The following is a 111,694-nucleotide window of genomic DNA, read 5'->3' on the forward strand; positions in this document are numbered from 1 at the left end:
CGATGGTGCCCGGAATCCGGCCCATTTCCTCGCGGACCATGTCGCCCAGCGAACGGCCGTTGCGGCGGGTGGACAGGAACAGGACCATGAAGTCCTGCACGGCGCCAGCCAGCACCACGCCGGCGATCAGCCAGAGCGTGCCGGGCAGGTAGCCCATCTGCGCGGCGAGCACCGGACCGACCAGGGGGCCGGCGCCGGCGATGGCGGCGAAGTGGTGGCCGAAGAGGATGTGCTTGTTGGTCGGGACGTAGTCCAGGCCATCGTTGTTGAGGACCGCCGGGGTGGCCCGACGCGGGTCGAGCTGCATCACCTTGGTGGCGATGAACAGGCTGTAGTAGCGGTAGGCGACCAGGTAGATGGCCACGGCGGCGACTACGATCCACAAGGCATTGATCGCCTCGCCGCGACGCAGGGCGACCACACCCAGCGCGCAAGCGCCTATGACCGCCAGCGCCAACCACGGAATGTGGCGTAGCAGGCTATTATTGTTGTTCATGGTTCACTTCCAGCTGGTGGATTGGAAAAAGACCGCCCACCGAGTCTAGGGCGTGTCATCGCGCATTGCCATACTTGCTTTGATCTAGAGCCTCCGCGGCCCGTCAGCGGTACCTGATGCACAGACACAATCAACTATAGTCAGGAAGCACCCCCGGAGGGTCTAGCCATGAGCGAACACGACGAACGCCGCCGCTTCCAGCGCATCGACTTCGACGCCCCCACCGAGCTGCGCCAGGGCACACGGCGCTGGCCGGTGAAACTGCTCGACCTGTCGCTCAAGGGCCTGCTGATCGAGCGTCCCGAGCCGTGGGATGCCGACCTGACCCAGGATTTCGACGCCATCATCCATCTCGACCCGCAGACCCGTGTACAGATGCAGGTGGAATTGCGTCATGAAGAACCCACCCGGCTCGGCTTCATCTGCCTTTATATCGACATCGATTCGATGACCCATTTGCACCGTCTTGTGGAACTGAACGTCGCCGACAGCACCGAAATGATGCGCGAGCTGCGCGAACTCATCGAATATTGATATCTCTTAGCCAGCTAACATTCTTCCCGCCATGTGTTTCCTGTCTACCCAGACAGCTTTCTGTTGGGTAGCAGCTGTGTTGTACACACCCCTCTAGCATCGCCTCTGCCAGCTTGGAACGCATTCTGCATTCCATTTGCCCGCACCTTGCGAACGCCCTTGTCCGCGCTCCGATCAAAATCTTGTATACAATTCTTGTGGTATTTGTTTGTAGGAATTGTCTACAGTAGCGACACAACAATAAACAGAGAGCCTGCTCCATGACTACGTCCCCTAGCACGTCTCCCGCCAAGCGCCCCGAGGATGAATACCTCGGGCTTGGCGCCAACCTGGCCTATGGTCTGCAGCATGTGCTGACCATGTACGGGGGGATCGTGGCCGTGCCCCTGATCCTCGGCCAGGCCGCGGGTCTGGCGCCCGCGGAGATCGGCCTGCTGATCGCCGCCTCGCTGTTCGCCGGTGGCCTGGCCACGCTGTTGCAGACCCTTGGCCTGCCGTTCTTCGGCTGCCAGTTGCCATTGGTGCAAGGGGTGTCCTTCGCCGGTGTCGCCACCATGGGGGCGATCCTCAGCAGTGAAGGCGGCGGTGGCCTGCAGGGCGTGCTCGGCGCGGTCATGGCGGCCTCGCTGATCGGCTTCCTGATCACCCCGGTGTTCTCGCGCATCACCAAGTTCTTCCCGCCGCTGGTCACCGGTATCGTCATCACCACCATCGGCCTGACCCTGATGCCGGTCGCCGCGCGCTGGGTGATGGGCGGCAACAGCGCCTCGCCGGAGTTCGGTAGCATGGCCAACATCGGCCTGGCGGCACTGACCTTCGCCATCGTCCTGCTGCTGAGCAAGCTGGGCAACGCGACCATCTCGCGCCTGTCGATCCTCCTGGCCATGGTGGCAGGTACCCTGATCGCCTGGGCCCTGGGCATGACCGACTTCAGCAAGGTCAGCGAAGGCCCGATGTTCGCCTTCCCCAGCCCGTTCCACTTCGGCATGCCGACCTTCCACATCGCCGCGATCCTGTCGATGTGCATCGTGATAATGGTGACCCTGGTGGAGACCTCGGCCGACATCCTCGCCGTGGGCGAGATCATCGATACCAAGGTCGACTCCAAACGACTGGGCAACGGCCTGCGCGCCGACATGGCCTCGAGCATCCTGGCACCGATCTTCGGCTCCTTCACCCAGAGTGCGTTCGCCCAGAACGTCGGCCTGGTGGCGGTGACCGGGGTCAAGAGCCGCTACGTGGTGGCCACCGGCGGGGTGATCCTGGTGGTGCTCGGCCTGCTGCCGATCATGGGCCGGGTGATCGCCGCGGTACCGACGCCGGTACTGGGCGGTGCAGGCATCGTGTTGTTCGGCACCGTGGCCGCCAGCGGTATCCGCACCCTGTCGAAGGTCAACTACAAGAACAACGTCAACCTGATCATCGTCGCCGCCTCGCTGGGCTTCGGCATGATCCCGATTGCCGCGCCGAACTTCTACCACCACTTCCCGAACTGGTTCGAGACCATTTTCCACTCCGGCATCAGCTCGGCGGCGATCATGGCCATCCTGCTGAACCTGATCTTCAACCACTTCACCGTGGGCAACTCGGACCAGCAATCGGTGTTCGCCGCGGGCTACGAGCGAACCATCCAGTATTCCGACCTCTCGGCCCTGCGTGATGGCGACTACTTCAAGGACGGCAAACTGTTCGATGCCGACGGCAACGAGGTGCCGGTGCTCGAACCTGACGAACAGGGCGACGAGGCGCCCAGGCGCAAGGCGCTGGCAGAGCACTGATCGCCACCTGCGGCGGTCACGCAAGGGGAGCCGATGCGCATCGTCGGCTCCCCTTTTTTCATGTCGCGAAACTATCGGCCCCAATGCCACTTCACTGACCAGCCTTGGGGCTTGGATCACTCGAAGAGTGCATCCAAGGCCTGTTCCAGCCGGGTCACGGCAATCACTTGCAAACCGGCCGGGGCTTCCTTCGGCGCATTGCCCTTGGGCACGATGGCGCGCTTGAAGCCGTGCTTGGCGGCCTCCTTGAGGCGCTCCTGGCCACTGGGCACCGGGCGTACCTCACCGGACAGGCCGATCTCGCCGAACACCAGCAGGCCATCGGCCAGCGGGCGGTTGCGCAGGCTGGACATGACCGCCGCCATCAATGCCAGGTCCGACGCCGTCTCCAGCACCTTGACGCCCCCCACCACATTGAGGAACACGTCCTGATCATGGGTGGGAATACCACCGTGCCGGTGCAACACCGCCAGCAGCATGGCCAGGCGGTTCTGGTCCAGGCCCAGGGTGACCCGGCGCGGGTTGGCCAGGTGGCTGTCGTCCACCAGCGCCTGGACCTCCACCAGCATCGGCCGGGTACCTTCCCAAGTCGCCATGACCACGCTGCCGGGCACTTCCTCCTGGGCGCGGTTGAGGAAGATCGCCGACGGGTTGGAAACCTCCTTGAGGCCCCGGTCGGTCATGCCGAACACGCCCAGCTCGTTGACCGCGCCGAAGCGATTCTTCACCGCCCGCAGCAGACGCAGTCGGCCATCGGACTCACCCTCGAAGTACAGCACGGTGTCGACCATGTGCTCCAGCACCCGTGGACCGGCCAGGGAGCCCTCCTTGGTCACGTGGCCGACCAGGAACACCGCCGTGCCGCTCTGCTTGGCATAGCGCACCAGCAATGCGGTGCTCTCGCGGACCTGGGCCACGCCGCCGGGCGCGGACTGCAGCTGTTCGGTGAAGATGGTCTGGATCGAGTCGATGACCATGACCCGGGGCTTTTCCTGGCGCGCCGTGGCGATGATCGCCTCGATGCAGGTTTCGGTCATCACCTTGAGCTGGTCCTGGGGCAGGCCCAGGCGCCGCGAGCGCATGGCCACCTGCTGCTGGGACTCCTCGCCGGTGACGTACAGCGCCGGCATGCGCGCGGCGACGTTGCACAGGGTCTGCAGCAGAATGGTCGACTTGCCGATCCCCGGGTCGCCGCCGATCAGCACCACCGAACCGTCGACCAGGCCACCACCGAGCACCCGGTCCAGCTCGGTACTGCCAGTGCCGAAACGTGGGATCTCCTCGACGCTGACCTCGGCCAGGGTCTTGATCTGTGCCTGTTGCCCGGCCCAGCCGGCACGCCCGCTGGGCGCCGCGGCACCGCCGCTCTCGATCAGGGTCTCGACCAGGGTGTTCCAGGCCCCGCATTCACCGCACTGGCCGGCCCATTTGGGGAAGGTCGCGCCACACTCGGTGCAGCCATACAAGCGCTTGGCCTTGGCCATGGGCTCAGTCTCCTGGAAAAAATCGCCATGATAGCCGAGCCGGACGTGCCTCGAACGTGCCGGGAAGCGACAAAACTATTCGATCTAACCGCAGTCTCTAGCATCGGCGTAACGCATGAAGCGCATAGCTGGCTTACACTGCGAATACCTTATCCATTTGTTACAAGGAATAAACCATGGGCATGCTCAGTGAATTCAAGGCCTTTGCGGTAAAGGGAAATGTCGTCGACATGGCCGTCGGTATCATTATCGGCGCGGCCTTCGGCAAGATCGTATCGTCCTTCGTGGGCGACGTGGTCATGCCGCCGCTGGGCCTGTTGATCGGTGGGGTGGACTTCAGTGACCTGGCCATCACCCTCAAGGCCGCCGAGGGCGACATCCCCGCGGTGGTGCTGGCTTATGGCAAGTTCATCCAGACGGTGATCGACTTCCTGATCATCGCCTTCGCGATCTTCATGGGCGTGAAGGTGATCAATCGCCTCAAGCGCGAAGAAGCCGAGGCCCCGAGCGCCCCGCCCGTGCCGACGCCCGAGGAGACCCTGCTGACCGAGATCCGCGACCTGCTCAAGAACCGTCAGCCCTGAGCGACTAGCCACGAGCTGCAAGCTGCAAGAAAAAGCCGATCGGTGTGATAGCTGCTTTTTCTTGCAGCTCGTGGCTTGCAGCTACCAGTAGTTCTCCACCGCCACCTGCCCCGGCCGCCGGCTCAGGCTCAACTGCAGGTCGCGCGCCTTCAGCACCTTGCGGGTGTCGTCGATCATGTCCGGGTTACCGCACAGCATGATCCGCGAATGCTCCGGTGACAGCTCCAGCCCCGCTGCCTTCTCCAGTTCGCCATGCTCGATCAGCGTGGTGATCCGCGCATTCAACGCCCCAGGGTACCGCTCGCGGGTGACCACCGGGATGAACTGCAGCTTGCCGGCGAACTCGGCCAGGTAGTCACGCTGCTCCAGGCCGGCGATCAGGTCCAGGTAGGCCAGTTCCTTGGCCTCGCGCACCGAATACACCAGCTTGATATTGTCGAATCGCTCCCAGGCTTCGAAGTCTTGCAGGATCGACATGAACGGCGCGATACCGGTGCCGGTGGCCAGCAACCACAGGTCACGGCCACCCACGAAACGGTCGAGGGTCAGGTAGCCAAAGGCCTGGCGATCGATGAGCAAGTGATCGCCCTCGCCCAGGCGGCTCAGCTCGCTGGTGAACTCGCCGCCCGGCACGACGATGGAGAAGAAGTCGAGGAACTCGTCATGGGGGGCGCTGACCATCGAGTAAGCCCGCCATACCACGCTGCCATCGGCCTTGGTCACGCCCAGACGGGCGAACTGCCCGGAACGGAAACGAAAGCCAGGGTCGCGAGTGACCCGCAGGGTGAACAGATTGGGGGTCAACGGCTGGACGTCGAGCAGGGTCTGGCGGGTGAACTTGTCGGCGCTGGCAGTCATGACGGGCTCCATCGATCAGGAACGCCCAGTGTCGCCCAAAGCGCCGGGGATGAACACCGATGGTTTGTAGGGCCTCGTGCGGCGCTCGTCGGCGAGCACGGTCTATAACAAAATATTCCGAACAAATTGCTAGGTCTTTTCCTACAATCATCCGGTAGCGGAATTTTGGATCCATCTAGAGTCCAGAGGGAGCCGACTCATGCCACAGTGGAAAACCCAACAACTGCAATTGCTGCTCGAGGAGCGGGAGCCACAACGACTGTTCGATCGCGCCCTTGGCCTGGTCCAAGATCTGGACATGACCTACCTGGGCCTGGCGCTGTACCTGCCCATCGCCGCCCATCCTCCGCAGGTGGTGCGCTACAACAACTATCCAGGCGAATGGAACGCCCACTGCCAGGGCGGCGAAGCGCTGCGCGAAGACCCGGTCGTCAACAGATGCCATCGCACCACGATGCCCGTCCTCTGGCACGATGAGTTGTACCACGAGGTTCCCCACCTGCGCGAAACGGCCTGCAGCCATGGTTTGTGTCACGGCTGGACACAATCGGTGCACGACCTGCAGCACAACGAAACCCAACTGAGCGTGGCCAGGCCACAAGGAGCGATCGACACCGCCGAATTCTACGAGAAGGCCGCCCAGGTGCTCTGGCTGTGCAATAGCCTGCATGCCCTGCTCTGCGAGTATCACCTGGCGCGGCTCGCCCCCGAGCCCAGCCTGAGCGACCGGGAGCTGGAGGTCCTCAAGTGGTCCGCCGCCGGCAAGACCGCCTCGGACATCGCCTGCATCCTTTCGCTGTCGACCAGCACCGTGAACTTCCACATCCGCAGCGTGATCACCAAGACCAACGCCGCCAACAAGGCCGGAGCGATCGCCATCGCCGCCACCCGCGGCCTGCTCTGACGCCAGGCACAAAGCCCTGTAGAATCGCGCACCTGAAGCTCGTCGTGGCCTGCGATGGGCAGTTTCGCACCCGAGCCAACGCCATGCCCCTGCTGACCAGCCCCTTCGCCGAACTCGACCTGATCCGCCAGCCGGAACAGGCCAACGATCCCCTGCAAGCCTTCGATGCCGCGGACCACTACCTGCTGGAGCACCTGGCCGGCCAGGCACCGGGGGCCGGTTGCCGGGTACTGGTGCTCAATGACAGCTTCGGGGCCCTGGCCGCCAGCCTGGCCGGGCACCTGGACGTGGTCAGCAGTGGCGACTCGCACCTGGCCCACCTGGCCCTGGAAAAGAACCTGGTACGCAATGGCAAGCCCTACGACAGCGTGCCCTTCGTGCCCGCCAGCGAACGCTGGCAGGGCCCGTTCGATCGGGTACTGGTGCGTGTGCCCAAGGCCCTCGCCCTGCTCGAAGAGCAGTTGATCCGCCTGCAGGGCCACCTGGCGCCAGGCGCCCAGGTGATCGCCGGCGCCATGATCAAGCATCTGCCGCGTGCCGCAGGCGACCTGATGGAAAAGTACATCGGCCCGGTGCAGGCTTCGCTGGCCCAGAAAAAGGCACGCCTGCTCACGGCCAGCGTCGTCGACGAGCGTCCCGCCGCGCGTTCGCCCTACCCCACCCGCTACCGCCTGGAATCCCCCGCCCTGGAGCTGGTCAACCATGCCAATGTGTTCTGCCGCGAAGGGCTGGACATCGGTACCCGTGCCTTCCTGCCGCACCTGCCCCGCGACCTTGGCCAGGCCCGTGTCGCCGACCTGGGCTGCGGCAATGGCGTGCTGGCGATCGCCAGTGCCCTGGCCAACCCCGACGCGCACTACACGCTGGTGGATGAGTCGTACATGGCCGTGCAGTCGGCCCGGGAGAACTGGCGAGCGGCGCTGGGCGAACGCGAGGTAACGATCCGCCCCGCCGATGGCCTGGCCGGGCAGGACAAGCAGTCGCTGGACGTGGTGCTGTGCAACCCGCCGTTCCACCAGCAGCAGGTGGTCGGCGATTTCCTTGCCTGGCGCATGTTCCAGCAGGCCCGTGAAGCGCTGGTGATCGGGGGCGCGCTGTACATCGTCGGCAACCGCCATCTGGGTTATCACAGCAAACTGGCGCGGTTGTTCCGTGGGGTAGAGCAGGTGGCGGCGACGCCGAAGTTCGTGGTGCTCAAGGCGCGCAAGTAGGGCCTATCAATGCAGATCCGTTAGCGTTTCTGCTGCCATTTGGGGCTGCTTCGCAGCCCCTGTTCTGGCCCCCCGAGGGACTCAATGCGTACTGAGCCCCGCCGCACTCATGAACATCCTCATCAGCCAGGCCACCACCCCAAGGGCGGCGACGCTGGCCGCCCAGATCAGCACCAGCCAACCCAGGCGCTGCCACAGTGGCTTTTTCTCTCCAACGTTCATCGCCGCGCCCCCTCAGTGATAGCCCTGATCATGGGTCACCTTGCCACGGAACACGTAGTAGCTCCAGAAGGTGTACCCCAGGATGAACGGCAGGATGAACAACGTGCCCACCAGCATGAAGCCCTGGCTCTGCGGCGGAGCCGCGGCATCCCAGATGGAGATCGACGGCGGGATGATGTTCGGCCACAGGCTGATGCCCAGGCCGCTGTAGCCGAGGAAGATCAGCACCAGGGTCAGCACGAACGGGGTGTAGTGGGCATTGCGTGCCACCGCCCGCAGCAGCCCGTAGAAGGTCACCAGCACCAGGATCGGCACCGGCATGAACCAGATCAGGTTGGGCAGGCTGAACCAGCGCTCGGCGATCTGCGGATAGGCCAACGGCGTCCACAGGCTGACGATACCGATCACCACCAGTAGCACCAGCGCCAGGGGCCGAGCCAGGTCATGCATCTGCTGCTGCAGCGGGCCTTCGGTCTTCATGATCAGCCAGGTGCAACCGAGCAAGGTGTAGGCGACGATCAGGCCAAGCCCGCTGAACAGGCTGAACGGGGTGAGCCAGTCCAGCGAACCACCGGCATAGTGGCGATCGACCACCTTGAAGCCTTCGATGAAGGCACCCAGGGCCACGCCCTGGAAGAAGGTGGCGACCAGCGACCCCCAGATGAAGGCCTTGTCCCAGATGTGGCGCTTGGCGGCCGTGGCCTTGAAGCGGAACTCGAACGCCACGCCGCGGAAGATCAGCCCCACCAGCATGAGGATCAGCGGCAGGTACAGCGCCTCCAACACCACCGAATAGGCCATGGGGAACGCACCGAACAGTCCGGCGCCGCCCAGCACCAGCCAGGTTTCGTTGCCGTCCCATACCGGGGCGACGGTGTTCATCATCACGTCACGGTCACGCTCGCCCTTGACGAAGGGGAAGAGCATGCCGATCCCTAAGTCGAAGCCATCCATCACCACGTACATCATGACGCCGAAGATGATGATCACGGCCCAGATCAACGGAAGATCGATACCCATGGCTCAGTTCCCCTTGTTCAGGCTGGCGGCGTCGGCATCGATGCCGTCGTCATCGGCGGCGGACAACGGCCGTGCCGGCGTGCGTTTCTGCCCCGGCCCACCGGGTTTGTGCTCGTCGCCCTCGCCGGTCTGCGGCCCCTTGCGCACCAGGCGCATCATGTAGCCCAGGCCCGTGCCGAACAGGGCGAAGTAGACCACCACGAAAATCACCAGGGTCAGGCCGAGCTGGGTGTAGCTGTGGTTGGACACGCCATCGGCGGTCCGCATCAGGCCGTAGACCACCCAGGGCTGGCGGCCGACCTCGGTGGTGAACCAGCCGGCAAGGATGGCGATCAGGCCCGACGGGCCCATCCACAGGGTCAGGTAAAGGAACGGCCGCGAACTGTACAGCGTGCCGCGCTTTCGCAGCCACAGGCTCCACAGGCCGACGAAGATCATCAGCAGGCCCAGGCCGACCATGATGCGGAACGACCAGAACACGATGGTCGAGTTGGGCCGGTCCTCGGGCGGGAACTCCTTCATCGCCGGGACCTGCTTGTCCAGGCTGTGGGTCAGGATCAGGCTGCCCAGGGCCGGGATCTCGATCTTGAAGCGGGTGGTCTCGGCCTGCATGTCGGGATTGCCGAACAGGATCAGCGGCGTCGGCTCGCCAGGCACGTTCTCCCAGTGGCCTTCGATGGCCGCGATCTTCACAGGCTGGTGCTTGAGTGTATTGAGGCCGTGGAAGTCACCGATCACCGCCTGGATCGGGGCAACGATCAGGGCCATCCACATGGCCATCGAGAGCATCTTGCGCACGGCCGGGTTGTCACGCCCGCGCAGCAGGTGCCAGGCGGCCGAGGCGCCGACGAAGAAGGCCGTGGCGACGAACGCAGCGGTGGCCATGTGCATCAGGCGGAAGGGGAAGGACGGGTTGAAGATCACCGCCAGCCAGTCTACCGGCACCACCCGACCATCGATGATCTCGTGGCCCTGGGGGGTCTGCATCCAGCTGTTGGAGGCGAGGATCCAGAAGGTCGACACCAGGGTGCCGAGGGCGACCATCAGCGTGGAGAAGAAGTGCAACCCCCGACCGACACGGTTCCAGCCGAACAGCATGACGCCGAGGAAGCCCGCCTCGAGGAAGAAAGCGGTCAGCACCTCGTAGGTCAGCAAGGGGCCGGTGATGGCGCCGGCGAAATCGGAGAAACGGCTCCAGTTGGTGCCGAACTGGTAGGCCATGACCAGGCCGGAGACCACGCCCATGCCGAAGTTGACGGCGAAGATCTTCGACCAGAAGTGGTAGAGGTCACGGTAGACGTTGTTGCCGGTCTTCAGCCAGAGGCCTTCGAGAACCGCCAGGTAGCTCGCCAGGCCAATGGTGATGGCTGGGAACAGGATGTGGAAGGATACGGTAAACGCAAACTGGATTCGGGCGAGCTCCAAGGCCTCTAAACCGAACATAGTGCTTCCTCTTCAGGTAATCCGGCGTCCAGGCCGATGGCCTTCACGCCCACAGCCCCCACGGTTATCGAGTGCGGCGCGCTGGAATTGTTCTGTTCGATCGCAGGGAGTCCGGCCATCAGGCCGAATCGTTGCATCTGGAACTATTGATCCAGGTCAACGACTGCTGGAAAGCATAGACGCGAATGGCCGGATGGGGCGTGTGGTTGATTGCCGCGTGACCGGTTGCCTCACCCGGTTGCAAACGGGCGGCCTGGATGATCCCGTTGGCTGCCTTGCAGCCCATCGCCGGCAAGCCCCACACAGGGGCCTTCGTCAGCGCATGCCCTCTGAAGAAGTAACTATTTGTTACAGCCAGATGATACCCTGCATCCCCCTCTACCACCGAGGTTGCAGATCTGCGATGCCCGACTCCACCCCGCTGCTGTTGCGCCACCACCGCCCTTTCCTCGCCTTCTGGCTGGCCCGTGTGTTCACCGCCAGCGGCTTCCAGATGCTCACCGTGGCCATCGGCTGGCACCTCTACCAGTTGACCGGCAACGTCCTGGACCTGGGCTGGGTCGGCCTGGTGGAGTTCGCGCCGCGGGTGCTGTTCATGCTGCACACCGGCCACGTGGCCGATCGTTACGACCGCCGCCGTGTCGCCGCCCTGTGCCAGACCCTGCAGGCCTCGATCGCCCTGGCCCTGGCAGTGGGCAGCGCCACCGACAATGTCAGCCGCGAGCTGATCTTCATCCTCGCCTTCCTGCTCGGCGCCACTCGCTCCTTCGAAATGCCGGCGACCCAGGCCCTGCTGCCCAATGTCGTACCGCCAGGGCTGTTTCCGCGAGCCGTGGCAGCCTCGGCCTCGGCGACCCAGTCAGCGACCATCGTCGCCCCGGCCGTGGGTGGTTTCCTCTATGCCTTCGGCAGCCTCTGGGTGTATGCGCCGACGGTCGCCCTGTACACCATCGCCTGCCTGCTGACCCTGAGCCTCGACGCTCGCCAGCAACTCCCCCAGCGCGGCCGCGCCAACCTCGAATCGCTGCTGGCCGGCATCCGTTTCATCCGCAGCCGCCGGGACATCTTCGGGGCCATTTCCCTGGATCTGTTCGCCGTGCTGCTCGGTGGCGCCACGGCGCTGCTGCCGGTATTCGCCAAGGACATCCTGCTCACCGGCGCCTGGGGCCTGGGCCTGCTGCGCTCGGCGCCGGCGGTGGGGGCGCTGATGATGTCGCTGTGGCTGGCGCGCTTCCCGGTGGAGCGCAAGGTGGGCCTGATCATGTTCACCGCCGTCGGCGTGTTCGGCGTGGCGACCATCGCCTTCGGCCTGTCCACCTCGTTCTGGTTCTCCCTGGCCGTGCTGGTGGTGCTCGGTGCGGCCGACATGATCAGCATGGTCATCCGCGGTGCCTTCGTGCAGTTGGAGACGCCGGATGAGATGCGCGGGCGGGTCAGTGCGGTGAACGGCTTGTTCATCGGCGCCTCCAACCAACTCGGGGAGTTCGAGTCAGGGGTGACGGCGCACTGGTTCGGCACGGTGCCGGCGGTGGTGCTGGGCGGCGTGGGCACGCTGGTGGTGACCGGGATGTGGATGAAACTGTTCCCGACCCTGGCCAAGCGCGACCGGTTGCACGAAGGCTAGGCATGTGCCGAGCCTGTGCCGCGGTATGCCACCCACCCCGCCCGTCCCGGCGCCCATAGGCCCCCGCCATCCATGCTGGTATGATGCGCGGCTTTTTTCAGCCCCACGCAAATCCACGGCATCCGCTACGGTCTGTGCTTTGCTGATGGGGTCGATACATTCACGGCGCCGGGGGCGCCTTGGGGAGCGGGCATGCTGGAAAGGCTGTTTCAACTAAGAGCACACAACACCAACGTGCGCACCGAGATACTCGCGGGCGTCACCACCTTCCTGGCCATGGCCTACATCCTGTTCGTCAACCCGAGCATCCTCGGCGAGACCGGCATGGACAAGGGTGCGATCTTCGTCGCCACCTGCCTGGCCGCGGCCATCGGCTCAGCGACCATGGGCCTGATCGCCAACTACCCGATCGCCCTGGCGCCCGGCATGGGCCTGAACGCCTTCTTCACCTATACCGTGGTCCTGCACATGGGTCACACCTGGCAGGTCGCGCTGGGTGCGGTGTTCCTCTCGGCGGTGCTGTTCTTCCTGCTGTCGATCTTCCGTATCCGCGAGTGGATCGTGAACAGCATCCCGCTGCCGCTGCGCTCGGCCATCGCGGCGGGCATCGGCCTGTTCCTGGCGCTGATCGCCCTGCACAACGCCGGCATCGTGGTCGACAACCCGGCGACCCTGGTGGGCCTGGGTGACCTCAAGCAACCCGCGCCGATCCTGGCGACCCTTGGCTTCTTCCTGATCGTCGCGCTCGAATCGCTGAAGGTGCGCGGCGCGGTGCTGATCGGCATCCTCGCGATCACCCTGGCCTCGATCCTGCTGGGCGTGACGCCGTTCGGCGGCATCGTCTCCATGCCACCGTCGCTGGCGCCGACCTTCCTGCAGCTGGACATCGCCGGCGCCCTCGACGTGGGCCTGGTCAGCGTGATCTTCGCCTTCCTGTTCGTCGACCTGTTCGACAATTCCGGCACCCTGATCGGCGTGGCCAAGCGCGCGGGGCTGATGGGCAAGGACGGCTACATGCCGAAGATGGGCCGAGCCCTGATCGCCGACAGTACCGCGGCCATGGCCGGCTCCCTGCTGGGCACCTCGACCACCACCAGCTACATCGAATCCGCCGCGGGCGTGAGTGCGGGCGGGCGTACGGGCCTGACCGCCATCGTGGTCGCCATGCTGTTCCTCCTGGCGCTGTTCTTCGCCCCACTGGCCGGCAGCGTACCGGCCTTCGCCACCGCCCCGGCGCTGCTGTTCGTCGCGGTGCTGATGGCCTCGGGCCTGGCGGAAATAAACTGGGACGACGTCACCGAGGCCGCGCCCGTGGTGGTCACCGCCCTGGCCATGCCGCTGACCTACTCGATCGCCAACGGCATCGCCTTCGGTTTCATCGCCTGGACCGCCGTCAAGCTGATCTCCGGTCGCTACCGCGACCTGAACTCGGCCCTGGTGATCCTGTCCATCCTGTTCGTCATCAAGCTGGGCTGGCTCAACGCATGAGTGCTGTCTTCGATCCTTCCACCTATGCCACGCAACTGGACGCCAAGGTCACCCGCCTGCGCGAGCTGCTGGCACCGTTCGACGCGCCGGAACCGGCCGTGTTCGACTCGCCGCGCGAGCACTATCGCCTGCGCGCCGAATTCCGCCTGTGGCGCGAGGACGGCCAGCGCCACTACGCGATGTTCGCCCCGGGCGAGAAGCACACGCCGATCCTGATCGACGACTTCCCCATCGCCAGCCAGCGGATCAATGCCTTGATGCCGCGCCTGAAAGCCGCCTGGCAGGCCAGCGAGGCGCTGAGCAACCGGCTGTTCCAGGTGGAGTTCCTCACCACCCTGGCCGGCGATGCCATGGTCACCCTGTGCTACCACCGCCCGCTGGACGAAGCCTGGGAAATCGCCGCGCGACAGTTGGCCGACGAGCTGGGCGTCAGCATCATCGGCCGTTCCAAGGGCAAGCGCCTGGTCATCGGCCGCGACTATGCCGTGGAAAGACTCGAGGTGGCCGGCCGCGTGTTCAGCTACCGCCAGCCGGAAGGCGCCTTCACCCAGCCCAACGGCGCGGTGAACCAGAAGATGCTGGGCTGGGCCTTCGAGGCCATGGGCGAGCGTGATGACGACCTGCTGGAGCTGTACTGCGGCAACGGCAACTTCACCCTGCCGCTGGCCACCCGCGCGCGCCAGGTGCTGGCCACCGAGATCAGCAAGACCTCGGTCAATGCCGCGCTGAGCAACCTGGATGAGAACGGTGTGGATAACGTTCGGCTGGTGCGCCTGTCGGCCGAAGAGCTGACCCAGGCCCTGAACGAGGTTCGCCCGTTCCGCCGGCTCGAAGGCATCGACCTGAAGGGCTATGCGTTCGGCACGGTGTTCGTCGACCCGCCGCGTGCCGGCATGGACCCGGACACCTGCGAACTGGCCCGGCGCTTCGAGCGCATCCTGTACATCTCGTGCAACCCCGAGACCCTGGCGGCGAACATCGCCCAGTTGCACGACACCCACCGCATCGAGCGCTGCGCGCTGTTCGACCAGTTCCCGTATACCCACCACATGGAAAGCGGCGTGCTGCTGGTACGGCGCTGACCGCACGGGCGCTATCGCCGGCAAGCAGGCTTCCACAGGCAATGCGCTGAGCTTGAGGGCTACGCGGTGCCTGTGGAAACCAGCTTGCCGGCGATGCTTTTCCGGTGCATCAGAAGTCGAAGAACACCGTCTCTCCTTCTCCCTGAATGCGGATATCGAAGCGATACGCCGCCTGGCCTTCCACCTCGCAGCGCCTGGCGATCAGCGTCTCGCGCCGCTGCGGCTGCTCGATCAGGTTGAGCACCGGGCACGTGGCGTTGGCCTCGGCCTCATCGTCGAAATACAACCGCGTATGCAGGTGGATGTTGATGCCACGGGCGAACAGGCTGATGTTGATATGCGGCGCCATGGGTACGCCCGCGGCATTCTTCACCACCCCTGGCTTGACCGTGTGCAGGGTCCACTCGCCGGCGTCGAAGGTGGTGGCGGTGCGGCCGAAGCTGTTGAAGGCGTTTTCCAGGTTGTAGTGGTCCTGGTACTCGCCGCTGGCGTCGGCTTGCCAGAACTCCAGGAACGAATCGCGCACCAGGTGGCCGTTGCCGTCATACACGTGGCCGATCAACAGGATGTGCTCGCCCGGCGCGTGCGGCTTGGCCAGGCGGTTCCAGATCTCCTGGTCGCGGGTCGGGTTGCCGGCCGCCGCCAGGGCGAGGCCGATATGCACGTAGGGGCCGGCGGTCTGCGAAGGGGTTTCCGGCAGCAGTTCGATAGGCATGGCAGGCTCCTCAGCAGTTCTCGAAGTGGCTCTTGCGCTGGCCGCGCAGCACGATGTCGAAGCGATAGGCCAGGCAGTCCATGGGGTTGGCGTTGCTCATGTCGAGCTTGGCGATCAGCCGCTGTACCGCGTCGGGGTTGGCGATCGACTTGACGATCGGGCACAGCGGGATCAGCGGGTCGCCTTCGAAATACAGCTGGGTGATCAGCCGGGTGGCGATCGACGGGCCGCTGATCGACACATGGATATGCGCCGGACGCCAATCGTTGGGGCCGTTGCGCCAGGGGTAGGGGCCAGGCTTGATGGTGCGGAAGCTGTAGTAGCCGTCGCGGTCGGTCAAGCAGCGGCCAACACCGCCGAAATTCGGGTCCAGCGGCGCCAGGTAGCGATCGTTCTTGTGCCGGTAGCGACCACCGGCGTTGGCCTGCCACATCTCCACCAGGGTGTTGGGCACCGGCGTGCCGTACTGGTCGAGCACACGCCCGGCCACGATGATGCGCTCGCCGATCGGCAGGCCGCCATGGTTGAAATTCAGCAGCAGATCGTTGTCGTGGGGGCCGAAACCGAGGTGGGAAAAGTCCGGGCCGGTGCTTTCGCTGATCGATTGCGGGATGCTCACCAAGGCTTGGCGCGGGGAGCGTGCCACGGACGTCTTGTAGTCGGGGGTGAAGGCCTTGGGGTGCCAGTTGCGATCACGGATCACGAAGCGGCGGGTGTCCTGGGCGGGCATGCCGTTTTCCTCTCTTGGAATTATGGAGTCGCCTGTGCGTGGCAGGCTGGCCTGCAGTTTCGAACAGGCCGGGCAGCGTGAATATTGAAAACATGCCGACCATCCATAACCTTTTGGTTATGGATGCACACGCCGGCTGACAGGCGCAGCGACACTGAACTAATCTTTGTCTTCATGTTTCACGCTCCGGAGAGCATTTCATGGAATGGCGAAAAGGCCGACGCAGCGACAACGTAGTCGATGCCCGCGGCGCAGGTGGTGGCGGCGGCATGCGTTTTGGCGGCGGCAAGGGGTTGGGGCTTGGCGCGATCCTGCTGATCGTGGGGATCGGCTGGATCACCGGGCAGGATCCGTTGCAGATCCTCGGCCAGATCGCCGGCCAGATGGAGCAGCAACAGCAGCAGGTCCCTGCCGGGGCGGGTGGCAAGGCACCGCCGGCCAACGACGAGCAGGCCGAGTTCGTCGCCTCGATCCTCGGCGACACCGAAGATACCTGGAAAGCCCTGTTCGCCCAGGCCGGCAAACAGTACCGCGACCCCAAGCTGGTGCTGTTCAGCGGCCAGGTCAGCTCGGCCTGCGGTTTCGCCTCCTCGGCGGTCGGACCGTTCTACTGCCCGGCCGACCAACGGGTGTACCTGGACATGACGTTCTTCCGCGAAATGGAAACCCGCTTCGCCGCCGCCGGCGACTTCGCCCAGGCCTATGTGATCGCCCATGAGATCGGCCACCATGTGCAGACCCTGCTGGGGGTCTCTGCCCAGGTCGACGCTGCCCGCCGCAGTGGCCAGCGCATGGAGGGCGACAACGGCCTGCTGGTGCGCCAGGAGCTGCAGGCCGACTGCCTGGCCGGGGTCTGGGCCTACCAGGCGCAGAAACGCCTGAACTGGCTGGAGCCGGGCGATGTCGAGGAAGCCCTCAACGCCGCCAATGCCATCGGCGACGACCGCCTGCAGCAGCGCGGCCAGGGCCGCGTGGTGCCGGACTCGTTCACCCATGGCACCTCGGCCCAGCGCGTGCGCTGGTTCAAGGCCGGTTTTTCCAGCGGCGACGTCAATCGCTGCGATACCTTCAACGCACGCAGCCTCTGAAACCGACCTAAACCCCATTCGCGGCGCTCCGACGTCCCGGCAAGCCCGCGAATGGGGCGCAGAGCGCCCTCCGCGATCTCCCGCACGCAAACGTTTCAAATGTTCTCGAAAAAGCGTTTCAGCTTCGGCCCTGCTTGCCGATAACCCCTCCACGAATCAGCGGGCCCACCTGATAACAACAAACGCCCGGCGGTTGGAGATCAAGAGAGCGAAAATCACTTCGGGAGAGCGTGCATGAACAGCTGGTTTGCCAACATCAGCGTCAACCTTAAACTCGGGCTGGGCTTCGGCCTGGTCCTGCTGCTGACCGGCCTGCTGGCCCTGACCGGCTGGACCAGCCTGGGCAGCCTGATCGACCGCAGCAACTGGATGAGCGACATCACCCAGCTCAACAGCGACCTGACCAACCTGCGCGTCGCGCGCCTGCAATACATGCTGACCAACGGCGACGACACCTCGGCCGCCAACGTGCTGGACAAGCTCGACACCTTCGGCGCCCAGCAGCAACACCTGGTCAACACTTTCAAGAGCCCGGAAAACCTCAAGCTGCTGCGCGAGCAGGGCCAGACCATCAGTGAGTACCGGGTCTCGCTGGACAAGATGCGCAAAGGCTACAGGGCCACCCTCGCCGCTCGTGAGGCCATGGGCCAGACCGCCAGCCAGGCCCACGATGCGATCGAGACGATCGGCCGCGACGTGCTGGCAAGCCCGCAGGACGATGCCGCCCGCCTGGCGCAGTACCTGGTAGTCAGCAAGGTCGAGCAACAGTTGGCCCAGGTGCGCCTGGACGTGCGCAACTACATCACCGACCTCACCCCCGATGCCGAACAGGCCGCCCTGCGCCAGCTCGATGCCGCACTGGCGCAAATCGACGACCTCAAGCGCCAGTTGCCGGGCGAGACCGCGCCTATCCAGCAGTTCGAGCGTGCCATGCTGGCCTATCGCGATGCCGTGCGTCAGTTCCGCGACGCCACCGCCGAGATTGGCGTGGCCCGCGCGGAAATGACCGTACAGGGTGCCGATATCGTCAAGCGCAGCGATGCGCTGTACAAGATCCAGCTCGAGCGCCGCGACAACGAAAGCGCCCAGGCGCGCAGCCTGCAGACCATCGCCACGCTGCTGGCGCTGCTGGTGGGCGTGCTGGCGGCCTTCCTCATCACCCGGCAGATCACCCGCCCGCTGCGCGAGACCCTGGATGTGGTGGAAAAGATCGCCAGCGGCGACCTCACCCAGGACCTGCGCGTCACCCGTCGCGACGAACTGGGCGTGCTGCAGCAGGGCATCGCCCGCATGGGCGTGACCCTGCGCGAGCTGATCACCGGTATTCGCGACGGCGTCACGCAGATCGCCAGTGCCGCCGAGGAACTGTCGGCGGTGACCGAGCAGACCAGCGCAGGCGCCAACAGCCAGAAGGTCGAGACCGACCAGGTCGCCACGGCGATGCACGAGATGGCCGCGACCGTCCAGGAAGTGGCGCGCAATGCCGAGCAGGCCTCCCATGCCGCAACCGGCGCCGATGAGGAAGCCCGTGCCGGCGATCGCGTGGTGGGCGAGGCGGTCAGCCAGATCGAGCGCCTGGCCGCCGAGGTGCATCGCTCCACCGAGGCCATGAGCCTGCTGCAGCAAGAAAGCCAGAAGATCGGCAGCGTCATGGACGTGATCAAGTCGGTGGCCGAGCAGACCAACCTGCTGGCGCTCAACGCCGCCATCGAGGCGGCACGCGCCGGTGAAGCCGGCCGTGGCTTCGCGGTGGTGGCCGACGAGGTACGCGGCCTGGCCCAGCGTACCCAGCAGTCCACCGAGGAGATCGAGGAGCTGGTGGCCAGCCTGCAGAACGGTACCCAGCAGGTGGCCGACGTCATGCTCGGCAGCCGCTCCCTGACCGACAGCAGCGTGGAGCTTGCGCGCAAGGCCGGGCTGTCGCTGGAGAACATCACCCGCACGGTGTCGAACATCCAGTCGATGAACCAGCAGATCGCTGCCGCTGCCGAACAGCAGAGCGCCGTGGCCGAGGAAATCAGCCGCAGCATCCTGAATGTACGGGACGTGTCGGAACAGACCGCCACGGCGAGCGACGAGACGGCGGCCTCCAGCGTCGAACTGGCGCGGCTGGGTGGGCACCTGCAAACGCTGGTCAGCCAGTTCCGCGTTTGACCGGCAGGACCAGGGGCTGCTTTGCAGCCCTTTCGCGACACAAGGCCGCGAAAGGGGCGCGAAGCGGCCCCAGCCCAAATGTCTTCATCTTGCGGCCAGAGCGCCGCGAATGCGTCAGGCCAGGCACGCCACCCGGTTACCTGACAACCTTCCCTACACCCCGCCCACGCGGATCGGACGCAGTCTCCAGCGTGTCCCCCGTCACCCGGATCGCCTGGATATCGCCCATTTCCCAGCCCTGGTCCTCCAGCACATAGCCCATCGCCTTCAGCTCCTCGGCCACCGGCCCGGTCAGCGGCGCGTAGCTGTCGAAGTAGATCGTGTCCTTGGGCAGCAGTTGGTGATGCACGCGCTGCGCCGCCACGGCCTTCTCCAACGGCATGCCGTAGTCATACAGGTTGTTCATCACCTGGAAGATCGAGGTGAAGATCCGCGAACCACCCGGCGTGCCGATCACCAGCGTCACCTTGCCGTCACGGGTGACCAGGCTCGGGCTCATGGACGACAGCATGCGTTTGCCCGGCGCGATGGCATTGGCGTCACCGCCGACTACACCGAAGGCATTGGCCACGCCAGGCTTGGCGCTGAAATCGTCCATCTCGTCGTTGAGCAAAAAGCCCGCGCCCTTGACCACCACACCGCTGCCGTAGTCGAGGTTGAGGGTATAGGTGTTGCTCACCGCGTTGCCCTGCTTGTCGACGATGGAGAAGTGGGTGGTCTGGTGCGACTCCAGGCCCGGGCGCACCTTGTCGGTCTCGGAGATCGCATCGGGGTTGACCTGTTCAGCGCGCTTGGCCAGGTAGTCCTTGTCGATCAACCGGGCGACCGGCACCTGGGTGAAGGCCGGGTCGCCCAGGTAGTCGGCGCGGTCGGCGAACACGCGCTTCTCGATCTCCGCCAATAGGTGGATGTAGCGCGCCGAGTTGTGCGCCACGCCCTTGAAGTCCGCCGCCCGCACTTCCTTGATGCCCAGCAGCTGGGCCAGTGCAACACCGCCGGAGCTGGGCGGCGGTGCGGTATAGACCACGTTGCCGCGCCAATCGAGGGCCATCGGCTGGCGCCACACGGCCTTGTAGTCCTTGAGGTCGTCCTTGGTGATCAGGCCCTTGTCGGCCTGCATCTGCGCCACCAGCAGGTCGGCGGTCCGGCCCTGGTAGAACTCGCTGACGCCCTTGTCGGCGATGCGCTCGAGGGTCTGCGCCAGCTCCGGCTGCTTGAACAGCTCGCCGACCTTCATGCTGGCGAAGTAGTCGTTGAAGTTGGTGGCCTCCTTGAACAGGCCCTGGGCGTCGTCGCGGTACTGGTACTGTTTTTCGGCGACCTTGAAGCCGTTTTTGGCATAGCCGATGGCCGGGGTCAGCAGCTCGCTCCAAGGCAGCTTGCCGAACTTCTGATGGGCCTCCCACAGCCCCATCACCGTACCCGGCACGCCGGCGGCACGGGCGCCGACCAGGCTCAGGTTCTCGATGACCTCGCCCTTGTCGTCCAGGTACATGTCGCGGCTGGCGGCCTTGGGAGCCACCTCGCGGTAGTCGAGGAAATACGGCTTGCCGTCGACGAACAGGGTCATGAAGCCACCGCCACCGATGTTGCCGGCCTCGGGGTAGGTCACCGCCAGGGTGAAGGCCGTGGCCACTGCGGCATCCACCGCGTTGCCGCCCTTCTTCAGAATATCGGCGGCGACCTGTGCGCCATATTCATCGGGGGCGGCCACGGCACCGCCTTCGAGGGTCACGGCAAATGCCGAGGAACAGCTGAGAATCGCGGCCCCGAAGGCCAGGGACCGGAACATGACGATACGCATGCGCACTTTCCTTGGTGTTGTTCTTGTCGAACAGTCATTAAGGCCCAAGCCTCTGGACTACGCAAACACCCAGGGAATTTCCACCGTCGATGAACGTCAGGGCAGCGAGCAGGCGTACATCGCCAGCTTTTGCTGGATGAAGTCGAGGAAGCACTGGATGCGCAGGGCCAACTGGGTATTGCGGTAGTACACCGCGTGAATCGGTTGGCGATAGCCATTGTTGAACTCGCCTAGCACGACCTGCAGGCGACCGCTGCGGATGTCCTCGTGGGTCATGAAGTGCGACAGGCTGACGATGCCCTCGCCAGCCAGGGCCAACTGACGCAAGGTCTCGCCGCTGGAGGCGACCAGGCTGGGGCGGATGCTCCAGCGATCGCCCTCGGCATGACGCAATGGCCACTGGTTGAGGGTTTCCAACTGGCTGAAGCCGAGCAGGCAATGCTCGTCGAGGTCCTCCACCCGCTGTGGGGTGCCATGGCGGGCCAGGTACTCGGGGCTGGCCAGTACCTGCACCGGGCTGCAGCCCAGGGAGCGGGCGTGCAGGCTGGAGTCGGCCAGCTCGCCGATGCGGATGGCCACGTCGGTGCTCTGCTCCAGCAGGTCGATGATCAGGTCGTCGGTGTTCAGTTCCAGTTCGATCCCTGGGTACTGGCGGCGGAACTCGCCGATCCAGGGCAGGATGGCATGCAGCATGAACGGCGCGGCGGCATTGATGCGCAGGCGCCCGGAGGGGGTCTGGCGGTGCATCGACAGACGTTCTTCCATCTCGTCCATCTGCTCGAGGATCAGCCGCGCGCGTTCGAGGAAGAAGCGACCTTCCTCGGTCAGGTCCATGCGCCGGGTGGTGCGATTGACCAGCGTGGTGCCGAGCTTGGTTTCCAGCCGCGACAGGGTGCGGCTGACCGCCGAGGGGGTCTGGCCGATCTGCTCGGCGGCGGCGGAGATCGAGCCGCAGTCGATCACGGCGACGAATACCTGGAGCTCTTCGGATCGGGTTTTCACGTATCAGACCTGTGCTGAAACATGCCGTGATTGATAGCCGGTGATGGGGGTTCCTGCAAGGGGGCCGCTTCGCAGCCCCAGGCCCCATCACTGGGCCTTGCCGAACACCTTGTCCAGGTGCGCCTCATAGGCCGCCACGGTCGCCGGCACATCCGGCCGCTTCATCACATCCACCGCCAGGAAGGTCGGCAGCCCACTCATGCCCAGGAACTGGTTGGCCTTGTGGAACGGGAAGTACACCGCATCCACCCCCTTGCCCTCGAAGAAGTCGGCTGGGTCATCGAAGGCCTGTTGCGGTGCGTTCCAGGTGGCCGAGATCATGTACTGCTTGCCCTGGACCAGCCCACCGCTGCCGTACTTCTGCGAAGCATCGGAGCGGGTGCGGCCGTCGTTGGCGTACAGGCTGCCGTGGCCGGCGGTGAAGACTTCGTCGATGTACTGCTTGACGGTCCAGGGCGCGCCCATCCACCAGCCGGGCATCTGGTAGATCACCACATCGGCCCAGAGGTACTTTTCCACCTCTTCCCGGATGTCGTAGCCGCCGTCGATATAGGTCTGCTTCACGTCGAAACCGGCGCGGTCCAGGTGGGCCAGGGCGACATCGTGCAGGGTCTCGTTCAGGCGACCGTCGGAGTGAGCGAAGCGTTTGCCGCCGTTGAGCAGGAGGATCTTTTTCATGGGGGCCTCGTAAGGTGGTGTCGATCCGAGGCCAGTGAGCCGCCGATCGAGTCAAGTTGGATGGCGGTAGAGTAGGTATCCAGCGGAGGAGGAAAAAGAGATCCCAACGCAAAATACATTTGCGCTCAAATCATGAATGACAACCCTATTGTTGCCTTAGACTCTGACACCTCCCCATTCCCAAGGCCCTCTCCATGACCGAGCAATACGCCTTCATCCTCAAAGCCAAGACCCGCCCGGAAAAGGCCGAAGCCTTCGAACGACTGTTCCGTGCCTACGTCGAGCCCAGCCGCCAGGAGCCGGGTTGCATCGAGTACCACATGCTGCGCGACAAGGAAGACCCGAGCCTGTTCGTGTTCTACGAGGTGTGGGCCAGCAAGGCCGACCTGGACGTGCATTCGGCCCTGCCGCATATGCGCGAGTTCTTCGAACGGCGCATGGACTACCTGGAGCGCGACTTCGATATCCAGCTGATCGAAATGCTCAGCCCGTCCTCCGCTACCCGTTGACCAGCAGCTGCCCCCCCAGCAGCGCCAGGCCGATGAAGAAGCAGCGCCTGAACAGCGGGGCACTGATGCGCTGGCGCAGCCACTGGCCGCCGAGCATCCCCAGCAGGGCGGGTACCAGCACCAGCAGTGATGCGCCCAGTGCCTGGCCACCCAGCGCATCCTGCCCTGCCAGGCCCAAGGCCAGGGCGAAGGTGGAAACCGTGAACGCCAGGCCCAGGGCCTGGACCATCTCGTCGCGCGACAACCCCAGGCTCTGCAGGTAGGGCACCGCCGGCATCACGAACACGCCCGTCGCCGCCGTCACGACACCCGTCGCCAGGCCACACAACGGGCCCAACCACCACTCCCGCCGCGGCACCACCGACACTGTCGGCCCCACCAGCCCGTACAAGGCATACACCAGCAGCGCCCCACCCAGTGCATGCGCCGCCCAGGGGCCGCTGTCGATGCCCAGCCAGGCGCTGCCGAGCAAGGTACCGACGAAGATCATCGACAACATGCCGGCCAATCGGCGCAGCAGCACGCGCAGGTGCCCGCCGGCAGCCAGTTGCCAGAGGTTGGTCACGGTGGAGGGCACGATCAGCAAGGCAGCAGCCTGCGCCGGCGCCATAGCCAGGCCCAGCATGCCCATGGCGATGGTCGGCAGCCCGAGGCCGATCACGCCCTTGACCGCGCCGGCCAGGAAGAAGGTCAGGAGCACCAGCAGCGACAGTGCCAGGCCCATGTTCTGGTAGAACTCGAGGACAGTATTCATGGACCCATGGTGCCCGGCCCGGGGGCTTGGGAAAATCTGCCATATACTCAGCCAGACTCTTGCCAGGACAGAGGCTGATGCATTTCGACCTGACCGACCTCACGCTGTTCCAGCACACCCTGGAATGCGGCAACATCACCGCCGGCGCCCGCCGCAGCCACCTGTCGCTGCCCGCCGCCAGCGCCCGTATCCGCGCCATGGAGGCGTCCCTCGGCATTCCCCTGCTCGAGCGCAATCGCCGTGGCGTGCAGCCTACCCCAGCCGGCCAGGCCCTGTTGCAGCATGCCCGGCTGATCGGCCAACAGGTCGAGCGCCTGCAATACGACCTGGCCCAGTACGCCCAAGGCCAACAGGGCCAGGTGCGCTTGTTGTGCAATACCGCCGCGCTGACCGAATACCTGCCGGAACTGCTGGCCGCGTACCTCGTCGAGCACCCTGGGGTCAGCGTGGATGTGCAGGAGTTGCCGAGCCTGCGCATCGTGCAGTCGATCAGCCAAGGCATGGCCGACCTGGGGATCATCTCCACCGCTGCGCCCAACGAGCATTTGCAGACCCGGCCGTTTCGCGCCGATCCGCTCGTGCTGGTGATGCCCCTCGGCCATCCCTTGGCCAAACACGACGCACCCACCTTCGTCGACAGCCTCGCCCATGGCCACGTCGGCCTGGGTGCCAACAGTGCCCTGGCCCTGTACCTGGAGGAACAAGCCCTGCGCGAAGGGCGGCGCATGCAGGTACGGGTGCGGGCCGAGGGGTTCGATGGTGTGCTGCGCATGGTCGCCGGAGGGGCTGGGATCGGCGTGGTGCCATTGGCTGCCGTGCACCGCTGGGAAGGGATACTACCCTTGTGCTGGACGGCCTTGACCGAAGACTGGGCCAATCGCCAGTTGTTGCTGTGTGCCCGGGACTTCGAGGCATTGCCAGGCTATGCGGCGGCGTTGGCAAGGCGACTGGAGACAGAGTGAGACTCGTCTCAGCCGGTCCCGCTGCAACCGCGAGCACGTTGCTAACCACATCAAGGCTGCGTTGCCGTTCTGGTCGTCACGCCGAATATTGCCTTCAATCGCTCGACATAGGTTTCCAGCTCACCTGAAAGCCCCAGGTCCTTGAGCCTGACCTGCTCTTTTCCAATGCGCTCAAGAAACACCGCCATATCCTGCTGAAGTACCTCTGGCAGCGGTATCGGCTCTTCGGAAAGCAACGAACTCAATTGAAGGACATCGTTCCTGTGCTTGCGGATATTCCTGCTATCCACCTGCTCACCGGCGTCCTTTCGCCTCGACAGGTCCAGCCATGCCTTGGCCTTGAACGGGATGAGGCATGACGCACCGATATGCGTGATATCACTGCCAACTTGGCGAGCTTCCAGCAGAAACGCGTAGTACGCGTCGTCGAGAAGAATTGCCGACAAGCTGGAGACTGCCTCGCCGGAGGGAATGGGCGTCAGTGTTTCACCCTCTTCGTGACCAAGCCCCTCTGGCTTGCGAGAGAACAACTCGATCTGTGCAGGATAGGCTTCCTTCGCAGGATTCTGGAACCGATAGAGGATCGGCCGGTCTCCGCTGCGCTGCCTGACGCGATAACCGCCATCGCGAATGAAGTGCCAGAATTGATTGACGAAAGCGGCATCCAGTGCCTCGATGATCAGCACGATGTCGAGATCCTTGGTGGCTCGGAACTCACCGCCCGCCTCGTCCATCACCAGCCAAGCCGCCACGCCACCGATCATGACGTACTGATCGCCGTATCCTTTGAAATGCTCAGCGAATAGCTCTAGTCCCCTGATAGCCAATGAATACTCTCCCTGATTTCATCCAATGCCATTTGAATACGTTCATCGGGGTTTTCTTCGAGACTCAACAGCAATGAGGCCTTGTCGGCCAGATTGGCCTCGTTCGGCAGTCCAGCGTATGACCAGACCTCAACCTCTGCCCTGATCTGGTCGACATCCTCAGTGACCCTGAAAACCTCTCCCTCCAGACGCGAGAAAACCTTCCGGGTCATGCCATAAACAGGCCGGCCAGGTGCGGCGAGCAATGTGTACTCGGCCAATGCCGCTTCCCCGGCAAGGAACACACCGTTACCCAATTGCAACGTCGAATCGATGAAAACCCTTCGCTTTACAGGCGAACGGAAATACTGCCTGGCCTGGCTGAAAATTTCCGGCGCAGAAGCCTTGAATTCGTAACGATTGATGTTCACCCGATCGGCCACCGGTACAAGCAACCCAAGGGCCTGGAGTTGCTCAAGCACCTTGCCCAAGGTGACCCGGCTGTAGGTGTATTCCCCAAGGATGTCGACCGAAGAGAAGACGTCATGGCTAGCCCAACCCCCATAGAGGGATTGCAAGAGAACCGCCTGGGTCGCAGGCAACAAGGCAGCTTCGGACAGCACGGGTTTGCGCTGGCGAAAGCGCTCGCGCAAGTCAATGGCTATCTCGGGGATGAACATCTGATAGCGTGGCTGGATGAAATTGATCCGATGACCGATAAGGCTGCGTCGCTCATGGGCGGAAAGAGAGGCGAAAGCCAGCACGATAGTCGCGTCCGTCGCCTTGCGGATCTGGTCGAGATGCTTGTTCAGGGCTATCACGCCTGGATAGCGGCTCTCTCGCGGTACCAGCAAGAGCAGTTCCAGATCCGCTAACGAGCCAAGCCCCAATCTCACCTCGACTGGCTGGTACGCATCCTTGATATGAAACGGGAGTTTCAGCAGGGAAATCCTGGTCTGGACGCTGGCACCCAGCATCGACTCCAGATAAGCCCCGACTTCCTTTCGCAGATTGTCCATACCAGCCCCTGTAAACTCTATTTTTAAACTGTAAACCAGCATTGTTTACAATTCAAAAATCACGTTTACACAAAGCCGCTGACTCCGTTCCCGCTTGATCGATCCTTTCACACCGTTGGAATATCGCGCTTGCCGTTACACAAAATAATCCTCTAGGTTTGCGCCTTGAAGCCGCACCATGACAGGGAGCTCACCGTGCCATCCATCTACCAGCTAAAACCCCGCTTCCAAGCCTTGCTGCGCCCTGCGGTAAAGCGCTTGTACGAGCGTGGCGTCACCGCCAACCAGGTCACCGTCGCCGCCGCGCTCGTATCGGTACTGCTCGGCCTGCTGCTGGCCTGGCAAAGCCACATGGCCTGGCTGTTCATCCTGGTTCCGATCTGGATGCTGCTGCGCATGGCGCTCAATGCGGTCGATGGCATGCTCGCCCGGGAGTTCGGCCTGCAGTCGAAGCTGGGCGCCTACCTCAACGAACTGTGCGACCTGATCGCCGATGCCGCGCTGTACCTGCCATTCGCCCTGCTGCCGGGTGTGTCGTCTACCCTGGTGGTGCTGGTCGTGCTGGCATCGCTGATCAGCGAATACGCCGGGGTGATGGGGCCGCTGGCCGGAGCCTCGCGGCGCTACGACGGGCCGATGGGCAAGAGCGACCGGGCGTTTGCCTTCGGCGTGCTGGGGGCCGGAGTCGCCTTCGGGGTATTGAATGCGGCATGGATCGACGGCCTGTTGCTGGTCATCCTGGCGCTCTCGCTCTATACCCTCTACAACCGGGTTCGCCAAGGGCTGGCCGAAACCCGCTGACCTCGCCGGACAAGGACCTTCGCCATGCGCCAAGCGCAATCGCTGCACTTCTCGACTCATGACGGTGTCGAGCTGCATTACCGCCACTGGCCCGCTACCCGCAACGAACACCAGCCGCGCCGGGCGGTAGTGATGTTCCACCGCGGCCACGAGCATGGCGGGCGCATGGCCCATCTGGCCGACGAACTGGACATGCCCGGCTACGACTTCTTCGCCTGGGACGCCCGCGGCCACGGCCAGTCGCCGGGCGCACGTGGTGACAGCCCGAGCTTCGCCACCAGCGTGCGCGACGTGCAGACCTTCATCGAGCATATCCAGGCCCAGCACGGCATCGCGGAGCAGGACATGGTGGTGCTGGCGCAGAGCGTCGGCGCCGTGCTGGTGGCCACCTGGGCCCATGACTATGCGCCCAGGGTACGCTGCCTGGTGCTCGCCTCGCCGGCCTTCAAGGTCAAGCTCTACGTGCCCTTCGCCCGCCCAGGGCTGAAACTGCTGAAGGCCTTGCGTGGCAACTTCTTCGTCAACAGCTACGTCAAGCCGCGCCTGCTCACCCATGACCCGGAGCGAGTCATGTCGTACGTGGCCGACCCGCTGATCAGCCGACCGATCTCGGTGACCATGCTGCTGGGCCTGTACGAGGCGGCCGAGCGGGTGCTCGCCGATGCCCAGGCGATCCAGGTACCGACTCAGTTGCTGGTCTCCGGCACCGACCTGGTGGTCGAACGCAAGCCGCAGGAGCGCTTCTTCGAGCGCCTGGGCAGCACGCGCAAGGAACTGCACATCCTCCCGGGCTTCTTCCACGACACCCTCGGCGAACGTGATCGCGGCCACGCCCTGGCGCGTATCCAGCGCTTCGTCGAACACTGCTTCGACGCCCCCGCCCCGCGGCCTTCGCTGCTCGATGCCGACAAGGTCGGCGCCAGCTGCGCCGAGGCCGAGTGCCTGGCCGCACCGCTGCCGCGTCACTCGCCCCGCGACCTCTACTGGCGTGCCACCCGTGCCGGCCTGCGCCTGGGCAAGGGCTTCTCGGACGGCGTGAAGCTGGGCTTCGAAACCGGCTTCGACTCCGGCAGCACCCTCGACTACGTCTACCGCAACCAGCCCTGCGGCAAGGGCAAGCTGGGCGAATGGATCGACCGCAATTACCTCGATGCCATCGGCTGGCGCGGCATCCGCCAGCGCAAGCAGCATGCGGAGGAACTGCTGCGCCTGGCCATCCAGCACCTGCGCGCGCAGCAATGCAGGGTGCATATCGTCGATATCGCCGCCGGCCATGGCCGCTACATCCTCGAGGCCCTGCAAGGCCTGGAACAGTTACCCGACTCGATCCTGCTGCGCGACTACAGCGAACTGAACGTGCAGCAAGGCAGCGCACTGATCGCCGAGAAAGGCCTGGACGAGATCGCCCGCTTCGTCCAAGGCGACGCCTTCGACCGCCAAGGCCTGGCCGCCCTCGACCCACGTCCGACCCTGGCGGTGGTCTCGGGCCTCTACGAGCTGTTCGCCAGCAATCAGTTGGTGGGCAACTCCCTGGCAGGCCTGGCCGATGCCGTCGAGCCTGGCGGCTACCTGGTCTACACCGGCCAGCCCTGGCACCCGCAACTGGAGATGATCGCCCGCGCCCTGACCAGCCACCGCGACGGCCAGGCCTGGGTGATGCGCCGCCGCAGCCAGGCAGAGATGGACCAGTTGGTGGAGGCGGCAGGCTTTCGCAAGATCGCCCAGCGCATCGACGAATGGGGCATCTTCAGTGTCAGCCTGGCGCAGCGGGCAGGCTGATGGTGTACGAAGCGGCCACGGCCTACTGGCCCTCGCTACTCTGCTGACACTCCCTTTCACTGGATGAGAACGTGCCATGCTCGCCGCCCTGACCGCCTTCGCCATCACCTGCGCCGCGCGCCTGATCACTGGCGCACGCGCCCTGTGGCTGGGCTGCACACCCCAACCGGTGCAGCGCCTGTACTTCGCCAACCACAGTAGCCACGGCGACTTCGTGCTGCTCTGGGCCTCGCTGCCAGAGCCCTTGCGCCGCCGCACGCGTCCAGTGGCCGGTGCCGACTACTGGAGCAAGCCCGGTATCCGCGACTTCCTCATCCGCAAGGTCTTCAACGGCGTGCTCATCGACCGCCAGGGCGGCAGCCCCCACGACAACCCACTGCAACCGGTGCTGGATGCCCTGGCCCAGGGAGACTCGTTGATCTTTTTCCCCGAGGGCACCCGCAACCTGGGCGAGGAGCCCCTGCTGCCGTTCAAGAGTGGCCTGTTCCACCTGGCAGCGGCCAACCCCGACATCGAACTGGTCCCGGTGTGGCTTGCCAACCTCAACCGGGTGATGCCCAAGGGCCGTGCCCTGCCGTTGCCGCTGCTGTGTACCTTGAGTTTCGGCGAACCGATCCGCCTGCAGGCCGACGAAAGCAAGCAGGCCTTTCTCGAGCGGGCCAGCCAGGCCCTGCTGAACCTGGCCCCGAAGGATGCCTGAAATGGACGACAACACCCTTTCCCTGTTCGCCGGCATCGGCGCCCTGCTGCTGCTCGCCAGCGTGATCGGCCGCCTGCTCAAGTGGCGTGCCGGCCCTGCGCCGCATGCGGTGATCGACAACCTCAACGCACGTATCAACGCCTGGTGGGTGATGGTGCTGGTGATCGGCCTCGCCTTCGTGTTCGGCAAGTACGGCGTGATCCTGCTGTTCTACTTCGTCTCGTTCTACGCCCTGCGCGAGTTCATGACCCTCACCCCCACCCGGCGCAGCGACTATCCGGCGCTGCTGGCAGCGTTCTACCTGGCGCTACCGGTGCAGTACCTGCTGATCGCCATGGATTGGTACGGCCTGTTCAGCATCTTCATCCCGGTGTACCTGTTCCTCTTCCTGCCGATCCTGGCGAGCTTCGGCGGCGACACCACGCGCTTTCTCGAGCGTGCCTCGAAGGTGCAGTGGGGGCTGATGATCTCGGTGTACTGCCTGTCCTCGGTGCCGGCGCTGATGACCCTGGACATCCCCGGCTATGAAGGCCGCAACCTGCTGCTGATCGCCTGGTTGATCCTCGTGGTGCAGATCAGCGACGTGTTGCAGTACGTCTGCGGCAAGCTGTTCGGCAAGCACAAGGTCGCACCCAACCTGTCGCCATCGAAGACCGTCGAAGGCCTGGCCGGCGGCGTCGCCCTGGCCACCCTGGTCGGTGCGCTGCTGTGCTGGATCACCCCGTTCAGCTTCTGGCAGGCCGCGCTGATGGCCCTGACGGTGAACACGATGGGCTTCTTCGGCGGGCTGGTGATGTCGGCGATCAAGCGCGACCGTGGGGTGAAGGATTGGGGGCACATGATCGAGGGCCATGGCGGCATGCTCGATCGTATGGACTCGGTGTGCTTCGCGGCGCCGGTGTTCTTCCATTTCGTGCGCTATTGGTGGGCGTGAGGTAGTTGATACCCCTTGGGGGTATTGATGCGTGAACACCACTGCCCATTGCGTAGCGTGCCGGCGATGGGCTGCACAGCAGCCCTCGACCTCATTACTTGAGGTAAGACCGCAACAACGACGCCACTTTGTCCACCTCTTCCTGCCGCGCCTCAGCACTCAGCCCGTCCGCCACCAAGTGCTCGCGGATATGCCCTTCCATTACCTCAGCCATCAACCCGTTCACCGCCCCCCGTACAGCAGCGATCTGCTGCAGGATGGCTAGACAGTCCTTGTCCTGCTCCAGCGCAGTTTCCAGAGCCGCCGCTTGGCCTTTGATCTTGCGCACGCGGGTCAGCAATTGCTTCTTGCCATTGACAGTATGTGCCATTCAGTCTCGCACCATGGTAGGTATACTGGGGTATAGTATATTTTCGATCATTTGCGGAGCATGATAAACCATGGTGGAGCAAACCTCGGACAAGTGGCTGCACAGTCACCAGTTCCACACCAGCAACCTGGGCGCAGAACGCAAGACACGCCTGGCGGTATGGCTCACCGCCGTAATGATGGTGGTGGAAATCGCCGGGGGCTGGTTCTTCAACTCCATGGCCCTGCTCGCCGACGGCTGGCACATGAGCTCCCACGCCCTGGCCCTGGGGCTTTCACTGCTGGCCTATGCCGCCGCACGGCGTTATGCAGGCGATCGGCGCTTCGCCTTCGGTACCTGGAAGATCGAGATCCTCGGCGGCTACTCCAGCGCGCTGCTACTCCTGGGCGTTGCGGGGTTGATGGCTTTCCAGTCGGTCGAGCGACTCCTGGCACCGGGCCCGATCCACTATGACCAGGCAATCGCCATCGCAACCTCGGGCCTTGCGGTGAACCTCATCTGCGTCTGGCTGCTGCGCGACGATCACTCACACCATCACCACCGCCACGACCCTCATCACGACCATGGTCATCACCACGACCTGAACCTGCGTTCAGCGTACTTGCATGTGATCGCCGATGCTGCCACCTCGGTACTGGCGATCATCGCCCTGCTGGCGGGCAAGTTCTGGAGCGCGGGTTGGCTCGACCCGGTGATGGGCCTGGTGGGTGCAGTATTGGTGGCATGGTGGGCCCGAGGCTTGCTACGCGACACTGGGCGGGTGTTGCTGGACGCCGAGATGGATGCGCCGGTGGTCGAGGAGATCCGCGAATCGGTGGCACAACTGCCGATGCCCGCCACCATTACCGACCTGCACGTGTGGCGCGTCGGCAAGGACCAGTACGCCTGCATCCTCAGCCTAGCGACCCGCGCGCCACTGGATGCGGACGACGTTCGCCGGGTACTTGATGTCCATGAGGAGCTGGCCCATGTCACCGTGGAAGTGAATGCGCTGGCGAGCCCCCGATAGCGCGTCCAGGCACTTGGGCGTCGAGCCCAGGCAACTCCCCCTCGGCCACAGCCCCTATGGTGATGCGTCATTCAGCCATTCACCTGGAGCCCTGCCATGTCCGACTTCATCACCGTCCTACGCGAAACCTGCCCGACCCCCGTGGTCGATGCCACCAAGTGGAAGCGCATCGGCGGCGATCCGCACACGGTCAACCTCAACGCCTACCTGTCGGCCGATGGCAGTAAGATCATGGGCACCTGGATCTGCACCCCTGGCAAGTTCGAGGTCAACTACGAGAAGTGGGAGTACTGCCACTTCCTCGACGGCTACTGCATCGTCACCCCGGAAGGTGAAGAGCCCAAGCACCTGAAGGCCGGTGATGTGTTCGTCATCGAGCCAGGGATGAAGGGGACCTGGGAAGTGGTCGAGACCGTACGCAAGTACTTCGTCTTCGCCTGATTGCTCTTGGGCCCTGCAGGGCCTCTGGATGGGCTTGCCGGCAATGGGCTGCAAAGCAGCCCACTTGCAGCGGTCCATCAATCGAATGCATTTCCCGGACGGCAAAAAGATCGCGGAGCAGATGCCCTTCCCCAAGGTGCGCAGTTACATGGGGAAGGCCACCTGGCCCGCGATGAAGTCCACCTCGCGCATCAATCCTTCTTGCGATAGCTCTCGATGATCGCCGAGAAATCCTTGCCACCCTCGCCACGCAGGCTCATGGCCTGGTACAGCTGCTGGGCCACGGCGCCAAGGATCACTGGCTGGTGGGCCAGACGCGCCGCTTCGGTGGCCAGGCCCAGGTCCTTGAGCATCAGTTCGGCACCAAAGCCGCCGGTGTAGCCCCGCGACGCCGGGGCGGTCTCGATGATGCCCGGCCATGGGTTGTAGGTGTCCGAACTCCAGCAACGGCCCGTGGAACTGTTGATGATGCCGGCCAGCACCTGGGTGTCGATGCCCAGGGCATTGCCCAGGGCCATGGCCTCGGACACGCCGATCATCGAGATGCCCAGCAGCAGGTTGTTGCAGATCTTGGCGATCTGGCCCGTGCCGACCTCACCACAGTGCACGATGTTACGGCCCATCTGCTCCAGCACCGGCTTGAGGGTGGCGAACAGCTCGTTGCTGGCCCCGACCATGAAGGTCAGGGTGCCGGCCGCGGCGCCCCCGGTACCGCCGGACACCGGCGCATCGCCCATGTCCACGCCCTCGGCCGCCGCGGCCTTCGACACCTCCCGAGCGGTCTGCGGGTCGATGGTGCTGCAATCCACGGTCGGCGTGCCGGGACGCACGCCGGCCAGCACGCCGTCGTCACCGAGATAGACGCTGCGCACATGGGCCGCAGCCGGCAGCATGGTGATCACCAGGTCACTGTTGGCGGCAGCGTCCTTGGGCGAGGCGCTGACCTGCCCGCCCAGCTCGGCGAGTTCGGCGAGCACGGCCTTGTTCAGGTCGAACAGGTTCAATGCGTGCCCGGCCTTGATCAGGTTGCGGGCCATGGGCGCGCCCATGTTGCCCAAACCGATGAATGCGATGCGCATGGCGATCTCCTTAGCGCAGGCTGATGGTGGTGTTCACGCCGTCGCCCAGGCTGTCGTCGTCGAACCAGCGGGCGGTGACGGTCTTGGTCTGAGTGTAGAACTGCACCACCTGCTTGCCGTACGGGCCCAGGTCGCCCAGCTTGGAGCCACGGGACCCGGTGAAGCTGAAGAACGGCACCGGCACCGGGATCGGGATGTTGATGCCGACCTGGCCGATGTCGATCTCGCTCTGGAACTTGCGCGCCGCCGCGCCGCTCTGGGTGAACAGGCCGGTACCGTTGCCGAACGGGTTGCGGTTGACCAGGGCGATGGCCTCGTCGAGGGTATCGACCTCCAAGGTCACCAGCACCGGGCCGAAGATCTCCTGGGTGTAGATCTGCATGTCGGTGGTCACGCCAGAGAACAGGGTCGGGCCGACGAAGTTGCCCTGCTCGTAGCCCGGCACCTTGACGTCGCGGCCATCGAGTTCGAGCGTGGCGCCTTCCTCGATGCCGCTTTCGATCAAGCCCAGCACACGTTCCTTCGCGCGCTTGGAAACCAGCGGGCCGACATCGGTGCCCGGCTCGCAACCGGCGTTGACCTTGAGCTGGCTGGCCGCAGCCTTGATGTCCGGCAGCCATTCACGGGCCTTGCCCACCAGCACCGCCACCGAGGTGGCCATGCAGCGCTGGCCGGCCGCGCCGAAGGCGGCTCCGACCAGGGCATTGATGGTCTGGGTGCGGTTGGCGTCGGGCAGCACCACGGCGTGGTTCTTCGCGCCCATCATCGACTGCACGCGCTTGCCATGCTGGCTGGCCAGGTTGTAGACGTGGGTGCCGACCTCGGTGGAGCCAACGAAGGAGATCGCCTTGATGTCCGGGTGGGTGCAAATGGCGTCCACCACCTGCTTGCCACCATGCACCACGTTGAGCACACCGGCCGGCACGCCGGCTTCCAGCGCCAGCTCCACCAGTAGCATGGTCGACAGCGGGTCCTGCTCGGACGGTTTGAGGACGAAGGTGTTGCCGCAGACGATGGCCATGGGGAACATCCACAGCGGAATCATCGCCGGGAAGTTGAACGGGGTGATGCCAGCGCACACGCCGATCGGCTGACGCAGGGTGTAGGTGTCCACGCCGCCGGCGACATTCTCGGCGAACTCGCCCATCTGCAGGGTGCCGATGGACGCCGCGTGCTCGACCACTTCCAGGCCGCGGAAGATGTCGCCTTCGGCGTCGGCCAGGGTCTTGCCCTGCTCGGCGCTCAAGGTCTGGGCGATGCGCTTGGTGTGCTCGCGGATCAGCGCCTGCAGCTTGAGCATGATGCGCATGCGGGCGCCGATCGGGGTTTCGCGCCAGGTGGCGAAGGCGCGTTGGGCGGCCGCCACGGCGGCATCGACTTCCTCCACGGTGGCGAACGGCACCCGTGCCAGCACCTGCTGGGTGGCCGGGTTGACGATATCGCGCCACTCGGTGGTCTTGGACTCGACCCACTGGCCGTCGATCAGCAGCTTGACCTGCTCGACCTTGGCCTGGTCGGGGGTGTGGGGTGCGTTCATCTGCGCTCTCCTTGGAATTATTGTCGGGACGAGATCGCCAGCGCCGGGCAAACGCGAGGTGGCGCTCTTGGGTCTGTTTCGAGTATAGATGTGCAAACATCCAACAAGAACGCACAAAAAAACCGGATCATCATGCAAAAAGACCTCACCTCCCTGAGTTCGCTGAACTGGGACGACCTGAAGTTCTTCCTGGAAGTGGCGCGCACCCGCAAGGCCAGTAGCGCAGCCAAGCGCCTGGGTGTGGACTACACCACGGTGTCGCGGCGCATCGGCTCGCTGGAGGGGGCGCTGGGCACGCTGCTGTTCGAGAAATCGCGGACCAACGGCTTCGTCCTCACCGCCGAGGGCCAGCGCCTGCTGGGCTATGCCGAGTCGATCGAAAGCACCCTGCACATGGCTTGCGAACAGGTGTCCGGCTCAGGTGTGGCATTGTCGGGGCATGTTCGCATGGGCTGTACCGAGGGCTTTGGCAGTTTCTTCGTCACCCCGCAGTTGAGCCACTTCGTCGACGCCTACCCAGCCATCTCGGTGGACATCCTGCCGCTGCCGCACTTCATCAGCCTGTCCAAGCGCGAGGCGGACATCGTCATCGCCCTGGAGCGTCCCGAGCATGGGCCCTACGTGTGCTGCAAGCTGTGCGACTACCGCCTGCGGCTGTATGCCACCCAGGCGTACCTGGACAGCCACGAGCCGATCCGCCAGGTCGCCGACCTGGTGCGCCATCCGTTCATCAGCTATGTCGACGACCTGGCCTTCAGCTCCGAGCTGCTGTACCTGGCCAACCTGATCCCCAACGCCAATGCCCACCTGCGCAGCACCAGCGTGATCGCCCAGTACACGGCTGCGCTGCAGGGGCGCGGGCTGGCCATCCTGCCGTGCTTCCTGGCAGCCCAGGACCCACGGCTGATCAACGTGCTGCCGGTGGAGGTGGATATCACCCGGCAGTTCTGGATGTACTGCCGGGAGGACTTGCGCAAGCTCAAGCGCATCACCTTGCTGTGGGACTACATCCGCGAGGTGACCGAGGCCAATGCGCCGTTGTTGATGGGGGAAACCCGAGAGATGCGGTTTGCCCACACGTGAGCCTGGGGCTGCCGTCTCAGGCTTTACAACCCTGTTGGGGCCGCTTCGCGCCCCAGGCCACTCAGTCCGACGCCACCACGATCGACACCCGGCGATTCTCGGTTCGCCCCGAGCGGGTGCGGTTGTCAGCCACCGGCTGGCTGCTGCCAAGGCCGCGGGTCTCGATATTCTGCGGCTGCATGCCGATACCGACCAGCACCCGCGCCACGCTCTGCGCCCGGCGCTCGGACAACTGCTGGTTGTAGGCGGCGCGGCCCGACGCATCGGCATGGCCGTCGATGCGTACGTGCGGGATACCCACCGCCACCAGTGTCTTGCCGATGCGTTCGACGATGGCCTGGCTCTGGCTGTTGAGCCTGTCCAGGTCACTGCCGAACAGCACCTTGCCCGACAGGTCGAACGCCCAGCCTTCATCGGTCGGCGAGAAGCCCTCGCGCTTGAGCGCGGCAATCTGCTCGGCAGTCAGGCCCTTGGGTGGCACGCTCTGGCAGCCAGCCAGCGCCAGCAGCACCAGCAACATGGCCAAGCAAGGAAAACGCAATGACGGAAAACGGTGAATCACGATTAAGCTCCTGTGTTTAACATCAGCGGCTCAGCGCTCCGGCTGGGCCACTTGCCAATGGCCACGGCGCATGCGCTTGGCCTGGTACATCGCCGCGTCGGCGGCATTGAGCAGACTGGCGGGGTCGTCGCCATCGTCCGGGTAATAGGCGATGCCGACACTCAGCGAGGTGGTGATGCTGCCGTTCTCCAGCTGGATCGGCAGCGTCATGCTGTCGACGATCTTCTCCGCGATACCCTGCGCGTCCTCCCGCGAATGCAGCGGAGTCAGCAGCACGGCGAACTCGTCACCGCCCAGGCGGGCCACCAGGTCGTGCTCGCGCAACTGCGCCCGCACCCGGCTGGCGACACTGACCAGCACCTCGTCGCCCACGGCATGGCCAAGGCTGTCGTTGATCTGCTTGAAGTGGTCGCTGTCGAGGAACAGCACCGCCAGATGTTCCTGCTGCCGGGCCGCGTTGCGCAGGCTACGGCTCAGGCGCCCTTCGAAGAAGGCACGGTTGGGCAGGCCGGTCAGGCTGTCGTGGCTGGCCTGATGGGCCAAGGTCTCGTTCTCGCTCTGCAGGTGGCTCTGCCAAACCTCCAGTTCATCGAGCAGGGCGTTGAAGTCGTTGCCCAACTCGTTGAGCTCGGCGATCTGCGCCTCGGGCACGCGCCGGTCGAAACTGCGCTCGCGGCGGGCGGCATGAGCCACGCTGGCCAGGCTGCGCAGCGGGCCGATGATATTGCCGAACAAGCGACGCGACAGATAGATGGCAAGGACGGCGCTGAGGACCGTGCAAAAGAGGATCCCGGCCAGGCCACTGAGCAGGAAGCGCAGCAGGTTGCGCCCCTGGCCGACCAACTCCATATGCCCGACCTGTTGCTGGCCATGCATGATCGGCAGGTTGATCGGCTCGTCCAGCAGCGCGCTGGCCACCTTGGCTTCCAGGTGACTGAGCATCCCATCCTCGGCACGCTGCCAGTGCGCCAGGAGCTCGCCCTCCCTGTCGAAGACCTTGGCGTCGGCCACCTCCTCGGTGGCGGCGATCACGGCCAGGGCCTCGTTGGCCGCGGGGCTGTCATCGAACACCACGGCGGCTTCCACCGTGTAGTTGATCGAGCGCGCGATCAGGTGCAGGTTGTGATTGGCATAGACACGCAGGGCGAGCACGCCCAGCAGGGTCAGGGAGACCCCGACCAGGCCCACCGCCAGCAGGGCCACTCCCAGGTGGCCGCGGCCGAGTACGGAACGCAGGGTCGGGCGAGTGGCCCGCTTGGTCGTCGACTTCATGGCTGCACCGCCCGCCGTCGAGACAGCTGCAACACGCTGGGGTGGATACGTACGCCACTGCGCGCCACCGAGTCGAGGTTCACCTCGAAGGCCACCTGCGCGTCAGCGACCCGCAGGCAGAACAGGCTACCCACGGTACAGGGATCGTCGGCCTCGCTGATGCTCAAGACCGGATGGCCGCTGATCGCCTGGAACAGGCGATCACGCTCGCCCCTGTCGAGCTTGCCGATATAGACGGCATCGCAGGCGCCGGCAATGCGCCCATCGTCGGCCAGCAGGCGCCGGACCTGCAATGGCTGGCCGGAGTTCTGCACGTTGCCCTTGATCAGGTCGTCGGCGTATTCGGTGGGGCCGACCAGGCACAAGCGCAGGGGCACAGGTTCCACCGGCCAACGCGCATAGCTGAGAATGCCCAGTACTACCTGGGTCACGGCCTTGGCTCGTTGCTGCGCCTGGATGGCGGTCGCGGGGGTGTCTGCCCGGGCGGGGCCAGCGAATAGCAGCAGGACGCCCATCAGCAACGAAAGTACACGGCCCGTCACTCGTCCCCAGGGCGGGACAGCCACGATCATGTGAGAAATCTCTCAAAATCCTTTCAGATATTGCCGCAACGATAGCATAAGGCTGTCATGAGATTAATGCTGAGGGGCATACCATCTGGGGCCACGTCGCGTCCCAGCGATCTCCAGATGGGTCGGGCCCCTCAGACCTGCTCGAGCATCAACCCGGAAATCCTCCGCACCCGGCGCCCCACTGCTTCCTCGAACACGCCCATCCGCGGCTCGACCAGGCTGAAGCAATGCTTGGCCCGAGTGATCCCGGTGTAGATCAGCTCCTTGGTCAGCACCGGGTTGAGCGCATCCGGCAATACCAGGGCGGTATGGCTGAACTCCGAACCCTGGGACTTGTGCACCGTCATGGCGAACACCGTCTCCACCTCGTTGAGCCGGCTGGGCAGGACGAAACGCACCCCGCCACTGCCATCGTTGCGTGGGAAGGCCACGCGCAGTACCGGCTCGCCCTGCTCGTCCGGCAGACGCAAGGCGATACCGATATCACCGTTCATCAGGCCCAGGCCATAGTCGTTGCGGGTCACCAGCACTGGGCGGCCTTCGTACCAGGGCTGCTGGCTGTCGATCAGGCCGGCGTTGCCCAGTACCCGTGCCACCCGCTCATTGAGCCCTTCGACACCCCAGGGGCCCTTGCGCACCGCACACAACAGCTGGAAATCCTCGAAACTGCGCAGGACCTGGCCGGCCCACCGCTCCCAACGGGGATCATCGGCTGGCGTGCCGTGGGGCGGACGGTGACGGCCGATGGCCCGCAGGTAGTTGCGATAACCCTGCGGCCCCGTTTCGTCACGGCCCAGGCCATCGAGCAGCAGGCGGTCGAAAGCACGATCATGCTCACCACGCAGGGCCAGGCCGAACACATCGGCCGGTGGCATCGTCAGCAAGTCGCGAGCTGCCTGCACCTGCTGGCGATTGACCAGGCGCGCCAGCTGGCCGATACCGCTGCCCTCGCCGAAACGCCGAGAATGGCGCAGCATCACCACCTGCTGGGCCAGCGGGTTGCGCTGCGCATCGCCGGCCTGCAGGCCGCTGCCCTCAAGCGACTGGCCACCGACCTGCTCCAGCCAGGCGCGGGTGGCGGGGGAATAGCAGCCGTCCTCGGCATCGCGGCACAAGTCGCCCAATACCGCGCCAGCTTCCACCGAGGCCAACTGGTCCTTGTCCCCCAGCAGCACCAGCCGCGCACGCGGCGGCAGGGCGTCGAGCAGGTTGGCCATCATCTCCAGGTCGATCATCGAGGCTTCATCGACCACCAGCACGTCCAGCGGCAGCGGGTTGCCAGCATGGTGGCGGAAATGCCGTGAGCCGGGGCGGCTGCCGAGCAGGCGGTGGACGGTGCTGACATCGGTGGGGATCTGCTCGCGAACCGCGATATCCACCGGCAGGCGTTCCACTTGCTGGCCGATGGACTCGGTCAGGCGCGCGGCAGCCTTGCCGGTCGGTGCCGCCAGGCGTATCCGCAGCGGCCGACCCTGCTCCACCGCCGGCGCCTGCAACAATGCCAGCAGGCGCACCACGGTGGTGGTCTTGCCGGTGCCTGGGCCGCCGGTGATGATGCTGAACGCGGCGCGGGTGGCCAGGGCGCAGGCGAGCTTCTGCCAGTCCACTTGCCCGGCCGGAGCCGAGCCTTCGAACAATGGTGCTAGGCGTGCGGGCAGGTCCGCCGGTACGGCTTCATCCTGGCTCAGGCGCTGGCGCAAGGCCTCGTCGATACGACGCTCGTAGCTCCAGTAGCGGCGCAAGTACAGGCGCCGGCCGCTGAGCACCAGTGGGCGCGAGCCCTGCCCTGGCGTGGCGCCGGCAGCCACCAGGGGGCTGTGGGCGATGCGCTGCTGCCAGGTGTCCAGCCCAAGGCTGGCGAGCAACTGCGACGGCAACAGCAGGGGGCCTGCCAGGGCATCGCCTTCCGGTGGCAGCGACAAGGCGAAGTCCGGTTCGGCCAGGGTCTGCTCCAGGTCCAGGCAAACATGCCCATGGCCCAACTGATGGCTGGCCAGGGCTGCCGCCAGCAGCAGCAAGGGATCGCTGCCGGGGGCAAGCTCTTCGAGAAAGCTCACGAAGGCCCGGTCCAGGGCCCGCAGCCAACCGCGCTCGACCCAACGGTCGAGCAGTACCAGCAGGTCGCGACTGTCGCGCAATGGCGCCAGGGCGGCCAGTTGCTCGGCCTGCAATGGGGTGGACAACAGGTCGTCGAGACGTCGGCTCATGGTGTGGCTCCGGCAAACAGGTCTGGCTGCTCGGGCTCATGGACGCCACGGAACAGCGCGTCCAACGCCTCGATCAAGGTGCGCGGTGGCTTGGTGAAATACAGGCCATGGCCGCTGCTGTCGGCACCGCGCAGGAAGATGAACAGGGCACCACCGACATGGCGGTCGTAGTCGTAATCGGGCAGGCGGGCGCGCAACTGGCGGTGCAAGGCCAGCAGGTAGAGCACGTACTGCAGGTCGTAGCGATGCTCGAGGATCGTCTGCTCCATGGCCAGAGCGTTGTAGGACGCGGTGTCCGGGCCGAGCCAGTTGGACTTGTAGTCGGTCACGTAGTAGCGCCCGTCCAGTTCGAAGACCAGGTCGATGAAGCCCTTGAACATGCCGTTGAGCTGGGTCGGCTGGGCGGCTGGCCGCGCCGCGCCGCCGTGGGTCTGGCGGGCCACCAGGCGGTCCAGGCGCACGGCGTCGACCTGGTGGCTGGCGAACCAGAACTCCATCTCGACCTGATACTGGCGTAGCCCGGCCAACGTCAGGCTCGGCCCCTCGGGTTGCAACGGCAGCGGCTGGGCCAGCAGTTGCCGCAGCCATTGGTCCAAGGCCGGGATCCAGCCGGTCCAGTCGCGGCGGTTGCAGCGCTGGCCGACGGTACGCGTGATCAGTTCGGGCTTGCCGCTGACCTCGGCGAAACCTTCGCGCCCCGCCCATTCGAGCAAGCCATGGAGGAAGGTGCCCGGATTCGGCCCCCGGGGAAAGCGGTGGATATCACCACCCTCGGCAGGCACTTCGCGCAGCAGTTGGGCGTCGACCTGTTCGTCATCCAGCAATTGCTGGGCCTGGGAGCTGTCGGCGCCAAGGGTCTGGTCGCCGACACGCAGGGCACTGTAGGAGGCGATCCACCAATGCTCCGCAGCGGGGCGGCGCGGCTTGCGCGCAGGCAGCAGCTCACGCTCGTCGTGGGGAGCCCGGTAGTGCTGTTCGTCGGCCTCGGGCAAGGCAATACAGGCCATCTCCGGGCAGCCCTGCTGCACGGCCTGCAACCAGCCGGCCAGCTGGCTCGACGCTGGCAACGGCAAGCCGCCGCCGAGCAGGTAGCCCAGGGCCGAGCGATGCAGCTGCGAGGTCTTCTGGTTGCCACGCTTGAGGTCGGCGACGCCGAGCCAGCAGGCGTGCTGGGCACGGGTCAAGGCAACGTAGAGCAGGCGCAGGTCCTCGGCCAGGCGCTCATCGTCGGCGCGGGCGACCTGCTCGTCATCGGGGGTCAGGGTCAGGTGGGCCTGGCCGTCGCTGTCGTGCCAGACCAAAGGCAGGCGCTGGCCGTCCACCGGCTTGCTGGTGCAGATGAACGGCAGGTAGACCAGTGGGTACTCAAGGCCCTTGGACTTGTGGATGGTCACCACCTTGACCAGTTGCTCGTCGCTCTCCAGGCGCAGGATCTGCTCCTCGCCGGCGTGCCCGGCACTGGCCAGGTGCTCGGCCAGGTGACGGATCAACGCCTGCTCGCCGTCCAGCTCGCCGGCCGCCTGCTGCAACAGCTCGGCCAGGTGCAACAGGTTGGTCAGCACTCGCTCGCCGTCGCTGCGCCCCATCAGCGTGCGCGGTAGCTGGAAGTCGTGCAGCAGGCGGCGCAACATAGGCAACACGCCCTGGCGCTGCCAGGTATCGCGGTACAGGCGAAAACGCATGACCCAGGCTTCCCAGACCCGTTCGTCTTGGTTCAGTCGCTCCAGTTCGGCCAGGGGCAGGTCGAGGGTGAGGCTCGCCAACGCGGCCTTGAGCTGGCGTTCGGAGTCCGGCTCGGCGCACGCCTTGAGCCAGGCCAGCAGGTCGTGGGCTTCCTGGGCGGCGAACACCGAATCCTTGTCGGACAGGTACACGCTGCGTACATCACGCGCCGCCAGTTCGGCGCGGATCAACTGCGCCTCGCGGCCGTCGCGCACGAGGATGGCAATGTCCGAGGGCAGGCAAGGACGTAGCGCACCTGTGCCATCGGCAAAACCGGCGTGCCCCTGCTGACCACCATTGAGCAGCCCGACGATATGGCTGGCGCAACTGGCCGCCAGGCGCTGGCGGTACAGCGTGCTGGCGACCGGCTCATCGCTCTCCAGCAGCCAGCATTGCAGCGCGGCGCACGGCTGGCCCTGGACCAGAAACTGCTCGCTGCGGCCCTTGGCACGGACCTCGACGAAGGGCAAGGGGTTGCCCTGCGCCTCACGGAACAGGAAGGCACCGCGGCCTTCGCCACGCGCCTCCGCCTGGAGGAACATACGGTTGACCGCGGCGACCATGGCCTGGCTGGAGCGGTAGTTGGTGTCCAGGCTGTGCAAGCGGTCGGCGGTGGCATGACGGGCAGCCAGGTAGGTGAAGATGTCGGCACCACGGAAGGCGTAGATCGCCTGCTTGGGGTCGCCGATCATGAACAGGCCGGTTTCCGGGCGGTTCTCGCTGATCCGGTAGATGCGCTCGAAAATGCCGTACTGGATCGGGTCGGTGTCCTGGAATTCGTCGATCAGCGCCACTGGGAACTGCTCGCGGATCAGCCCGGCCAGGCGTTCGCCGGCTTCGCTGGCAAGGGCATGCTCCAGACGCAGGAGCATGTCGTCGAAACCCATCTCGGCACGCCGGCGTTTCTCCACCTCGAAGCGCGCCGATACCCAGGCGGCGGCGTGCTCGAGCAGGCGCGCATCGGGGCTGGCCAGGCCCTGGAGCTGCTGGCTCAGGTTTTCCATGGCATGCAGCGCGGGATGCTCTGGTGGTTCGCCGCTCTTCCAGACTTCGGCCAGGCCGGCGGGGGTCAGGCGAGTGAAACCGGTGCCCAGCTCGAGTTGCGCTTCCTGGCCGTCAGCGGCCCAGGCGCGCAGCTTGTCGAACCACGGATCGAAGTAGCGTGCCTGCATCTTGCGGCCGTCCACCTGCTTGGCCGCCACGGCCTCGCGGCAGATCCGCTGCAACTCATCGGCCCACTGGCCCCAGGGCGCCTTGAGCTGACAGAGTTGCTCGGCGCGCTGCCGCAGCGCCGCCTCGATGAGCCCTTGCAGCGACTCGTCGCCCTGTTCCTCGCGCACCCGGCCGAACAGCGGGCGGATCCTGGGCAGCAGCGCATCGGGGCTGCCCCAGTGCCGACGGACCCAGGCCAGGGCTTCGCCATGCATGCCATAGCAGAAGCGCCGCCAATAGTCGCGCATGACCTGGCCGAGCAGTTCGCTGTGATCGGTCTCCAGGCTCTGGGTGAACAGGCTGCCACTGTCGAAGGCATGTTCGCGCAGCATGCGCTGGCACCAACCGTGGATGGTCGATACCGCGGCCTCGTCCATCCACTGCACGGCGATCTCCAGGCGGCTGGCACAGCGCGGCCAGTGCTCGCTGGGGTAGTCGTCGCGCAACTGCTCGAGCAGTGGGTCGGCCTCGGCCAGTTCGCCACGGAAAAAACGCGCGGCTTCGGCCAGGCGGGCGCGGATGCGCTCGCGCAGTTCCTTGGTGGCAGCATCGGTGAAGGTCACCACGAGGATCTGCGGTGGCAGCAGCTCACGGGCGAAACCTTGCTCACCGCCATGGCCGAGGATCAGGCGCAGGTACAGCGCCGAGATGGTGAACGTCTTGCCGGTGCCGGCGCTGGCTTCGATCAACTGGCTGCCATGCAGGGGAAAACTCAATGCCAGGGGGCGTGCCTGGGTCATGCGGCGCTCTCCGGGTTGCCCAAGGTTTGCCAGGGGGCGGTGAACAGGGGGCGGTACAGGGTTTCGCACCAGCCTTCGAAGGTCTCCTCGGCGCACAGCGCGGCGAAGTCGCGAAACTGCCGCGCCAGGGCCAGGCTTTCGCTACGTTCGCCGAAGTTGTTCTGGCCATCGCCTTCGTAGGCACGGGCGGCAGCGGCCAGGGCCTTGTCCGGATCGCCCTGGGCGAGCCAGGCGAATGCCGTCTTGGCCGCCACCGGCAGGGGCGCATTCATCGCCGCCTGGCGGGCTACCAGCAAGTGGCCCAGCAGTTCGGCCGCCTGGCCTTGCGGCAGCGGCTCGAGCAACAGCGTCAGGTCGCTGGCCACCAGGGCACTGTGCAATGGATAACCGGCGGCGCAGGCGGCCAAGTGCATCACCCAGGCGGGTATCAGCCGGTGCCATTTGAGGCTGTTGCGCCCGGCGCCAAGGGTATTGGGCACGGTCGTGATGCTCAGCAGGCTCTGGTCCTGAGCCTGGTAGACCCGGCCCAGCCAGCCTTCCAGGCGCTGTGCGCCCTGTTCGAAGTGCACAGGCAAGGCACCCTCCACCACCGTCGGCCAGCGCTGCAGCAATTGACGGTGACGTTGCAGCAGGTCGGGCAAGGGCTGGATCAGTTCTTCCTGGAGGATTTCGCCGAAGCCGGCCAGGGGCAGCAGACCGCAGGCCTGCAGACGCCGGGCCTGGGCCTGCAGGGTACGCTCGGCATTGTCCGGATCGGCCAGCGCGGCCCCCAGCAGGTTTTCGCTGAGGCTGTAGCGCTGCAAGGCATCGAGGACGAAGGGTTCTTCATCCGGAGTTGGCACCTCCAGGGCTTCGAAAAATACGTTCAGACGCTGGCTGAAGAAATGCCGTACAGGATGACGAAGGAAATCCTGCAACAGGCTCAGGCTCAGGGGCTCATCGCTGGTATAGGGCGACAAGGGCTCATCGAACGCCGTGGATACCTCCCTGGCGTGGTGCAGCACCTGCCATTCATGGGCATAGCTGAACAGCGCGCTGCCTTTCTGGAAGTAACGCTGGCTGAACGGCTGCAGCGGATGTTCCACGGTCAGGGCGTGCAGCAACTGCTCACCCGGGTCCTGGCGCAGCCCCTCCTTGGCCCCGGCCAGACGCCAGCCTGCGGCCAGGTGGTCGCGTAGCTGGCCGATCAATACCGAGGCAGGGCGCTCGCTGTTGTCGCGAATGCTGCGTCCGACCCAGCTGACATAGAGCTGGTCACGTGCCGAGAGCAAGGCCTCGAGCAACAGGTAGCGGTCGTCCTCGCGGCGGGAGCGATCGCCGGGGCGATAGTCGCTGGCCATCAGGTCGAAGTCCAGCGGCGGTTGGGCGCGGGGGTAGTCGCCGTCGTTCATGCCCAGCAGGCAGACCACCCGGAACGGGATGGCACGCATGGGCATCAGGGTGCAGAAGTTCACCGAGCCGGCGAGAAACCGCTGGGACAGCTTGCCCTGGTCCAGCCCCGACAGCCAGGCCTCGCGCACCACGGTGAGCGGCAACGGGTCCTGCAGGCCCACGGCCTCGCAGGTCGCCAGCCAGCTATCGCGCAGCTCTTGCAACTGCATCAGGAGAAACTCGTCGTGCTCGCTTCCGGCCAGGAAGAACACCTGCAGCAAGGCATGCAGGCGCTCCCCCCACTGGGCTGCCGTGGCGGGCTGCGCCAGGGCCTTGCAGGCCACGTCGAGGGCATCGAGCAACGCCACCAGCGGACCGATCAGCGCAGCATCGAGGCCGCCGATTTCGTCATAGGGCTCGATGCCATCGCATCCTTCGCCCATACCGACCGCATAGCCGAGCAGCATGCGTCGCAAACCGAACCGCCAGCTGTTCTGCTCCAGGCCCTCGGGCAGGCCCAGGGTGGCCCGCTGCTCGGCATCCAGGCCCCAGCGGATGCCCGCGCCTTCGATCCAGCGGTGCAAGGTCGGCAGGTCGCTTTCCTGGATGGCGAAGCGGGCACGCACGGCCGGCACGTCCAGCAGGTCCAGGACTTCGCTCACGGCGAAGCGGCTGTCCGGCAGCTTGAGCAGGTGCTCCAGGGCGATCAGCAGCGGATCACGGCCGCGCTGGCCCTGGTCGGTCAGGGTGAAGGGAATGTAGCGTGGGTCGTTGCGATCGAGCTGGCCGAACACGGCGCGGATATGCGGTGCATAACTGTCGATCGCTGGCAGCATGACGATGACGTCACGCGGGCGTAGCGTGGGGTCGGCGCTGAAGCGGGCGAGCAGTTGGTCATGGAGGATCTCCACCTCGCGCTGTGGGCTGTGGGCCACATGAAAGCGCACGGAGCGGTCCTGGCCGGGATCGACCGCCGGCCAAAGGGCGCGGGTCTCTGCCAGGGGACGCAGCTCGAGGATGTCGTCCTGCAACTGCTCGAGCAAGGTGGTCGGCTGGCCTTCGCTGAACAGGTCGATGCGACCGTCGCTGAAGACCCCACGATAGCTGGCCGGGTCGTCGTAGCTGTCGAGCAGGTTGATGTAGTCACGGCCCTGCTTGCCCCAGGCGGCCAGCAGCGGGTGGGCATGCTGGTGCAGGGATTCGTCGTCCAGTTGCAGGGGCATGCCCTGCTTGCGTTGCTGGCGCTTGTATTGATGCCGCAGCAGGTCCTTGTCGGCAACGATGTCGGCCCAGTGATGGCGGCAAGGGTTGTGCACGCACAGCACTACCTGGCTGAAGCGCGCCAGGCCGGCCAGAGCCTCGAGCGCCTGGGCCGGCAAGGATGAGATGCCGAAGACGATCACCCGTGGCGGTAGCCCCGCGGGCGCCTGCTCCAAGCTGTCGATACGCGCCATGAAACGCTGGTGCACGCCGGCACGGCTCTGGGCCATGCCCGCCTCGCCGACGTCTTCGAGCAGTGCCCGCCATAGCTCGGCCTGCCAGCGGTTCCCCGCCGCCATGGGCTTGCGCTCGCCACGGGCGGTATTGAGCACATGCTCGCCAGCAGCCCAGTCCTTGAGCCAGTCGGCGCGGTAGACCTGGTACTGGTCGAACAGGTCAGCCAGGCGCTCGGCCAGTTGGTAGCGCTTGCGCAGGTCGCTGTCGTCGGTGAGAAAGCGGCGCAAAGGCTCGAAGTGCGGGCGTTCGATCAATTCGGGGAGCAGGCGCATCAGACGCCAGGTAAGGGGGGCCTTGTCCAGCAGCGAGACTTCCGGAATCTCGTCGCGCCCCAGGACCCGACGGTACAGCTGCCACATGAAGCTGCCCGGCAGTTGTACCTCGATGGCTGCGGCGATGCCACAACCGCCCAGTTCATCGTCCTGCGGATCCTCGGCCAGGGCCAGCTTGAGCCACTGGGCGATACCGTTGCTCTGGACCAGGGCGATCTCGTTCTCCAGGGGGGCCAGGGGGTAATGGCGCATCACGTTCACTACCAGATTGCGCAGGTCGTCCAGGCGGTTGCCCTGGATGATCATGAAGCCGGGATGCAGTGAGGTGGTGTCGGTCATCGAGGATCTCTGGGGAGGAGCGATTCTGGTAGGGAACCATATCACTCTCTACCGGGTACAGGCAGTGAGACAGCAACGGCGTACTCTGTGGGAGAAAGGATGGAAGCGTGAGGCTTTGGGCTGGCCTTCGGGGCCTCTTCGCGCCCCATCGCCGGCAAGCCGGCTCCCACAGGGATGGCGCTGGCTTGCAGGTCTGCGCTGTACCTGTGGGAGCTGGCTTGCCAGCGATGGGGCCACCGCCAATCCCCAGCCAGACGCCAGAAAGACAAAACCCCTACCTGCTCGCGCAGATAGGGGTTTTGCGAAATGAATCTTGACGATGACCTACTCTCACATGGTGGGGTTTCCCCATGTGAGAGTAGGTCATCGTCAAGATTCATTTCGCAAAACCCCTATCTGCGCGAGCAGGTAGGGGTTTTGTCTTTCTGGCGCCTGGCTGGGGATTGGCGACGGGGCCGGTGCCAACAACCCCAGGCGGTCGTCCGCTAACACCCTTTACCTATGCAAGCCTTTCGTTCAACCCGCCAGGTGTCCCTTTCTTCGAGCCAGAACACTAGAATAGGGCCCACGTATCCATTCAGACCTTCGATATGCCCAATCCTGTCGATCCCGAAGCGCTGCCCCAATTACCGCTGGACGAACTCGTGGCCTGTCACGAATGCGACCTGCTGATGCGCAAGCCAGTGCTGCAGAATGACGAAAAGGCCCATTGCCCCCGCTGCGGCTACGAGCTCTACGCCCACCGCCATAACGTGGTCAATCGCAGCCTGGCGCTGGTGTTGACGGCCCTGCTGCTCTATGTGCCTGCCAACTTCCTGCCCATCATGCAGTTGCACCTGCTCGGCCAGACCTCCGACGACACCGTCTGGAGTGGCGTGGTCGGCCTGTACAACTCGCAGATGCGCGGCGTCGCCGTGGTGGTGTTCCTGTGCAGCATGGCCATCCCCTTGCTCAAGCTGCTGTGCCAACTGGTCGTGTTGCTGAGCATTCGCCTGAACATCGGACGCAGCCATGGCCTGCTGTTCTACCGCATCTATCACCACCTGCGTGACTGGGGCATGCTCGAGGTGTACTTCATGGGCGTCCTGGTGGCCATCGTCAAGTTGGTCGACCTGGCGGAGCTGACCATAGGCCTTGGCCTTTTCTGTTTCATCAGCCTGCTGCTGGTCCAGGTATGGCTGGAAGTGGTGATGTCGCCACACCAGATCTGGATCGCCCTGTCAGGGGAGGATATCCATGCGGGCGATTGATGCAGGCATCCTGGTCTGCAATGAATGCCATGAGCTGAACCGGCAGGTGCCTGGCGGCGACTCTCAGACCTGCACCCGCTGCGGCGCCGTGGTCCATGCGCGCCGCCCCAACAGCATCGTGCGCACCTGGGCCCTGCTCATCACGGCCTCGATCCTCTACATCCCCGCCAACGTGCTGCCGATCATGACGGTGAGCGCCTTGGGCCAGGGCAGCCCGGACACCATCATGTCCGGCGTCATCACCTTGCTCAAGCACGGCATGTTGCCGATCGCCGCGGTGGTGTTCATCGCCAGCATCCTGGTGCCGACCTTCAAGCTGGTCGGCATCGGCCTGCTGCTCTACTCGGTGCAGCGTCACCAGCCCTTGTCGGCGCGGCAGAGGATCCTGATGTACCGCTTCATCGAATTCATCGGACGCTGGTCCATGCTGGATATTTTCGTCATCGCCATCCTCGTGGCGGTGGTGAATTTTGGCCGCATCGCCAGTGTCGAAGCCAACCTGGGCGCTGTCGCCTTCGCCTCCGTGGTGATCCTGACGATGCTCGCAGCCTTAACTTTCGATCCCCGACTGATCTGGGACAATACGGAGTCGGATGACGACCATGAGTGACATGCCTACGGCTAAAACCCGCCCAGCTTCGAATTGGTCGGCCATCTGGATCCTGCCGCTGATCGCTTTGGTGATCGGTGGCTGGCTGGCCTGGCAGGCCTACCGTGACGCCGGTGTGGAGATCCAGGTCCGCTTCCTCACCGGCGAGGGCATCGTCGCCAACAAGACCGAAGTCATCTACAAGGGCATGTCGGTCGGCAAGGTGAAGAGCCTGGTGCTCGATGTCGAAGGCGACGGCACCGGGGTTATCGCCACCGTCGAGATGAACAAGGCTGCGGAGCCGCACCTGACCACCGGGACGCGCTTCTGGCTGGTCAAGCCGAGTGTCAGCCTGGCTGGCATCTCCGGCCTGGAAACCCTGGTATCGGGTAACTACATCGCCGTGAGCCCAGGCGAAGGCGAGAAGACCAAGCAGTTCACCGCCTTGTCGGAGGCGCCGCCGTTGTCCGACAGCGAGCCGGGCCTGCACCTGACCCTCAAGGCTGATCGCCTCGGTTCGCTCAACCGCGACAGCCCTGTGTTCTACAAGCAAATCCAAGTCGGTCGGGTGAAGAGCTACCGCCTCTCCGAGGACCAGGACACAGTAGAGGTCAAGGTCTTCATCGAGCCGGCCTACGCCAACCTGGTGCGCAAGCACACGCGGTTCTGGAACGCCAGCGGCATCAGTATCGACGCCGACCTGTCTGGTGTGAAGCTGCGCAGCGAATCCCTTGCCAGCATCGTCGCCGGCGGCATCGCCTTCGCCACGCCCGAGCACCGCAAGGACAGCCCGCCCACCGACCCGAGCCTACCGTTCCGCCTGTACGAGGATTTCGACGCCGCCCAGGCGGGGATCCGCGTCAAGGTCAAGCTGAGCGACTACGAGGGCCTGCAGGCCGGTCGTACGCCGGTCATGTACAAGGGGATCCAGGTCGGTTCGCTGAAGACCCTGAAGATCGAGGAAGACCTGTCCAGCGCCTCGGCCGAGCTGACCTTGGATCCGCTGGCCGAAGACTACCTGGTCGATGGCACCCAGTTCTGGGTGGTCAAGCCCTCCATCTCCCTGGCCGGCATCACCGGCCTGGAAGCCTTGGTGAAGGGCAACTACATCGCCATTCGTCCGGGCGAGAAGGGGGCCAGGCCGCAGCGTGAGTTCGAGGCGCGGGCAAAGGCGCCGCCGCTGGACCTCAAGGCCCCGGGTCTGCACATGGTGCTGTTCGCCGACACCCTCGGCTCCCTCGAAGTCGGCAGCCCGGTGACCTATCGCCAGGTCAAGGTCGGCAGTGTGCAGAGCTACCAGTTCGCCCGCGACAGCAAGCGCATTCTGATCGGGGTGCACATCGAGAAGGAGTATGCGAACCTGGTCAACGGCTCCACACGCTTCTGGAACGCCAGCGGCATCACCCTCTCCGGCGGGTTGTCGGGGATCAAGATCAAGAGCGAGTCGCTGCAGACCCTCATGGCCGGTGGCATCGCCTTCGACACGCCCAGGGCCGACGTGCCCCTGAAGCGGCGCATTCCACGCTTTCGCCTGCACGAGAGCCAGGAGGCCGCCGATCGCGCCGGTACCCTCATCACCATCCGTGTCGATCGCGCCGATGGCCTGAAGCCGGGCACCCCGATTCGCTTCCGCGGCCTGGACGTGGGCAGCATCGAGAGCGTCGACCTGACCGCGGACCTGCAGGCAGTCCTGCTCAGGGCACGCATCACCGCCGCGCAGGAGCGCATCGCCCGGGCCGGTACGCGCTTCTGGGTGGTCAAGCCGGCCTTCGGCCTGGTGCGTACCGAGAACCTCGATACCTTGGTGGGTGGCCAGTACCTGGAAGTCCAGCCGGCAGTGCAGGACAGGGGGCCGCAGCGTGATTTCATCGCTCTGCCCGAAGCCCCGGAAGCGGTCGCGCAGCAAGCCGGCCTGCCGCTGACGCTCAGCGCACCGCGCCGTGGTTCGATCAAGCCGGGCGTACCGGTGACCTATCGCGAGGTCACGGTGGGCAAGGTCACCGGCTTCGAGCTGGGGCAGACCGCCGACCGGGTGCTGATCCACATCCTCATCGAGCCTCGCTATGCGGCGTTGGTCCGGGGTGGCAGCCGGTTCTGGAACAGCAGCGGCTTCGGCTTCGACTGGGGGCTGTTCAAGGGCGCCACGGTGCGCACCGAGTCCCTGGAAACCTTGATCGACGGCGGCATTGCTTTCGCAACGCCCGATGGCGAGAAGATGGGTAACCCGGCACGCCCGCAGCAGACCTTTGCCTTGTTCGACAAGCCGGAGGATGAGTGGCTGCAGTGGGCACCGAAGATCCAGATCGCGAAGTGAGGCTGGCCGGTCAGGTAGGGGTTGTAAGCCTGGGGCTGCTTTGCAGCCCATCGCCGGCTCCCGCAGGGTGCGAGTCGACCGCAAATGACGCGGTTTACAGGGGCCCTGTGTGCGTAGGCTTGCCGGCGAACAGGCCAGCTTAGGCACCCGTTATCGATGGCAATGAACACAAATCACAGGCAACAAAAAACCGACCCTAGGGTCGGTTTTTCGACAAGCGTGTCGCTTAGGCAGCTGCAGCTTCTTTCAGCGCCTTGATGTGGCCATTCAGACGGCCTTTGTGGCGAGCAGCCTTGTTCTTGTGGATGATGCCCTTGTCGGCCATACGGTCGATTACAGGCACAGCCAGAATGTAGGCGGCTTGCGCTTTTTCGGCGTCTTTTGCGTCGATGGCCTTGACTACATTCTTGATGTAGGTACGGACCATGGAACGCAGGCTGGCGTTGTGGCTGCGACGCTTCTCAGCCTGTTTTGCACGTTTCTTGGCGGAAGGTGTGTTGGCCACCGTCGAGCTCCTCGAAAGACTTTAGGTAAATAGCAAACAAAATAGGCCGCGAATCATGCCGATCAGTCGAGCGGATGTCAAGGCCACTTGCAGGGTTCCGCCGAGTGGAGCGCAAGCGCGAAGGAATGATTCCTTTCTGCGCAGCGACCTGTAAACTCGGGAGTTTTGGCTTGCCCTGCATAGACGCGCAAGTATCGCATATTCGCGCGCCTTCTGGCAGCGCTCTCCGTCCCAGGCGTGAAACTTTTCGATGAACCTGCTCAAATCCCTGGCCGCGGTCAGCTCCATCACCATGATTTCCCGGGTGCTGGGGTTCGTCCGCGATACCATCCTGGCGCGGGTGTTCGGTGCCGGCATCGCCACCGACGCCTTCTTCATCGCCTTCAAACTGCCCAACCTGCTGCGCCGGATCTTCGCCGAGGGCGCCTTTTCCCAGGCCTTCGTGCCGATCCTGGCCGAATACAAGACCCAGCAGGGCGAGGAGGCGACCCGAACCTTCATCGCCTATGTCAGCGGCTTGCTGACCCTGTCCCTGGCCTTGGTCACCGCCCTGGGTATCCTCGCCGCGCCCTGGGTGGTCTGGGTCACCGCGCCCGGTTTCGTCGACAGCGCCGAGAAATACGAGCTGACCACCGCGCTGCTGCGGGTGACCTTTCCTTATATATTGCTGATCTCGCTGTCCTCGCTGGTCGGGGCGATCCTCAATACCTGGAACCGCTTCTCGGTTCCGGCGTTCACGCCGACCCTGCTGAACGTGGCGATGATCGCCTTCGCCGTGCTGCTGACCCCGTACTTCGACCCGCCGATCATGGCCCTGGCCTGGGGCGTGCTGGCCGGCGGCCTGGCGCAACTGCTGTACCAACTGCCCGCGTTGAAGAAGATCGGCATGCTCGTGCTGCCGCGCCTGAACCTGCGCGACACCGGCGTCTGGCGGGTACTCAAGCAGATGCTGCCGGCGATCCTCGGGGTATCCGTCAGCCAGATCTCGCTGATCATCAACACCGTCTTCGCCTCGTTCCTGGTAGCCGGGTCGGTCTCCTGGATGTACTACGCCGATCGCCTGATGGAGCTGCCTTCGGGGGTGCTGGGAGTGGCCCTGGGCACGATACTGCTGCCGACCCTGGCCAAGACCTACGCCAACCGTGACCGCCAGGAGTACTCGCGGATCCTCGACTGGGGCCTGCGCCTGTGCTTCCTGCTGGTGCTGCCCTGCACCCTGGCCCTGGCGATCCTCGCCGAGCCGCTGACCGTGGCGCTGTTCCAGTACGGCAAGTTCACCGCCTTCGACGCCGCCATGACCCAGCGGGCGCTGATCGCCTATTCCGTCGGCCTGTTGGCGATCATCCTGGTCAAGGTGCTGGCCCCCGGCTTCTATGCGCAGCAGAATATCCGCACGCCGGTGAAGATCGCGATCTTCACCTTGGTCTGCACCCAGCTGTTCAACCTGGCCTTGATCGGCCCGCTCAAGCATGCCGGCCTTGCCCTGGCGATCAGCCTCGGCGCCTGCCTCAACGCAGGCCTGTTGTACTGGAAACTGCGCAGCCAGCAGTTGTTCCAGCCACAGCCGGGCTGGCCCCTGTTCCTGGCCAAGCTGGTCCTGGCGGTGTTGCTGATGTCTGCGGTGCTGCTGGTGGGGATGTACTACATGCCCGCCTGGGCGCAGGGCAACATGCCCGAGCGCTTCCTGCGCCTGGGTGGGTTGATCCTGGCAGGCGTGCTGACCTATTTCGGCTGCCTGCTCCTGTGCGGTTTCCGCCCGCGGCACTTCGCCCGCAAGGCCTTGCACTGAGGCGAGGAGCGGGCCAGGCGTCGGTTTTTCGCATTCCACGCCCCACTGTGGCGCTGCTGCCTGTCACCGGCGCCCGGGTGTGGTTATAATCGGCCACTTTATGAGCAAGAAGCGCGTTATGCAGCTGGTTCGAGGACTTCACAACCTGCGCCCCGAGCACCGGGGCTGTGTCGCCACCATTGGCAACTTCGACGGGGTTCACCGGGGCCACCAGGCGATCCTGGGGCGCCTGCGCGAACGTGGGCAGGAACTTGGCCTGCCGACCTGCGTGGTGATCTTCGAGCCGCAGCCGCGCGAGTACTTCGCCCCCGATACCGCCCCCGCCCGCCTGGCCCGCCTGCGCGACAAGATCGAGCTGCTCGCCGCCGAGGGCATCGACCGGGTGCTGTGCCTGGCCTTCAACCAGCGCCTGAGCAAGCTCGGCGCCGATGAATTCGTCGAGACCATCCTGGTCGACGGCTTGGGCGTGCGTCACCTGGAGGTCGGCGACGATTTCCGCTTCGGCTGCGACCGCTCTGGCGACTTCGCCTTCCTGGTCGAGGCCGGGCGCCAGCATGGCTTCACCGTCGAGGCCGCCAATACCGTCGAGCGGGACGGCCTGCGGGTCAGCAGCACCGAAGTGCGCAATGCCCTGGCCAACGCCGACTTCGTGCTGGCCGAGCACCTGCTGGGCCGCCCCTATTGCATCAGCGGCCGGGTGCTGCACGGCCAGAAGCTGGCCCGCCAGCTCGGCACGCCGACCGCCAATATCCAGCTCAAGCGCCGCCGCGTGCCGCTGAGCGGGGTCTACCTGACCAGCGCCGAGATCGATGGCCAGGTCTGGCCAGGTGTCGCCAACATCGGGGTACGGCCCACCGTCGCCGGTGACGGGCGCCCCCATCTGGAGATTCACCTCCTGGATTTCGCCGGCGACCTGTATGGCCGGCGCCTGACGGTGGAGTTCCACCACAAGCTGCGCGAGGAGCAGCGATTCGCCTCCCTGGAGGCGCTGAAGTCGGCGATCGACGCGGACATCGCCGCCGCACGTGCCCACTGGCACGCTCAACCGCTAACGAAGAGCCTGAAATGACCGACTACAAAGCCACGCTAAACCTTCCGGACACCGCCTTCCCGATGAAGGCCGGCCTGCCTCAGCGCGAACCGCAGATCCTGCAGCGCTGGGACAGCATTGGCCTGTACCAGAAGCTGCGCGAGATTGGCAAGGACCGTCCGAAGTTCGTCCTGCACGACGGCCCGCCCTATGCCAACGGCAAGATCCACATCGGTCATGCGCTGAACAAGATCCTCAAGGACATGATCGTCCGCTCCAAGACCTTGTCGGGCTTCGACGCGCCCTACGTGCCGGGTTGGGACTGCCACGGCCTGCCGATCGAGCACAAGGTCGAGGTCACCCACGGCAAGCACCTGTCCCCGGACCAGACCCGCGAGCTGTGCCGCGCCTACGCCGCCGAGCAGATCGAAGGGCAGAAGACCGAGTTCATCCGCCTGGGCGTGCTGGGTGACTGGGACAACCCCTACAAGACCATGAACTTCGCCAACGAGGCCGGCGAGATCCGCGCCCTGGCCGAGATGGTCAAGCAAGGCTTCGTGTTCAAGGGCCTCAAGCCCGTGAACTGGTGCTTCGACTGCGGCTCGGCCCTGGCCGAGGCCGAGGTCGAGTACGCCGACAAGAAATCCCAGACCATCGACGTGGCCTTCGAGGTCGTCGATGCCGACAAGCTGGCCGCTGCCTTCGGCCTGGCGAGCCTGGCCAAGCCGGCCGCCATCGTGATCTGGACCACCACCCCTTGGACCATCCCGGCCAACCAGGCGCTGAACATCCATCCGGAGTTCAACTACGCCCTGGTCGATACCGGCGAGCGCCTGCTGGTGCTGGCCGAGGAACTGGTCGAGTCGTGCCTCGGGCGCTATGGCCTGGAAGGTTCGGTGATCGCCACCGCGCCGGGCTCGGCGCTGGAGCTGATCAACTTCCGCCACCCGTTCTACGACCGCCTGTCGCCGATCTACCTGGCCGACTACGTCGAGCTGGGCGCCGGTACCGGCGTGGTGCACTCGTCGCCAGCCTACGGCGAGGATGACTTCGTCACCTGCAAGCGCTACGGCATGCTCAACGACGACATCCTCACCCCGGTGCAGAGCAACGGCGTGTACGTGCCCTCGCTGGAATTCTTCGGCGGCCAGTTCATCTGGAAGGCCAACCCGGCCATCGTCGAGAAGCTGCGCGAAGTCGGCGCGCTGATGCACACCGAGACCATCAGCCACAGCTACATGCATTGCTGGCGCCACAAGACCCCACTGATCTACCGTGCCACCGCCCAGTGGTTCGTCGGCATGGACCGCCAGCCCAACAGCGGCGATACCCTGCGCGAGCGCGCCCTCAAGGCCATCGAAGAAACCAAGTTCGTGCCGTCCTGGGGCCAGGCGCGTCTGCACGCGATGATCGCCAACCGTCCCGACTGGTGCATCTCGCGTCAGCGCAACTGGGGCGTGCCGATCCCGTTCTTCCTCGACAAGCAGACCGGCGAGCTGCACCCACGCACCGTCGAGCTGATGGAGGAAGTGGCCAAGCGCGTCGAGCAGGAAGGTATCGAGGCCTGGTTCAAGCTGGACGCCGCCGAGCTGCTCGGTGATGAAGCCGCCCAGTACGACAAGATCACCGATACCCTGGACGTCTGGTTTGACTCCGGCACCACCCACTGGCATGTGCTGCGCGGCTCCCATGACATCGGCCACGCCACCGGACCGCGCGCCGATCTGTACCTGGAAGGTTCCGACCAGCACCGTGGCTGGTTCCATTCCTCGCTGTTGACCGGCTGCGCCATCGACAACCACGCGCCGTACCGCGAACTGCTGACCCACGGCTTCACCGTGGACGAGAGCGGCCGCAAGATGTCCAAGTCGCTGGGCAACACCATCGAGCCGCAGAAGGTCAACGACACCCTGGGTGCCGACATCCTGCGCCTGTGGGTCGCCGCCACCGACTATTCCGGCGAGATGGCCGTGTCCGAGCAGATCCTGCAGCGCAGTGCCGACGCCTACCGCCGTATCCGCAACACCGCACGCTTCCTGCTCTCCAACCTGACCGGCTTCGACCCGGCCCGTGACCTGCTGCCGGCCGAAGAGATGCTGGCGCTGGACCGTTGGGCGGTCGACCGTACCCTGCTGCTGCAGCGCGAGCTGCAAGAGCACTACGGCGAGTACCGCTTCTGGAACGTCTATTCCAAGGTGCACAACTTCTGCGTCCAGGAGCTGGGCGGCTTCTACCTCGACATCATCAAGGACCGTCAGTACACCACTGGTGCCAACAGCGTCGCCCGCCGCTCCTGCCAGACCGCGCTGTACCACATCAGCGAGGCCCTGGTGCGCTGGATCGCGCCGATCCTGGCGTTCACCGCCGACGAGATCTGGCAGTACCTGCCAGGCGAGCGCAACGAGTCGGTCATGCTCAACACCTGGTATGAAGGCCTGGCCGAGCTGCCCGAAGGCTTCGAGCTGAATCGCGCCTACTGGGATCGCGTCATGGCGGTCAAGGCGGCGGTCAACAAGGAGCTGGAGAACCAGCGCGCGGCCAAGGCCATCGGCGGCAACCTGCAGGCCGAGGTGACCCTGTTCGCCGAGCAAGGGCTCAGCGCCGACCTGGCCAAGCTGGGCGACGAGCTGCGCTTCGTGCTGATCACCTCCGCCGCCAGCGTGGTGCCGTTCGTCCAGGCGCCGGCCGATGCCGTGACAACCGAGGTCGAAGGCCTCAAGCTGAAAGTCGTCAAGTCCGGCCATGCCAAGTGCGGCCGCTGCTGGCACTTCCGCGCCGACGTCGGCAGCCATCCGGAGTACCCGGAGATCTGTGGCCGTTGCGTAGACAACATCAGCGGTTCCGGCGAGGTGCGTCACTATGCCTAACCCTGCTGCGGGGCGCTTCGGGCGCCTTGCCTGGCTCTGGCTGAGCCTGGTGGTCCTGGTCCTCGACCAGGCCACCAAGGTCTATTTCGAGGGTGCCCTGAGCCTGTACCAGCAGATCGTGGTCATCCCCGACTACTTCAGCTGGACCCTGGCCTACAACACCGGCGCCGCCTTCAGCTTCCTCGCCGACAGCTCCGGCTGGCAGCGCTGGCTGTTCGCCCTGATCGCCCTGGTGGTCAGCGCGGTGCTGGTGGTCTGGCTCAAGCGCCTGGGGCGCAACGAGACCTGGCTGGCCATCGCCCTGGCCCTGGTGCTGGGGGGCGCGCTGGGCAACCTGTACGACCGTATCGTGCTGGGGCACGTGGTCGACTTCATCCTGGTGCACTGGCAGAACCGCTGGTATTTCCCGGCCTTCAACCTGGCCGACAGTGCCATTACCGTTGGCGCGGTGATGCTGGCGCTGGATATGTTCAAGAGCAAGAAGTCCGGAGAACCTGTCCATGACTGAGACCCGTATCGGCCAGAACACCGAAGTCACCCTGCACTTCGCGTTGCACCTGGAAAACGGCGACACCGTCGACAGCACCTTCGACAAGGCACCGGCCTGCTTCAAGGTCGGTGATGGTAACCTGCTGCCCGGCTTCGAAGCCGCCCTGTTCGGCTTCAAGGCCGGTGACAAGCGCACCCTGACCATCGCTCCGGAGAACGCCTTCGGCCAGCCGAACCCGCAGAACGTGCAGGTGATGCCGCGCTCGCAGTTCACCGACATGGCGCTTTCCGAAGGCCTGCTGGTGATCTTCAACGATGCCGCCAACGCCGAGTTGCCGGGCGTGGTCAAGGCTTTCGACGACAACCAGGTGACCATCGACTTCAATCACCCACTGGCTGGCAAGACCCTGAACTTCGAGGTAGAGATCCTCGAGGTGAAGGCGCTGTAAGCCTGGAGCCGAGCATGCAAATCAAACTCGCCAACCCTCGCGGCTTCTGCGCGGGGGTCGACCGGGCGATCGAGATCGTCAACCGGGCCCTGGAAGTCTTCGGCCCGCCGATCTACGTGCGCCACGAAGTGGTGCACAACAAGTTCGTGGTCGAAGACCTGCGCAATCGCGGTGCTATTTTCGTCGAAGAACTCGACCAGGTGCCGGACGATGTCATCGTCATCTTCAGCGCCCACGGTGTTTCCCAGGCCGTGCGCCAGGAAGCGGCCGGCCGCGGCCTCAAGGTGTTCGATGCCACCTGCCCGCTGGTCACCAAGGTGCACATCGAGGTGGCCAAGTACAGCCGCGACGGCCGGGAATGCATCCTCATCGGCCATGCCGGGCATCCGGAGGTCGAGGGCACCATGGGCCAGTACGACGCCAGCAATGGCGGCTCGATCTACCTGGTCGAGGACGAGCAGGATGTCGCCAACCTGCAGGTGCGCGACCCGGATCACCTGGCCTTCGTCACCCAGACCACCCTGTCGATGGACGACACCAGCCGGGTCATCGATGCCCTGCGCGCGCGCTTTCCGAACATCGGCGGGCCACGCAAGGACGATATCTGCTATGCCACCCAGAACCGCCAGGATGCGGTCAAGCAACTGGCCGGCGAGTGCGATGTGGTCCTGGTGGTCGGCAGCCCCAACAGCTCCAACTCCAACCGCCTGCGCGAACTGGCCGAACGCATGGGTACCCCGGCCTACCTGATCGACGGTGCCGAGGACTTGCAGCAAGGCTGGTTCGAGGGCGTCGCGCGTATCGGCATCACCGCTGGCGCCTCGGCCCCCGAGGTGCTGGTGCGTGGCGTGATCGACCAGCTCAGGGCCTGGGGCGCCAGCGGCGCCGAAGAGCTCGATGGCCGCGAGGAGAACATCACCTTCTCCATGCCCAAGGAGCTGCGGGTTCGCTCGCTGATCTGATCAGCGGCCTGCGCACAGTGGCGGATCAGCCGTCCCGGTGCGCAGGCTGATCCTGCCGCTGGGGGCGAGCACCACCTGCAAATGACTCGCTTGCGTGGTGCCCTGGCAGATCTCGAAGGTGCCCCCCAGAAACGCGCCGTTGCCACGCAGCGGAACCCCCAAGCCACTGAATTTCACTTCATTGCCCAGGTTACCGACGACCTTGAGCCTGCGGCCCAGGCGTCGCTCGTGCAGCAATTGCCCATCGTGCGCCAGCAGCGTACGCCAGCCGATCCCCCAGTCGTTTTGCAGTGCCCGAACCAGCACCGTTTGCTGTCGCAGCAAGGCATGGCCGCGTGCATTGCGCAGTGCATGTGCCAGCTCGCGGGCCGCAGCGGCCTGGTGCAGGCCTTCGCTGAGATGGTTGTAGGCCGGTATGCCCACCTGTGTCAGCAGGCTGACCAGCGCCAGCGCGCACAGGGTTTGTATCAGTGTTACTCCCTGTTGCTTCACCGTGCATTCCTCCCTGGAAGTGCTTCGCTGTAGCTTCGAGGCCGATGGGCAGAAGGTCCAGTCGGCCAGGTAGGAGAGGGCGGCAGGGAAAATTCGCAGGAGGCGCAGGATGCGGACAAAGGAATGCGGCATGACGTTGCTGGAGGTGTTGCTGGCGATGGGAGTACTGGCGCTCGGGCTGTTCGCCACCGCCGCCTTGCAAGTGCGTGCCTTGCAGGTGCTCGACAACACGCGGCGCGATAGCCAGGCGATCCACCTGGCGCAGGGGCTGCTCGAGCGGGCGAGGGCGGCGGGCCGGTTGGAGGCGGGCGAGCAGGCCGGCTGGCAGGCACGAATCCGGCAGGTGCTCGGTGGGGCAGCCGAGGGGCGGGTGCGGCGTAGCGGGGCGAACGTCGTGCTGGAAATCCATTGGCTGGAGGCCCGGGAGGGGACGCAACAGTCCGTCAGCCTGCAGGGCAGGGTACTGCCATGAGCAGGGCCCAGGCCGGTTTTGGCCTGCTGGAAGCATTGTTGGCGTTGGCGCTGGGCCTGATGCTGCTGGCGGCAGCGAGCCAGGTGTTCGTCGCCGCCTACCAGGCCTGGCGCCTGCAAGGCGCGGCGGCACGCCTGCAGGACGATGCCCGGCTGGCGCTGCACAGAATGGCCCAGGACATCCGCATGACAGGCATGTCCGGGTGCCTGCGCCAACAGGCGATCACGTTCGATACGGCCGCTGCCGCCCAGGCGTTTGCCCAACCGCTACGGATCACCCTGGCCGGCGATGGGCGCCTGGACAGCCTGAGCCTGGTGCTGGAGCAACTGCCGGGCAGCGCCAGGCAACCAGCCTGGACCTTGCTGACCGATTGCCGCAGTTGGGCGCAGGTCAAGGAAGGGCGCCACCCCGGCAACGAGCGGACATTGGCATTCCCCATCGCCCGGATCACCTATCAACTGCGTGCGGGCAACTTGAGACGGATGAGCGGCAGTCAGGCCGAGGCGTTGATCGACCACGTTCGCGACCTGCGTGCGACCTTGGTGCCGACGGCGGAGGGCGGGCGCGTGGACCTGCAACTGACGCTGTTCGAGCCGCAACAGCGGATCGAGTTGCAGCACGAGCTGAGCGTGGCCCTGCGCAACCGGTTGCCCGAACCATGAGGCGCCAGCGCGGCATGGTCCTGCTGGTGGGGCTTCTGCTCAGCCTGTTGCTGGGGCTGCTCAGTGCTTCGGCCCTGCACGATGCCCTGATCCAGGCGCGCCTGGGCGGCCTGCTGCTGGCGAACGCACGAGCCCTGGAGCAGGCCGAAGCAGCCTTGCTCGAGGGGGCTGCCCGGTTGCTGCTGGCGCCTCCAGCACCTTGCCAGGCCTGCCTGCCGCCTCCTGACGCCCATGATGTGCAGGGCGGGGACCTGTCATGGCAGCGTACGGAAAACGGATTCTTCCTGTTACAGAACCTGGGCGAAAGCGCCCTGGCGGCACAGGTCCCTGAAGGTGTGCAGGTGACCCTCTACAGGGTCACCGCCGTCAGCCGCGAGCGCCAGGCGCGGCATGTGCTGGAGGCTGTGTACGCCCTGCAGGCCGACCAGGCTGTAGCGCCACGGCGGCTTCTGTGGCGCCAGCGATTGAGAGGACAATGACATGCAGCAAGGCCTGAGCCTGATCGAATTGTTGATTGTCGTGGCCGTGACCGGCATTCTGGCAGCCATTGCCTACCCCAGTTACCACGACCCGTTGAGACGTGCCGCGCGAAGCGAAGTGGTCGGCCTGCTGCACGATGCCGCCCTGCGCCTGGAGCGCCACCATGCACGTACCGGCCAGTATGCCGACAGTGACCAGCAGCAGACGCCATTGCCCGCCGGCAGCCGCTACTACAGCCTGCAGGCAGAGCGTGGCGACGACAGTTTCCGCCTGCTCGCCAGGCGCCTGCCCGGCGCTCTGATGGCGGACGATGGTTGTGGTGACTACCAGCTCGACCAGGCCGGCGTGCGGAGCAATCCGGGGGCTGTCGAGCCCGCCGAGGGCTGTTGGGGTAGCTGAAGGTCGCGTTTATTTCAGGTAGTGGATCGACGGATGAGCAAGCAAGTAGTGATTGTCGGTGGCGGGGTCATTGGCCTGCTGACAGCGTTCAACCTGGCGCCCAAGGTCGGCCAGGTGGTGGTGTGCGACCAGGGTGAAGTGGGGCGCGAGTCGTCCTGGGCCGGTGGCGGTATCGTCTCGCCCCTGTACCCCTGGCGCTACAGCCCGGCGGTGACGGCACTGGCGCACTGGTCGCAGGATTTCTATCCACAGCTGGGCGAGCGCCTGTACGCGAGCACGGGGATCGACCCCGAGGTGCACACCACCGGCCTGTACTGGTTGGACCTGGACGACGAGGCCGAGGCCCTGGCCTGGGCCAGGCGCGAGCAGCGGCCACTGAGCGCCGTGGATATCTCGGCGGCCTACGATGCGGTGCCGGTGCTCGGCCCAGGCTTCACGCGCGCCATCTACATGGCGGGTGTAGCCAACGTGCGTAACCCACGCCTGGTGAAATCGTTGAAGGCAGCCCTGCAGGCCCTGCCTAACGTGACCTTGCGCGAGCACTGCCAGGTCACCGGGTTCCGCCAGGAAGGCGGGCGGGTCACCGGTGTGCACACCGCCGAAGGCATGCTGGCGGCCGATGACGTGGTGCTCAGCGCGGGTGCCTGGAGTGGCGAGCTGTTGCTCACCCTCGGCCTGGCGCTGCCGGTGGAGCCGGTGAAGGGCCAGATGATCCTGTTCAAGTGTGCCGAGGACTTCCTGCCGAGCATGGTCCTGGCCAAGGGACGCTATGCCATCCCACGGCGCGACGGGCACATCCTGGTCGGCAGTACCTTGGAACATGCTGGCTACGACAAGACCCCGACCGTGGACGCGCTGGAAAGCCTCAAGGCCTCGGCGGTCGAACTCCTGCCGGCGTTGGCCGATGCCACCCCGGTGGCGCACTGGGCCGGGCTGCGTCCGGGGTCGCCCGAAGGTATTCCCTACATCGGCCCGGTGCCGGGGCATGAGGGGTTATGGCTGAACTGCGGGCATTACCGCAACGGGCTGGTGCTGGCGCCGGCGTCGTGCCAGTTGTTCACCGACCTATTGACCGGCAGCCAGCCGATCATCGATCCGGTGCCCTATGCCCCGGCAGGGCGCCTGGGCTGAAGACCGGGGCTGCAAAGCAGCCCCAATGCCACTCGAGTGATCAAGCCCTCCCGCAAATCACACACTCTGTGGCTGACTCGATCCCGGGGCGCCGAACCGCCGCGAACAGGGTTCAACGCACAGCCCCTCAACCAACGACCGGTTCCTGCAAATGCCGGCTCGGATAGTGTTGTTCATAGACCTTGCACACCCTCAGCACCTGCTCATCGGCAAACCGCCCGGCCACCACCTGCAACCCCACCGGCAGCCCTTCCCGGGTAAAACCGCAAGGCACCGAGGCCGCTGGCTGCTGGGTCAGGTTGAAGGGGTAGCTGAACGGCGTCCATTCCATCCACTGCGCCATCGCCGACCCTGGCGGTACGTTGTGCCCCGCTTCGAAAGCCACCAGTGGCAGCATCGGTGACACCAGCACGTCGTAACGCTGGTGGAAGGCGTTCATCCGCGCCACCAGTTCCGCCCGTGCCTCAAGGGCCAGGGTGTACTCGTCCAGGCCGATCCGCGCCCCTTGTTCGGCGAGCCACCGCAACCCTGGGTCGAGCAGCGCCCGCTGTTCATCCGAGAGCTGGCCAGCCAGCCGGGCAGCACCGGCGAACCACAAGGTATTGAACGCCTGCAGCGGGTCGGCGAACCCTGGGTCAACTTCCTCCACCTGCGCGCCCAGCCGCGCCAGGCGTTGCACCGCCTGGGCCACCAGCGCCTGGATCTGTGGATCGACCTGCACGTAGCCGAAATCGGCACTGTAAGCGATGCGCAGACCGCTCAGGTTTTGTTCGTCGCCCAGCCAGGGCGTTCGCCGTGGCGCGCCGGCCAGGCCGTCGCGTGGATCCGGCTGGGCTACGCAATCGAGCATCAGCACGGCATCGTCGACCGTGCGGGTCATTGGCCCCAAGTGCGACAGCAGGGTCATGGCACTGGCCGGCCACTGCGGCACATAGCCAAAGGTCGGTTTGATGCCGAAGGTGCCGGTGAAGGCACAGGGAATGCGGATCGAGCCGCCTGCGTCGCTGCCCTGGTGCAGCACGCCGAGGTTGAGCGCCGCCGCGGCGGCCGCGCCACCCGAGGAGCCGCCGGCGGTCAGGCGAGTGTCCCAGGGGTTGCGGGTGATGCCGTACAACGGGTTGTCGGTGACGCCCTTCCAGCCGAACTCCGGGGTGGTGGTCTTGCCCACCAGCACTGCGCCGGCCTCGCGCATGAACGCGCTGAATGGCGCATCCACCTCCCACGGCCCGGCCGCAGACGTAGTCCTTGAGCCCTTGCGGGTCGGCATGCCGCGGGTCAGGGTAAGGTCCTTGATCGAGGTCGGCAGGCCATCCAGCCTGCCACAGGGCTCGCCACGCCGCCAGCGCTGCTCGCTGGCGCGGGCAGAGGCGCGGGCGCCTTCGCCATCCACATGGCAGTAGGCATTCACCACCGGGTTGTAGCGGTCGATGCGCGCCAGTACATCGTCGATCACTTCCACGGGAGACAGCTGGCGGCGCTGGTACAGGTCGAGCAACTCGAGGGCGGTCAGTTCGCCGATGCAGGTCTTGCCGGTCATCTCATTGGGCTCCCTTGTTGGCGGCCTGGAACATGGCGCGCAGCAGCACGTCGCAGCCGTCGGCCAGGTCCTGCGGCGCAGCGTTCTCGATCTCGTTGTGGCTGATGCCACCTTCGCAGGGCACGAAGATCATCCCTGCAGGGCCCAACTCGGCGAGGAAGATCGCGTCGTGGCCGGCGCCACTGACGATGTCCATGTGGCTCAGGCCCAGCTCGCGGGCACCCTGGCGCACGGCATCGACGCACGCTTCGGCGAAGTACAACGGTGGGAAGTCCGCGGTGGGCGTGAGCTCGAAGCGCAGGCCGTGCTTGGCCGAGCAGGCCTCGATCGTTTGGCGTACCTCGCCGACCATGGCATCCAGGTGGCCGGGGTCGAGATGGCGCAGGTCGATCGTCATCTGCACCTGGCCCGGGATCACGTTGCGCGAGGCTGGGTGCACGTTCAGGCAGCCGACGGTACCGCAGGCATGGGGCTGATGAGCGTGGGCGATGCGGTTGACCGCGGTGACCACCTCGGCGGCACCGACCAGGGCATCCTTGCGCAGGCGCATCGGGGTAGGGCCGGCATGGGCCTCGACGCCGGTCAGTACCAGGTCGAACCACTTCTGTCCCAGGCAGCCCTGGACCACGCCGATGGTGGTGCGCAGGTCTTCCAGCACCGGGCCCTGCTCTATGTGCGCCTCGAAGTAGGCGCCGACCGCATGGCCGGTGGGCACACGGGGGCCGGCATAGCCGATGCGGGTAAGCTCCGCGCCCACCGACAGGCCCTGGTCGTCGACCTTCTCCAGGGTCTCCTGCAGGTCGAACTTCCCGGCGAACACCCCCGAGCCCATCATGCACGGCGGAAAGCGCGAGCCTTCCTCGTTGGTCCATACCACCACCTCCAGCGGCGCCTCGGTGGCAAGGCCCAGGTCGTTGAGGGTACGCACCACTTCCAACCCGGCCATGACCCCATAGCAACCGTCGAACTTGCCGCCGGTGGGCTGGGTGTCGATGTGGCTGCCGGTCATCACTGGCGCCAGGTCGGGATTGCGTCCGGGGCGGCGGGCGAAGATATTGCCGATGGCATCGATGCTGACAGTGCAGCCCGCCTCGGTGCACCAGTGCACGAACAGGTCGCGGGCCTGGCGGTCGAGGTCGGTCAGGGCCAGGCGGCAGACGCCTCCCTTGGGCGTGGCGCCGAGCCGGGCCAGGTCCATCAGCGATTGCCACAGGCGTTCACGGTTGACCAGCGTGCCCTGGCCGAGCAGGTGCCGCGAGGGATCGATACGGGTATTCATGGTCCGTCTCCTTTCAGGCACTCAGGGCCAGATAGCGATTCTTGATGCTCGGGTCGGCGCGAAACTGTGCAGCGCTGCCCTGGTAGGCCACCCGGCCTTGTTCGAGCACGTAGTGACGGTCGGCGAGGGCGTCGCAGACCATCAGGTTCTGTTCCACCAGCAGGATCGACAGCCCTTCGTCCTTGATCCGCCGCAGGATCCTCACCAGTTCGTCGACGATCACCGGTGCCAGGCCTTCGGTGGGTTCGTCGAGGACCAGCAGCCTGGGGTCGTTGAGCAGGGCGCGGGCGATGGCGAGCATCTGCTGTTCGCCGCCCGACAGGGCAAAACCGCCATTGCGCCGCCGTTCCTTTAGCCGCGGGAACATGGCGTATACGTCCTGCAATTGCCAGCGACTGTCCTTGCGCACGGCGATCTTCAGGTTTTCCTCGACACTGAGCTGGCGGAAGATCCCGCGATGCTCCGGCACCAGCGCGATACCTTGACGGGCGATGTCGAAGATCTCGCGGCCGACCAGGGGCTGGCCATTGAAGGTGATCTGCCCCTGGCGCGGCCGCACGATGCCGAGGATGCTGCGCAGGGTGGTGGTCTTGCCGGCGCCGTTGCGCCCGAGCAGGGTCACCAGTTCGCCGGCCTCGACCTTCAGCGAGACCCCTTCGAGCACATGGCTCTTGTCGTAGTAGGAATGGATCGAATCGACGTTGAGCATCAGGCGGCCTCTCCTAGGTAGGCGGTGCGCACGCGCTCGTCGTTGCGCACCAAGTCCGGGGTGCCTTCGACCAGGATCTGGCCATGGCTCATGACGGTGATGCGCTGGCTGATCGACATGACGATGCTCATGTTGTGCTCGATCAGCAGCACGGTGTGGTCGCGGCCCAGGTCGCTGATCAACTCGGTCATCACCGGGATGTCGTCGATGCCCATCCCGGAGGTGGGCTCATCGAGCATCAGCAGGGTTGGGCGGGCGCAGATCGACATGCCCACCTCCAGCACCCGCTGCTGGCCGTGGGACAACTCGCCGGCCAGGGTGTCGGCGCGGGCGGTGAGCTTGAGGCGTTCGAGCACCTGGTCGGCGGTGTCCCAGTGGCTGCGCTTGTGCTCGACGCTGCGCCAGAAGTTCAGCGCACCGAGGCCATCGCGGCCCTGGGCCGCCAGGCGCAGGTTCTCGCGCACCGACAGGTTCTGGAACAGGCTGGTGAGCTGGAACGAGCGCGCCATGCCCAGCGCTACCCGGCCATGGGACGGCTTGCGCAGGATGTCCTGGCCATTGAACAGGATCTTGCCACCAGTGGCCTGGCGCTCGCCGGTCAGGCAATGGAACAGGCTGGTCTTGCCGGCGCCATTGGGGCCGATGACGGTATGGATGGTGCCGGCACGCACGTTCAGGTCGACGCCGTCGACCGCGCGAAACGGCCCGTAGGCCAGTTCCAGGCCACGGGTTTCCAGGAGGTAGTCGCTCATCACAGGGTCTCCTTGGTCTTGGCGCTGAACGGGCGGCTCGGGCACAGGCGCTTGCCCAGTTCGGCGAGGCCGCCCCACAACCCGCCGCGCATGAACACCACCACCAGGATCAGGATCGCCCCCAGCAGCATCAGCCAGCGCGGCCACAGTTCCGACAACACGTCGCCCAGCACGACGATGGCGCCGGCGCCCAGCAAGGAGCCGAACAGCGAGCCGGTGCCGCCGACGATGGTCATGATCAGGATGTTCTCGCTCATCATCAGGTCGATGTTCGACAGCGGCGCGAAGTGCAGCAGCATCGCGTACAACGCCCCGGCGATACCGGTGATGGCGCCGGACAGCATGAACACCAGGATCTTGAAATGGCGGGTGTCGTAGCCGATGGCCGCGGCGCGGGTCTCGTTCTCGCGGATCGCCAGCAGGGTGCTGCCGAACGGCGAGCGGATCACCCGCAGGGCGCCGGCGAAGATCAGCAGGAACAGCACCGCGACGAAGGCATAGAAGTGCCGTGGGTCGGCCAGGTCCACCAGCACCTGGCCGGCGACCTGGATGTTCGGCCGTGGTACGTCGAGCAGGCCGTTGTCGCCACCGGTCCAGTCACTCAGGGTATAGGCCAGGAAGTAGGCCATCTGGCTGAAGGCCAGGGTCAGCATGACGAAGTAGATGCCCTTGCGGCGGATCGCCAGGGCGCCTACCAGCAGCGCCAGGAAGGCGCCGAACACCGCCGCGCCGAGCAGGGCGCTGAACAGCCCCCACTTGAGGTGGATCATCAGCAGCGAGGCACCATAGGCCCCGACGCCGAAGAAGATGCCCTGGCCGAACGACAGCAGGCCTGTGTAGCCCAGCAACAGGTTGCAGGCCAGCGCCGCCAGGGCAAAGATCAGGATCTCGGTGGCCAGGGTCGCCGACGGCAGCAGCAGTGGCAGGCCGACCAGGGTGACGATCACCAGGCCCAGCAGGGCCGGCGCGCGGCCCTTGGCCACGGGCAAAGGATTTTTCTCGCTCATCTTCATGCTCTCCCGAACAGGCCGTAGGGACGTACCAGGATCACCGCCGCCATGGCGCCATAGATCATCAGGCTGGCGCCTTGCGGCCAGAGGCTGGTCATCATGCTCTGCACCACGCCCACCAGCAGGCCTCCTACCAGGGCGCCGCCGAACGAGCCCATGCCGCCGATCACCACCACCACGAAGGCGATGCCGAGGATCTCCGGGCCGACGAACGGCTGGGCGCCGCGCAAGGGGGCGAACAGCACCCCGGCGACCCCGGCCAGGCCCACGCCGAGAGCGAAGGTCAGGGAGAACAGGCGGAAGATGTTGGTGCCCAGCAGCGAGACCGTTTCGGTGCTTTCACTGCCGGCGCGCACCAGCGCCCCGAAGCGCGTGCGCTCCAACAGCAGCCACAGGCCCAGGCCGATCAGCGCGGCGAAGCCGATGAGGAACAGGCGGTAGTAGGGGTAGATGAAATCGCCGACGATCAGCACCCCGCGCAGCTCCGGCGGCACCGCGATATGTTTGCCGACCGGGCCCCAGATCAGCACCGAGGCTTCCTGGATGATCAGGGCTATCCCCAGGGTGACGAGGATCTGGAAGGTATGCGGCAGGTGGTAGATGCGCTTGATCAGCATGCGCTCCACGGCCCACGCCAGCGCAGCGACGGCCAGTGGCGCCAGCAGCAGGGCCAGCCAGAAATTGCCGGTCAGGGCCACGGCGGTGTAGCACAGGTAGGCGCCGAGCAGGAAGAACGCGCCATGGGCGAAATTGACGAAGTTGAGCAGGCCGAAAATGATCGTCAGGCCCACGGCGATGAGGAAGTAGATCATCCCCAGGCCCAGGCCGTTGAGCAGCTGGAACAGGTACAAGTCGAGCATGGACGTGCCCTCTGCAGCGCGCCGGGCGGCTGCATGTCTGGATGGTTGGGACGAACGCCGCGGCTCAGGCCAGGGCGCAACCGGTGTGGTCGACCTCGATGAACGAGCGGCCGGCACTGAGTACCTCGGCCAGGTCGTCCTCGTCGCGCATCTGGCCCTGGGGTTTGCCGCGCAGCAGGTAATAGTCCTTGAGCACCTGGTGGTCGCCCGGGCGGATCAACTCGTCGCCGGTCGGACCCTGGAAACGCATGCCCTGGAGGGTGCGGGCCACGCTCGGGCCATCGAAGGTGCCGGCCTTGGCGATGGCCTCGAGCATGACCTTGGTGCCGATGTAGTCGGCCGCCAGCGGGTAGTTGGGGTTGACGCCATAGGCCTTGCGCGTGGCTTCGACCAGGTGCCTGTTCAGCGGCGTGTCGACCTGGTGCCAGTACTGTGCGCCCAGGTACACGCCCTCCAGCACGTCGCTGCCCAGTTCCTGGAACTGGTCGAGGCCGGCCGACCACACCAGCAGTACTTTCATGCGCTCCTTGATGCCGAAGTTGACCGCCTGGCGCAGGGCGTTGGACGACTGGCTGCCGAAGTTGAGCAGTACCAGCACATCGGGCTTGGCAGCGATGGCGTTGGTCAGGTAGCCGGAAAATTCCTGTTCCTGCAGGGAGTGGTAACTGTTGCCGATGTGCTCGACGCCGAACTCGGCGAACACCTTGCGTGCGTTGTCCAGCAGGGCATCGCCGAACACGTACTGCGGGGTGATGGTGTACCAGCGCCTGGCCTGCGGCAGTTGGCGGATCATCGGCACCAGGGTCTCGCGGATGGCCCCGTAGGTCGGCACCGACCAGCGGAAGGTCGAGGCGTTGCAGTCCTTGCCGGTGATCTCGTCGGCGCCGACTGGGGTCATGAACACGCCACCGGCCTTATGGATCTCCTTCGACACCGCCAGGGCCGAGGACGACAGGGTGCAGCCCTGGAAGAAGCGGGCGCCATCCTGGCCGATGGCTTCCTGTACCTTGCGCACTGCCTTGCCGGCGTTGCCCTCGGTGTCGATCACCTTGTACTTCAAGGGCCGTCCGAGCAGTTGGGGATGCTCGGCGATGGCCAGGCGCGAGCCCATGTCGGCGTACTTGCCATAGCTGGCGAAGGCACCGGACATGGACTTGAGCCCGTAGAAGGTCAGCGGTTCGTCGGCGAATGCCCGGTGCGCCCCGAGGGGGAGGCTACCGAGGGCACCCAGGGCAAGGCCTGCCTTGAGCAGGGTACGTCTTTGCATGGGTAACTCCTTGGTTGTGGTTATTAGGCAGGAGTGGCAATGGCAAAGCGGGTACGGCCGGGCCTGTGCGCAGGCCTCTTTCCAGGCTGATCAGTGGTGGTGTTCGAACTCCAGCAGGAAGTTGCGTGCGACCTCGCCCTCCAGCGCGGTCATGTGGTGCTCGGCGTCGCACATGTGTGCATGCATCAGCCGGCGCACGGCCTGTTCGTCGCTGGCGCGCAGGGCCAGCAGGAGCTGCTTGTGGTAGTCGATGTTGGCGGCGGCGAACTGCTGGCGCTTGGGCAGGTAGGCCTTCTTCAGCACCACCAGGTCGCGCAGCAGGTCGTTGAGGAACACCGCCATGAAGCGCAGCAGCGGGTTGGGGCAGCGGTGCGCCAGCAGGGTGTGGAACTCCAGCTCCGCCAGGCGTTGCTCGCGCTGGCCCTGTTCGCTGTCTTCCGGGGCGCTGCAGAAGTCGATGTTGGCCTGTAGCGCGGCGTAGTCGGCTTCACTCAGCTGGCCCATCACCGACACCGCCAGTTCCACTTCGATGACCTTGCGCAGTTGGTACACCTGCTCGCCGTCCAGGTGCTGGAAGTGCAGGTAGTTGCGCAGGGCGCGGCTGGCCGGCTCGGTGCCCACCTCGTTGAGGTAGGCGCCGCCGGCCGGGCCGGTGCGGGTGCTGACCAGGCCCTCGACCTCCAGGGCCTTGAGTGCCTCGCGGGCGGTGCCCTTGGAACATTCGAAGTGCTCCATCAGCTCGCGCTCGGTGGGCAGGCGATCGCCGGGGTGCAGGGCCTCGGTGACGATCGAGCGCTTGACCGATTCGACGATCACGTCGGAGAGCTTCTGGCGCTTACGCTTGGGTTTGAGCATTTGTACTGTTTTTCATATTTATGCGGATAAATAGGATTTAGCGAACTTTGCCGGGTTCGGTCAATGGTGGCGTCAGGGAAGGGGTCGTAAATGGTGCGAAAGGGTCGGGGAGGGATAAGTGGGAGGGCTTGGCCTAATGCCGGTTTTGGGGCTGCACGGCAGCCCCAGGATCACAAGGCGCTATTCGACGGGCCGGTAGGGCAATCGATCAGTCTTTCTGGCCAGGCCCCTGCTCCAGGTGCGCCTGGCTGCAATACCAGTCGTTACCCAGTTTCAGGGCCCGGTCGTTGGGCAGGTGCACGCCGCAGTGGGCGCAGCGCACCATTTTCAGCGGGTCGTCGAGCGTAGGCTCGTGACGGCCTTGCTGACTGGTCTTGAACTTGCGCCACAGCCAGAGCGCGGCGGCGATCAGGGCGATCCAGAAGAGTAGGCGAACCATGGTGTCCAGCTTGTCGGTAAATAGAGCAGACAGTCTAGGGCGCAGGCATGAAAAAAGGGAGGTCTGGACCTCCCTTTCTCATGCGTTGCAGATCAGTCGAACAGACCGAAGGTCATGTAGCTGAACCAGGAACGCTCCTTCTCGGCTTCCTTCGGACCTTCCGGCAGGATCGGGTCGCCGTTCTCGTCCTTGGGCAGCAGCTCTTCTGGCATCTCGGCGCGGGCATCCTGGAACTGCTTGACCACGTCCTGGTTGGCGCGGGTCTCGCCCGGCGGCAGCGGGGTTTCGGTCTCGATCAGGCCCAGGGTGGCCTTGGACAGCCAGGAGCGGTTGTCGGCCTCGTCCCGCTTGGGGCGGAACTCGCCATCGACCAGGCTCGGGTGGTCGGGGTAGTTGAGCTTGAGGGTTTCCAGGCTGGTGGCGGCCAGATCGTCCAGGTGCAGGCGCTGGTAGGCCTCGACCATCACGGCCAGGCCGTCGCCGACCGACGGCGTCTCCTGGAAGTTCTCCACCACGTAGCGGCCACGGTTGGCGGCGGCTACATAGGCCTGGCGGCCCAGGTAGTAGTCGGCCACGTGGATCTCGTAGGAGGCCAGCAGGTTGCGCAGGTAGATCATGCGCTGCTTGGCGTCCGGGGCATAGCGGCTGTTGGGGAAGCGGCTGGTGAGCTGGGCGAACTCGTTGTAGGAGTCGCGGGCGGCACCCGGGTCACGCTTGGTCATGTCCAGCGGCAGGAAGCGCGCCAGCAGGCCGCGGTCCTGGTCGAACGAGGTCAGGCCCTTGAGGTAGTAGGCGTAGTCGACGTTGGGGTGCTGCGGGTGCAGGCGGATGAAACGCTCGGCGGCGGATTTGGCAGCCTCCGGCTCGGCATTCTTGTAGTTGGCGTAGATCAGCTCCAACTGGGCCTGGTCGGCGTAGCGGCCGAACGGATAGCGCGACTCCAGGGCCTTGAGCTTGCTCACGGCGCTGGTGTAGCTGTGGTTGTCCAGGTCGGCCTGCGCCTGCTGGTACAGCTCGGCTTCGCTGAGATTCTCGTCGATGACTTCCTTGTTCGAGGAACAGGCAGCGGTAAGCCCGAGGATGGCGATCAGCAGCAGGTGTTTCACTTGCATGGCGGCTTGCGTCCCTTTGACGGCCGCTGTCTTGGGCGGTGCCGTCCTGTTATGATGAGCGCCCCCGGCCAATCCCGGGGCAAAAGAAGCCGTATTTAACCACAAGCGCGCAGCCGAAACCAAAGGCTGTACGCCCGCCGAATCGAGCATGTCCGAGATCATTCAACTTAGCGCAGAGGTACCGTCCGAACTGGGCGGTCAACGCCTCGACCAGGTCGCTGCCCAACTGTTCGCCGAGTATTCGCGCTCGCGTCTTGCCGCGTGGATCAAGGAAGGCCGCCTGACGGTCGACGGCGCGGTGCTGCGCCCGCGCGACATCGTCCATGGCGGCTCCCTGCTGGCCCTGGAGGCCGAGCACGAAGCCCAGGGCGAATGGGAGGCCCAGGCCATCGAACTGGACATCGTCTACGAAGACGACCAGATCCTGGTGATCAACAAGCCCGCCGGGCTGGTGGTCCACCCCGCTGCCGGGCATGCCGATGGCACCCTGCTCAATGCCCTGCTGCACCATGTGCCGGACATCGTCAACGTACCGCGCGCTGGCATCGTCCACCGCCTGGACAAGGACACCACCGGCCTGATGGTGGTGGCCAAGACCCTGCAGGCGCAGACCAACCTGGTCGAGCAACTGCAGCGCCGCAGCGTCAGCCGCATCTATGAATGCATCGTCGTCGGCGTGATCACCGCTGGCGGCAAGGTCGATGCACCGATCGGCCGGCATGGCACCCAGCGCCAGCGCATGGCGGTCACCGAAGGCGGCAAGCCGGCGGTCAGCCACTACCGCGTGCTGGAGCGCTTCCGCTCGCACACCCATGTGCGGGTCAAGCTGGAAACCGGGCGGACCCACCAGATCCGCGTGCACATGGCCCACGTCAACTTCCCGTTGGTCGGCGACCCGGTGTACGGCGGGCGCTTCCGCATCCCACCGGCGGCCAACCCGACCATGGTCGAGGCGCTCAAGACCTTCCCGCGCCAGGCCCTGCACGCGCGTTTCCTGGAGCTGGACCACCCGACCACCGGCAAGCGCATCGGCTGGGAGTCGCCGCTGCCGGACGATTTCGTCTGGCTGCTGTCGCTGCTCAAGCAGGACCGCGAGAGCTTCATCGGATGAACGACCTGACGCAGGCGCTGCTGTTCCCCGACTGGCCGGCCCCGGCGTCGGTACACGCCTGTGTCACCACGCGCGGGGGCGGCAGCAGCCTGCCGCCCTACGACACCTTCAACCTCGGCGACCACGTTGGCGACGACCCGGCAGCGGTCGCCGAGAACCGCCGGCGCCTGAGCGATGCGCTGCACATCCAGCCGGCCTGGCTCAAGCAGGTACATGGCCTGGCCGTGGTCGAGGCCGACCCGACCGTGGTGGCCGAAGCCGACGCCAGTTGGACCGCCCGTCCCGGCATCGCCTGCGCGGTGATGACCGCCGACTGCCTGCCGGTGCTGTTCTGCGACCGCGCCGGTACGCGCGTGGCGGCCGCCCATGCCGGCTGGCGCGGGTTGGCCGGCGGGGTGCTGGAAGCCACCCTCGACACGCTGGCCGTGCCTGCCGAGGACGTGTTGGTCTGGCTCGGCCCGGCCATCGGCCCGCAGGCCTTCGAGGTCGGGCTGGAAGTGCGCGATGCCTTCACCGCCGTGCACCCCGAGGCTGCCGAGGCCTTTGTCCCAGGCGAGCGGCCCGGCAAGCTGATGGCCGACATCTACACGCTCGCGCGTATCCGCCTGGCTGCCCGTGGCGTGACGGCCACTCATGGCGGCGGCTTCTGCACGGTCAGCGACCCGCGCTTCTTTTCCTATCGGCAAACCCCGCAAGGCGGGCGCTTTGCATCGCTGGTCTGGCTCCAGCCGAGCTGACCCAGGTCAAGCCCGCTAAGCTTGAAACTTCCAGAATCAACCTTATCTACAGGTTATCTCTGGCAGGTTTCTTCATCAGGTGTGTCCATCGCTCCGACCTGCCCTTATAGGAAGGTATCCCCATGCGAATAGACCGTTTGACCAGCAAGTTGCAACTGGCGTTATCCGATTCCCAATCCCTGGCGGTGGGCATGGACCACCCGGCCATCGAGCCCCTGCACCTGATGCAGGCGCTGATCGACCAGCAGGGCGGCTCCATCAAGCCGCTGCTGATGCAGGTCGGCTTCGACATCAACAGCCTGCGCCAGGCCCTGGTGAAAGAGCTGGACCAGTTGCCGAAGATCCAGAACCCCACCGGCGACGTGAACATGTCCCAGGACCTGGCGCGCCTGCTCAACCAGGCCGACCGCCTGGCCCAGCAGAAGGGCGACCAGTTCATCTCCAGCGAACTGGTGCTGCTCGCCGCCATGGACGAGAACAGCAAGCTCGGCAAGCTGCTGCTCAGCCAGGGCGTGAGCAAGAAGGCCCTGGAGAACGCCATCAACAACCTGCGTGGCGGCGCGGCGGTCAATGACGCCAATGCCGAGGAATCGCGCCAGGCCCTGGACAAGTACACCGTCGACCTGACCAAGCGTGCTGAGGAAGGCAAGCTCGACCCGGTGATCGGCCGTGACGACGAGATCCGCCGCACCGTGCAGGTGCTGCAGCGGCGCACCAAGAACAACCCGGTGCTGATTGGCGAGCCGGGCGTGGGCAAGACCGCCATCGCCGAGGGCCTGGCCCAGCGCATCATCAACGGCGAAGTGCCCGATGGCCTCAAAGGCAAGCGCCTGCTCGCCCTGGACATGGGCGCGCTGATCGCCGGCGCCAAGTACCGCGGCGAGTTCGAGGAGCGCCTCAAGGCCCTGCTCAACGAGCTGTCCAAGCAGGAAGGCCAGATCATCCTGTTCATCGACGAGTTGCACACCATGGTCGGTGCCGGCAAGGGCGAGGGCGCCATGGATGCCGGCAACATGCTCAAGCCGGCCCTGGCCCGTGGCGAGCTGCACTGCGTCGGTGCCACCACGCTCAACGAGTACCGCCAGTTCATCGAGAAGGACGCGGCGCTGGAGCGGCGCTTCCAGAAGGTGCTGGTGGAAGAGCCGAGCGAGGAAGACACCATCGCGATCCTGCGTGGCCTGAAGGAGCGCTACGAGGTGCACCACAAGGTGGCCATCACCGACGGCGCGATCATCGCCGCGGCCAAGCTCAGCCACCGCTACATCACAGACCGCCAGTTGCCAGACAAGGCCATCGACCTGATCGACGAAGCGGCCAGCCGCATCCGCATGGAGATCGACTCCAAGCCGGAAGTGCTCGACCGCCTCGACCGTCGCCTGATCCAGCTGAAGGTCGAATCCCAGGCACTGAAGAAGGAAGAAGACGAGGCCGCCAAGAAGCGCCTGGAGAAACTGACCGAGGAAATCGAGCGGCTGGAGCGTGAGTACTCTGACCTCGAAGAGATCTGGGCGTCCGAAAAAGCGGAAGTGCAGGGCTCGGCGCAGATCCAGCAGAAGATCGAGCAAGCCCGCCAGGAACTGGAAGCGGCCCGCCGCAAGGGCGACCTCAGCCGCATGGCCGAGCTGCAGTACGGGGTGATCCCGGACCTTGAGCGCAGCCTGCAGATGGTCGACCAGCACGGCAAGACCGAGAACCAGCTGCTGCGCAACAAGGTCACCGAGGAAGAGATCGCTGAAGTGGTGTCCAAGTGGACCGGCATCCCGGTGGCCAAGATGCTCGAAGGCGAGCGCGAGAAGTTGCTGAAGATGGAAGCGCTGCTGCACCAGCGTGTCATCGGTCAGGACGAGGCGGTGACCGCCGTGGCCAACGCCGTGCGCCGTTCCCGCGCCGGCCTTGCCGACCCCAACCGGCCGAGCGGCTCGTTCCTGTTCCTTGGCCCGACCGGCGTGGGCAAGACCGAGCTGTGCAAGGCGCTGGCCGAGTTCCTGTTCGACACTGAAGAGGCGATGGTGCGTATCGACATGTCCGAGTTCATGGAGAAACACTCCGTCGCTCGCCTGATCGGCGCCCCACCCGGATACGTGGGCTACGAGGAGGGTGGCTACCTGACCGAGGCCGTGCGGCGTAAGCCTTACTCGGTGGTGCTGCTCGACGAAGTGGAGAAGGCCCACCCGGACGTGTTCAACGTGCTGTTGCAGGTGCTCGAGGATGGCCGCCTGACCGACAGCCATGGGCGCACCGTGGATTTTCGCAACACCGTGATCGTGATGACCTCCAACCTGGGCTCGGCGCAGATCCAGGAACTGGCGGGTGACCGCGAAGCGCAGCGTGCAGCGGTGATGGATGCGGTGAGTTCGCACTTCCGTCCGGAGTTCATCAACCGGATCGACGAAGTGGTGGTGTTCGAGCCGCTGGGCCGCGAGCAGATCGCCGGTATCACCGAGATCCAGCTTGGCCGCCTGCGCAGCCGCCTGGCCGAGCGCGAGCTGTCGCTGACCCTGAGCCCGGAGGCGCTGGACAAGCTGATCGCTGTCGGCTACGACCCGGTGTATGGTGCACGGCCGCTCAAGCGTGCGATACAGCGCTGGATCGAGAACCCGCTGGCGCAGTTGATCCTCGGCGGGCAGTTCCTGCCTGGCGCGGCGATCACGGCCAAAGTCGAGGGCGACGAGATCGTCTTTGCCTGAGCCTTGCTCCCGACGAGCCCCGCATTCGCGGGGCTTTTTTGAACGCCTACAAGCCATTTGGGGCTGCCTTGCAGCCCCAAATGGCCGCTGAAAGCCTTGACCGACCGGCATTGCTCCACAGGCTTCCAGCGGCCGTAACGTTGGATTCTGAATAACTCTTTGAGAATGTTGAAAATTTTCTTTGCATTTTGCTTCGGGTGCGCTTAATATGCGCCCCGCTGTCAGGCACTACACAGATCACCGGCGGTAGAGGCGATCTGAAAACAATTTGCAAATCAGTAAGTTGAAAGCAAATTGGGGGTTGACAAGCGATTCGGAGGATGTAGAATAGCGCGCCTCGGAGACATGAACGCAAACGCGAATGTCGAAGAGTTCGAAGCTGAACAGCCTTCGAAGTAGTACGAAGTTGTAGTTCCGCGATAGCTCAGTCGGTAGAGCAAATGACTGTTAATCATTGGGTCCCTGGTTCGAGTCCAGGTCGCGGAGCCAAATTCGGGGTGTAGCGCAGTCCGGTAGCGCGCCTGCTTTGGGAGCAGGATGTCAGGAGTTCGAATCCCCTCACCCCGACCATTTTCCGGGTCGTTAGCTCAGTTGGTAGAGCAGTTGGCTTTTAACCAATTGGTCGAAGGTTCGAGTCCTTCACGACCCACCATGTAAAAAGGGCATCTCGCATGAGATGCCCTTTTTCTTTTGTCTCGAATTTTTCTCGTGCAGCTTGTTGCACAGAGAGCATTCGGCACTTGGCAAATTGCTTCGTGCCGCTTCCCCACAGGCTACAGCGCCGCTCTCGAGGGCAACGGTACCGGCGATGGGCTGCGCAGCAGCCCCAGAACCTGTCCAGTCGCATCCCAGCGACAAAAAGGGCCGCATCGCGGCCCTTCAGTTTCAATTCCATATGGATCAGTGCAGCTTCAAGCGCGGTTCGGTCCCACGCCCGATCTTGCTGCCCAGCATCAGCATCAACGTGCGGAAGGTCCCATACAGCGCCATCTGGTGCATCCGGTACAGCGACACATAGAACATCCGCGCCAGCCACCCCTCCAGCATCACGCTGCCGGTGAGGTTGCCCATCAGGTTGCCCACCGCCGAGAAGCGCGACAGCGACACCAGCGAGCCGTAGTCACGGTATTCATAGCTCGGCAGCGGCTTGCCTTCCAGGCGCGCCTTGAGGCTCTTGGCCAGCATCGAGGCCTGCTGGTGCGCGGCCTGGGCCCGTGGCGGCACGTTGCGGTCGCTGCCCGGTTGCGGGCAGGCGGCGCAATCGCCGAAGGCGAAGATGTCGTCGTCGCGGGTGGTCTGCAGGGTCGGGCGCACCACCAACTGGTTGATACGGTTGGTCTCCAGCCCATCGATATCCTTGAGGAAGCCCGGTGCGCGGATACCCGCCGCCCAGACCTTGAGGCTGGCCTGGATGACCTCGCCGCTGGCGGTCTTCAGGCCATCCTCGGTCACTTCGCTGACGGCTGCATTGGTCATCACCGTCACTCCCAGCTTCTCCAGGGTCTTGTGCACCGGCACGCTGATGCGCTCGGGCAGGGCCGGCAATACCCGTGGCCCGGCCTCGATCACGGTGATGTGCATGTCCTTGGGCTGGATGCGGTCCAGGCCATAGGCGGCCAGCTCATGGGCGGCATGGTGCAGCTCGGCGGCCAGCTCCACGCCGGTGGCGCCGGCGCCGACGATCGCCACGCTGATCTTCTCGCTGGCCGTATCGCCCGCATGGGCGCGCAGGTAGTGGTTGAGCAACTGCTGGTGGAAGCGCTCGGCCTGCTTGCGGGTGTCGAGGAACAGGCAGTGCTGGGCTGCGCCAAGGGTGCCGAAGTCGTTGGTGTTGCTGCCCACGGAAATGACCAGGGTGTCGTAGCCCAGGGTCCGCGCAGGCAGCAGTTCGCGGCCCTCTTCGTCGAGGGTCGCGGCCAGCTGGATCTGCTTGTTCTCCCGGTCCAGCCCGCTCATGCGTCCCAGCTGGAAGTTGAAGTGGTTCCACTTGGCCTGGGCCACGTAGTTCAGTTCGTCTTCCGAGGAGTTGAGCGAACCTGCGGCCACCTCGTGCAGCAGCGGCTTCCAGATGTGCGTCAGGTTGGCGTCGACCAGGGTGATCTCGGCCTTCTTGCGCTTGCCCAGGCTTTTACCCAGGCGGGTCGCCAGTTCCAGGCCGCCGGCGCCGCCGCCGACAATCACGATGCGATGAGTCATGGGGATATCTCACAAGTTTTACGGAATCCTTGGCCCCGGGGGCCGGCCGCACACTGCAGGAGGGGAGGGCGAGCGCGAGGCAGCTCATAGCACCAGTCCACTCAACAGGCGGCTAAGCAGGCCCAGACCGATGGTCACGATCACCACCAGCGCAAGGAGCAGCAAGGGCCGGAAAGGCTTGCGCTCGACCTGGTGCTGGGGGGCTCGCAGGTATTCATCGACACGACGCTGATCTTCTGGATTCAGGCGGCTGGTCATGGTGGGCCTCGTCAGATAGACGTTTGTGATTGCATGAACGCTACAACGATCACGCAAGCGCTTGAAACAAATGATAATGCTTTCTATCTCCGGCGCCGAGTGTACGCCATCGCAAAGACTCTCGGCACTGGATCAAAGACTGATACCTACATCGAAGACGATGCTGCGCCCCAGGTTGCCGCGTAAAAAATCCGGCGCGTCAGGGTGGGCGAACAGCACCCGGGCGAAGGTCGGCCCGACCAGCGACAGCGAGCGCCAGCCCTGGCGCAGGTATTCGGTGGGGGGCGGGAAGTGGCTGTTGAGGTCCAGCACTTCGCGCTTGAGGCTGGCGAAGGCGATGATGTCCAACTCGCCCAGGTCGAGCCCACGCTCCCGGTAGTTGTGCGCCTTCTTGCGCAGCGTTGGCGCCAGGCGAGCGAGCAGCTCCTGGGCACTGATCCGTCGTGGCCGTGCTTCGCGGCGCACCAGCTGGCTCAGGGAGAACGCACTGCGCCTGCGCTGCAGCTCCTCACGCCACTCGTCGTTGAGCCGACGCCCCTCGTCGAGGACGAAGAACACCTCGAAGGCAGCATCGCGAAACAGCACGTCCGGCGGTTCCTGGCCGGCCGGCATGAAGTCTTCGCTGCGATAAGGGATGTTCAGCCCTTGCAGCAGGCGCTGGCACACCCAACGCTCACGCTCCCACTTGCGAGCATTGGAGAGAAAGGCATTGGCTTGTTCGGCCTGGATGGTGAGCAGGCGCAGGTAGTCTGAGTCATCCATGGGAACAAGCTTAGCCGCTAATCCATGACGGTAAGATGCTGTTTGTGCGCAGGATTCGGTCGGGGGCCCGGTTGAATGGGTGTAGACTCGTGATTGTTCGACACGGGAGCGAGTTCGAGGTGATCAGCGCACAGGTCCTGTCCACCACCAGCCTGACCCTGGGCTGGCTGGCCTATGTACCGCTATTGATCTGGGCGGCGAGCCGTACCCGCTGGGTCGAGCTGTTCAGCGACAGCCGCCGCCAGCACCTGTTGTTCGGCACGGTGTTCGGCCTGTTCGCCCTGTGGTTGGTGCGGCGCGATTTCGATACCGGCGTGTCGTACCACTTCATCGGCATGACCGCCGTGACCCTGCTGCTGGACTGGCCGCTGGCGATCCTCGGCGGTTTCCTCGCCCAACTCGGCCTGCTCCTGCTCGGGCGCCAGGACCTGGCGGCCCTGGGCATCAACGGCCTGTTGCTGATCGGGTTGCCGGTGCTGGTCACCGAGGTGTGTGCGATCCTGGTCGAGCGGGCGCAGCCGCGCAACCTGTTCGTCTATATCTTCTGTTCAGGGTTTTTCGCCGCAGCGCTGGCTGCCTTGCTCTGCCTGTTGGCCGGGCTTGGCCTGTTGTGGCTGGATGGGCGCTTCGCCATGCCGGAATGGTTGGAGGATTTCGTCGGCTACCTGTGGTTGATCATCTTCCCCGAGGCCTTCATCAACGGCACAGTGATCAGCGCCCTGGTGGTGTTCTGCCCCGAATGGCTGGAGACCTTCAACCGTACCCGCTACTTACAGGCGCCCTGGAAGGATGATGAACGCTGAGGCACTTCTGCTTCTAAGTAGGGGCGTCTTGGGGCTACGTTGCAGCCCCAGCAATCTCCCAGGCCCCACAAGCAGACTCAGTGCCGTGGCTCCAGATCCCCGGAGTACAGCTCATCCTCGGCCTCGCTCGAGCCAGGAATCTTGTGCTCCTCCGCCGCCCAGGCGCCCAGGTCGATCAGCTTGCAACGATCGGAGCAGAACGGCCGGAACGGGCTTTTCTCGCTCCATTCCACAGGTGCACCACAGGTCGGGCAGTCAACGGTCAATGGCTGGCTCATGGCTGGCCTCCTCGTAAAGTCAGGTAAAAATGATGCAGGCGATCGACCTGCTCGTGCAGCCAGCCCAGGTCGCGGTCATTGACCACCACGTCATCGGCATGACGCAACCGCGCTTCGCGCTCCAGCTGGGCCTGGAGGATGGCCTGCACCTGCTCGGGGCTGGTGTTGTCGCGCAGCAGGGTGCGCTGTACCTGCAGCGCAGGCGGAGCATCGATCACCAACACCCGCTGGGTCTTCTGATGCTGCCCAGACTCGATCAGCAGCGGCGAGACGTACACCGCATAGGGCGATTCGGCCTTGGCCAGGTAGCTGAAGATCTCCTGGCCGATCAGCGGATGCAGCAGCTCCTCCAGCCAGCGGCGCTGGGTCGGGTCGGCGAAGATCAGCTGGCGCAAGGCCGCACGGTCGAGCTGGCCGTCATCCAGCAGCACGCCAGCACCGAAGCGCTCGACGATGCTGGCCAGGGCAGGGCGGCCAGGCTCGACGACCCAGCGCGCCGCCTGGTCGGCATCGACCAGGTGCACGCCCAACTCGACGAAGCGCTGCGCCGCAGCGCTCTTGCCACTGCCGATGCCGCCGGTCAGGCCAAGAATCCAAGGGGTAAAAGCCGCGGTGGTCATCAGATTCCAAGCAGTTGCATGTAGGAGGTGTATATTTCATCACCCCAGAGCACGGCGATCCAGCCCGCAATGGCCAGATAGGGGCCAAAGGGCATGGCCGAGCCCATCGACGCCTTGCGCAGGCGCAGCAGGCACAGCCCGATCAGCGCGCCTAGCACCGAAGACAACAGCAGCGTCAACGGCAGCACCTGCCAGCCCCCCCAGGCGCCGATCATCGCCAGCAGCTTGAAGTCGCCATAGCCCAGCCCCTCCTTGCCGGTCACCAGCTTGAACAGCCAATACACCAGCCACAGGCTCAGGTAGCCGAAGATCGCTCCCCAGAGCGCGTCGTGCAGCGGTACGAACAACCCCAGGGCATTGCCGACCAGGCCCAGCCAGAGTAGCGGCAGCACCAGCACGTCCGGAAGTAGCTGATGTTCGCTGTCGATCAGGCTCAGGGCCAGCAGCCCCCAGGTCAGCAGCAGGGTGAAAAGCAGTTCGAGGGTTGGCCCCGAATGCCAGGCGACAGCCACGGAAAACGCCGCGCAGCCCAACTCCACCAGCGGGTAGCGCGGGCTGATGGAGGCCTTGCACGCAGAGCAGCGCCCCCGTAGCGCCAGGTAGCTCAGCAGCGGAACGTTCTCCCACGCGCGCAGGCGATGGCCGCAATGGGGGCAATGCGAGGCAGGCAGGCACAGGTCGAAGCGCTCGTGCGCCACCGTCGGCAGGCCAAGCGCCTCCTGCGCCTCCCGTTGCCACTGGCGCTCGAGCATGACCGGCAGGCGGTGCGCCACGACATTGAGAAAACTGCCGGCCAACAGACCCAGCAGCCCCGCCAACGTCAGGAAAAGAGCCGGCTCGCCGGCCAGAACAGTCCACAGGTTCATGTCAGATCAAGCTACCCAACTGGAAGATCGGCAAGTACATGGCCACCACCAAACCACCCACCACCACGCCGAGAATTAGCACGATGGCAGGCTCCAGCAGGCCTGTCAGCTGGTCGAGCGCCTGGCTGACCTGTTCCTCGTAGTGGCTGGCGGCCTTGCCCAGCATCTGGTCGAGGGTGCCACTGGATTCGCCGATGGCCGTGAGCTGTACCAGCAATGGCGGAAACAGCGGTTCCAGCGCCATCGCCTGGTGCAGCCCCTGGCCGTTGGCCATGCCCTGGCGCAAGCGCAGGATCGCCTGTTCATGCACTCCCGAGCCACTCACCGCCGCCACCGTGCCCAGCGCATCGAGCAGCGGAACCCCAGCGGCATAGGCCGTGGACAGGCTACGTGCAAAACGCGCCAGCGCCGCCCGGCCCAGCAGCCCGCCGAGCACCGGCAGGCGCAGTACCTGCCGGGATATCCACAGGCGTGCGTATTCATGACGTCGATACAGCTGCACCAGGCCCGCGCCCAGCATGATGCTGGTGACCAGCAGCCACGGCGCATGGCGCCCCAGCCCTGTGGACAAGTCGATGACCCACTGGGTGAGCGGCGGCAGCGCCCTGTCGAAGCTGGCGAACAGCGCCTGAAAGCGCGGCACCACCTCCAGTAGCAGAAGCGCCGACACGCCCAGCCCGGTCAGCAACAGCAGAAGCGGGTAGAGCATCGCCTTGCGCACCCGCCGCCGCAGGGCCTGGCGCTGTTCCAGCAGGGTGGCCAGCTGTTCGAGCTGGCCATCGAGCGTGCCGGACTGCTCGCCCACCCGCACCAGGTTGCAGTACAGCCGATCGAACCAACGCGGATGGCGCTGCAGCGCATCGGCCAGGCCCAGGCCTCCGGCGACATCCTGCTGCAACCGCGCCAGCAGCCTGGCCAGGCTCTCGTCCCCACCGCTGCGCCCCATCACCTCGAATGCCTGCAACAGCGGTACCCCGGCCTTGAGCAGCGTCGCCAACTGCCGGCTGAAACCCGCCGGGTCGGCCTTGTCCCGGCCACGGGGCCAGCGCCATCCCAGGCGGCTGGCCGGCCGCAGGCTGGCGACCTGGATGCCCTGGCGCTGCAACCCGGCGCGCACGTACGCCGGGCTACGCCCCTGGGTTTGCCCACTGATGCGCTGGCCGCTGGGGTCGGTGCCTTCCCAGGCATAGAGGCGTGTCGAATGGCTCATGCGAAAGTCCTTGCTGCTGTCGCGACAAGCCCCGTAACAGCTTGCCGTGCCCATGACCAGGCGGGTTGCTCTGATGGTCACTAGAGTAGTTCAGCGAACAGGACGTCCAGGCGGGCAGGGGTGACAAAAGGTGTCCGTTCGGCTCTACTGCGCGCCTGTCGGCCTGGTGTCCGAGACTGGAACCAAGGCATAGCCGTATCAACAAGGAAACACGCTCATGAAAGGGCAACGAGGCATTACCCTGATCGAACTGATGATCGTCGTGGCGATCATCGGCATCCTGGCGACCATCGCCGTCCCCATGTACACCAACCACCAGGCGCGGACCAAGGCGGCAGCTGGGTTGCTGGAAATCTCCGCGCTCAAGACCGCCATGGACCTGCGCTTGAACGAGGGCAAGGATGTGGCGGATGTCGCCGCGCTGGGGGGCCAGGCGAGCACAGCGCATTGCGCCATCACTGCCAGCGGGACGGCTGCCGATGGTAGTGCCAGCATCGTCTGTACCCTGGCCGATGCGCCTGCCACGGTGCTCGGCAAGACGCTCACGCTGACCCGCTCCGCGACGGGGTGGAGCTGTACCACGACGGTGGAGGAAGACCTCGCGCCGAATGGTTGCAAGGCGTCTTGAGGTTGGGGCTGGGGTGGGGAATAACCGAGGCGAAACAGGGGTTTGCGTATCTGTCACGGCAGTGGTAGCGTTGCGCTCACGCCGGTGTAGCTCAGTCGGTAGAGCAGCGCACTCGTAACGCGAAGGTCGCAGGTTCGATTCCTGTCTCCGGCACCATGACATTCTCCGGTAAGGCCCAGTAACTACCGGAAACCCCAATGAAACCGCCCTCTGTGGCGGTTTTGTTTTTCCGGTAGGTTCCGAGTCCTTCCAGCACATTCCGGAAACTTTTAGTACATTGCGCAGCACATCGTAGATTCGAGTGCACAGGTGATGTACTAAATGCCCCTCACAGACACAGCGTAAGCCCCAGGACAAGGCCTACACCCTCAAGGACAGCGACGGGCTGTTCCTGTACATCGCGCCCAACGGCACGAAGTCCTGGCACTACCGGTTTACGTGGCACGGTAAGCAGGCGCGGATATCGATGGGCACCTATCCAGCCATCGGCCTGCGTGATGCACGGGAGCGCCGCGACGAGGCCCGCTCGCTGGTGGTCAAGGGCATAGGCCCACGCGACGAGCGCCGCCGAGCCAAGGCCGAGGCCGCCGTGCACCAGGAGAACACCTTCGAGGCGGTGGCCAACCGCTGGCACGCTTTCAAGCTGCCGCGCTGGTCGGCGGCCAGGAAGGGCGCAGCGATGCAGGCCCGCTTCTATCTGGACACGGACTTGCTGCTAGAGCTGGGCCGAATACCCATTGCGCAGATCAAGCGTGCCAATGTACTGGAGGCCATGCGCCGGGTCGAGCGGCGCGGGGCCTTGAACTCGGCACGCAAGTGCCGCTTCTGGCTCAACGAGATTTTCCGGTACGGCATGGCCGAAGGCTTGTTGGACGTCAACCCGGCTGCCGACCTGGACATCGTTGCAGTTCCTGAGCCACCAGAGCAGCACAACCCGTTCCTGCGGCGCGACGAGTTGCGGGAATGCCTGCTGGTGCTGCGTGGCTACAAGATGGCCGGGTACGTGCGCAGCGCCATCCGACTGTTGCTGCTGACCGGCGTGCGCACGATCGAGCTACGCAGCGCAACGATTGACCAGTTCGACTTCGATGATGCCCTGTGGTCGGTGCCGGCCGGGGTGGTGAAGCAGTTGCAGAAGAGGGTAAGGACGCAAAGCGGGGGAGATTCCACCGTACCTGGTCCCGCTGTCGCGGCAGGCCGTGGAAGAGGCGAAGCGCGTACACAAGCTGACCGACGGCTACCGCACGCTTATCGCGGGTCGCAATGACCCACGCAAGCCTATAAGCGATGGCACCGTTAACTCTGCCTTGCAGCGCATGGGGGACAAGGGCCGGCTGACCGGGCACGGAATCCGCGCCACGATCTCGACGAACAGAAGGTTAGACAACCGCAGATGTTTTCACACAGCCTGGACCAGAAGCGGACGGTTCCGAGGGCATATCACGCCGCCCTTTAGGTGTGGAGGGGTCTAAGAAATCAGGGACGGCAAGGTTACACTAACGCTTTACTAGCTCGGAGCGTTGTTTTGAACTTCACTGGTCAAACATTCGATACGATTCTGAACGCACTGCACGACGGCGTGTACATCACGGATGGGGTAGGGATTACAGTTAAGGTAAACAGCGCGTACGAGCGTCTGACTGGACTGCAGAGCGAACAGCTCATTGGACGCAGCATGCACGACCTGGTACGCGACGGTGTCGTTTCTCAATCCGCATCTTTGCGCGTACTCCAGCAAGGCGCTCCGGTTTCTGTCATGCAGAGCCTCAGTAACGGTAAGAAGCTGCTGGTGAGTGCAACCCCTATTTTCGAGAATCGCCGTATCAGCTACGTCGTCAGCGCCGTACGTGACATGACCGAGCTTCTGCGTATGAAGCATGAGCGGGATGAGCTCGCTGGGCTCAAGAAGCTGCGTCAGAGCACAGCGCAGTTGCATGCTGGCGAATATGAAAAACTGGCTCAGTCTTCGCTGGTCTTTGACCAGGCGCAATCAGGCCCACTTTTCGCACAGGCACGACGCGTAGCAGGCAGTGACGTGAAGGTGCTGCTGTTAGGGGAGACGGGGGTCGGCAAAAGTCTCGTCGCTCAGTACATTCACAATTCTAGCGCTCGGGCTAAGGAACCTTTCATTCCGCTCAACTGTGGAGCAATGCCGGAAAACCTGATCGAGGCGGAGTTGTTTGGCTACGCGCCTGGGGCGTTTACTGGCGCAGCTGCCAAAGGTAAGCGAGGGCTCCTAGAACTGGCGAATCATGGAACGTTGTTCCTTGACGAAATTGGCGACCTTCCTTTGTCGCTTCAGGTCAAGCTTCTGAAGGTCATTGAGGAGAAGCGGTTCATACCCGTGGGTGGGCTTGAACTGCGCGAAGTAGATATCCGAATCATAAGCGCCACCCACCATGACTTGCGACAGAGAGTAGAGCAGGGGTTGTTCCGTGCTGACTTGTACTATCGACTGAACGTGGTGCCCATCCGCATTCCCGCGCTTCGCGAGCGCGCCGGAGAGATCTCTACGCTGTTGGAGCATTACCTAAGGCAGTTCAACGAGCGCTATGAGCGCAACATGTCTTGGGGGCTAGAGACCCTAGACCTGCTCTGTGATTATGCATGGCCTGGAAATATTCGCGAATTGATCAACCTGGTCGAGCGTTTGGTAGTTATCTGCGAAAGTGACACGATTGAGGCGTTGGATCTCCCCGAGGAGATCCTTAACCTGCACGATGATCGCTTAAATCAAAATCGTCTGCCGCTGCGCAAGGTCCTAGAAAACGCAGAGCGGAGCGCGATCCTTTCAGCAATGCGCGTCCACAAGACCACGCGCCTAGCAGCCAAAGCGCTGGGTGTGAGCCAAGCAACCATCGTCCAGAAGATGAAACGCTGGGAAAGATCTGATTAGGTTTCTAATCGGTAGTCGCTTTTGTGATTGAAACTGTGATCACACGGTCGTGTCGGAGGTTAGCAAGAACGGGGCGAAACCCTTCAAGCACGGGCCTTTCAAGAAATTGGCACATGTTTTGTTCTCTCGTGGTTCATCTCAATAAAAAATGAGGATGAGCCGATGAGTGTTTCTGCCTTTCTAATCGCCAATAAACTCCTGACCGGCTCCAGCGCGGTTGAACAGCTGGACGCTGAGCTGACCCGGCTGAAGGTTAATAATCCATTAATCGTGACCGATGCGATCCTACTCAAGTCGGGTACAGTTGACCTCGCCTTGGCCCACATGGGGGGCCGCCGCTATGGCCTCTATGACCAAGCTCAACCAGAGCCTGAAATCAGTTTGGTCGAAGATTGTACCCGTGCATTTCGCGAGGGTGGTCATGATGGGCTCATTGGGCTGGGGGGCGGTAGCGCTATCGACATCGCTAAAGGTGTCTCGGCCTTCGCGGGACACGATGGCACGTTGGACGAGCTGTTCGGCGTCGATCAAGTAAGCCGCAAGGGGCCTGCGCTGATCGCGATTCCTACTACGGCAGGCACGGGTTCGGAAGTCACTAACGTGGCGATCTTCTCCGACAAAAAGGCGCAGCTCAAGAAAGGCATTGTGAGCAACTACCTGCTGCCTGACGTTGCTCTCGTGAGTCCAGTCATGACGCGCACTTGCCCACGTAACGTAACCGCTGCCAGCGGTGTCGATGCGCTTGTGCATGCGATCGAAGCGTACCTTTCGATCAATCGCTCACCGATCACCGATGCCATTGCTCTTGGAGCCATCAAGGTGATTGCTCGCGCTTTGCCTAAAGCGTATGCCAACCCCGATGACCTTGTTGCTCGGGAAGACATGGCTACGGCGAGTCTGATGGCTGGCATGGCTTTTGGAAACGCAGGCGTGGGCGCAGTACATGCGCTGGCCTACCCGCTGGGCGGACGCTTCAAGATCGCACACGGCGTTAGCAACGCTTTGCTGCTGCCCTATGTAATGCGCTGGAACAAACTTGCCTGTGCGGAGCGTCTTCGCGACGTCGCTCAGGCAATGGGCGTGAATATCGTCGGTTTAAGCGATCGCCAGGCTGCAGACGCGAGTGTCGATGCGATGGCTGAACTGTGTGCTGCGGTAGACATTCCTAACGGCCTTCGCGCTTTCAACATTCCCGAGGACGCTTTGGCACCAATGGCCGAGGAGGCCAGCAATATTGACAGGTTGATGCGCAACAATCCCCGAAAGTTCACAGCTGCAGATATCGAGGCGATCTATCGGGCGGCCTGGTAACGGGAAGTTGGTTTTGTTTTCATAATGAGCTTGCTGTATTGGTATTTGAATGGTCAAATTTTCAGGCTTGGCTGTTATGGATAGAAGTGTGATGTGCTAGAATGGATAGAAATGAAATTAATGATTGCCTGAAATATTAAAGCCTAACCATTATTATTCAAAGGGCTATAGCTATGGAAGAAGTTAAGTTATATGCAATGACCTGTGGCTGGATCACTATGCCTTATGGTTTCTTTATGGCTGGTGAAACAGGGGATCTGGCAATTCCAGTGCCGTGCTATTTAATCGAGCATCCCAAGGGTACTGTCCTTTTTGATACAGGGCTTGAGTTGCCTTTGCAGTCGAAAGATCCAGATGTGGTAAAAAAATCACTCGGCGTTTTTGCTGATTTAACTACGGTTAATTTTGTGCCTGGTGAGGATGTAGCTAAACGTTTGGAAGCTTTTGGCGTTGACCCATTAAAGATAAATTTCATCATTAATTCTCATCTGCATTTCGATCACTGTGGTGGAAATGCTTGTATCCCTAACGCACAATTGGTTATTCAAAAGCGTGAGTGGGAAGCCGCGAAGAATGAAGAAAATATCGAAAAAGAAATATATTCACCTCGACATTATGATTTAGGTCACGACCGTCTTGAGGTTGATGGGGAACATGATCTTTTCGGTGATGGATCGGTTGTGCTAGTTCCTAGCTTTGGACACACGCCCGGGCACCAGTCACTTAAAGTCAAGGTAGATGGTAAAGAAGTCGTAATTACCGCGGATGCTTGCTACTTAAAGGCTTCTCTTGAAAAGATGACGCTTCCCGATGCAATGGTGGTGAATGATGCTCAAGGAATGCTTGATAATTTTAACTTGTTTAAGCTGCTGAAGTCAAAAGGGGCCTTTATCCTCTATGGTCATGATCCAGAGCAGTCAAAATTACTCACGGATGGTCCAATTCGCAGAATTAGTTCGGAAACTCTATTTGGTCTGTAATGAGAATTTGTGAGTCATCATAAGATTGCTCACACTTGAAGTGCTTGATTTTTCGAGCGAAATTAAACGGATCCTGTTTTGTCGCAGGGTGCCAGACTGTAAATGTAAAATAATAAGGAATGATTATGAAATCTGTATTTAAAGCACCTTTGTTTTTGGTTGCAGGGATTGCCACCTCCCAAGCCTTTGCAGCGACCGCTCACGCTGACCTGCCAGATAGTTGTGCAAAGGATGCGAAGGGGAATTATAGTCAGGAGTTTGATGTTCCATGCAAAGCGTTGGATAACTTCCTGACAACATTCAATGCCAAAGATGAATTGGCTTGGGCTAAGACGCTCAACTACCCGCATGTGCGCATGTCTGGTAACCAAGTCACTGTCTGGCAAACACCTGAGGCCTATGCAAAAGACCAAAACTTGCAACAGCTTGCAAAAGAAATTGGATGGGAAAATACCCGCTGGGACTACCGATATGTTGTTCAGTCTGGTAGTGACGGAAAGGGGAATGCAAACAAGTATCATGTAGCGCTTAAATTTACACGCCTGGACAAGGCTGGAAAACCTATTCCGGGTCATACGTTTGACTCTTTCTATATTATTACAAATGTAGATGGTCATTGGGGTGCTCAATTTAGATCAAGCATGGCTGGTTCTTTGCATGGTAAATCAGCTTACTGATATATAATATTTCCTGAATAAAAGTTGGAGCGGCCAGCTCCAACTTTTAACCGCGCCATGCTCCCAGTGGCATCGCATAAACTTTACAAGCGCTGAGCTACGCTCGCTTAATTTTCTTGTCAGGCAGCACCCTCACCGCCGTACCCAGGTTTAAGGTCTTGGTGCAAGCTGCCAGCCAGGTAAGACGGTTCAGTGTGGCGGAGACTTGGCCCCGCCCAGTGAAATGGTGTTTCACCAAGAACGTGCTGTAGTAACCCAGCTACTCAATCTCAACATTGAAATCGATGCAGTCGCGCAAGCCGCGTCCCTTACCAGCAGCGAAATGTGCACTGTTTGCCTGTGAATCGTCCCTGCCCTCGTATACACCTTTGAATGACTGTTTCTGGCCCAGGCTGTGTGAAAACACCTGCGACTGACTAATCTTCTGATCGTCGAGGTCGTGGTGGGAACGCTCATGAAGCGATTCATTGAAAGTGAGGTTCGGACGCAAGTCATGTTGCTGCCGGAGTTCCTGGAAGATTACATCACCGAAGAAAATCCAGTTCGGGTGGTCGACGTTTTCGTCGATGAACTCGACCTGTGTCAACGCCGACTTAAAACCGACCCACTTAATGCCCGATTTGCCGAAGTAATAATGACCCACCCGGATCACTCGGGTTTATGGTTCTGGCGGATCACACCCGATTTACGTTTGTCCTTGAGTCGGTAACTTTCACCTGTCAGGGTCAGGATGTGAGCGTGGTGTAGCAGCCTGTCCAGCATGGCGGCGGTCAGTGTCGTGTCGTCGCTGAAGGCATTGGCCCATTGGGTGAACGGCAGGTTTGACGTCAGGATCATCGAGCCTTTTTCGTAGCGCTGGGCTACCACCTGAAAAAACAGATTGGCCTCTTCACGGCCAAAAGGCAGGTAGCCGATTTCGTCGATCACCAGCAGTCTTGGTGAAAGGATCGCGCGGTTCAGATAGGCTTTGAGCCGCCCTTGTCGCTGTGCGGCTCCCAACTGCAGCATCAGATCGGCTGCGGTGATGAAGCGTGTCTTGATTCCGCTTTGCACCGCCCGATACCCCAAGGCAATGGCCAGATGAGTCTTGCCGACACCGGACGGGCCGATCAGCACTACGTTCTCGGTTCGGGCTACAAATGCCAGAGCGGCCAGCTCCTGCAGCAGCGCCTTGGGAACGCCCGGGCTGAAACTGAAATCATATTCCTCCAGCGTCTTGATCCCGGGAAAACACGCCATGCGCGTCAGCAACTCGCGACTGCGTTGTTGGCGAAAGCCATGCTCATGACGCAGTAGTTGCTCCAGAAAGTCGCTGAAGCCCAGATCGTCCTTCACCGCTTGTTGAGCCAGCATCGGTAATGCTCGGCTGTGCATTCGAGCTTGAGTGCCTGGCACCGCTCGACGATGGCCTGATGTTGGAGGTTCAAGGGCGGCAAAGACGTATGCGAAAGCCCAGGTCGTCGGCCATCTGCAGCAGCCCGGCGTGAAAGCGATGCTGGCCATCGCCGTAGGCATCGCGCTCGATGACTGCGGTTTTCATGTTGTCGAACAGGATTTCGTCAGGCACACCGCCGAAGTAATCGAAGGCCAGCAGCAATGAGTCGTGCACTGACTCGAATGACTCATCAGGCACAAAATGGACGTAAGTCATCCGGCTATAGCCCAGCGTGGCCACGAAGGCTGACATCGGGGATTTGGCTCGGCGAAACACGATGAAGTCGGCCTGCATCTGTTTACCCGGCTCGATTTCGAACCGCATGCCGACGCAGAAGTCTAGCGAAATTGCTAAGCTGTTTACCCCACACTTGGTGCATGAATGCTACCGTCAGCTAGCCGGTACTTTAAGGACTATTGATGAGGTGAACATGGAAGTTAGGCAAATTACCCTAGATGACCTCAACGGATTTTACTCACTTTTTTGTGAGGTGAATGCCGAAGGCCGTTACTCAGCTCGCTCAACCCCGCCCCCTCTAGAGGCAATAGAACGAGCATTAATGCAAGTTGTAAAAAAATCTTGGCCTGTATACGTGATAGAGCATGATGGTCAAATAGTGGGCTCGGCGGAGGCCTACCCGGAAAGCTTCTGCCGACCTGGCGGTAGCGATAGCATTGGGGTTCTAGGGATGCAAGTGAAGCGAGAGTATCGCCGTAATGGCCATGGATCTGCTCTACTTTCCGCCGTGATTGAGCATTGCCGAGGTATTGGCTTCACCTCGGTGGATCTCAGTGTCTTTGAATCAAATAAGCCCGCCAGATCACTTTACGAAAAGATTGGATTTACCCGCCTAGAAGACCTTCCGCCGTGCTCGCTTCCGTGTGGGAAGCTTGAACAGCCCATTAAAATGCGACTAGCGCTCTGATCGCCCTTTGGGGCTGGGCTCAGGGACAACATTGTCAATGCGTGATGCCAGACGCTTGCCTCTAGGCACCCGGTTGCACATCATCGGCATAGGCAAATTGCAAATCCCTCGGGCAGCGCAGGTGGTAGATCTCAAGATTAGCTGCTGCGTCCGTACCCCACCTAGACCTGGTAATCAGCTTTGACAGAACCGAATACGATTACCAAAAGGATCGTACACCTCCAAAAGCTGCCCCCAGTCCTGTTGAACAATATCCGGCCGCCCATAGCCATAGCGCTTAGCCAGTAACTCGTCACGAAGCATCTCTATGTTTTGCATCGGAACGAATATCGTCGCTCCAGGGCTCGCATCGCCATGATGTTCAGACAGGTGTATCTGTAGACCGCCTCGGTTGAGTCCAAGATAGAGGGGCAAGTCAGCCTCGAACCGATGCTCGAATTCGATACTGAAACCCAGAAAATCAACGTAGAACTCCCTCGCCTTGGTTTCGTCGAACATCCGCAGTATCGGTATGGCCTTGTCGAAGGTAATGGCGGGGTGGGGAGCCTCGTGGGGAAGTAGCGCCGAGGCGGTGTTCCAATCCTTGTATCCCAATTGCTGCGCTACCATTTCAAGCGCAACTGCATGGGAAACTTCGTGACTGCGGGCGTCTAGAGAGGCGCGCAGGCTCTTGGCCATCCGTTTGGCTTTCTCGATTGACAGCATCATTCCTCCTGGAGTCGAGGCATTCTGGTGCTCGCGTTGCCAAACCTCGACTATCAAGAGAGATGCGATAGGGGCTGGAGCAGAGACGCTTTCACCTTTCCTTCCGGAGCGAGCGGCGGGCAGCATCGGCCTTCGTCGATAGTACACAGTCCTGATTGAGGTCGGAAGCGGCGCCTTCGGCAGGTTCAGTTACACCACTTCCCGGGACACGACCGACAGTTCTTACAGAAACGAGCGAGACTTCGTATTCGGATGATGCTTGCTCTGGCCGGCTCACGGGGATAAATTGCCCTGGTCGCGGCCAATTCCGCGACCGGGTTTGGCGACCCGAACGAAAAGGCGCAAAGGCGCCCAGATCACGATTGCAGGCGCTTTTTTTGTGTCCGCAGTTTCGTGTAATGGCGGCTGTGCGTGGGAGACCCTTCGGGTCTGCCGAGTTCCTTTTCCTCGGTTCGCCAACCTGCGTACAGCTGCCACCCTAATCGTTTGGCGACGATTGGTGTGGTGCTTCAACTGAAAAGGACCTCATGCATGACCATCGTAAGTCCATTCAGGATCCTCGCATCCGTTCCCCACCGTCCAATCCCGCCGGTGACTCGACCCCACCGTTTCTACCCCATCCACAGCCAGGGCAACCTGAGGCAGGTACGCCATGACTGACCACGAGCGCATAACCTCCATCCAGAGCTACATCTGGACCCTCGAATTACTCGGCGAGGTGCTGGTGCAGCATGACGAGCATCTGGAATGTGAACACCCACCACAACTGAGCTTCCGCACCACGGCGGGTATTCACCAGGCGATCAAGATCATCAGCCGTTTGGCGAGCGAGCAATGCGGCAAGTTGCTGAGTAATGAGCCGACATGATTGAAGCCGCGTCCCATTGTGTTTTAGTGGGACGCGGCTCGTGGTTCGCCCTGTGGATAAACCCTGATGCGGATCAGTTATCCAGTTCGGTAATGACACCTGGTTGGGATATTCGTAGCGCCGTTTTTTGTTCGGCCCGTTGCCCCAATCGCGACGCCACCCCGCCCCCACAGGGTGATGCAGAAGCACACCCCCGCGCCTCGAACCACCCCGGCCAGGAACTCCGGTGCCGGCTGTTTTCCTCGACGCAAGGAATCAGCCGTTCGACCAGCACTTCGGTCTGCCCCACAGCCTTGGCCATCCGGTACTTGACGCTATGTATGCATTCCCTGTCCCCAAACTCGCAGCGGTTGAGCGAGGTCCCGCCGCAGGGCCCATTCGCCAAGCCCTTCGGGCAGGTCTCGGGGCAGACGTAAAGGGTATCTTCCAGGCGACAGCGCCCACAGGTGTCGCACCCCACCAGCGGCCTTTTCACGCTGCGCTCCAGGCGATGGAGCACGCGGGCGCCGGTAGGCGTGGCCCAGACCGGCCGTTGCACGGCCCAGCCGAACGCCTGGCTCAGCCACGAACTGCGGCTGAACAGCAGCGAATGAAAGCCAGACAGCAGGTGATAACGCGCTGTTTCCTTGCGCGAGGCGGTAACGCGGGATTCGCCCAGCCGCCAGTTCGCATCGGGCGGATGGAAGGTCACCGCAGGCAGCCCGGGCATCTGCCAGCAGGCCGCCCACGCCGGTGCCCATTGCTCCAGCGAATGAATGCGCGATTGCCAGCGGTTGATCGTCTGCTCCAGCGTCAGCAATTGCTCGACGTCATGGATGCCGGACAGGTGAATCCCGGCGTACCCCATCAGGCGCAGGCCGATGATCTGCAAGGCCAGGCGTTCGAGGCTGCGTGCCTGGGCATGGGCCTTGGAGAGGGCCGCCTCGGCTTCGAGCAGGTCGCGCATGGAGGGGGTGACCACGATGCCGGCCACCTGCTCGAAGATCCGCGCGCGCCCCAGGGTCAGGCCCATGACGCAGGCCAGTAGCGGCTTGGGTGAGGGTTGGCGGCTCATCCACTGGATGGCTTCACGGTGCTTGCTGGCATCGTAGCCCAGTTGCAGGGTGAGGAAGTCTGCGCCGGCGGCGAGCTTCTTCTCGGCCTTGAAGTACTGCGCGCCGCCTTCTTCCTCGCGGTATTTGAACGGGTGCATGCCGGCGCCCAGCAGCCAGCCCGGTCGGGCCTGGCGGACGATCTGCAAGGCCGCCACCGACTCCAGGTAGCGCACCGGGCGCTGGCCGGGTTCATGGCCGGGCAGGCGGTCGCCGGTGAGCAGCAGGAGTTGGTCGAGGCCTGCGGCGTCCATACGTTGCAGTTGCTCCAGCAGATGCTGGCGTTCGCGGTCCTTGCCGGAGAAATGCAGCAGGGCGGGGTGGGGCTGCTCGAGGCTGGCGAAGGCCTCCAGGGGAGACATTTCGAAAGGGCTGCCGACGCGGTCGGCGATAGCCACGGTCATGGGCCAGCCGCACAGGTGCGAGCGGGCCATCAGGGCCTCGATGCTGGCGAAGTGCGCGCTGGAGGACTTGGGGACGAACTCCATGACGCAGACGAAGGATTTTTCGTGCAGCGCCTTTTTCAACTGGCTCATGGGCGGTTGGCTATTGGGTTGGGGCACGGTGGCATTGTGAAGGAGGGTGGGGGAGGGGTCATGTCCGGGGGCGTAGGGAATTGCTTTGAAAGAGACATCCTGGGTGCCTGGGCTGGCCATTCGCGGCGGTTCGGCGCCGCTCTAAAGCAGCGCCGCACTATCCCTGCGAACCAGGCATGCTTCAATAGGATCATGAGTAAATCTTGTGATCATCTTAAATTAAATGAGTTTGTCTCACGATGGCTGCGCGCCGACAATCCTCTCATTCATTTCTGCATGCTGAGGGACAAGAACATGGCACTGGCGCACAACCTGGGTTTTCCGCGCATCGGGCGCGACCGTGAATTGAAGAAAGCCCAGGAAGCCTTCTGGAAGGGCGAACTGGACGAAGCCGGCCTGCGCACCGTGGGCCGTGAGCTGCGCGCAGCCCATTGGCAGGTGCAGAAAGACGCCGGCATCGAGCTGTTGCCGGTCGGCGACTTCGCCTGGTACGACCAGGTCCTGACCCACTCGCTGACCTTCGGCGTGATCCCGGAGCGCTTCCGGGACCACGAGGGTGCCAAGCCGACCCTGCAGACCCTGTTCGCCATGGCGCGAGGCGCCGTGGCGACGGACCGCAGCGACAGCTGCTGCGGCGGTGCCCACGCCCAGGAAATGACCAAGTGGTTCGACACCAACTACCACTATCTGGTCCCCGAGTTCACCGCCGACCAGCAGTTCGCCCTGAGCTGGGAGCAGTTGTTCGAGGAAGTGGACGAGGCCAAGGCCCTGGGCCATGCAGTCAAACCGGTGGTTATCGGCCCGCTGACCTACCTGTGGCTGGGCAAGACCAAGGGCGCCGACTTCGACAAGCTGGAGTTGGTCGACCGCCTGCTACCGTTGTACGACCAGATCTTCAACCGCCTGGCCGCCCAGGGTGTGGAGTGGGTGCAGATCGACGAGCCGATCCTGGTCCTCGATCTGCCGCAGGACTGGAAGAACGCCTACGAGCGTGTCTACAACATCCTGCAGCGCGCACCGCTGAAGAAGCTGATCGCCACCTATTTCGGCGGCCTGGAAGACAACCTGGGCCTGGCGGCCAACCTGCCGGTCGATGGCCTGCACATCGACCTGGTGCGCGCCCCTAAGCAGTACCCGACCATCCTCGACCGCCTGCCGGCCTACAAGGTGCTGTCGCTGGGCCTGGTCAACGGCCGCAACGTCTGGGCCTGCGACCTGGAAAAAGCACTGGATGTGCTGCGCCACGCCGCCGAACGCCTGGGCGATCGCCTGTGGGTGGCGCCCTCCTGCTCGTTGCTGCACAGCCCGGTCGACCTGGCCCGTGAAGACAAGCTGGATGCCGAACTGAAAAGCTGGCTGGCCTTCGCCGTGCAGAAGTGCCAGGAGGTCGCGGTGCTGACCAAGGCCGTCAACGAACCCGGCGTGGCCGACGTCGCCGCTGCCCTGGCGCGCAGCCGGGCCATCCAGGCCAGCCGCGCTGCGTCGCCACGCATTCACAAGCCTGCCGTGCAGGCCCGTCTGGCGGCGATCAAGCCGGCCGACAGCCAGCGCCAGTCGGCGTTCGAGCAGCGCATCGCCAAGCAGCGCGCCGGGCTCGACCTGCCGGCTTTCCCGACCACCACCATCGGCTCCTTCCCACAGACGTCGGCGATCCGCCTGGCGCGGCAGTCGTTCAAGCAAGGCAAGCTGACCGAGGCCGAGTACGTCGAGGCCATGCAGAGCGAGATCCGCCATGCGGTGCAGATCCAGGAAAACCTGGGCCTGGACGTGCTGGTGCACGGCGAGGCCGAGCGCAACGACATGGTCGAGTACTTCGCCGAGCAGCTCGACGGCTACGTGTTCACCCGCTTCGGCTGGGTGCAGAGCTACGGCTCGCGCTGCGTCAAGCCGGCGGTGATCTTCGGTGACTTGAGCCGTCCGAAAGCCATGACCGTGGCGTGGATCGAGTACGCCCAAGGCCTGACCGGCAAGGTGATGAAGGGCATGCTGACCGGCCCTGTGACCATGCTGATGTGGTCGTTCCCACGCGAGGACGTGAGCCGCGAGGTCCAGGCCCGTCAGCTGGCGCTGGCGATTCGCGACGAGGTGGTCGACCTGGAGGCGGCCGGCATCAAGATCGTGCAGATCGACGAAGCGGCCTTCCGAGAGGGCCTGCCGCTGCGCAGGGGCGCCTGGGCTCATTACCTGGAATGGGCCACCGAAGCCTTCCGCCTGTGCGCCTCGGGCGTGCGGGATGAAACCCAGATCCACACCCACATGTGCTACAGCGAGTTCAACGACGTGATCGAGTCGATCGCCGCCATGGACGCCGACGTGATCACCATCGAGACCTCGCGTTCGGACATGGAGCTGCTGGAGGCCTTCGAGCGGTTCGACTACCCGAACGAGATCGGCCCAGGCGTGTACGACATCCACTCGCCGCGAGTGCCGAGCAAGGACGAGATGGTCAAGTTGCTGCGCACGGCCGCCCGGCGCATTCCCGCCGAGCGCCTGTGGGTCAACCCGGACTGCGGCCTGAAGACCCGCGCCTGGCCGGAGACCGAGGCGGCATTGGTCAACATGGTTGCCGCTGCCCGCGAGCTGCGTAGCCAGGGGGCCTGATTACCCTGGATCGACGAACGGGACGCCTTGGCGTCCCGTTTTGCGTATTGGGTTATCGATATTTATTTTTCTATATAGCGATGCGTTGTTCAGGCCGTTCTGGCTGCAAGCCCCGCAGCAGCATCCTGGTGAGTGCCGAGGCCGAGGGTTGCAGGTCGTGGCCGTCGTGCGTGCGCGATTGCGCCAGCCGGCTCCCCTGTGGGGCGAAGCGGATATGCGCCATGGGCATCGACCAGAGGAACAGCAGCAGGTGTTCCGGCGCGGTGCGGGCGATCAGGCCCCGGTCCATCCAGGTGTTGAGGCAGCCCAGGTTCTGCCGGGCGATCTCGCGCATGGCCTCGGCGCGGCTGCCGGAGAGGTGATGGGCACCGTGCAGCATCTCCCGCACCAGGACCTTGCAGGCATGTGGATATTGCCGGATCACCCCTATCTTGGCCTGGATATAGCGTTCCAGCGCGTCTTTCGGCAGCGCTTCGGGATCGAGGCTGCGCGCTGCGCGCAGGAGCGGCTCCATGACCCGGTCGAGCACACAGGCATAGAGGTTGCGTTTGGTTTCGAAGTAATAGTGGACGTTGGCTTTCGGCAGGCCGGCACGGGCCGCGATGTCTTCGACCGTGGACGCTTCGAAGCCCTTGTCGGCGAACTCCGCGCTGGCGGCCTCGACGATCAGGCGGCGGTTGCGCTCGCGGATACTAGGCATGGCGGTGCTGCTGTGGGGCAGGGCGGGGATGGCGGATCGGCATGGCTACGGCAAAAGGGAAAGCGGATGCTCGCTACAGTGCCATAACGCTATTGCAAAAGTATATAGCGAGGTGGCTTTAGCCGTAGATGAAGGCGTAGCCCTGGCCATGCTCAGGGGGGCAGGGCTGGCCTGTCGCGGCGGTTCGGCGCCCGACAAGCCCGCTCTCACAGGGTGCTGAGTCGACTACACATGATGCAGTTTGCAGGGGCCTGTGGGGGCTTGCCGGCGATGGGCTGCAAAGCAGCCCCGGAACACACTCGCAGCGAACGGCTCAGCGCTCGATCGCCAACGCCACGCCCTGCCCACCCCCGATGCACAGGGTGGCCAGGCCTTTCTTGGCATCGCGCTTGATCATCTCGTGCAGCAGGGTCACCAGCACGCGGCAGCCGGAGGCGCCAATGGGGTGGCCGAGGGCGATCGCGCCGCCGTTGACGTTGACTCGCGAGGCATCCCATTCCAGGCGCTTGCCAACGGCCAGGGCCTGGGCGGCGAAGGCTTCGTTGGCTTCGATCAGGTCCAGGTCGCCCAGCTGCCAGCCGGCCTTGTCCAGGCAGCGCTGGGTGGCGGACACCGGGCCGATGCCCATGACTGCCGGGTCCACGCCAGCACTGGCGTAGGCGGTGACCTTGGCCAGCACCGGCAAGCCCAGGGCCTGGGCCTTGCTGGCGCTCATCAGCAGCACCGCGGCGGCGCCGTCGTTGAGGCTGGAGGCGTTGCCGGCGGTCACGCTGCCGTCCTTCTTGAAGGCCGGGCGCAGCTTGGCCAGGGATTCGGCGGTGGTGCCGGGGCGCGGTTGCTCGTCGGTGTCGAAGACCTTGGGGTCGCCCTTCTTCTGCGGCAGGACGATGGGGGTGATCTCGTCCTTGAAGCGGCCAGCCTCGATGGCGGCCACGGCCTTGCGCTGGGACTCGGCGGCGAAGGCATCCTGCTGCTCGCGGCTGATGCCGTATTGCTCGACCAGGTTCTCGGCGGTAATGCCCATGTGGTAGTCGTTGAAGGCGTCCCACAGGCCGTCGGTGATCATGCTGTCGACCAGCTGGCCGTGGCCCATGCGCTGGCCGGTACGGGCGGACGGCAGCACGTAGGGCGCCAGGCTCATGCTCTCCTGGCCGCCAGCGATCACCACCTCGGCGTCACCGCAGCGGATCGCCTGGGCCGCCAGGTGCAGGGCCTTGAGGCCCGAGCCGCAGACCTTGTTCAGGGTCAGCGCGGGCACGCCATAGGGCAGGCCGGCCTTGATCGCCGCCTGGCGCGCCGGGTTCTGGCCGGCAGCGGCGGTGAGCACCTGGCCGAGGATCACCTCGTCGACCTGGGCCGGGTCCAGTTGGGTCTGCTCCAGCAGGCGCTTGATCACCGCGGCGCCCAGGTCCACGGCCGGTACGTTGGCCAGGGCACCCTGGAAACTGCCGATGGCGGTGCGGGTCGCGGCGACGATGACGACGTCGTTCATGTTGTTGTTCTCCGTGAAGGGTGGACGCCAGCTCGGCGCATTCCTGTCAGCATCGGTGGGAATCGCTCATTTGTTAAATTTGTTTTTCTTTCTCATTGATGTGAAAAACAAATGAGTGGCAGGCGTGAGCCTATACGATTCCGCTGCAATGCCGCTCATATCCGGCAGGCGCTCATCAACGATCTGGCCGGCATGGGCGAGCGCAATGTTCTCTTGAAACACCACGATCAGTCCTTAAGATGTGTCGGATCGCTTCCGGGTGTAGTCTCACCCTCCAATAAACGGGTCGTCGCCATGGTTGGCGGCTGTCCCATGCCTAAACACCTGATGAGGTACAGACATTGGCCATCATTCATCCTAAGGTCCGCGGTTTCATCTGCACCACGACCCACCCGAAGGGCTGCGAGCTCAACGTCCGTGACCAGATCGAAGCCACCCGCAAGCTGGGCGTGCGCGAGGATGGGCCGAAGAAGGTCCTGGTGATCGGTGCATCCAGCGGCTATGGCCTGGCGGCGCGCATCACCGCGGCTTTCGGCTTCAAGGCCGACACCCTGGGCGTGTTCTTCGAAAAGCCCGGCACCGAGACCAAGGCCGGTACCGCCGGCTGGTACAACGCCGCGGCCTTCGACAAGTTCGCCAAGGCCGAGGGCCTGTACAGCAAGTCGATCAATGGCGATGCCTTCTCCGATGAAGCCCGTGCCAAGGTCATCGAGCTGATCAAGCACGAGATGGGTGGCAAGGTCGACCTGGTGGTCTATTCCCTGGCCTCTCCTGTACGCAAGCTGCCGCAGACCGGTGAACTGGTGCGCTCGGCGCTCAAGCCGATCGGCCAGCCGTACAAGTCGACCGCCATCGACACCAACAAGGACACCATCATCGAGGCCAGCATCGAGCCGGCCACCGAGCAGGAAATCCAGGACACCGTCACCGTCATGGGCGGCCAGGACTGGCAGCTGTGGATCGACGCCCTGGCCGGCGCCGGCGTGCTGGCCGAAGGTGCGCGCACCGTCGCCTTCAGCTACATCGGCACCGAGATCACCTGGCCGATCTACTGGCACGGCGCCCTGGGCAAGGCCAAGCAGGACCTGGACGAAACTGCCCTGCGCCTGGACCGTAAACTGGCAACCGAGATCAAGGGCGGCGCCAACGTGGCCGTACTGAAGTCGGTCGTCACCCAGGCCAGCTCGGCCATCCCGGTGATGCCGCTGTACCTGTCGATGGTCTTCAAGATCATGCAGGAGAAGGGTGTTCACGAAGGTACCCAGGACCAGCTGGACCGTATGTTCCGCGACCGCCTGTACCGTGCCGACGGCCAGGCCGCTGAAGTCGACGAGAAGGGCCGCCTGCGCCTGGACGACTGGGAACTGCGTGACGACGTCCAGGACGCCTGCAAGGCCCTGTGGCCGCAGGTGACCACCGAGAACCTGTTCCAGCTGACCGACTATGCCGGTTACAAGAAAGAGTTCCTCAAGCTGTTCGGTTTCGAGCGCGCCGACGTCAACTACGACGAAGACGTAGCCACCGACGTACGGTTCGACTGCGTCGAGCTGTAAGCAAGCCCTTGACCGTGCAGCCGTTCATGGACGGCTGCACGGTTCCCTCCGGGGCCTGCACATAATCTGAAACAATTCCTTCGCTGGCCCTTTGCTATGAGGGCGCTCCGGCTGATCTATACCGCTGCTAATGACCAGGTAATTCCGCCTGGGCTGGGGAGGCAGCAGTATGAGCACATTGCAAAAAATACAAGAACGAATCCGCCAAAAAGGTCTTAAACGCACCCTCAAGACCTTGTTCGAGCGCTATGTGTTTTTCCATTGGGAGTTGTTGTGGATGGAGCGTGACCTGGTCAGCCCCGTACCGCCGTACAACCTCAAGGAACACCCACCGGTAACCCTGGTACAGATCACCCCCGAGAACGCCGACGCTTTCGCCCGCTACTTCGGCGACCGCGTCGAGACCATGCGCGAGTTGGCGGCCGAAGGCCACACCGGGCACATGTACCTGGACGAGCAGGGCGATGCGGTGGCGTTCATCTGGGCCAGCGTGGTGGACTACCGCGACACGCACTACTACGGCTGCACCTTCCCGGTGAAGCCGGGCGAGTTCTTCGAGTTCGGCGGCGAGATGACGCGCCGCTATTTCGGCAGCGAGCTGTCGGTCACCGCCCAGGTGGAGCTGTGGAACGCCATGCGCGAGAAGGGCTGCAACAAGGTGGTGGACGTGGTCGAGACCCACAACGTCCCAGCCATGAAGCTGCATTTGCGCATGGGGTATCACGAGCAAGGGCGGGTGATGCATGTCTATGGCCTGTTCGGGCGCTTCAAGCTGTTCCGCGAAACCCGCTACCAGGGCTCGCGGCTGGAGGTGCTGCGCAAGCCGGGCGTGGCCCGGGCCTTGCCGACTGCCTGAGAGGTTGGCCGGGAGCGGGCTATGCCGTTGGGGTGGGCAAATGCTGGGGCCAAATAGTTGAAATGACGCGCGCTCAATACTAGCGTTGGCGGACGAACAATCGCCCGTGCCCGCGCCCTGTCGGTGCGAGACGCCGCAGGGAGTGCGCCATGAGCAGCCTCATCCAGCCCGCCAGCGCTTTTCGCCAGGACGCCGCCGATGGCTATAGCCTCGGCGGCTTTCGTTGGCGTCATGCCCAAGCCGACCCCCAGCGCCCGCTGGTGATCATCAACGCCGCCACCTCGGTGCGCTGCCGCTATTACGCGCGCTTCGCCGACTACTTGTTCGCCCAGGGCTTCGACGTGCTGACCTACGACTACCGTGGCATCGGCGAATCGCGTCCGGCGTCGCTGCGTGGCTTCCAGGCGTCCTGGAGCGACTGGGGACGGCTCGATTTCGAGGCCATGCTGCAACTGGCGGCCAATGAGTTTCCCGGCCAGCCGGTGGACGTGGTGGGGCATAGCTTCGGTGGCTGCGCGGTGGGCCTGGCGCCGTCTGCGGGCCAAGTACGGCGGCTGGTGATGGTGGGGGCGCAGTTCGCCTATTGGCGTGACTATGCGGCGCAGCAGCGCTGGCGGCTGTTCGGCAAGTGGCATGTGGTGATGCCGCTGCTGACGCGGTTGTTCGGTTACTTCCCAGGCAAGCGCCTGGGCTGGCTGGAAGACACGCCGGCGGGGGTGGTACACGACTGGACCACCCGCACGCCCCGCTACGAGCACCGCCCCAGCGGACGCACGCTGGCGGAGCCGCCGTTCGCCAAGGTGCGAGCGGCGACCCTGGCGATCAGCCTGGCCGACGATCCGTTCGGCACCATTGCCGCCACCGAACGCTTGCTGGGTTACCTCAATGACGCCGAGCGCCTGCACCTGCGGGTGGCGCCTGTGGATATCTCGGTCGGCGAGATCGGCCACTTCGCCTTCTTCCATGATCGCTTCCGCGACAGCCTGTGGCCGATCGCACTGCAGTGGCTGCAGCAGGGCAACTTGCCACCTGGTACCCCGGGGCAGCGTTTGTGAAAGCCGCCGGCCCATTCGCGGGCAAAAGGCCCAGCACTCAAGCCTGATACCCATACAACACCGCCAGCAACCCTGCCAGCGCACAGGCGAGCAACACTTCCAGCACGCCCCGCCGGAACAGCAGCAACCCCACGGCCGCCAGCACCGCGACCAACAGTGCCAGCCAGTCGATCCCTTGGGCGAACCCATGCGGCCAGAACACGTGATAGCCAAAGAACAAGGCCAGGTTGATGATCACCCCGACCACGGCGGCGCTGATCGCCGTCAAGGGTGCGCTGAAACGCAGTTGGCGCCGGGTGCTCTCCACCAGCGGTGCGCCGATCAGGATGAACAGGAACGACGGCAGGAAGGTGAACCAGGTGACCAGGCAGGCTGCCAGTGCCCCGGCGAGGAAGGCCTGGTCGGCCCCGAGCGGGGCCTGGGCGTAGGCACCGACGAAGGCGACGAAGACCACCAGCATGATCAACGGCCCCGGCGTGCTTTCACCCAGGGCCAGGCCGTCGATCATCTGCGTCGGTGTCAGCCAGCCGAAATGGCTCACCGCGCCCTGGTAGACATAGGGCAGCACCGCGTAGGCGCCGCCGAAGGTCAGCAAGGCTGCCTTGGTGAAGAACCAGGCCATCTGGGTGAACGTGCCTTGCCAGCCGAACAGCAGGAGCAACAGGCCCATCGGCAGGCACCACAGGGCTGCGCCACAGGCCAACAGCCGCAGCAGGTGTGGCCAACGCCAGCGGGTATGCCCGGGTTGTGCCGGCAATGCGTCCGGCAAGGGCTCATGCTCGGCCTGGAACAGCCGGGGCTGCCAACGCCCGCCCAGGTAGCCGAGCAAGGCGGCGCCAAGGATGATCAGCGGGAACGGCAGGCCCAGGCCGAACAAGGCGACGAATGCTGCCAGGGCAACTGCCCATAGCGCGGCGTTGTGCAGGACGCGTGAGCCGATGCGCCAGGCCGCTTGCAGGACAATGGCGGTGATCGCCGGCTTCAGGCCGTAGAACAGCCCGGCGACCACCGGTTGCTGGCCGTGGGCGACATAGACCCATGACAGGCCGATGAGAATGAACAGCGAAGGCAGGACGAACAGCGCCCCGGCAACGATGCCACCCCAGGTACGGTGCATCAGCCAGCCCAGGTAGGTGGCCAGTTGCTGGGCCTCGGGGCCGGGCAGGAGCATGCAGTAGTTGAGTGCATGGAGAAAACGGGATTCGCTGAGCCAGCGACGGCGCTCGACGATTTCCCGGTGCATCAGGGCGATCTGCCCGGCGGGGCCGCCGAAGCCGATGAAGCCCAGCTTGAGCCAGAACAGCATGGCCTGGCGGAAGGGGACGGGGTGCTCGATCGGCATGTGGGGCGGTCCCTGGGGCAAAGGAGGGCTATGCGTCAATGTCAGTCAGTTAAGCGGCGTTTTTTCATTTTTGGGGCTGCCTTTCAGCCCATCGCTGGCAAGCCAGCTCCCACAGGGTACGAGTCGACCATAAATGATGTGGCTTGCGAGGCCATGTGGGGCTTGCCGGCGATGGGGCGCGAAGCGGCCGGCCGGCATTGGGCCATACCCTCCGCTCGCAGTCGTCAGGCCAGCCGCGTGAGCGGCTGCTGCGCGAACTTCACGCTTGCCAGCCCATGCGCCATCAGCGCGCGGATGTTGGCATGGTCGCTGCCCTCGGGGGTGGCCAGCACGCTGCGGTAGTGCTCGCCGAAGGCCAGCAGCGCTTCCTGGTCGCTCAGGCCTTCGAGCAGGGCCAGGCCCAGGGTCTTGCACGAGCCTTCGTTCTGCCCGGCGGCGTTCTCGACGCCACCGTTGACGAAGGCCTGGGGCTGGTAGCTGTAGTTCGCGGCAATGAACGCCAGGGTGTCGGCGAAGGCGTGTTCGCCGCTGGCGAGGCTGTCGCGCAGGGTGTTCAGATCAGTCACGTGGCTTTCCTTTTTCGAACGCCGCCTGTTGTTCGGCGCTGGCTTCTTTCTGGTACTGGGCTTTCCACTCGGCATAGGGCATGCCGTAGACCACTTCCCGGGCATCATCCAGGCTCAGGTCGATCTGCCGCTCGTCGGCGGCGGCCTTGTACCACTTGGACAGGCAGTTGCGGCAGAAGCCGGAAAGGTTCATCAGGTCGATGTTCTGCACGTCGGTGCGTTGGCGCAGGTGTTCGACCAGGCGCCGGAAGGCGGCGGCTTCGAGTTCGAGCTGTTGTTGGGGCGTCATGGGCTTCTCTCAGGTCATGCGGTTCTTCAGGTGGCGGCCACCATTGATGACCACCTGGCTGCCGGTGCTGTACTGGCTCTGGAGCAGGAACATCACCGCCTCGATCAAGGGGCGTGCACCGGGCTCGAATTCCAGCAGGGCCTTCTTCAGGGTCTGCTGGCGGTAGGCCTCGTCGCCGCCCTCCTTGAGGATCAGCAGGCCTGGCAGGATACCGTTCACGCGCACCTTCGGCGCGTATTTTTCGGCGAACGACAGCACCATGTTCTGCAGGGCGGCCTTGGTCGCGGCATAGCCGATATGGCTCTTGCTGCCGCGCGAGGAGGTTTCGTCGCAGATGTGGATGATGTCGGCCTTGTCCACCTTGGCCAGCAACTCGCCCAGGGCCAGGTTGAGATGGTAGGGCGCCTCGACGTGCAGGCGGAACATGGTCTCGAGGTTGTCCAGGCCGTCGTCCAGCCACAGCGAGGCGTTGTGGATGATTGCGCGCAGGCCGTCATAGTGGCCGTGCAGGTGGTCGATCAGCGCCTGGCGGTCGGCTTCCCGGCAGAGGTCGGCCTGGAACTGGAGGATGTTCGGGTGCGGGGACTGCGGCTGGAGGCTACGGCTGGCACTGACCACCGTATGGCCGGCCTGTGCCAGTTCGAGGGCCAGGGCCAGCCCGACGCGCTGGCTGGCTCCGGTGACGAGGATTGGGCTGTTCATGTTCGGGGCAATCAACTTGTCTGTCCTTGCATGGATGCCCCAGCATACCCGAACTGTTTCCCTTTGTATGACCTGGCCTCAGCGGCTGCGCAGTCCGCGCGCCGCCTGTGTGGCGGATGCCGGGGCTGCGTTCAGCCAGCCGGCCAGCAGGCGGGTCGAGAGTGGGATGAACAGGTACACCATCACCGGCGTCAGGCCCAGGGTACTGAGCAGGACCCGTGGCACCAGGTCCAGCGGCGCCAGCCAGTGCCCGAACAGCACGTTGAACAGCAGCGAGACCGGGAAGAACGCCAGCCAGATGGCCACGGCCTGCTTCCAGCGTGGCGGTTTGTGCACCAGATGGGTGCCGAACCAGTCGTCCAGGCCGGTCACGCGCCGCTCTTCGGGGCGCTCGAACAGGCCGTTGCCACGCTGCAGCCAGGCGCGACGGGAGGCGGAGTGCTCCCAGGCATGCAGGGTCTGTTCGTCGGTGAAGCGGAAGACGATCTGGAACTCGTCGCCGTCGGCGGGTGGGGCGAGGATGCCCGAGCCCAGGTAGCCGGGAAAGTCGGTGGCCAGTTGTTCGCCTTCGTGGAGCCAGGCCAGCAGCTCCTGGTAACGGCCATGGGCGGCGCGGCGCGACACCATCAGGGTGACGGGTGGGGTAGACATCGTGTATCTCCTGGCGACGGGGCTGGCGGGTAGCTGGCCCCTTGGCTTGCGTGGCCCGGGGTGATGGGCGACACAGGCGTGATGCAAGAATCGGGCACGGATTATCGCGGATTTTTCGTGACCGGTCAGTGCCGGCTGGCAGGCGGTCGCGCTGACCCTGCGTGGCCTCCCGTCGTAGAATGCCCCTCAGACACACATGACAGGGTTGCCAGCGCAGATGAACGAAGAGGTAGCGGCCTTGGCCAATGGCGCGGGCCTGGAACCCCAGGCGCGGGTGCCGATTCGCGAAGTTTCCCGGCAGACCGGCGTCAACCCGGTGACCCTGCGGGCGTGGGAGCGCCGCTATGGGCTGATTCGGCCGACGCGGACCCGTAGTGGGCACCGCCTTTATTCCCAGGCCGACATCGACACCATCCGCAGCATCCTGGGCTGGCTGGCGCGTGGTGTGGCGGTGAGCAAGGTCGGCAGCATCCTGGCCCGCGACCAGGCGCTGGCCCAGGATGCGTGTGCCGCCGCCCATGCCGACGACCTGGCGCGCTGGCGGGTGCAGGTGCACGCGGCGGCGCAGCGCTTCGACGGTGGCGGCCTGGACCGGCTGTTCGACCGGGTATTCGCCGGCCTTGCCCTGGACCAGGTCTTCGGCGAGGTGTTCATGCCGGTATGGCAGTCACTGCGCACGGGCCATGGGAGTTTCGGCCAGGCCAGCGCCTGGTTGTTTCTCGACCAGTTCCTGCGTGGCCGGGTGCTGCTGCGCCTGCAACTGGCTCGCGAGCCGCGTGGCAGCCGCGTGGTGCTGGCGCCTTTGCCGGGGCAATGCCATGAACTAGAGCTGCTGGTGGCAGGCTTGCTGTTGGGCTACGACGAAGTGAGCGTGACGCTGCTGCCCCTGGGGCAGCCACTGGAGGAACTGGCGCTGGTCTGCGAACGCTTGGCGCCCGATGCGCTGGTACTGTTCGCCAACCACCAGCCGACCGTGGAGTTGGGCAAGCGTCTGGCGCGTCTGGCGCCAGGGCTGGGCTGCCCGTTGTTGTTGGCGGGGGAGACGGCGGAGCTTGCCCAGGGCAACCTGGCGGGGAGCGCCATGGCCTGCCTGGGCGCCGAGGGTGGCCTGATGCGCAGGCGCTTGCGGCAGTACCTGGGCGGTCAGCCGGCGACCTGAGCGTGCAGCTCCGGGTGGGCCTGGCGATGGGCCTGGAGGATGTATTCGCGCAGGCGCTCGATCTCTTGCGCTGGGCTGCGGCTGAGGTCGTAGGCGGCCAGGTCCGGGCCGATGCGGCGGCGCAGTACGCCATGCAGGCCGATGGCTGGGATGCCTTCGGGAGCGAAGTGCAGGTCGAAGCGCGCAGGCGCTTCTGGCAGGTCGCGCACTTGCACCAGTACACCTTTGAAGGAAATCTCCCGGACCCACAGGCCGCTGCCTGCGCCGTGCGCGTCGAGCAGCGCGGCCGGCTCTTCCAGCGACAGGCGCCAGGGGCGCAGCATGGGGCCGTCCTCGTAGATCTCCGGTGAGCCCAACTGCAGGTGCAGGGCGTGGAATTCGTCTTCCACCAGTTGCAGGGGAAAGCTGATCTGCTGGTTGTTGAACTGCGCCTGGAGCGTGACCTGCTCGTTGGCCACCAGGCGGGTGAGCAACTGCTGGAGCCGATGGTCGCCATTGACCAGCAGGCCCGACATGGGGTCGGCCAGGTTCAACTGGGGCGAATGCTGCATGTTCTGGATGAAGTCCAGTTCGTCCTGGGTCAGGAGGGCGTCTGCTTGCATGGTCGAACTCGAAGGTGGCGGTTTCTTCAACGTCATGGACAGCACGCAAGGCGCTTCGTTCAGAAGCGTTGGTCAGATTTCCGACGGCCAACCTGGGCCGGTGCTGATGCATGCCCGGGCCCTTGGGTGGGAAGGAGACTTTGGTGGGAGGCGGCCTTTTGCCACTGTCGGATGCTAGTATCCTACGTTTTCACTCAGTTTCGGAATCCTCTGCCCGATGAAAGTCGCCATTATTTCTGGTTCGGTGTACGGCACCGCCGATGAAGTCGCCCGTCACGCCGAGTCCCTGCTCAAGGCTGCCGGCCTGCAGGCCTGGCACGCTGCCCGCGCCACCTTGCAGGACCTGCAGGGTTTCGCCCCCGACGCCTTCCTGGCCGTGACCTCGACCACGGGCATGG

At 64.2% G+C, this 111,694-nt stretch carries 104 protein-coding genes, 4 tRNA genes and 4 pseudogenes (1 of these 112 only partly in view); 57 read left to right on the forward strand and 55 right to left on the reverse strand.

Features of this window, described 5'->3' with window-relative positions; genetic code table 11:
- The coding region (locus ABFA30_RS06935) for a carbon starvation CstA family protein (RefSeq protein WP_410045269.1) at positions 1-496 on the reverse strand (496 nt) is incomplete at its 3' end.
- A gap of 168 nt (positions 497-664) precedes the next feature.
- Here ABFA30_RS06935 and ABFA30_RS06940 point away from each other — a divergent pair.
- Positions 665-1,030, forward strand: coding sequence for a PilZ domain-containing protein (locus ABFA30_RS06940; protein ID WP_225790513.1), 366 nt, complete (start codon positions 665-667; stop codon positions 1,028-1,030).
- Positions 1,031-1,290: 260 nt separating this feature from the next.
- Positions 1,291-2,808 (forward strand): nucleobase:cation symporter-2 family protein, encoded by a 1,518-nt coding sequence (locus ABFA30_RS06945; RefSeq protein WP_225790514.1) that lies wholly within the window; start codon positions 1,291-1,293, stop codon positions 2,806-2,808.
- 116 nt (positions 2,809-2,924) lie between these two features.
- Here the strand turns inward: ABFA30_RS06945 and radA are convergent, their stop codons facing one another.
- On the reverse strand, positions 2,925-4,292 hold the full coding sequence (gene radA, locus ABFA30_RS06950) for a DNA repair protein RadA (protein WP_225790515.1): 1,368 nt from the start codon (positions 4,290-4,292) through the stop codon (positions 2,925-2,927).
- 176 nt (positions 4,293-4,468) lie between these two features.
- On the opposite strand from radA, the gene mscL reads away from it, so the two are divergent.
- Complete coding sequence (gene mscL, locus ABFA30_RS06955) at positions 4,469-4,876, forward strand: large-conductance mechanosensitive channel protein MscL (protein WP_225790516.1); 408 nt, start codon at positions 4,469-4,471, stop codon at positions 4,874-4,876.
- A gap of 81 nt (positions 4,877-4,957) precedes the next feature.
- Here the strand turns inward: mscL and ABFA30_RS06960 are convergent, their stop codons facing one another.
- Positions 4,958-5,734, reverse strand: a complete 777-nt coding sequence (locus ABFA30_RS06960; RefSeq protein WP_225790517.1) for a ferredoxin--NADP reductase — start codon at positions 5,732-5,734, stop codon at positions 4,958-4,960.
- A gap of 199 nt (positions 5,735-5,933) precedes the next feature.
- On the opposite strand from ABFA30_RS06960, the gene ABFA30_RS06965 reads away from it, so the two are divergent.
- Both ABFA30_RS06965 and ABFA30_RS06970 read left to right on the forward strand, forming a co-directional pair.
- The gene (locus tag ABFA30_RS06965) at positions 5,934-6,638 is read left to right on the forward strand and encodes an autoinducer binding domain-containing protein (protein ID WP_225790518.1); all 705 of its coding nucleotides are present in this window, start codon (positions 5,934-5,936) and stop codon (positions 6,636-6,638) included.
- Positions 6,639-6,721: 83 nt separating this feature from the next.
- On the forward strand, positions 6,722-7,849 hold the full coding sequence (locus tag ABFA30_RS06970; protein ID WP_225790519.1) for a methyltransferase: 1,128 nt from the start codon (positions 6,722-6,724) through the stop codon (positions 7,847-7,849).
- An 81-nt stretch (positions 7,850-7,930) separates the two neighbouring features.
- Here ABFA30_RS06970 and ABFA30_RS06975 read toward each other — a convergent pair whose 3' ends face one another.
- The 3 genes from ABFA30_RS06975 to ABFA30_RS06985 are packed head-to-tail and all read right to left on the reverse strand — an operon-like array spanning position 7,931 to position 10,534.
- The gene (locus ABFA30_RS06975; RefSeq protein ID WP_225790520.1) at positions 7,931-8,071 is read right to left on the reverse strand and encodes a DUF2474 domain-containing protein; all 141 of its coding nucleotides are present in this window, start codon (positions 8,069-8,071) and stop codon (positions 7,931-7,933) included.
- Between the two features lie 12 nt (positions 8,072-8,083).
- A complete protein-coding gene (gene cydB, locus ABFA30_RS06980) occupies positions 8,084-9,091 on the reverse strand; it encodes a cytochrome d ubiquinol oxidase subunit II (protein WP_225790521.1) in 1,008 nt (335 codons plus the stop codon).
- Between the two features lie 3 nt (positions 9,092-9,094).
- Entirely contained in the window at positions 9,095-10,534 is a 1,440-nt protein-coding gene (locus tag ABFA30_RS06985) for a cytochrome ubiquinol oxidase subunit I (protein ID WP_410045270.1), read from the reverse strand.
- Between the two features lie 403 nt (positions 10,535-10,937).
- Between ABFA30_RS06985 and ABFA30_RS06990 the strand changes: the two genes are divergently transcribed.
- From ABFA30_RS06990 to trmA, 3 genes are all read left to right on the forward strand, one after another.
- The gene (locus ABFA30_RS06990) at positions 10,938-12,158 is read left to right on the forward strand and encodes an MFS transporter (RefSeq protein WP_410045271.1); all 1,221 of its coding nucleotides are present in this window, start codon (positions 10,938-10,940) and stop codon (positions 12,156-12,158) included.
- A 192-nt stretch (positions 12,159-12,350) separates the two neighbouring features.
- The gene (locus tag ABFA30_RS06995) at positions 12,351-13,646 is read left to right on the forward strand and encodes an NCS2 family permease (RefSeq protein WP_225790524.1); all 1,296 of its coding nucleotides are present in this window, start codon (positions 12,351-12,353) and stop codon (positions 13,644-13,646) included.
- Entirely contained in the window at positions 13,643-14,728 is a 1,086-nt protein-coding gene (trmA, locus tag ABFA30_RS07000; RefSeq protein ID WP_368816412.1) for a tRNA (uridine(54)-C5)-methyltransferase TrmA, read from the forward strand. The genes ABFA30_RS06995 and trmA overlap by 4 nt, the downstream gene beginning before the upstream one ends.
- 109 nt (positions 14,729-14,837) lie before the next feature.
- Here trmA and pcaG read toward each other — a convergent pair whose 3' ends face one another.
- Together pcaG and pcaH are read right to left on the reverse strand one after the other, a co-directional pair.
- Entirely contained in the window at positions 14,838-15,443 is a 606-nt protein-coding gene (gene pcaG / locus ABFA30_RS07005; protein WP_368816411.1) for a protocatechuate 3,4-dioxygenase subunit alpha, read from the reverse strand.
- Between the two features lie 10 nt (positions 15,444-15,453).
- On the reverse strand, positions 15,454-16,173 hold the full coding sequence (gene pcaH, locus ABFA30_RS07010) for a protocatechuate 3,4-dioxygenase subunit beta (protein ID WP_225790527.1): 720 nt from the start codon (positions 16,171-16,173) through the stop codon (positions 15,454-15,456).
- A 200-nt stretch (positions 16,174-16,373) separates the two neighbouring features.
- On the opposite strand from pcaH, the gene ABFA30_RS07015 reads away from it, so the two are divergent.
- The 3 genes and pseudogenes from ABFA30_RS07015 to ABFA30_RS07025 all read left to right on the forward strand — a co-directional run bounded on the left by ABFA30_RS07015 (position 16,374) and on the right by ABFA30_RS07025 (position 19,415).
- A complete protein-coding gene (locus tag ABFA30_RS07015) occupies positions 16,374-17,261 on the forward strand; it encodes a neutral zinc metallopeptidase (RefSeq protein WP_368816410.1) in 888 nt (295 codons plus the stop codon).
- A gap of 369 nt (positions 17,262-17,630) precedes the next feature.
- Positions 17,631-18,509, forward strand: a pseudogene (locus ABFA30_RS07020) (methyl-accepting chemotaxis protein); the annotation flags it as partial.
- Positions 18,510-18,710: 201 nt separating this feature from the next.
- On the forward strand, positions 18,711-19,415 hold the full coding sequence (locus ABFA30_RS07025; protein ID WP_410046032.1) for a methyl-accepting chemotaxis protein: 705 nt from the start codon (positions 18,711-18,713) through the stop codon (positions 19,413-19,415).
- 136 nt (positions 19,416-19,551) lie between these two features.
- Here ABFA30_RS07025 and ggt read toward each other — a convergent pair whose 3' ends face one another.
- The 3 genes from ggt to ABFA30_RS07040 form a co-directional block, all read right to left on the reverse strand.
- Entirely contained in the window at positions 19,552-21,219 is a 1,668-nt protein-coding gene (gene ggt, locus ABFA30_RS07030; protein WP_410045272.1) for a gamma-glutamyltransferase, read from the reverse strand.
- A 96-nt stretch (positions 21,220-21,315) separates the two neighbouring features.
- Positions 21,316-22,221 (reverse strand): LysR family transcriptional regulator, encoded by a 906-nt coding sequence (locus ABFA30_RS07035; protein WP_225790532.1) that lies wholly within the window; start codon positions 22,219-22,221, stop codon positions 21,316-21,318.
- Between the two features lie 87 nt (positions 22,222-22,308).
- Entirely contained in the window at positions 22,309-22,899 is a 591-nt protein-coding gene (locus ABFA30_RS07040) for an NAD(P)H-dependent oxidoreductase (protein WP_225790533.1), read from the reverse strand.
- A 194-nt stretch (positions 22,900-23,093) separates the two neighbouring features.
- Between ABFA30_RS07040 and ABFA30_RS07045 the strand changes: the two genes are divergently transcribed.
- Positions 23,094-23,408, forward strand: coding sequence for a putative quinol monooxygenase (locus tag ABFA30_RS07045; RefSeq protein WP_225790534.1), 315 nt, complete (start codon positions 23,094-23,096; stop codon positions 23,406-23,408).
- On the opposite strand, the gene ABFA30_RS07050 is transcribed toward ABFA30_RS07045, so the two are convergent.
- Positions 23,398-24,162 (reverse strand): sulfite exporter TauE/SafE family protein, encoded by a 765-nt coding sequence (locus ABFA30_RS07050; RefSeq protein WP_410045273.1) that lies wholly within the window; start codon positions 24,160-24,162, stop codon positions 23,398-23,400. The genes ABFA30_RS07045 and ABFA30_RS07050 overlap by 11 nt on opposite strands.
- Before the next feature lie 77 nt (positions 24,163-24,239).
- On the opposite strand from ABFA30_RS07050, the gene ABFA30_RS07055 reads away from it, so the two are divergent.
- Positions 24,240-25,124: a LysR family transcriptional regulator gene (locus ABFA30_RS07055; protein WP_225790536.1), complete on the forward strand. Its 885-nt coding sequence runs from the start codon at positions 24,240-24,242 to the stop codon at positions 25,122-25,124.
- A gap of 50 nt (positions 25,125-25,174) precedes the next feature.
- Here ABFA30_RS07055 and ABFA30_RS07060 read toward each other — a convergent pair whose 3' ends face one another.
- Together ABFA30_RS07060 and ABFA30_RS07065 are read right to left on the reverse strand one after the other, a co-directional pair.
- Positions 25,175-25,951, reverse strand: coding sequence for a hypothetical protein (locus ABFA30_RS07060; RefSeq protein WP_225790537.1), 777 nt, complete (start codon positions 25,949-25,951; stop codon positions 25,175-25,177).
- A complete protein-coding gene (locus tag ABFA30_RS07065; RefSeq protein WP_410045274.1) occupies positions 25,933-26,949 on the reverse strand; it encodes a hypothetical protein in 1,017 nt (338 codons plus the stop codon). The genes ABFA30_RS07060 and ABFA30_RS07065 overlap by 19 nt, the downstream gene beginning before the upstream one ends.
- 195 nt (positions 26,950-27,144) lie before the next feature.
- Between ABFA30_RS07065 and ABFA30_RS07070 the strand changes: the two genes are divergently transcribed.
- The 4 genes from ABFA30_RS07070 (at position 27,145) to ABFA30_RS07085 (ending at position 31,163) form a co-directional block, all read left to right on the forward strand.
- Complete coding sequence (locus ABFA30_RS07070; protein WP_225790539.1) at positions 27,145-27,750, forward strand: CDP-alcohol phosphatidyltransferase family protein; 606 nt, start codon at positions 27,145-27,147, stop codon at positions 27,748-27,750.
- A gap of 24 nt (positions 27,751-27,774) precedes the next feature.
- Positions 27,775-29,529 carry a bifunctional alpha/beta hydrolase/class I SAM-dependent methyltransferase gene (locus ABFA30_RS07075; RefSeq protein WP_253103468.1) on the forward strand — a complete coding sequence of 585 codons (1,755 nt, stop codon included), beginning with the start codon at positions 27,775-27,777 and terminating at the stop codon, positions 29,527-29,529.
- Positions 29,530-29,605: 76 nt separating this feature from the next.
- Positions 29,606-30,229, forward strand: coding sequence for a lysophospholipid acyltransferase family protein (locus ABFA30_RS07080; RefSeq protein ID WP_253103469.1), 624 nt, complete (start codon positions 29,606-29,608; stop codon positions 30,227-30,229).
- Between the two features lies 1 nt (position 30,230).
- Positions 30,231-31,163, forward strand: a complete 933-nt coding sequence (locus ABFA30_RS07085; protein ID WP_410045275.1) for a phosphatidate cytidylyltransferase — start codon at positions 30,231-30,233, stop codon at positions 31,161-31,163.
- A gap of 94 nt (positions 31,164-31,257) precedes the next feature.
- On the opposite strand, the gene ABFA30_RS07090 is transcribed toward ABFA30_RS07085, so the two are convergent.
- Positions 31,258-31,533, reverse strand: coding sequence for a metal/formaldehyde-sensitive transcriptional repressor (locus ABFA30_RS07090; protein WP_225790543.1), 276 nt, complete (start codon positions 31,531-31,533; stop codon positions 31,258-31,260).
- 70 nt (positions 31,534-31,603) lie between these two features.
- On the opposite strand from ABFA30_RS07090, the gene dmeF reads away from it, so the two are divergent.
- Both dmeF and ABFA30_RS07100 read left to right on the forward strand, forming a co-directional pair.
- Positions 31,604-32,542 (forward strand): CDF family Co(II)/Ni(II) efflux transporter DmeF, encoded by a 939-nt coding sequence (dmeF, locus tag ABFA30_RS07095; protein WP_368816404.1) that lies wholly within the window; start codon positions 31,604-31,606, stop codon positions 32,540-32,542.
- A gap of 96 nt (positions 32,543-32,638) precedes the next feature.
- Complete coding sequence (locus ABFA30_RS07100; RefSeq protein ID WP_023631693.1) at positions 32,639-32,983, forward strand: cupin domain-containing protein; 345 nt, start codon at positions 32,639-32,641, stop codon at positions 32,981-32,983.
- Between the two features lie 191 nt (positions 32,984-33,174).
- Here ABFA30_RS07100 and mmsB read toward each other — a convergent pair whose 3' ends face one another.
- Positions 33,175-34,062 (reverse strand): 3-hydroxyisobutyrate dehydrogenase, encoded by an 888-nt coding sequence (gene mmsB, locus ABFA30_RS07105; RefSeq protein ID WP_225790545.1) that lies wholly within the window; start codon positions 34,060-34,062, stop codon positions 33,175-33,177.
- Positions 34,063-34,072: 10 nt separating this feature from the next.
- On the reverse strand, positions 34,073-35,599 hold the full coding sequence (locus tag ABFA30_RS07110) for a CoA-acylating methylmalonate-semialdehyde dehydrogenase (RefSeq protein ID WP_410045276.1): 1,527 nt from the start codon (positions 35,597-35,599) through the stop codon (positions 34,073-34,075).
- A gap of 132 nt (positions 35,600-35,731) precedes the next feature.
- Here ABFA30_RS07110 and ABFA30_RS07115 point away from each other — a divergent pair, with 132 nt between their 5' ends.
- Entirely contained in the window at positions 35,732-36,682 is a 951-nt protein-coding gene (locus ABFA30_RS07115; RefSeq protein ID WP_225790547.1) for a LysR family transcriptional regulator, read from the forward strand.
- Between the two features lie 61 nt (positions 36,683-36,743).
- Here ABFA30_RS07115 and ABFA30_RS07120 read toward each other — a convergent pair whose 3' ends face one another.
- The 6 genes from ABFA30_RS07120 to recC all read right to left on the reverse strand — a co-directional run bounded on the left by ABFA30_RS07120 (position 36,744) and on the right by recC (position 48,448).
- Positions 36,744-37,202 (reverse strand): OmpA family protein, encoded by a 459-nt coding sequence (locus tag ABFA30_RS07120; protein ID WP_410046033.1) that lies wholly within the window; start codon positions 37,200-37,202, stop codon positions 36,744-36,746.
- Positions 37,203-37,274: 72 nt separating this feature from the next.
- Complete coding sequence (locus tag ABFA30_RS07125; RefSeq protein ID WP_253081320.1) at positions 37,275-38,516, reverse strand: diguanylate cyclase domain-containing protein; 1,242 nt, start codon at positions 38,514-38,516, stop codon at positions 37,275-37,277.
- Positions 38,513-39,088 carry a YfiR family protein gene (locus ABFA30_RS07130; RefSeq protein ID WP_253081321.1) on the reverse strand — a complete coding sequence of 192 codons (576 nt, stop codon included), beginning with the start codon at positions 39,086-39,088 and terminating at the stop codon, positions 38,513-38,515. Before ABFA30_RS07130 ends, ABFA30_RS07125 begins: the two co-directional genes overlap by 4 nt.
- Before the next feature lie 131 nt (positions 39,089-39,219).
- Entirely contained in the window at positions 39,220-41,295 is a 2,076-nt protein-coding gene (recD, locus tag ABFA30_RS07135; RefSeq protein WP_410045277.1) for an exodeoxyribonuclease V subunit alpha, read from the reverse strand.
- Positions 41,292-44,969, reverse strand: coding sequence for an exodeoxyribonuclease V subunit beta (gene recB, locus ABFA30_RS07140; RefSeq protein ID WP_410045278.1), 3,678 nt, complete (start codon positions 44,967-44,969; stop codon positions 41,292-41,294). The genes recD and recB overlap by 4 nt, the downstream gene beginning before the upstream one ends.
- Entirely contained in the window at positions 44,966-48,448 is a 3,483-nt protein-coding gene (gene recC, locus ABFA30_RS07145) for an exodeoxyribonuclease V subunit gamma (protein WP_253081324.1), read from the reverse strand. Before recC ends, recB begins: the two co-directional genes overlap by 4 nt.
- Before the next feature lie 590 nt (positions 48,449-49,038).
- Here recC and ABFA30_RS07150 point away from each other — a divergent pair.
- Genes ABFA30_RS07150 through ABFA30_RS07160 form a run of 3 tightly spaced genes read left to right on the forward strand, consistent with a single transcriptional unit; the run spans position 49,039 to position 52,601 of the window.
- Positions 49,039-49,698: a paraquat-inducible protein A gene (locus ABFA30_RS07150; protein WP_225789508.1), complete on the forward strand. Its 660-nt coding sequence runs from the start codon at positions 49,039-49,041 to the stop codon at positions 49,696-49,698.
- Positions 49,685-50,308, forward strand: coding sequence for a paraquat-inducible protein A (locus ABFA30_RS07155; RefSeq protein WP_225789509.1), 624 nt, complete (start codon positions 49,685-49,687; stop codon positions 50,306-50,308). The genes ABFA30_RS07150 and ABFA30_RS07155 overlap by 14 nt, the downstream gene beginning before the upstream one ends.
- Entirely contained in the window at positions 50,301-52,601 is a 2,301-nt protein-coding gene (locus ABFA30_RS07160) for a PqiB family protein (protein ID WP_225789510.1), read from the forward strand. Before ABFA30_RS07155 ends, ABFA30_RS07160 begins: the two co-directional genes overlap by 8 nt.
- A gap of 226 nt (positions 52,602-52,827) precedes the next feature.
- Here ABFA30_RS07160 and rpsT read toward each other — a convergent pair whose 3' ends face one another.
- The gene (gene rpsT, locus ABFA30_RS07165) at positions 52,828-53,106 is read right to left on the reverse strand and encodes a 30S ribosomal protein S20 (protein WP_023382471.1); all 279 of its coding nucleotides are present in this window, start codon (positions 53,104-53,106) and stop codon (positions 52,828-52,830) included.
- 250 nt (positions 53,107-53,356) lie between these two features.
- Here rpsT and murJ point away from each other — a divergent pair, with 250 nt between their 5' ends.
- The 6 genes from murJ (at position 53,357) to ispH (ending at position 60,692) form a co-directional block, all read left to right on the forward strand.
- Positions 53,357-54,895: a murein biosynthesis integral membrane protein MurJ gene (murJ, locus tag ABFA30_RS07170; RefSeq protein ID WP_410045279.1), complete on the forward strand. Its 1,539-nt coding sequence runs from the start codon at positions 53,357-53,359 to the stop codon at positions 54,893-54,895.
- Positions 54,896-55,013: 118 nt separating this feature from the next.
- Positions 55,014-55,964 (forward strand): bifunctional riboflavin kinase/FAD synthetase, encoded by a 951-nt coding sequence (ribF, locus tag ABFA30_RS07175; protein ID WP_225789512.1) that lies wholly within the window; start codon positions 55,014-55,016, stop codon positions 55,962-55,964.
- Entirely contained in the window at positions 55,961-58,792 is a 2,832-nt protein-coding gene (ileS, locus tag ABFA30_RS07180; protein ID WP_253080045.1) for an isoleucine--tRNA ligase, read from the forward strand. The genes ribF and ileS overlap by 4 nt, the downstream gene beginning before the upstream one ends.
- Complete coding sequence (gene lspA / locus ABFA30_RS07185) at positions 58,785-59,300, forward strand: signal peptidase II (protein WP_225789514.1); 516 nt, start codon at positions 58,785-58,787, stop codon at positions 59,298-59,300. The genes ileS and lspA overlap by 8 nt, the downstream gene beginning before the upstream one ends.
- Positions 59,293-59,730, forward strand: a complete 438-nt coding sequence (fkpB, locus tag ABFA30_RS07190; RefSeq protein ID WP_225789515.1) for an FKBP-type peptidyl-prolyl cis-trans isomerase — start codon at positions 59,293-59,295, stop codon at positions 59,728-59,730. Before lspA ends, fkpB begins: the two co-directional genes overlap by 8 nt.
- A gap of 14 nt (positions 59,731-59,744) precedes the next feature.
- Positions 59,745-60,692 (forward strand): 4-hydroxy-3-methylbut-2-enyl diphosphate reductase, encoded by a 948-nt coding sequence (gene ispH, locus ABFA30_RS07195; RefSeq protein ID WP_225789516.1) that lies wholly within the window; start codon positions 59,745-59,747, stop codon positions 60,690-60,692.
- Here the strand turns inward: ispH and ABFA30_RS07200 are convergent, their stop codons facing one another.
- A complete protein-coding gene (locus ABFA30_RS07200) occupies positions 60,693-61,316 on the reverse strand; it encodes a GspH/FimT family pseudopilin (protein WP_410045280.1) in 624 nt (207 codons plus the stop codon).
- On the opposite strand from ABFA30_RS07200, the gene ABFA30_RS07205 reads away from it, so the two are divergent.
- From ABFA30_RS07205 to thiO, 5 genes are read left to right on the forward strand one after another with little or no spacing between them, the layout of a single operon-like run.
- The gene (locus ABFA30_RS07205; protein WP_253091173.1) at positions 61,315-61,656 is read left to right on the forward strand and encodes a hypothetical protein; all 342 of its coding nucleotides are present in this window, start codon (positions 61,315-61,317) and stop codon (positions 61,654-61,656) included. The genes ABFA30_RS07200 and ABFA30_RS07205 overlap by 2 nt on opposite strands.
- On the forward strand, positions 61,653-62,318 hold the full coding sequence (locus ABFA30_RS07210; protein WP_410045281.1) for a PilW family protein: 666 nt from the start codon (positions 61,653-61,655) through the stop codon (positions 62,316-62,318). Before ABFA30_RS07205 ends, ABFA30_RS07210 begins: the two co-directional genes overlap by 4 nt.
- Entirely contained in the window at positions 62,315-62,797 is a 483-nt protein-coding gene (locus tag ABFA30_RS07215) for a hypothetical protein (RefSeq protein WP_225789520.1), read from the forward strand. The genes ABFA30_RS07210 and ABFA30_RS07215 overlap by 4 nt, the downstream gene beginning before the upstream one ends.
- 1 nt (position 62,798) lies before the next feature.
- Positions 62,799-63,197: a type IV pilin protein gene (locus ABFA30_RS07220; protein WP_225789521.1), complete on the forward strand. Its 399-nt coding sequence runs from the start codon at positions 62,799-62,801 to the stop codon at positions 63,195-63,197.
- A gap of 33 nt (positions 63,198-63,230) precedes the next feature.
- Positions 63,231-64,328, forward strand: coding sequence for a glycine oxidase ThiO (gene thiO, locus ABFA30_RS07225; RefSeq protein ID WP_225789522.1), 1,098 nt, complete (start codon positions 63,231-63,233; stop codon positions 64,326-64,328).
- A gap of 127 nt (positions 64,329-64,455) precedes the next feature.
- Here the strand turns inward: thiO and ABFA30_RS07230 are convergent, their stop codons facing one another.
- The 10 genes from ABFA30_RS07230 to ABFA30_RS07275 all read right to left on the reverse strand — a co-directional run bounded on the left by ABFA30_RS07230 (position 64,456) and on the right by ABFA30_RS07275 (position 74,148).
- A complete protein-coding gene (locus ABFA30_RS07230; protein WP_410045282.1) occupies positions 64,456-65,865 on the reverse strand; it encodes an amidase in 1,410 nt (469 codons plus the stop codon).
- A 1-nt stretch (position 65,866) separates the two neighbouring features.
- Positions 65,867-67,144, reverse strand: coding sequence for a Zn-dependent hydrolase (locus tag ABFA30_RS07235; RefSeq protein WP_410045283.1), 1,278 nt, complete (start codon positions 67,142-67,144; stop codon positions 65,867-65,869).
- A gap of 13 nt (positions 67,145-67,157) precedes the next feature.
- Positions 67,158-67,853: an ABC transporter ATP-binding protein gene (locus ABFA30_RS07240; RefSeq protein WP_225789524.1), complete on the reverse strand. Its 696-nt coding sequence runs from the start codon at positions 67,851-67,853 to the stop codon at positions 67,158-67,160.
- Complete coding sequence (locus ABFA30_RS07245; protein WP_225789525.1) at positions 67,853-68,605, reverse strand: ABC transporter ATP-binding protein; 753 nt, start codon at positions 68,603-68,605, stop codon at positions 67,853-67,855. Before ABFA30_RS07245 ends, ABFA30_RS07240 begins: the two co-directional genes overlap by 1 nt.
- Positions 68,605-69,612, reverse strand: a complete 1,008-nt coding sequence (locus tag ABFA30_RS07250; RefSeq protein WP_225789526.1) for a branched-chain amino acid ABC transporter permease — start codon at positions 69,610-69,612, stop codon at positions 68,605-68,607. Before ABFA30_RS07250 ends, ABFA30_RS07245 begins: the two co-directional genes overlap by 1 nt.
- Before the next feature lie 2 nt (positions 69,613-69,614).
- Positions 69,615-70,475 (reverse strand): branched-chain amino acid ABC transporter permease, encoded by an 861-nt coding sequence (locus ABFA30_RS07255; RefSeq protein WP_225789527.1) that lies wholly within the window; start codon positions 70,473-70,475, stop codon positions 69,615-69,617.
- A 64-nt stretch (positions 70,476-70,539) separates the two neighbouring features.
- Positions 70,540-71,742 carry an ABC transporter substrate-binding protein gene (locus ABFA30_RS07260; protein ID WP_225789528.1) on the reverse strand — a complete coding sequence of 401 codons (1,203 nt, stop codon included), beginning with the start codon at positions 71,740-71,742 and terminating at the stop codon, positions 70,540-70,542.
- 90 nt (positions 71,743-71,832) lie between these two features.
- Positions 71,833-72,597 (reverse strand): FadR/GntR family transcriptional regulator, encoded by a 765-nt coding sequence (locus tag ABFA30_RS07265; RefSeq protein WP_225789529.1) that lies wholly within the window; start codon positions 72,595-72,597, stop codon positions 71,833-71,835.
- Between the two features lie 208 nt (positions 72,598-72,805).
- Entirely contained in the window at positions 72,806-73,036 is a 231-nt protein-coding gene (locus ABFA30_RS07270) for a PP0621 family protein (protein WP_410045284.1), read from the reverse strand.
- 92 nt (positions 73,037-73,128) lie between these two features.
- A complete protein-coding gene (locus tag ABFA30_RS07275; RefSeq protein WP_225789531.1) occupies positions 73,129-74,148 on the reverse strand; it encodes an outer membrane protein assembly factor BamD in 1,020 nt (339 codons plus the stop codon).
- Between the two features lie 148 nt (positions 74,149-74,296).
- On the opposite strand from ABFA30_RS07275, the gene rluD reads away from it, so the two are divergent.
- The 6 genes from rluD (at position 74,297) to ABFA30_RS07305 (ending at position 79,335) form a co-directional block, all read left to right on the forward strand.
- Entirely contained in the window at positions 74,297-75,259 is a 963-nt protein-coding gene (gene rluD / locus ABFA30_RS07280; protein ID WP_410045285.1) for a 23S rRNA pseudouridine(1911/1915/1917) synthase RluD, read from the forward strand.
- Positions 75,256-75,996 carry a peptidoglycan editing factor PgeF gene (pgeF, locus tag ABFA30_RS07285; RefSeq protein ID WP_225789533.1) on the forward strand — a complete coding sequence of 247 codons (741 nt, stop codon included), beginning with the start codon at positions 75,256-75,258 and terminating at the stop codon, positions 75,994-75,996. Before rluD ends, pgeF begins: the two co-directional genes overlap by 4 nt.
- Positions 75,997-76,118: 122 nt before the next feature.
- Positions 76,119-78,683 (forward strand): ATP-dependent chaperone ClpB, encoded by a 2,565-nt coding sequence (clpB, locus tag ABFA30_RS07290; RefSeq protein WP_368816673.1) that lies wholly within the window; start codon positions 76,119-76,121, stop codon positions 78,681-78,683.
- A gap of 413 nt (positions 78,684-79,096) precedes the next feature.
- Positions 79,097-79,172, forward strand: a tRNA-Asn gene (locus ABFA30_RS07295).
- A 4-nt stretch (positions 79,173-79,176) separates the two neighbouring features.
- Positions 79,177-79,253 (forward strand) — tRNA-Pro (locus ABFA30_RS07300).
- 6 nt (positions 79,254-79,259) lie between these two features.
- A tRNA-Lys gene (locus tag ABFA30_RS07305) sits at positions 79,260-79,335 on the forward strand.
- Positions 79,336-79,583: 248 nt separating this feature from the next.
- Here ABFA30_RS07305 and ABFA30_RS07310 read toward each other — a convergent pair.
- The 3 genes from ABFA30_RS07310 to ABFA30_RS07320 all read right to left on the reverse strand — a co-directional run bounded on the left by ABFA30_RS07310 (position 79,584) and on the right by ABFA30_RS07320 (position 81,899).
- Positions 79,584-80,879 (reverse strand): NAD(P)/FAD-dependent oxidoreductase, encoded by a 1,296-nt coding sequence (locus tag ABFA30_RS07310; protein ID WP_225790869.1) that lies wholly within the window; start codon positions 80,877-80,879, stop codon positions 79,584-79,586.
- Between the two features lie 84 nt (positions 80,880-80,963).
- Positions 80,964-81,137, reverse strand: coding sequence for a DUF3094 family protein (locus ABFA30_RS07315; protein WP_225790870.1), 174 nt, complete (start codon positions 81,135-81,137; stop codon positions 80,964-80,966).
- A gap of 132 nt (positions 81,138-81,269) precedes the next feature.
- A complete protein-coding gene (locus ABFA30_RS07320; protein WP_225790871.1) occupies positions 81,270-81,899 on the reverse strand; it encodes a DUF1780 domain-containing protein in 630 nt (209 codons plus the stop codon).
- 119 nt (positions 81,900-82,018) lie between these two features.
- Here ABFA30_RS07320 and ABFA30_RS07325 point away from each other — a divergent pair, with 119 nt between their 5' ends.
- Positions 82,019-82,702, forward strand: coding sequence for an energy-coupling factor ABC transporter permease (locus ABFA30_RS07325; RefSeq protein ID WP_225790882.1), 684 nt, complete (start codon positions 82,019-82,021; stop codon positions 82,700-82,702).
- A 77-nt stretch (positions 82,703-82,779) separates the two neighbouring features.
- Here ABFA30_RS07325 and yacG read toward each other — a convergent pair whose 3' ends face one another.
- Genes yacG through ABFA30_RS07345 form a run of 4 tightly spaced genes read right to left on the reverse strand, consistent with a single transcriptional unit; the run spans position 82,780 to position 85,676 of the window.
- Entirely contained in the window at positions 82,780-82,980 is a 201-nt protein-coding gene (gene yacG / locus ABFA30_RS07330) for a DNA gyrase inhibitor YacG (RefSeq protein WP_225790872.1), read from the reverse strand.
- Positions 82,977-83,600, reverse strand: coding sequence for a dephospho-CoA kinase (gene coaE, locus ABFA30_RS07335; protein ID WP_253080036.1), 624 nt, complete (start codon positions 83,598-83,600; stop codon positions 82,977-82,979). Before coaE ends, yacG begins: the two co-directional genes overlap by 4 nt.
- Positions 83,600-84,466, reverse strand: coding sequence for a prepilin peptidase (locus tag ABFA30_RS07340; protein ID WP_225790874.1), 867 nt, complete (start codon positions 84,464-84,466; stop codon positions 83,600-83,602). Before ABFA30_RS07340 ends, coaE begins: the two co-directional genes overlap by 1 nt.
- A gap of 1 nt (position 84,467) precedes the next feature.
- Entirely contained in the window at positions 84,468-85,676 is a 1,209-nt protein-coding gene (locus ABFA30_RS07345; RefSeq protein ID WP_410045286.1) for a type II secretion system F family protein, read from the reverse strand.
- A gap of 217 nt (positions 85,677-85,893) precedes the next feature.
- Here ABFA30_RS07345 and ABFA30_RS07350 point away from each other — a divergent pair, with 217 nt between their 5' ends.
- The 8 genes and pseudogenes from ABFA30_RS07350 to ABFA30_RS07385 all read left to right on the forward strand — a co-directional run.
- Positions 85,894-86,304: a pilin gene (locus tag ABFA30_RS07350; RefSeq protein WP_253168136.1), complete on the forward strand. Its 411-nt coding sequence runs from the start codon at positions 85,894-85,896 to the stop codon at positions 86,302-86,304.
- 80 nt (positions 86,305-86,384) lie between these two features.
- Positions 86,385-86,460 (forward strand) — tRNA-Thr (locus ABFA30_RS07355).
- 241 nt (positions 86,461-86,701) lie between these two features.
- Positions 86,702-87,571 carry a tyrosine-type recombinase/integrase gene (locus ABFA30_RS07360; RefSeq protein ID WP_368816681.1) on the forward strand — a complete coding sequence of 290 codons (870 nt, stop codon included), beginning with the start codon at positions 86,702-86,704 and terminating at the stop codon, positions 87,569-87,571.
- A gap of 258 nt (positions 87,572-87,829) precedes the next feature.
- Positions 87,830-89,200, forward strand: coding sequence for a sigma-54 interaction domain-containing protein (locus ABFA30_RS07365; protein WP_368816675.1), 1,371 nt, complete (start codon positions 87,830-87,832; stop codon positions 89,198-89,200).
- Between the two features lie 162 nt (positions 89,201-89,362).
- Positions 89,363-90,511, forward strand: a complete 1,149-nt coding sequence (locus ABFA30_RS07370) for an iron-containing alcohol dehydrogenase (RefSeq protein WP_368816676.1) — start codon at positions 89,363-89,365, stop codon at positions 90,509-90,511.
- Positions 90,512-90,684: 173 nt separating this feature from the next.
- Entirely contained in the window at positions 90,685-91,491 is an 807-nt protein-coding gene (locus ABFA30_RS07375) for an N-acyl homoserine lactonase family protein (protein ID WP_368816677.1), read from the forward strand.
- Positions 91,492-91,616: 125 nt separating this feature from the next.
- Positions 91,617-92,168: a hypothetical protein gene (locus ABFA30_RS07380; protein WP_368816678.1), complete on the forward strand. Its 552-nt coding sequence runs from the start codon at positions 91,617-91,619 to the stop codon at positions 92,166-92,168.
- Positions 92,169-92,622: 454 nt separating this feature from the next.
- Positions 92,623-92,748, forward strand: a pseudogene (locus tag ABFA30_RS07385) (hypothetical protein); the annotation flags it as partial.
- Positions 92,749-92,816: 68 nt separating this feature from the next.
- Here ABFA30_RS07385 and istB read toward each other — a convergent pair.
- Both istB and ABFA30_RS07395 read right to left on the reverse strand, forming a co-directional pair.
- A pseudogene (gene istB, locus ABFA30_RS07390) lies at positions 92,817-93,595 on the reverse strand (IS21-like element helper ATPase IstB).
- Positions 93,595-93,927, reverse strand: a pseudogene (locus ABFA30_RS07395) (DDE-type integrase/transposase/recombinase); the annotation flags it as partial. The pseudogenes istB and ABFA30_RS07395, both read right to left, overlap by 1 nt.
- A gap of 106 nt (positions 93,928-94,033) precedes the next feature.
- Between ABFA30_RS07395 and ABFA30_RS07400 the strand changes: the two are divergent.
- Complete coding sequence (locus ABFA30_RS07400; RefSeq protein ID WP_368816679.1) at positions 94,034-94,528, forward strand: N-acetyltransferase family protein; 495 nt, start codon at positions 94,034-94,036, stop codon at positions 94,526-94,528.
- Between the two features lie 174 nt (positions 94,529-94,702).
- Here the strand turns inward: ABFA30_RS07400 and ABFA30_RS07405 are convergent, their stop codons facing one another.
- A complete protein-coding gene (locus ABFA30_RS07405) occupies positions 94,703-95,233 on the reverse strand; it encodes a glyoxalase superfamily protein (protein WP_368816680.1) in 531 nt (176 codons plus the stop codon).
- A gap of 652 nt (positions 95,234-95,885) precedes the next feature.
- Between ABFA30_RS07405 and ABFA30_RS07410 the strand changes: the two genes are divergently transcribed.
- Complete coding sequence (locus tag ABFA30_RS07410) at positions 95,886-96,101, forward strand: hypothetical protein (protein ID WP_410045287.1); 216 nt, start codon at positions 95,886-95,888, stop codon at positions 96,099-96,101.
- Positions 96,102-96,174: 73 nt separating this feature from the next.
- On the opposite strand, the gene ABFA30_RS07415 is transcribed toward ABFA30_RS07410, so the two are convergent.
- A complete protein-coding gene (locus ABFA30_RS07415) occupies positions 96,175-97,728 on the reverse strand; it encodes a methylenetetrahydrofolate reductase C-terminal domain-containing protein (RefSeq protein ID WP_410045288.1) in 1,554 nt (517 codons plus the stop codon).
- 294 nt (positions 97,729-98,022) lie between these two features.
- Here ABFA30_RS07415 and metE point away from each other — a divergent pair, with 294 nt between their 5' ends.
- The gene (metE, locus tag ABFA30_RS07420; RefSeq protein ID WP_410045289.1) at positions 98,023-100,329 is read left to right on the forward strand and encodes a 5-methyltetrahydropteroyltriglutamate--homocysteine S-methyltransferase; all 2,307 of its coding nucleotides are present in this window, start codon (positions 98,023-98,025) and stop codon (positions 100,327-100,329) included.
- A 70-nt stretch (positions 100,330-100,399) separates the two neighbouring features.
- On the opposite strand, the gene ABFA30_RS07425 is transcribed toward metE, so the two are convergent.
- The 3 genes from ABFA30_RS07425 to ABFA30_RS07435 form a co-directional block, all read right to left on the reverse strand.
- On the reverse strand, positions 100,400-101,029 hold the full coding sequence (locus ABFA30_RS07425; RefSeq protein WP_410045290.1) for a TetR/AcrR family transcriptional regulator: 630 nt from the start codon (positions 101,027-101,029) through the stop codon (positions 100,400-100,402).
- Positions 101,030-101,342: 313 nt separating this feature from the next.
- The gene (locus ABFA30_RS07430; RefSeq protein ID WP_225789498.1) at positions 101,343-102,521 is read right to left on the reverse strand and encodes an acetyl-CoA C-acetyltransferase; all 1,179 of its coding nucleotides are present in this window, start codon (positions 102,519-102,521) and stop codon (positions 101,343-101,345) included.
- A gap of 66 nt (positions 102,522-102,587) precedes the next feature.
- A complete protein-coding gene (locus tag ABFA30_RS07435; protein ID WP_225789497.1) occupies positions 102,588-102,746 on the reverse strand; it encodes a hypothetical protein in 159 nt (52 codons plus the stop codon).
- Positions 102,747-102,862: 116 nt separating this feature from the next.
- On the opposite strand from ABFA30_RS07435, the gene fabV reads away from it, so the two are divergent.
- The 3 genes from fabV (at position 102,863) to ABFA30_RS07450 (ending at position 105,985) form a co-directional block, all read left to right on the forward strand.
- Positions 102,863-104,074 carry an enoyl-ACP reductase FabV gene (gene fabV / locus ABFA30_RS07440; RefSeq protein ID WP_225789496.1) on the forward strand — a complete coding sequence of 404 codons (1,212 nt, stop codon included), beginning with the start codon at positions 102,863-102,865 and terminating at the stop codon, positions 104,072-104,074.
- 169 nt (positions 104,075-104,243) lie between these two features.
- Positions 104,244-104,930, forward strand: coding sequence for an N-acetyltransferase (locus ABFA30_RS07445; RefSeq protein WP_410045291.1), 687 nt, complete (start codon positions 104,244-104,246; stop codon positions 104,928-104,930).
- 149 nt (positions 104,931-105,079) lie between these two features.
- A complete protein-coding gene (locus ABFA30_RS07450; RefSeq protein ID WP_410045292.1) occupies positions 105,080-105,985 on the forward strand; it encodes an alpha/beta fold hydrolase in 906 nt (301 codons plus the stop codon).
- 37 nt (positions 105,986-106,022) lie between these two features.
- Here the strand turns inward: ABFA30_RS07450 and chrA are convergent, their stop codons facing one another.
- The 5 genes from chrA to ABFA30_RS07475 all read right to left on the reverse strand — a co-directional run bounded on the left by chrA (position 106,023) and on the right by ABFA30_RS07475 (position 109,535).
- Positions 106,023-107,327: a chromate efflux transporter gene (chrA, locus tag ABFA30_RS07455; protein WP_410045293.1), complete on the reverse strand. Its 1,305-nt coding sequence runs from the start codon at positions 107,325-107,327 to the stop codon at positions 106,023-106,025.
- 224 nt (positions 107,328-107,551) lie between these two features.
- Positions 107,552-107,893 (reverse strand): HopJ type III effector protein, encoded by a 342-nt coding sequence (locus tag ABFA30_RS07460; protein ID WP_410045294.1) that lies wholly within the window; start codon positions 107,891-107,893, stop codon positions 107,552-107,554.
- On the reverse strand, positions 107,886-108,182 hold the full coding sequence (locus tag ABFA30_RS07465; RefSeq protein WP_225789491.1) for a DUF1244 domain-containing protein: 297 nt from the start codon (positions 108,180-108,182) through the stop codon (positions 107,886-107,888). Before ABFA30_RS07465 ends, ABFA30_RS07460 begins: the two co-directional genes overlap by 8 nt.
- Positions 108,183-108,191: 9 nt before the next feature.
- Complete coding sequence (gene folM, locus ABFA30_RS07470; RefSeq protein WP_225789490.1) at positions 108,192-108,884, reverse strand: dihydromonapterin reductase; 693 nt, start codon at positions 108,882-108,884, stop codon at positions 108,192-108,194.
- A gap of 78 nt (positions 108,885-108,962) precedes the next feature.
- Complete coding sequence (locus ABFA30_RS07475) at positions 108,963-109,535, reverse strand: antibiotic biosynthesis monooxygenase (protein WP_253079972.1); 573 nt, start codon at positions 109,533-109,535, stop codon at positions 108,963-108,965.
- Positions 109,536-109,752: 217 nt separating this feature from the next.
- Here ABFA30_RS07475 and ABFA30_RS07480 point away from each other — a divergent pair, with 217 nt between their 5' ends.
- The gene (locus ABFA30_RS07480; RefSeq protein WP_410045295.1) at positions 109,753-110,694 is read left to right on the forward strand and encodes a MerR family transcriptional regulator; all 942 of its coding nucleotides are present in this window, start codon (positions 109,753-109,755) and stop codon (positions 110,692-110,694) included.
- Here ABFA30_RS07480 and ABFA30_RS07485 read toward each other — a convergent pair.
- Complete coding sequence (locus tag ABFA30_RS07485; protein WP_225789487.1) at positions 110,679-111,296, reverse strand: hypothetical protein; 618 nt, start codon at positions 111,294-111,296, stop codon at positions 110,679-110,681. The two genes, ABFA30_RS07480 and ABFA30_RS07485, sit on opposite strands and share 16 nt — an antisense overlap.
- Before the next feature lie 217 nt (positions 111,297-111,513).
- On the opposite strand from ABFA30_RS07485, the gene ABFA30_RS07490 reads away from it, so the two are divergent.
- Positions 111,514-111,694 carry the 5' portion of a flavodoxin gene (locus ABFA30_RS07490; protein ID WP_253079970.1) on the forward strand. The gene runs 275 nt beyond the window's last position, so the window shows 181 of its 456 coding nt (coding positions 1-181); its start codon is at positions 111,514-111,516; the stop codon falls past the right edge of the window.

The organism is Pseudomonas sp. HLMP, from assembly GCF_046365545.1.
Taxonomy (GTDB): domain Bacteria; phylum Pseudomonadota; class Gammaproteobacteria; order Pseudomonadales; family Pseudomonadaceae; genus Aquipseudomonas; species Aquipseudomonas guariconensis_B.

Coding starts and splice junctions, on each gene's coding strand:
- ABFA30_RS06945 (WP_225790514.1), top strand. CDS start 1,291: ATGACTACGTCCCCTAGCACGTCTCCCGCCAAGCGCCCCGAGGATGAA.
- ABFA30_RS07345 (WP_410045286.1), bottom strand. CDS start 85,676: ATGAGCCATTCGACACGCCTCTATGCCTGGGAAGGCACCGACCCCAGC.
- ABFA30_RS07220 (WP_225789521.1), top strand. CDS start 62,799: ATGCAGCAAGGCCTGAGCCTGATCGAATTGTTGATTGTCGTGGCCGTG.
- fkpB (WP_225789515.1), top strand. CDS start 59,293: ATGACTGAGACCCGTATCGGCCAGAACACCGAAGTCACCCTGCACTTC.
- ABFA30_RS07065 (WP_410045274.1), bottom strand. CDS start 26,949: ATGGACAATCTGCGAAAGGAAGTCGGGGCTTATCTGGAGTCGATGCTG.
- mmsB (WP_225790545.1), bottom strand. CDS start 34,062: ATGCGCATCGCATTCATCGGTTTGGGCAACATGGGCGCGCCCATGGCC.
- ABFA30_RS07380 (WP_368816678.1), top strand. CDS start 91,617: ATGAAATCTGTATTTAAAGCACCTTTGTTTTTGGTTGCAGGGATTGCC.
- rluD (WP_410045285.1), top strand. CDS start 74,297: ATGTCCGAGATCATTCAACTTAGCGCAGAGGTACCGTCCGAACTGGGC.
- lspA (WP_225789514.1), top strand. CDS start 58,785: ATGCCTAACCCTGCTGCGGGGCGCTTCGGGCGCCTTGCCTGGCTCTGG.
- folM (WP_225789490.1), bottom strand. CDS start 108,884: ATGAACAGCCCAATCCTCGTCACCGGAGCCAGCCAGCGCGTCGGGCTG.
- ABFA30_RS07125 (WP_253081320.1), bottom strand. CDS start 38,516: ATGAAGTCGACGACCAAGCGGGCCACTCGCCCGACCCTGCGTTCCGTA.
- ABFA30_RS06975 (WP_225790520.1), bottom strand. CDS start 8,071: ATGAACGTTGGAGAGAAAAAGCCACTGTGGCAGCGCCTGGGTTGGCTG.
- recC (WP_253081324.1), bottom strand. CDS start 48,448: ATGACCGACACCACCTCACTGCATCCCGGCTTCATGATCATCCAGGGC.
- ABFA30_RS07445 (WP_410045291.1), top strand. CDS start 104,244: ATGAGCACATTGCAAAAAATACAAGAACGAATCCGCCAAAAAGGTCTT.
- recB (WP_410045278.1), bottom strand. CDS start 44,969: ATGACCCAGGCACGCCCCCTGGCATTGAGTTTTCCCCTGCATGGCAGC.
- ABFA30_RS06990 (WP_410045271.1), top strand. CDS start 10,938: ATGCCCGACTCCACCCCGCTGCTGTTGCGCCACCACCGCCCTTTCCTC.
- ABFA30_RS07350 (WP_253168136.1), top strand. CDS start 85,894: ATGAAAGGGCAACGAGGCATTACCCTGATCGAACTGATGATCGTCGTG.
- ABFA30_RS07405 (WP_368816680.1), bottom strand. CDS start 95,233: ATGCTGTCAATCGAGAAAGCCAAACGGATGGCCAAGAGCCTGCGCGCC.
- ABFA30_RS07425 (WP_410045290.1), bottom strand. CDS start 101,029: ATGCCTAGTATCCGCGAGCGCAACCGCCGCCTGATCGTCGAGGCCGCC.
- ABFA30_RS07080 (WP_253103469.1), top strand. CDS start 29,606: ATGCTCGCCGCCCTGACCGCCTTCGCCATCACCTGCGCCGCGCGCCTG.
- ABFA30_RS07250 (WP_225789526.1), bottom strand. CDS start 69,612: ATGAGCGAGAAAAATCCTTTGCCCGTGGCCAAGGGCCGCGCGCCGGCC.
- ispH (WP_225789516.1), top strand. CDS start 59,745: ATGCAAATCAAACTCGCCAACCCTCGCGGCTTCTGCGCGGGGGTCGAC.
- ABFA30_RS07100 (WP_023631693.1), top strand. CDS start 32,639: ATGTCCGACTTCATCACCGTCCTACGCGAAACCTGCCCGACCCCCGTG.
- ABFA30_RS07255 (WP_225789527.1), bottom strand. CDS start 70,475: ATGCTCGACTTGTACCTGTTCCAGCTGCTCAACGGCCTGGGCCTGGGG.
- cydB (WP_225790521.1), bottom strand. CDS start 9,091: ATGGGTATCGATCTTCCGTTGATCTGGGCCGTGATCATCATCTTCGGC.
- ABFA30_RS07045 (WP_225790534.1), top strand. CDS start 23,094: ATGACCGAGCAATACGCCTTCATCCTCAAAGCCAAGACCCGCCCGGAA.
- ABFA30_RS07130 (WP_253081321.1), bottom strand. CDS start 39,088: ATGATCGTGGCTGTCCCGCCCTGGGGACGAGTGACGGGCCGTGTACTT.
- ABFA30_RS07155 (WP_225789509.1), top strand. CDS start 49,685: ATGCGGGCGATTGATGCAGGCATCCTGGTCTGCAATGAATGCCATGAG.
- ABFA30_RS07275 (WP_225789531.1), bottom strand. CDS start 74,148: ATGCAAGTGAAACACCTGCTGCTGATCGCCATCCTCGGGCTTACCGCT.
- ABFA30_RS07320 (WP_225790871.1), bottom strand. CDS start 81,899: ATGGATGACTCAGACTACCTGCGCCTGCTCACCATCCAGGCCGAACAA.
- pgeF (WP_225789533.1), top strand. CDS start 75,256: ATGAACGACCTGACGCAGGCGCTGCTGTTCCCCGACTGGCCGGCCCCG.
- ABFA30_RS07240 (WP_225789524.1), bottom strand. CDS start 67,853: ATGCTCAACGTCGATTCGATCCATTCCTACTACGACAAGAGCCATGTG.
- ggt (WP_410045272.1), bottom strand. CDS start 21,219: ATGCGTATCGTCATGTTCCGGTCCCTGGCCTTCGGGGCCGCGATTCTC.
- ABFA30_RS07235 (WP_410045283.1), bottom strand. CDS start 67,144: ATGAATACCCGTATCGATCCCTCGCGGCACCTGCTCGGCCAGGGCACG.
- ABFA30_RS07340 (WP_225790874.1), bottom strand. CDS start 84,466: ATGAACCTGTGGACTGTTCTGGCCGGCGAGCCGGCTCTTTTCCTGACG.
- radA (WP_225790515.1), bottom strand. CDS start 4,292: ATGGCCAAGGCCAAGCGCTTGTATGGCTGCACCGAGTGTGGCGCGACC.
- ileS (WP_253080045.1), top strand. CDS start 55,961: ATGACCGACTACAAAGCCACGCTAAACCTTCCGGACACCGCCTTCCCG.
- trmA (WP_368816412.1), top strand. CDS start 13,643: ATGAGTGCTGTCTTCGATCCTTCCACCTATGCCACGCAACTGGACGCC.
- ABFA30_RS07450 (WP_410045292.1), top strand. CDS start 105,080: ATGAGCAGCCTCATCCAGCCCGCCAGCGCTTTTCGCCAGGACGCCGCC.
- recD (WP_410045277.1), bottom strand. CDS start 41,295: ATGAGCCGACGTCTCGACGACCTGTTGTCCACCCCATTGCAGGCCGAG.
- ABFA30_RS07090 (WP_225790543.1), bottom strand. CDS start 31,533: ATGGCACATACTGTCAATGGCAAGAAGCAATTGCTGACCCGCGTGCGC.
- ABFA30_RS07485 (WP_225789487.1), bottom strand. CDS start 111,296: ATGCAAGCAGACGCCCTCCTGACCCAGGACGAACTGGACTTCATCCAG.
- ABFA30_RS07410 (WP_410045287.1), top strand. CDS start 95,886: ATGACTGACCACGAGCGCATAACCTCCATCCAGAGCTACATCTGGACC.
- ABFA30_RS07110 (WP_410045276.1), bottom strand. CDS start 35,599: ATGAACGCACCCCACACCCCCGACCAGGCCAAGGTCGAGCAGGTCAAG.
- ABFA30_RS07270 (WP_410045284.1), bottom strand. CDS start 73,036: ATGGTTCGCCTACTCTTCTGGATCGCCCTGATCGCCGCCGCGCTCTGG.
- ABFA30_RS07215 (WP_225789520.1), top strand. CDS start 62,315: ATGAGGCGCCAGCGCGGCATGGTCCTGCTGGTGGGGCTTCTGCTCAGC.
- murJ (WP_410045279.1), top strand. CDS start 53,357: ATGAACCTGCTCAAATCCCTGGCCGCGGTCAGCTCCATCACCATGATT.
- ABFA30_RS07230 (WP_410045282.1), bottom strand. CDS start 65,865: ATGACCGGCAAGACCTGCATCGGCGAACTGACCGCCCTCGAGTTGCTC.
- pcaH (WP_225790527.1), bottom strand. CDS start 16,173: ATGCCCGCCCAGGACACCCGCCGCTTCGTGATCCGTGATCGCAACTGG.
- ABFA30_RS07055 (WP_225790536.1), top strand. CDS start 24,240: ATGCATTTCGACCTGACCGACCTCACGCTGTTCCAGCACACCCTGGAA.
- thiO (WP_225789522.1), top strand. CDS start 63,231: ATGAGCAAGCAAGTAGTGATTGTCGGTGGCGGGGTCATTGGCCTGCTG.
- ABFA30_RS07260 (WP_225789528.1), bottom strand. CDS start 71,742: ATGCAAAGACGTACCCTGCTCAAGGCAGGCCTTGCCCTGGGTGCCCTC.
- ABFA30_RS07015 (WP_368816410.1), top strand. CDS start 16,374: ATGGAATGGCGAAAAGGCCGACGCAGCGACAACGTAGTCGATGCCCGC.
- ABFA30_RS07310 (WP_225790869.1), bottom strand. CDS start 80,879: ATGACTCATCGCATCGTGATTGTCGGCGGCGGCGCCGGCGGCCTGGAA.
- ABFA30_RS06940 (WP_225790513.1), top strand. CDS start 665: ATGAGCGAACACGACGAACGCCGCCGCTTCCAGCGCATCGACTTCGAC.
- dmeF (WP_368816404.1), top strand. CDS start 31,604: ATGGTGGAGCAAACCTCGGACAAGTGGCTGCACAGTCACCAGTTCCAC.
- ABFA30_RS06985 (WP_410045270.1), bottom strand. CDS start 10,534: ATGTTCGGTTTAGAGGCCTTGGAGCTCGCCCGAATCCAGTTTGCGTTT.
- ABFA30_RS07160 (WP_225789510.1), top strand. CDS start 50,301: ATGAGTGACATGCCTACGGCTAAAACCCGCCCAGCTTCGAATTGGTCG.
- ABFA30_RS07120 (WP_410046033.1), bottom strand. CDS start 37,202: ATGTTGCTGGTGCTGCTGGCGCTGGCTGGCTGCCAGAGCGTGCCACCC.
- ABFA30_RS07465 (WP_225789491.1), bottom strand. CDS start 108,182: ATGACGCCCCAACAACAGCTCGAACTCGAAGCCGCCGCCTTCCGGCGC.
- ABFA30_RS07415 (WP_410045288.1), bottom strand. CDS start 97,728: ATGAGCCAGTTGAAAAAGGCGCTGCACGAAAAATCCTTCGTCTGCGTC.
- ABFA30_RS07375 (WP_368816677.1), top strand. CDS start 90,685: ATGGAAGAAGTTAAGTTATATGCAATGACCTGTGGCTGGATCACTATG.
- clpB (WP_368816673.1), top strand. CDS start 76,119: ATGCGAATAGACCGTTTGACCAGCAAGTTGCAACTGGCGTTATCCGAT.
- pcaG (WP_368816411.1), bottom strand. CDS start 15,443: ATGCCTATCGAACTGCTGCCGGAAACCCCTTCGCAGACCGCCGGCCCC.
- ABFA30_RS07400 (WP_368816679.1), top strand. CDS start 94,034: ATGGAAGTTAGGCAAATTACCCTAGATGACCTCAACGGATTTTACTCA.
- ABFA30_RS07050 (WP_410045273.1), bottom strand. CDS start 24,162: ATGAATACTGTCCTCGAGTTCTACCAGAACATGGGCCTGGCACTGTCG.
- chrA (WP_410045293.1), bottom strand. CDS start 107,327: ATGCCGATCGAGCACCCCGTCCCCTTCCGCCAGGCCATGCTGTTCTGG.
- ABFA30_RS07480 (WP_410045295.1), top strand. CDS start 109,753: ATGAACGAAGAGGTAGCGGCCTTGGCCAATGGCGCGGGCCTGGAACCC.
- ABFA30_RS06965 (WP_225790518.1), top strand. CDS start 5,934: ATGCCACAGTGGAAAACCCAACAACTGCAATTGCTGCTCGAGGAGCGG.
- ABFA30_RS07265 (WP_225789529.1), bottom strand. CDS start 72,597: ATGCTCAAACCCAAGCGTAAGCGCCAGAAGCTCTCCGACGTGATCGTC.
- coaE (WP_253080036.1), bottom strand. CDS start 83,600: ATGACCACCGCGGCTTTTACCCCTTGGATTCTTGGCCTGACCGGCGGC.
- ABFA30_RS07150 (WP_225789508.1), top strand. CDS start 49,039: ATGCCCAATCCTGTCGATCCCGAAGCGCTGCCCCAATTACCGCTGGAC.
- ABFA30_RS07040 (WP_225790533.1), bottom strand. CDS start 22,899: ATGAAAAAGATCCTCCTGCTCAACGGCGGCAAACGCTTCGCTCACTCC.
- ABFA30_RS06960 (WP_225790517.1), bottom strand. CDS start 5,734: ATGACTGCCAGCGCCGACAAGTTCACCCGCCAGACCCTGCTCGACGTC.
- ribF (WP_225789512.1), top strand. CDS start 55,014: ATGCAGCTGGTTCGAGGACTTCACAACCTGCGCCCCGAGCACCGGGGC.
- yacG (WP_225790872.1), bottom strand. CDS start 82,980: ATGAGCCAGCCATTGACCGTTGACTGCCCGACCTGTGGTGCACCTGTG.
- ABFA30_RS07475 (WP_253079972.1), bottom strand. CDS start 109,535: ATGTCTACCCCACCCGTCACCCTGATGGTGTCGCGCCGCGCCGCCCAT.
- ABFA30_RS07430 (WP_225789498.1), bottom strand. CDS start 102,521: ATGAACGACGTCGTCATCGTCGCCGCGACCCGCACCGCCATCGGCAGT.
- ABFA30_RS07245 (WP_225789525.1), bottom strand. CDS start 68,605: ATGAGCGACTACCTCCTGGAAACCCGTGGCCTGGAACTGGCCTACGGG.
- ABFA30_RS07205 (WP_253091173.1), top strand. CDS start 61,315: ATGACGTTGCTGGAGGTGTTGCTGGCGATGGGAGTACTGGCGCTCGGG.
- ABFA30_RS07200 (WP_410045280.1), bottom strand. CDS start 61,316: ATGCCGCATTCCTTTGTCCGCATCCTGCGCCTCCTGCGAATTTTCCCT.
- metE (WP_410045289.1), top strand. CDS start 98,023: ATGGCACTGGCGCACAACCTGGGTTTTCCGCGCATCGGGCGCGACCGT.
- ABFA30_RS07085 (WP_410045275.1), top strand. CDS start 30,231: ATGGACGACAACACCCTTTCCCTGTTCGCCGGCATCGGCGCCCTGCTG.
- ABFA30_RS07115 (WP_225790547.1), top strand. CDS start 35,732: ATGCAAAAAGACCTCACCTCCCTGAGTTCGCTGAACTGGGACGACCTG.
- ABFA30_RS06995 (WP_225790524.1), top strand. CDS start 12,351: ATGCTGGAAAGGCTGTTTCAACTAAGAGCACACAACACCAACGTGCGC.
- mscL (WP_225790516.1), top strand. CDS start 4,469: ATGGGCATGCTCAGTGAATTCAAGGCCTTTGCGGTAAAGGGAAATGTC.
- ABFA30_RS07025 (WP_410046032.1), top strand. CDS start 18,711: ATGGCCGCGACCGTCCAGGAAGTGGCGCGCAATGCCGAGCAGGCCTCC.
- ABFA30_RS07075 (WP_253103468.1), top strand. CDS start 27,775: ATGCGCCAAGCGCAATCGCTGCACTTCTCGACTCATGACGGTGTCGAG.
- ABFA30_RS06970 (WP_225790519.1), top strand. CDS start 6,722: ATGCCCCTGCTGACCAGCCCCTTCGCCGAACTCGACCTGATCCGCCAG.
- ABFA30_RS07315 (WP_225790870.1), bottom strand. CDS start 81,137: ATGACCAGCCGCCTGAATCCAGAAGATCAGCGTCGTGTCGATGAATAC.
- ABFA30_RS07370 (WP_368816676.1), top strand. CDS start 89,363: ATGAGTGTTTCTGCCTTTCTAATCGCCAATAAACTCCTGACCGGCTCC.
- ABFA30_RS07210 (WP_410045281.1), top strand. CDS start 61,653: ATGAGCAGGGCCCAGGCCGGTTTTGGCCTGCTGGAAGCATTGTTGGCG.